At 36.4% G+C, this 115,343-nt stretch carries 117 protein-coding genes, 2 tRNA genes, 2 pseudogenes and 5 other annotated features (2 of these 126 running past the window's edge); of the genes and pseudogenes, 27 read left to right on the plus strand and 94 right to left on the minus strand.

Translation table 11 applies throughout. The annotated features are described in order from the left end of the window. Nucleotides 1-534, plus strand: partial view of a PH domain-containing protein gene (locus MKX31_RS20330; RefSeq protein ID WP_000473874.1) — the 3' portion only. The gene continues 81 nt to the left of window position 1, outside the view; 534 of the gene's 615 nt are visible here — the last part of the coding sequence; its start codon lies off the left edge, out of view; it ends in the stop codon at nt 532-534. Between the two features lie 94 nt (nt 535-628). Here MKX31_RS20330 and MKX31_RS20335 read toward each other — a convergent pair whose 3' ends face one another. From MKX31_RS20335 to MKX31_RS20375, 9 genes are all read right to left on the minus strand, one after another. Continuing rightward, a complete protein-coding gene (locus MKX31_RS20335) occupies nt 629-829 on the minus strand; it encodes a hypothetical protein (protein ID WP_000124457.1) in 201 nt (66 codons plus the stop codon). Between the two features lie 410 nt (nt 830-1,239). Then, nucleotides 1,240-1,313: transfer RNA gene (locus tag MKX31_RS20340), tRNA-Arg, on the minus strand. Between the two features lies 1 nt (nt 1,314). Beyond that, a tRNA-Gly gene (locus tag MKX31_RS20345) sits at nt 1,315-1,388 on the minus strand. Nucleotides 1,389-1,497: 109 nt separating this feature from the next. Next, complete coding sequence (locus MKX31_RS20350; RefSeq protein ID WP_064474675.1) at nt 1,498-2,001, minus strand: metallophosphoesterase; 504 nt, start codon at nt 1,999-2,001, stop codon at nt 1,498-1,500. Between the two features lie 13 nt (nt 2,002-2,014). Then, nucleotides 2,015-2,623, minus strand: a complete 609-nt coding sequence (locus MKX31_RS20355) for an XTP/dITP diphosphatase (protein ID WP_046956272.1) — start codon at nt 2,621-2,623, stop codon at nt 2,015-2,017. An 11-nt stretch (nt 2,624-2,634) separates the two neighbouring features. Next, the gene (gene rph / locus MKX31_RS20360; protein ID WP_001261774.1) at nt 2,635-3,372 is read right to left on the minus strand and encodes a ribonuclease PH; all 738 of its coding nucleotides are present in this window, start codon (nt 3,370-3,372) and stop codon (nt 2,635-2,637) included. Between the two features lie 128 nt (nt 3,373-3,500). Beyond that, complete coding sequence (gene gerM / locus MKX31_RS20365) at nt 3,501-4,550, minus strand: spore germination protein GerM (RefSeq protein ID WP_064474674.1); 1,050 nt, start codon at nt 4,548-4,550, stop codon at nt 3,501-3,503. A 181-nt stretch (nt 4,551-4,731) separates the two neighbouring features. Beyond that, a complete protein-coding gene (gene racE, locus MKX31_RS20370; protein WP_340981460.1) occupies nt 4,732-5,541 on the minus strand; it encodes a glutamate racemase in 810 nt (269 codons plus the stop codon). A gap of 209 nt (nt 5,542-5,750) precedes the next feature. Then, entirely contained in the window at nt 5,751-7,076 is a 1,326-nt protein-coding gene (locus MKX31_RS20375; RefSeq protein ID WP_064474672.1) for an MFS transporter, read from the minus strand. A 370-nt stretch (nt 7,077-7,446) separates the two neighbouring features. Here MKX31_RS20375 and MKX31_RS20380 point away from each other — a divergent pair, with 370 nt between their 5' ends. After that, a complete protein-coding gene (locus MKX31_RS20380; protein WP_098111518.1) occupies nt 7,447-8,136 on the plus strand; it encodes a type 1 glutamine amidotransferase domain-containing protein in 690 nt (229 codons plus the stop codon). A gap of 43 nt (nt 8,137-8,179) precedes the next feature. Here MKX31_RS20380 and MKX31_RS20385 read toward each other — a convergent pair whose 3' ends face one another. The 5 genes from MKX31_RS20385 to MKX31_RS20405 all read right to left on the minus strand — a co-directional run bounded on the left by MKX31_RS20385 (nt 8,180) and on the right by MKX31_RS20405 (nt 12,771). Further along, nucleotides 8,180-8,818 carry a TetR/AcrR family transcriptional regulator gene (locus MKX31_RS20385; protein WP_001233026.1) on the minus strand — a complete coding sequence of 213 codons (639 nt, stop codon included), beginning with the start codon at nt 8,816-8,818 and terminating at the stop codon, nt 8,180-8,182. A gap of 157 nt (nt 8,819-8,975) precedes the next feature. After that, nucleotides 8,976-9,638, minus strand: coding sequence for a type 1 glutamine amidotransferase domain-containing protein (locus MKX31_RS20390; RefSeq protein ID WP_103655591.1), 663 nt, complete (start codon nt 9,636-9,638; stop codon nt 8,976-8,978). A gap of 107 nt (nt 9,639-9,745) precedes the next feature. Further along, nucleotides 9,746-9,970, minus strand: coding sequence for a spore germination transcription factor GerE (gerE, locus tag MKX31_RS20395; protein WP_000659484.1), 225 nt, complete (start codon nt 9,968-9,970; stop codon nt 9,746-9,748). Nucleotides 9,971-10,135: 165 nt separating this feature from the next. Beyond that, nucleotides 10,136-11,431, minus strand: coding sequence for a purine/pyrimidine permease (locus MKX31_RS20400; protein WP_098111484.1), 1,296 nt, complete (start codon nt 11,429-11,431; stop codon nt 10,136-10,138). Nucleotides 11,432-11,529: 98 nt separating this feature from the next. Further along, on the minus strand, nt 11,530-12,771 hold the full coding sequence (locus tag MKX31_RS20405; protein ID WP_098101645.1) for an amidohydrolase family protein: 1,242 nt from the start codon (nt 12,769-12,771) through the stop codon (nt 11,530-11,532). Nucleotides 12,772-13,051: 280 nt separating this feature from the next. Between MKX31_RS20405 and MKX31_RS20410 the strand changes: the two genes are divergently transcribed. Then, a complete protein-coding gene (locus MKX31_RS20410) occupies nt 13,052-13,237 on the plus strand; it encodes a PspC domain-containing protein (RefSeq protein ID WP_000044335.1) in 186 nt (61 codons plus the stop codon). A 71-nt stretch (nt 13,238-13,308) separates the two neighbouring features. Here the strand turns inward: MKX31_RS20410 and MKX31_RS20415 are convergent, their stop codons facing one another. Then, nucleotides 13,309-13,881, minus strand: a complete 573-nt coding sequence (locus MKX31_RS20415) for a helix-turn-helix domain-containing protein (RefSeq protein WP_064474666.1) — start codon at nt 13,879-13,881, stop codon at nt 13,309-13,311. A 100-nt stretch (nt 13,882-13,981) separates the two neighbouring features. Here MKX31_RS20415 and MKX31_RS20420 point away from each other — a divergent pair, with 100 nt between their 5' ends. Both MKX31_RS20420 and MKX31_RS20425 read left to right on the plus strand, forming a co-directional pair. After that, nucleotides 13,982-14,947 carry a DMT family transporter gene (locus tag MKX31_RS20420; RefSeq protein ID WP_064474665.1) on the plus strand — a complete coding sequence of 322 codons (966 nt, stop codon included), beginning with the start codon at nt 13,982-13,984 and terminating at the stop codon, nt 14,945-14,947. Between the two features lie 143 nt (nt 14,948-15,090). Further along, nucleotides 15,091-15,756, plus strand: coding sequence for an MIP/aquaporin family protein (locus MKX31_RS20425; RefSeq protein ID WP_000913204.1), 666 nt, complete (start codon nt 15,091-15,093; stop codon nt 15,754-15,756). A 59-nt stretch (nt 15,757-15,815) separates the two neighbouring features. Here the strand turns inward: MKX31_RS20425 and MKX31_RS20430 are convergent, their stop codons facing one another. From MKX31_RS20430 to MKX31_RS20440, 3 genes are all read right to left on the minus strand, one after another. Beyond that, complete coding sequence (locus MKX31_RS20430) at nt 15,816-16,247, minus strand: Rrf2 family transcriptional regulator (protein ID WP_000512998.1); 432 nt, start codon at nt 16,245-16,247, stop codon at nt 15,816-15,818. 118 nt (nt 16,248-16,365) lie between these two features. Then, nucleotides 16,366-17,586 (minus strand): ABC transporter permease, encoded by a 1,221-nt coding sequence (locus tag MKX31_RS20435; RefSeq protein WP_064474664.1) that lies wholly within the window; start codon nt 17,584-17,586, stop codon nt 16,366-16,368. A gap of 2 nt (nt 17,587-17,588) precedes the next feature. Continuing rightward, nucleotides 17,589-18,473 (minus strand): ABC transporter ATP-binding protein, encoded by an 885-nt coding sequence (locus MKX31_RS20440; RefSeq protein WP_142289405.1) that lies wholly within the window; start codon nt 18,471-18,473, stop codon nt 17,589-17,591. A 342-nt stretch (nt 18,474-18,815) separates the two neighbouring features. On the opposite strand from MKX31_RS20440, the gene MKX31_RS20445 reads away from it, so the two are divergent. Beyond that, nucleotides 18,816-19,643, plus strand: a complete 828-nt coding sequence (locus tag MKX31_RS20445) for a 5'-nucleotidase, lipoprotein e(P4) family (protein ID WP_088048047.1) — start codon at nt 18,816-18,818, stop codon at nt 19,641-19,643. A 26-nt stretch (nt 19,644-19,669) separates the two neighbouring features. Here MKX31_RS20445 and motB read toward each other — a convergent pair whose 3' ends face one another. Next, a complete protein-coding gene (gene motB, locus MKX31_RS20450; protein WP_064474661.1) occupies nt 19,670-20,458 on the minus strand; it encodes a flagellar motor protein MotB in 789 nt (262 codons plus the stop codon). Further along, nucleotides 20,448-21,242: a flagellar motor stator protein MotA gene (gene motA, locus MKX31_RS20455; RefSeq protein WP_064474660.1), complete on the minus strand. Its 795-nt coding sequence runs from the start codon at nt 21,240-21,242 to the stop codon at nt 20,448-20,450. The genes motB and motA overlap by 11 nt, the downstream gene beginning before the upstream one ends. Before the next feature lie 264 nt (nt 21,243-21,506). On the opposite strand from motA, the gene MKX31_RS20460 reads away from it, so the two are divergent. Next, nucleotides 21,507-22,286 carry a M15 family metallopeptidase gene (locus MKX31_RS20460; RefSeq protein ID WP_340981461.1) on the plus strand — a complete coding sequence of 260 codons (780 nt, stop codon included), beginning with the start codon at nt 21,507-21,509 and terminating at the stop codon, nt 22,284-22,286. Between the two features lie 36 nt (nt 22,287-22,322). Here the strand turns inward: MKX31_RS20460 and MKX31_RS20465 are convergent, their stop codons facing one another. The 4 genes from MKX31_RS20465 to sdhC all read right to left on the minus strand — a co-directional run bounded on the left by MKX31_RS20465 (nt 22,323) and on the right by sdhC (nt 26,050). Further along, a complete protein-coding gene (locus MKX31_RS20465) occupies nt 22,323-22,769 on the minus strand; it encodes an acyl-CoA thioesterase (RefSeq protein WP_064474658.1) in 447 nt (148 codons plus the stop codon). A gap of 93 nt (nt 22,770-22,862) precedes the next feature. Continuing rightward, nucleotides 22,863-23,624 (minus strand): succinate dehydrogenase iron-sulfur subunit, encoded by a 762-nt coding sequence (gene sdhB / locus MKX31_RS20470; RefSeq protein WP_001291830.1) that lies wholly within the window; start codon nt 23,622-23,624, stop codon nt 22,863-22,865. Next, nucleotides 23,617-25,410 (minus strand): succinate dehydrogenase flavoprotein subunit, encoded by a 1,794-nt coding sequence (sdhA, locus tag MKX31_RS20475; protein ID WP_061677094.1) that lies wholly within the window; start codon nt 25,408-25,410, stop codon nt 23,617-23,619. Before sdhA ends, sdhB begins: the two co-directional genes overlap by 8 nt. A gap of 13 nt (nt 25,411-25,423) precedes the next feature. Then, nucleotides 25,424-26,050: a succinate dehydrogenase cytochrome B558 gene (gene sdhC, locus MKX31_RS20480; protein ID WP_000678353.1), complete on the minus strand. Its 627-nt coding sequence runs from the start codon at nt 26,048-26,050 to the stop codon at nt 25,424-25,426. Between the two features lie 299 nt (nt 26,051-26,349). Here sdhC and MKX31_RS20485 point away from each other — a divergent pair, with 299 nt between their 5' ends. Next, nucleotides 26,350-26,799 (plus strand): YslB family protein, encoded by a 450-nt coding sequence (locus MKX31_RS20485; RefSeq protein ID WP_064474657.1) that lies wholly within the window; start codon nt 26,350-26,352, stop codon nt 26,797-26,799. 114 nt (nt 26,800-26,913) lie between these two features. Here the strand turns inward: MKX31_RS20485 and uvrC are convergent, their stop codons facing one another. The 8 genes from uvrC to MKX31_RS20525 form a co-directional block, all read right to left on the minus strand. Then, nucleotides 26,914-28,698, minus strand: coding sequence for an excinuclease ABC subunit C (gene uvrC, locus MKX31_RS20490; RefSeq protein ID WP_064474656.1), 1,785 nt, complete (start codon nt 28,696-28,698; stop codon nt 26,914-26,916). 147 nt (nt 28,699-28,845) lie between these two features. Further along, a complete protein-coding gene (gene trxA, locus MKX31_RS20495; RefSeq protein WP_064474655.1) occupies nt 28,846-29,160 on the minus strand; it encodes a thioredoxin in 315 nt (104 codons plus the stop codon). A 210-nt stretch (nt 29,161-29,370) separates the two neighbouring features. After that, complete coding sequence (gene etfA, locus MKX31_RS20500) at nt 29,371-30,348, minus strand: electron transfer flavoprotein subunit alpha (protein ID WP_000101967.1); 978 nt, start codon at nt 30,346-30,348, stop codon at nt 29,371-29,373. A 36-nt stretch (nt 30,349-30,384) separates the two neighbouring features. Then, nucleotides 30,385-31,158 carry an electron transfer flavoprotein subunit beta gene (etfB, locus tag MKX31_RS20505; RefSeq protein WP_064474654.1) on the minus strand — a complete coding sequence of 258 codons (774 nt, stop codon included), beginning with the start codon at nt 31,156-31,158 and terminating at the stop codon, nt 30,385-30,387. 77 nt (nt 31,159-31,235) lie between these two features. Beyond that, complete coding sequence (locus tag MKX31_RS20510) at nt 31,236-32,012, minus strand: enoyl-CoA hydratase (protein WP_088048045.1); 777 nt, start codon at nt 32,010-32,012, stop codon at nt 31,236-31,238. 11 nt (nt 32,013-32,023) lie between these two features. After that, complete coding sequence (locus MKX31_RS20515) at nt 32,024-32,611, minus strand: TetR/AcrR family transcriptional regulator (protein WP_000742213.1); 588 nt, start codon at nt 32,609-32,611, stop codon at nt 32,024-32,026. A gap of 106 nt (nt 32,612-32,717) precedes the next feature. Further along, nucleotides 32,718-34,403, minus strand: a complete 1,686-nt coding sequence (locus MKX31_RS20520) for a long-chain-fatty-acid--CoA ligase (RefSeq protein ID WP_142315393.1) — start codon at nt 34,401-34,403, stop codon at nt 32,718-32,720. A gap of 188 nt (nt 34,404-34,591) precedes the next feature. Continuing rightward, nucleotides 34,592-35,584: a BclA C-terminal domain-containing protein gene (locus MKX31_RS20525; protein ID WP_340981462.1), complete on the minus strand. Its 993-nt coding sequence runs from the start codon at nt 35,582-35,584 to the stop codon at nt 34,592-34,594. A 448-nt stretch (nt 35,585-36,032) separates the two neighbouring features. Here MKX31_RS20525 and MKX31_RS20530 point away from each other — a divergent pair, with 448 nt between their 5' ends. The 4 genes from MKX31_RS20530 (at nt 36,033) to MKX31_RS20545 (ending at nt 40,135) form a co-directional block, all read left to right on the plus strand. Then, the gene (locus tag MKX31_RS20530) at nt 36,033-37,007 is read left to right on the plus strand and encodes an ABC transporter substrate-binding protein (RefSeq protein ID WP_088048043.1); all 975 of its coding nucleotides are present in this window, start codon (nt 36,033-36,035) and stop codon (nt 37,005-37,007) included. A 7-nt stretch (nt 37,008-37,014) separates the two neighbouring features. Then, nucleotides 37,015-39,051 carry a Fe(3+)-hydroxamate ABC transporter permease FhuB gene (fhuB, locus tag MKX31_RS20535; RefSeq protein ID WP_064474649.1) on the plus strand — a complete coding sequence of 679 codons (2,037 nt, stop codon included), beginning with the start codon at nt 37,015-37,017 and terminating at the stop codon, nt 39,049-39,051. Nucleotides 39,052-39,164: 113 nt separating this feature from the next. Then, complete coding sequence (locus MKX31_RS20540) at nt 39,165-39,668, plus strand: DinB family protein (RefSeq protein ID WP_064474648.1); 504 nt, start codon at nt 39,165-39,167, stop codon at nt 39,666-39,668. A 134-nt stretch (nt 39,669-39,802) separates the two neighbouring features. After that, entirely contained in the window at nt 39,803-40,135 is a 333-nt protein-coding gene (locus tag MKX31_RS20545; protein WP_088048042.1) for a YfjL-like protein, read from the plus strand. A gap of 62 nt (nt 40,136-40,197) precedes the next feature. Here the strand turns inward: MKX31_RS20545 and MKX31_RS20550 are convergent, their stop codons facing one another. The 7 genes from MKX31_RS20550 to MKX31_RS20580 all read right to left on the minus strand — a co-directional run bounded on the left by MKX31_RS20550 (nt 40,198) and on the right by MKX31_RS20580 (nt 45,396). Then, nucleotides 40,198-40,893, minus strand: coding sequence for an ABC transporter permease (locus MKX31_RS20550; protein ID WP_064474646.1), 696 nt, complete (start codon nt 40,891-40,893; stop codon nt 40,198-40,200). A gap of 24 nt (nt 40,894-40,917) precedes the next feature. Next, on the minus strand, nt 40,918-41,790 hold the full coding sequence (locus MKX31_RS20555; protein ID WP_142315392.1) for a DUF4097 family beta strand repeat-containing protein: 873 nt from the start codon (nt 41,788-41,790) through the stop codon (nt 40,918-40,920). Nucleotides 41,791-41,824: 34 nt separating this feature from the next. Continuing rightward, nucleotides 41,825-42,529 carry an ABC transporter permease gene (locus MKX31_RS20560; protein ID WP_000475540.1) on the minus strand — a complete coding sequence of 235 codons (705 nt, stop codon included), beginning with the start codon at nt 42,527-42,529 and terminating at the stop codon, nt 41,825-41,827. 34 nt (nt 42,530-42,563) lie between these two features. Then, on the minus strand, nt 42,564-42,725 hold the full coding sequence (locus MKX31_RS20565; RefSeq protein WP_176713060.1) for a hypothetical protein: 162 nt from the start codon (nt 42,723-42,725) through the stop codon (nt 42,564-42,566). Then, nucleotides 42,718-43,641, minus strand: a complete 924-nt coding sequence (locus MKX31_RS20570; RefSeq protein ID WP_064474644.1) for an ABC transporter ATP-binding protein — start codon at nt 43,639-43,641, stop codon at nt 42,718-42,720. The genes MKX31_RS20565 and MKX31_RS20570 overlap by 8 nt, the downstream gene beginning before the upstream one ends. Before the next feature lie 125 nt (nt 43,642-43,766). Further along, nucleotides 43,767-44,702, minus strand: coding sequence for a HAMP domain-containing histidine kinase (locus tag MKX31_RS20575; protein WP_064474643.1), 936 nt, complete (start codon nt 44,700-44,702; stop codon nt 43,767-43,769). A 1-nt stretch (nt 44,703) separates the two neighbouring features. Next, nucleotides 44,704-45,396, minus strand: a complete 693-nt coding sequence (locus tag MKX31_RS20580) for a response regulator transcription factor (protein ID WP_064474642.1) — start codon at nt 45,394-45,396, stop codon at nt 44,704-44,706. 170 nt (nt 45,397-45,566) lie between these two features. Between MKX31_RS20580 and MKX31_RS20585 the strand changes: the two genes are divergently transcribed. Both MKX31_RS20585 and MKX31_RS20590 read left to right on the plus strand, forming a co-directional pair. Continuing rightward, entirely contained in the window at nt 45,567-45,740 is a 174-nt protein-coding gene (locus MKX31_RS20585) for a hypothetical protein (protein WP_001293584.1), read from the plus strand. Beyond that, nucleotides 45,741-45,935 (plus strand): YwbE family protein, encoded by a 195-nt coding sequence (locus MKX31_RS20590; RefSeq protein ID WP_001014310.1) that lies wholly within the window; start codon nt 45,741-45,743, stop codon nt 45,933-45,935. It abuts the gene before it with no gap. A gap of 39 nt (nt 45,936-45,974) precedes the next feature. Here MKX31_RS20590 and MKX31_RS20595 read toward each other — a convergent pair whose 3' ends face one another. Then, on the minus strand, nt 45,975-47,174 hold the full coding sequence (locus tag MKX31_RS20595; RefSeq protein WP_340981463.1) for a class I SAM-dependent rRNA methyltransferase: 1,200 nt from the start codon (nt 47,172-47,174) through the stop codon (nt 45,975-45,977). A gap of 295 nt (nt 47,175-47,469) precedes the next feature. Here MKX31_RS20595 and isdG point away from each other — a divergent pair, with 295 nt between their 5' ends. Then, nucleotides 47,470-47,793 carry a heme oxygenase gene (gene isdG, locus MKX31_RS20600; RefSeq protein ID WP_000587825.1) on the plus strand — a complete coding sequence of 108 codons (324 nt, stop codon included), beginning with the start codon at nt 47,470-47,472 and terminating at the stop codon, nt 47,791-47,793. A gap of 66 nt (nt 47,794-47,859) precedes the next feature. Here isdG and srtB read toward each other — a convergent pair whose 3' ends face one another. From srtB to zapA, 13 genes are all read right to left on the minus strand, one after another. Next, nucleotides 47,860-48,624, minus strand: coding sequence for a class B sortase (gene srtB / locus MKX31_RS20605; protein WP_087982261.1), 765 nt, complete (start codon nt 48,622-48,624; stop codon nt 47,860-47,862). 31 nt (nt 48,625-48,655) lie between these two features. Continuing rightward, nucleotides 48,656-49,426, minus strand: coding sequence for an ABC transporter ATP-binding protein (locus MKX31_RS20610; protein ID WP_098111480.1), 771 nt, complete (start codon nt 49,424-49,426; stop codon nt 48,656-48,658). After that, entirely contained in the window at nt 49,416-50,399 is a 984-nt protein-coding gene (locus MKX31_RS20615; RefSeq protein WP_064474638.1) for a FecCD family ABC transporter permease, read from the minus strand. Before MKX31_RS20615 ends, MKX31_RS20610 begins: the two co-directional genes overlap by 11 nt. A 27-nt stretch (nt 50,400-50,426) precedes the next feature. Continuing rightward, nucleotides 50,427-51,308, minus strand: coding sequence for a heme ABC transporter substrate-binding protein IsdE (gene isdE, locus MKX31_RS20620; protein WP_064474637.1), 882 nt, complete (start codon nt 51,306-51,308; stop codon nt 50,427-50,429). A gap of 68 nt (nt 51,309-51,376) precedes the next feature. Beyond that, on the minus strand, nt 51,377-54,697 hold the full coding sequence (locus tag MKX31_RS20625; RefSeq protein ID WP_340981467.1) for an NEAT domain-containing protein: 3,321 nt from the start codon (nt 54,695-54,697) through the stop codon (nt 51,377-51,379). A 32-nt stretch (nt 54,698-54,729) separates the two neighbouring features. Then, on the minus strand, nt 54,730-55,188 hold the full coding sequence (locus MKX31_RS20630) for an NEAT domain-containing protein (RefSeq protein WP_064474635.1): 459 nt from the start codon (nt 55,186-55,188) through the stop codon (nt 54,730-54,732). 23 nt (nt 55,189-55,211) lie between these two features. Further along, entirely contained in the window at nt 55,212-55,922 is a 711-nt protein-coding gene (isdC, locus tag MKX31_RS20635; RefSeq protein ID WP_064474634.1) for a heme uptake protein IsdC, read from the minus strand. Between the two features lie 501 nt (nt 55,923-56,423). Then, on the minus strand, nt 56,424-57,749 hold the full coding sequence (brnQ6, locus tag MKX31_RS20640) for a branched-chain amino acid transport system II carrier protein BrnQ6 (RefSeq protein ID WP_098111477.1): 1,326 nt from the start codon (nt 57,747-57,749) through the stop codon (nt 56,424-56,426). Nucleotides 57,750-57,863: 114 nt separating this feature from the next. Continuing rightward, nucleotides 57,864-58,114, minus strand: a binding site (T-box leader). Between the two features lie 108 nt (nt 58,115-58,222). Then, nucleotides 58,223-58,912 (minus strand): 23S rRNA pseudouridine(2604) synthase RluF, encoded by a 690-nt coding sequence (locus MKX31_RS20645; protein ID WP_064474632.1) that lies wholly within the window; start codon nt 58,910-58,912, stop codon nt 58,223-58,225. Nucleotides 58,913-59,106: 194 nt separating this feature from the next. After that, entirely contained in the window at nt 59,107-61,467 is a 2,361-nt protein-coding gene (locus tag MKX31_RS20650; protein ID WP_098111476.1) for an endonuclease MutS2, read from the minus strand. Between the two features lie 19 nt (nt 61,468-61,486). Continuing rightward, nucleotides 61,487-63,205, minus strand: a complete 1,719-nt coding sequence (gene polX / locus MKX31_RS20655) for a DNA polymerase/3'-5' exonuclease PolX (protein WP_098111475.1) — start codon at nt 63,203-63,205, stop codon at nt 61,487-61,489. 55 nt (nt 63,206-63,260) lie between these two features. Further along, nucleotides 63,261-63,800: a CvpA family protein gene (locus MKX31_RS20660; RefSeq protein WP_000565411.1), complete on the minus strand. Its 540-nt coding sequence runs from the start codon at nt 63,798-63,800 to the stop codon at nt 63,261-63,263. A gap of 1 nt (nt 63,801) precedes the next feature. Further along, entirely contained in the window at nt 63,802-64,071 is a 270-nt protein-coding gene (gene zapA / locus MKX31_RS20665; protein ID WP_000082701.1) for a cell division protein ZapA, read from the minus strand. Nucleotides 64,072-64,194: 123 nt separating this feature from the next. Between zapA and rnhC the strand changes: the two genes are divergently transcribed. The 3 genes from rnhC (at nt 64,195) to MKX31_RS20680 (ending at nt 65,781) form a co-directional block, all read left to right on the plus strand. Then, complete coding sequence (rnhC, locus tag MKX31_RS20670) at nt 64,195-65,130, plus strand: ribonuclease HIII (protein ID WP_064474629.1); 936 nt, start codon at nt 64,195-64,197, stop codon at nt 65,128-65,130. Between the two features lie 116 nt (nt 65,131-65,246). Beyond that, complete coding sequence (locus MKX31_RS20675) at nt 65,247-65,516, plus strand: hypothetical protein (protein WP_000925541.1); 270 nt, start codon at nt 65,247-65,249, stop codon at nt 65,514-65,516. 13 nt (nt 65,517-65,529) lie between these two features. Then, on the plus strand, nt 65,530-65,781 hold the full coding sequence (locus MKX31_RS20680; protein WP_088048034.1) for a hypothetical protein: 252 nt from the start codon (nt 65,530-65,532) through the stop codon (nt 65,779-65,781). Nucleotides 65,782-65,825: 44 nt separating this feature from the next. On the opposite strand, the gene MKX31_RS20685 is transcribed toward MKX31_RS20680, so the two are convergent. The 5 genes from MKX31_RS20685 to MKX31_RS20705 form a co-directional block, all read right to left on the minus strand. Beyond that, nucleotides 65,826-65,960, minus strand: a complete 135-nt coding sequence (locus MKX31_RS20685; RefSeq protein WP_000039594.1) for a YuzL family protein — start codon at nt 65,958-65,960, stop codon at nt 65,826-65,828. Between the two features lie 91 nt (nt 65,961-66,051). Then, on the minus strand, nt 66,052-67,443 hold the full coding sequence (gene asnS, locus MKX31_RS20690) for an asparagine--tRNA ligase (RefSeq protein ID WP_064474627.1): 1,392 nt from the start codon (nt 67,441-67,443) through the stop codon (nt 66,052-66,054). A gap of 52 nt (nt 67,444-67,495) precedes the next feature. Then, nucleotides 67,496-67,747: a binding site (T-box leader), on the minus strand. 142 nt (nt 67,748-67,889) lie between these two features. After that, entirely contained in the window at nt 67,890-70,310 is a 2,421-nt protein-coding gene (gene pheT, locus MKX31_RS20695; RefSeq protein WP_088048033.1) for a phenylalanine--tRNA ligase subunit beta, read from the minus strand. 18 nt (nt 70,311-70,328) lie between these two features. Beyond that, nucleotides 70,329-71,363 (minus strand): phenylalanine--tRNA ligase subunit alpha, encoded by a 1,035-nt coding sequence (gene pheS / locus MKX31_RS20700; protein WP_340981478.1) that lies wholly within the window; start codon nt 71,361-71,363, stop codon nt 70,329-70,331. 43 nt (nt 71,364-71,406) lie between these two features. Beyond that, nucleotides 71,407-71,635 (minus strand) — a binding site (T-box leader). Nucleotides 71,636-71,683: 48 nt separating this feature from the next. Beyond that, nucleotides 71,684-72,481 carry a TrmH family RNA methyltransferase gene (locus tag MKX31_RS20705; RefSeq protein WP_002096285.1) on the minus strand — a complete coding sequence of 266 codons (798 nt, stop codon included), beginning with the start codon at nt 72,479-72,481 and terminating at the stop codon, nt 71,684-71,686. 82 nt (nt 72,482-72,563) lie between these two features. On the opposite strand from MKX31_RS20705, the gene sspI reads away from it, so the two are divergent. From sspI to MKX31_RS20725, 4 genes are all read left to right on the plus strand, one after another. Further along, on the plus strand, nt 72,564-72,773 hold the full coding sequence (sspI, locus tag MKX31_RS20710) for a small acid-soluble spore protein SspI (protein ID WP_000009511.1): 210 nt from the start codon (nt 72,564-72,566) through the stop codon (nt 72,771-72,773). Nucleotides 72,774-72,952: 179 nt separating this feature from the next. Then, nucleotides 72,953-73,510 (plus strand): HD domain-containing protein, encoded by a 558-nt coding sequence (locus MKX31_RS20715; RefSeq protein ID WP_064474624.1) that lies wholly within the window; start codon nt 72,953-72,955, stop codon nt 73,508-73,510. Nucleotides 73,511-73,649: 139 nt separating this feature from the next. Next, on the plus strand, nt 73,650-74,363 hold the full coding sequence (locus MKX31_RS20720; RefSeq protein WP_064474623.1) for a CPBP family intramembrane glutamic endopeptidase: 714 nt from the start codon (nt 73,650-73,652) through the stop codon (nt 74,361-74,363). Between the two features lie 247 nt (nt 74,364-74,610). Continuing rightward, nucleotides 74,611-75,285: a CPBP family intramembrane glutamic endopeptidase gene (locus MKX31_RS20725; RefSeq protein WP_064474622.1), complete on the plus strand. Its 675-nt coding sequence runs from the start codon at nt 74,611-74,613 to the stop codon at nt 75,283-75,285. Nucleotides 75,286-75,312: 27 nt separating this feature from the next. Here the strand turns inward: MKX31_RS20725 and MKX31_RS20730 are convergent. Next, nucleotides 75,313-75,435, minus strand: a pseudogene (locus tag MKX31_RS20730) (DUF4179 domain-containing protein); the annotation flags it as partial. Continuing rightward, nucleotides 75,415-75,832, minus strand: a pseudogene (locus tag MKX31_RS20735) (sigma-70 family RNA polymerase sigma factor); the annotation flags it as partial. The pseudogenes MKX31_RS20730 and MKX31_RS20735, both read right to left, overlap by 21 nt. Before the next feature lie 132 nt (nt 75,833-75,964). Here MKX31_RS20735 and MKX31_RS20740 point away from each other — a divergent pair. Further along, complete coding sequence (locus tag MKX31_RS20740; RefSeq protein ID WP_098111473.1) at nt 75,965-76,336, plus strand: DNA-binding protein; 372 nt, start codon at nt 75,965-75,967, stop codon at nt 76,334-76,336. 38 nt (nt 76,337-76,374) lie between these two features. Continuing rightward, entirely contained in the window at nt 76,375-76,731 is a 357-nt protein-coding gene (locus MKX31_RS20745; RefSeq protein ID WP_064474619.1) for a hypothetical protein, read from the plus strand. Between the two features lie 20 nt (nt 76,732-76,751). Here MKX31_RS20745 and MKX31_RS20750 read toward each other — a convergent pair whose 3' ends face one another. Both MKX31_RS20750 and MKX31_RS20755 read right to left on the minus strand, forming a co-directional pair. Continuing rightward, nucleotides 76,752-78,551, minus strand: a complete 1,800-nt coding sequence (locus tag MKX31_RS20750) for a DHA2 family efflux MFS transporter permease subunit (RefSeq protein ID WP_000094767.1) — start codon at nt 78,549-78,551, stop codon at nt 76,752-76,754. A gap of 12 nt (nt 78,552-78,563) precedes the next feature. Then, the gene (locus MKX31_RS20755; RefSeq protein WP_001071413.1) at nt 78,564-79,217 is read right to left on the minus strand and encodes an HlyD family secretion protein; all 654 of its coding nucleotides are present in this window, start codon (nt 79,215-79,217) and stop codon (nt 78,564-78,566) included. Between the two features lie 297 nt (nt 79,218-79,514). Here MKX31_RS20755 and MKX31_RS20760 point away from each other — a divergent pair, with 297 nt between their 5' ends. Then, on the plus strand, nt 79,515-80,132 hold the full coding sequence (locus MKX31_RS20760) for a TetR/AcrR family transcriptional regulator (protein ID WP_000023655.1): 618 nt from the start codon (nt 79,515-79,517) through the stop codon (nt 80,130-80,132). Nucleotides 80,133-80,172: 40 nt separating this feature from the next. On the opposite strand, the gene MKX31_RS20765 is transcribed toward MKX31_RS20760, so the two are convergent. The 19 genes from MKX31_RS20765 to MKX31_RS20855 form a co-directional block, all read right to left on the minus strand. Next, nucleotides 80,173-81,258 carry a M42 family metallopeptidase gene (locus tag MKX31_RS20765; protein ID WP_064474618.1) on the minus strand — a complete coding sequence of 362 codons (1,086 nt, stop codon included), beginning with the start codon at nt 81,256-81,258 and terminating at the stop codon, nt 80,173-80,175. A gap of 69 nt (nt 81,259-81,327) precedes the next feature. Continuing rightward, nucleotides 81,328-81,819 carry a dUTP diphosphatase gene (locus MKX31_RS20770; RefSeq protein WP_000365057.1) on the minus strand — a complete coding sequence of 164 codons (492 nt, stop codon included), beginning with the start codon at nt 81,817-81,819 and terminating at the stop codon, nt 81,328-81,330. A 470-nt stretch (nt 81,820-82,289) separates the two neighbouring features. Continuing rightward, on the minus strand, nt 82,290-82,646 hold the full coding sequence (gene rplT / locus MKX31_RS20775; protein WP_001138364.1) for a 50S ribosomal protein L20: 357 nt from the start codon (nt 82,644-82,646) through the stop codon (nt 82,290-82,292). Nucleotides 82,647-82,683: 37 nt separating this feature from the next. Then, the gene (gene rpmI, locus MKX31_RS20780) at nt 82,684-82,884 is read right to left on the minus strand and encodes a 50S ribosomal protein L35 (protein WP_001125946.1); all 201 of its coding nucleotides are present in this window, start codon (nt 82,882-82,884) and stop codon (nt 82,684-82,686) included. A gap of 21 nt (nt 82,885-82,905) precedes the next feature. After that, complete coding sequence (gene infC / locus MKX31_RS20785; protein ID WP_000973214.1) at nt 82,906-83,409, minus strand: translation initiation factor IF-3; 504 nt, start codon at nt 83,407-83,409, stop codon at nt 82,906-82,908. A gap of 62 nt (nt 83,410-83,471) precedes the next feature. Next, nucleotides 83,472-83,592 (minus strand) — a sequence feature (ribosomal protein L20 leader region). A 210-nt stretch (nt 83,593-83,802) separates the two neighbouring features. Continuing rightward, the gene (gene thrS, locus MKX31_RS20790) at nt 83,803-85,740 is read right to left on the minus strand and encodes a threonine--tRNA ligase (protein ID WP_000786074.1); all 1,938 of its coding nucleotides are present in this window, start codon (nt 85,738-85,740) and stop codon (nt 83,803-83,805) included. Between the two features lie 47 nt (nt 85,741-85,787). Further along, nucleotides 85,788-86,017: a binding site (T-box leader), on the minus strand. A gap of 31 nt (nt 86,018-86,048) precedes the next feature. Further along, nucleotides 86,049-86,930, minus strand: coding sequence for a putative sporulation protein YtxC (gene ytxC / locus MKX31_RS20795; protein WP_064474616.1), 882 nt, complete (start codon nt 86,928-86,930; stop codon nt 86,049-86,051). A gap of 276 nt (nt 86,931-87,206) precedes the next feature. Beyond that, on the minus strand, nt 87,207-88,145 hold the full coding sequence (gene dnaI / locus MKX31_RS20800; protein WP_000400114.1) for a primosomal protein DnaI: 939 nt from the start codon (nt 88,143-88,145) through the stop codon (nt 87,207-87,209). A gap of 33 nt (nt 88,146-88,178) precedes the next feature. Next, nucleotides 88,179-89,585: a replication initiation and membrane attachment family protein gene (locus tag MKX31_RS20805; RefSeq protein ID WP_064474615.1), complete on the minus strand. Its 1,407-nt coding sequence runs from the start codon at nt 89,583-89,585 to the stop codon at nt 88,179-88,181. A gap of 152 nt (nt 89,586-89,737) precedes the next feature. After that, nucleotides 89,738-90,199, minus strand: a complete 462-nt coding sequence (gene nrdR / locus MKX31_RS20810) for a transcriptional regulator NrdR (protein ID WP_001203687.1) — start codon at nt 90,197-90,199, stop codon at nt 89,738-89,740. Nucleotides 90,200-90,484: 285 nt separating this feature from the next. Beyond that, the gene (gene speD, locus MKX31_RS20815; protein WP_002003660.1) at nt 90,485-90,868 is read right to left on the minus strand and encodes an adenosylmethionine decarboxylase; all 384 of its coding nucleotides are present in this window, start codon (nt 90,866-90,868) and stop codon (nt 90,485-90,487) included. 387 nt (nt 90,869-91,255) lie between these two features. Beyond that, nucleotides 91,256-92,284, minus strand: coding sequence for a glyceraldehyde-3-phosphate dehydrogenase (locus tag MKX31_RS20820; protein WP_000198978.1), 1,029 nt, complete (start codon nt 92,282-92,284; stop codon nt 91,256-91,258). Nucleotides 92,285-92,393: 109 nt separating this feature from the next. Further along, nucleotides 92,394-92,996, minus strand: a complete 603-nt coding sequence (gene coaE, locus MKX31_RS20825; protein ID WP_064474613.1) for a dephospho-CoA kinase — start codon at nt 92,994-92,996, stop codon at nt 92,394-92,396. A 53-nt stretch (nt 92,997-93,049) separates the two neighbouring features. Beyond that, a complete protein-coding gene (gene ytaF / locus MKX31_RS20830; protein WP_000281739.1) occupies nt 93,050-93,682 on the minus strand; it encodes a sporulation membrane protein YtaF in 633 nt (210 codons plus the stop codon). Between the two features lie 72 nt (nt 93,683-93,754). Continuing rightward, a complete protein-coding gene (gene mutM, locus MKX31_RS20835; protein ID WP_001114486.1) occupies nt 93,755-94,585 on the minus strand; it encodes a DNA-formamidopyrimidine glycosylase in 831 nt (276 codons plus the stop codon). A 12-nt stretch (nt 94,586-94,597) separates the two neighbouring features. Next, nucleotides 94,598-97,231 (minus strand): DNA polymerase I, encoded by a 2,634-nt coding sequence (gene polA, locus MKX31_RS20840; protein WP_142289400.1) that lies wholly within the window; start codon nt 97,229-97,231, stop codon nt 94,598-94,600. A gap of 283 nt (nt 97,232-97,514) precedes the next feature. Further along, nucleotides 97,515-99,278 carry a sensory box histidine kinase PhoR gene (gene phoR / locus MKX31_RS20845; RefSeq protein WP_001032126.1) on the minus strand — a complete coding sequence of 588 codons (1,764 nt, stop codon included), beginning with the start codon at nt 99,276-99,278 and terminating at the stop codon, nt 97,515-97,517. Then, nucleotides 99,271-99,990, minus strand: coding sequence for a two-component system response regulator PhoP (phoP, locus tag MKX31_RS20850; protein ID WP_001065222.1), 720 nt, complete (start codon nt 99,988-99,990; stop codon nt 99,271-99,273). Before phoP ends, phoR begins: the two co-directional genes overlap by 8 nt. A gap of 159 nt (nt 99,991-100,149) precedes the next feature. Then, entirely contained in the window at nt 100,150-100,386 is a 237-nt protein-coding gene (locus MKX31_RS20855; protein ID WP_064474610.1) for a hypothetical protein, read from the minus strand. Between the two features lie 89 nt (nt 100,387-100,475). On the opposite strand from MKX31_RS20855, the gene MKX31_RS20860 reads away from it, so the two are divergent. Beyond that, nucleotides 100,476-100,607, plus strand: coding sequence for a hypothetical protein (locus tag MKX31_RS20860; protein WP_001265022.1), 132 nt, complete (start codon nt 100,476-100,478; stop codon nt 100,605-100,607). Nucleotides 100,608-100,663: 56 nt separating this feature from the next. Here the strand turns inward: MKX31_RS20860 and MKX31_RS20865 are convergent, their stop codons facing one another. The 5 genes from MKX31_RS20865 to MKX31_RS20885 all read right to left on the minus strand — a co-directional run bounded on the left by MKX31_RS20865 (nt 100,664) and on the right by MKX31_RS20885 (nt 105,761). Then, nucleotides 100,664-101,137, minus strand: coding sequence for a MaoC family dehydratase (locus tag MKX31_RS20865; protein ID WP_000914190.1), 474 nt, complete (start codon nt 101,135-101,137; stop codon nt 100,664-100,666). Nucleotides 101,138-101,353: 216 nt separating this feature from the next. Further along, on the minus strand, nt 101,354-102,292 hold the full coding sequence (gene mdh / locus MKX31_RS20870; RefSeq protein WP_064474609.1) for a malate dehydrogenase: 939 nt from the start codon (nt 102,290-102,292) through the stop codon (nt 101,354-101,356). Nucleotides 102,293-102,311: 19 nt separating this feature from the next. Further along, on the minus strand, nt 102,312-103,604 hold the full coding sequence (icd, locus tag MKX31_RS20875; RefSeq protein WP_064474608.1) for an NADP-dependent isocitrate dehydrogenase: 1,293 nt from the start codon (nt 103,602-103,604) through the stop codon (nt 102,312-102,314). A 160-nt stretch (nt 103,605-103,764) separates the two neighbouring features. Next, nucleotides 103,765-104,913: a citrate synthase gene (gene citZ / locus MKX31_RS20880; RefSeq protein ID WP_002073260.1), complete on the minus strand. Its 1,149-nt coding sequence runs from the start codon at nt 104,911-104,913 to the stop codon at nt 103,765-103,767. A 386-nt stretch (nt 104,914-105,299) separates the two neighbouring features. Beyond that, nucleotides 105,300-105,761 (minus strand): DUF441 domain-containing protein, encoded by a 462-nt coding sequence (locus MKX31_RS20885; protein ID WP_000625511.1) that lies wholly within the window; start codon nt 105,759-105,761, stop codon nt 105,300-105,302. Nucleotides 105,762-106,181: 420 nt separating this feature from the next. On the opposite strand from MKX31_RS20885, the gene ytvI reads away from it, so the two are divergent. Next, a complete protein-coding gene (gene ytvI / locus MKX31_RS20890; protein WP_088048028.1) occupies nt 106,182-107,300 on the plus strand; it encodes a sporulation integral membrane protein YtvI in 1,119 nt (372 codons plus the stop codon). Between the two features lie 524 nt (nt 107,301-107,824). Here the strand turns inward: ytvI and MKX31_RS20895 are convergent. The 8 genes from MKX31_RS20895 to dnaE form a co-directional block, all read right to left on the minus strand. After that, entirely contained in the window at nt 107,825-108,214 is a 390-nt protein-coding gene (locus MKX31_RS20895; protein ID WP_064474606.1) for an FxsA family protein, read from the minus strand. A 195-nt stretch (nt 108,215-108,409) separates the two neighbouring features. Continuing rightward, the gene (gene pyk, locus MKX31_RS20900; protein WP_001232679.1) at nt 108,410-110,167 is read right to left on the minus strand and encodes a pyruvate kinase; all 1,758 of its coding nucleotides are present in this window, start codon (nt 110,165-110,167) and stop codon (nt 108,410-108,412) included. A 53-nt stretch (nt 110,168-110,220) separates the two neighbouring features. Further along, nucleotides 110,221-111,180: a 6-phosphofructokinase gene (pfkA, locus tag MKX31_RS20905; RefSeq protein WP_000821162.1), complete on the minus strand. Its 960-nt coding sequence runs from the start codon at nt 111,178-111,180 to the stop codon at nt 110,221-110,223. A gap of 128 nt (nt 111,181-111,308) precedes the next feature. Then, nucleotides 111,309-112,283 carry an acetyl-CoA carboxylase carboxyl transferase subunit alpha gene (accA, locus tag MKX31_RS20910; RefSeq protein ID WP_064474605.1) on the minus strand — a complete coding sequence of 325 codons (975 nt, stop codon included), beginning with the start codon at nt 112,281-112,283 and terminating at the stop codon, nt 111,309-111,311. Beyond that, nucleotides 112,271-113,140: an acetyl-CoA carboxylase, carboxyltransferase subunit beta gene (gene accD / locus MKX31_RS20915; protein ID WP_000942866.1), complete on the minus strand. Its 870-nt coding sequence runs from the start codon at nt 113,138-113,140 to the stop codon at nt 112,271-112,273. The genes accA and accD overlap by 13 nt, the downstream gene beginning before the upstream one ends. A gap of 185 nt (nt 113,141-113,325) precedes the next feature. Beyond that, nucleotides 113,326-113,970 (minus strand): FadR/GntR family transcriptional regulator, encoded by a 645-nt coding sequence (locus tag MKX31_RS20920; protein ID WP_000204434.1) that lies wholly within the window; start codon nt 113,968-113,970, stop codon nt 113,326-113,328. A 14-nt stretch (nt 113,971-113,984) separates the two neighbouring features. After that, a complete protein-coding gene (locus tag MKX31_RS20925; protein ID WP_161796084.1) occupies nt 113,985-115,193 on the minus strand; it encodes an NAD(P)-dependent malic enzyme in 1,209 nt (402 codons plus the stop codon). Nucleotides 115,194-115,326: 133 nt separating this feature from the next. Further along, nucleotides 115,327-115,343: the final stretch of a DNA polymerase III subunit alpha gene (gene dnaE / locus MKX31_RS20930; protein WP_064474604.1), read on the minus strand. 3,310 nt of this gene lie beyond the right edge of the window; 17 of the gene's 3,327 nt are visible here — the last part of the coding sequence; the start codon falls outside the window, past its right edge — the gene reads right to left on this strand; it ends in the stop codon at nt 115,327-115,329.

Consider the following 115,343-nt stretch of genomic DNA (forward strand, 5'->3'; position numbering starts at 1 on the left):
GATGCTGATGATTACGTGATGCATGAAGATGGAGAGAAAATTTATTTTCTAATTAAATCAAAATCAGATGAATATTGTTTCACAAACAAAGGATTACTTCACCTAGATGGTACAAGCGCAACAAGTAAAAAACGTACACTACGCCGCTTTAGCTATAGTAAATATCAAATTAAAAATGTAGCACTTGAAACTGCGGGAACAATTGATTTAGATGTAGAAATTAAGTTTCAAATGGGAGATGAGCATTATTCAATTGATGTTCATAAAAAACATATCGAAGAATTAAAAGATTTATATAAGGCTTTACTTAAAATAGAAGAAATTTCATACGACAACGACATTACATTGCAGTATGCACATAAAAGTCTAGATATGGCATCTAACGCTTTCAGCCGTATTTCAAACGCACAAGTAAATTTAGCAGAACAATTTAAAGAAATGAACGAGATCGCCTTTAACTGGCTCGTTGATACGAAGAAACAATATAACGTGAAAGATTATGGTTTTGTCTTTGACAAATTTATTAATAACTAATTTAAAACAAACAAAAAACCTTGTTATCAAAAGATAACAAGGTTTTTTTAGCGTCCCAGGAGAGAGTTGAACTCCCACTCCGCTCATTTCTGTACTATTTTATATATTTTGATCGCAGTCTTAATATATCTTCTCCTTCACGAATGCCTGCCGATCCCTTCCTCACATTTTTTATGACAGTCCAATCTGGGTTAGTTTCATCACCGATGTTCTGTACTGTAAAGTTGCCATCACCATATTTCCGGTGACCTTCTGCCAATTTCTCCGTTAAATCATTCTCATTTGATCTCGCCATCTTTGCGCCATCTCCCTTTTTTATACAACCTTCTTAAACTGTCCAACCAATCACACGTCCAGTCAATTGGAGATTCTCGTTTTCCGCTTCTATTAATTGTAACACACTGTCGTGGATAAGTTCCGATAACAGCTGCTCAATCGTACTAGAATGGTAAAAAGTTTTATAACATTCTAAGTGAACAATTAGGAGAATATAGATATGGATTTAAGTTCCATCATAAGCCTATCGATTCTTTAAATTAAATATGAGGAACAGGGCGCATAAACGGCGCTCTTTTCTTAATGTACTTCAATCTGTAATATATAATAATTATCATATATTACGTTATATTTTACACCTCTTGCACATACATCAATTTTTAAACAAACAAAAAACCTTGTTATCAAAAGATAACAAGGTTTTTTTAGCGTCCCAGGAGAGATTCGAACTCCCGACCGTACGCTTAGAAGGCGTATGCTCTATCCGGCTGAGCTACTGGGACATGGAGCGGGTGAAGAGAATCGAACTCTCGACCAGAGCTTGGAAGGCTCTTGTTTTACCACTAAACTACACCCGCATATGTTATTTTATTTTTCTTCGTTAGCGCTGTTGCCCTATCGACAATATTTATTATATGTATAACCATACATAAAGTCAACACCTTTTTTAAAAGAGGATAATTTTTCTTATCCTCTTTTAAAAACTGCTTGTTCAACTAGTTGTCCGTCTAATGTTTCAAAACGAACTTCCATTTGATTTTCATCCATTTCTAATAAAGCAAATGTCTTTTCTACACGCTGACGTGGCAATAAAATACTGCCTGGATTAATAAATAATACGCCGTCGATTAATTCTGCACCTAATACGTGAGAGTGTCCGAAGCATGCAACTTGCGCCCCTACCTCTTCTGCATGGTACGCTAATGTTTGTAATGTCATTTTCACGTTATGACGATGTCCGTGCACAACTACGAAACGAATGCCATCTACATCAGTTACAATTTCGTCTTGAAAGTTAGCATAATCACAGTTCCCTTTTACAACATGGAAACCTTGCAGCTCTTCATGAGCAGGCGTTAGCTCTGAATCACCGCAATGAATCATGATATCTACTTTTCCTTCATATTTCTCTTTCAACTGCTGTAATTCCTTCACGGAGCTATGACTATCGCTTACGATTAAAGCTTTCATCAATCTCTCTCCCTTATTCTCCTAAAAACCATTCAGGGATTTTTTCTTCTAACTTACGAAGAGCACGTCCACGGTGGCTAATGGCATTTTTCTCATCTGAACTTAGTTCCGCCATCGCTTTTTTATATTCTTCCACATAAAAAATCGGATCATATCCAAAGCCGTTTTCCCCGCGGCGCTGCTCTAAAATATACCCTTCGCACGTCCCATTTACAATGACAGGCTTTTTATCACCTTCAGGGAAAGCCACTGCTAATGCACAGTAGAAACGAGCTTTACGCTTTTCAAACGCTATGTCATTTAATTCTTGTAATACTTTATCAATATTCGCTTGATCATCTTTCGGCTCTCCAGCAAAACGAGCTGAATACACGCCCGGTTTTCCATTTAAAGCATCTACAATAAGACCTGAATCATCCGCGATTACGATCGCATTCAGCTGTCTACTCAGACTATCCGCTTTTAAGATCGCATTTTCTTCAAATGTTTCACCAGTTTCTTCGACTTCTTCAATATGAGGAAAATCGTGTAATGATTTTACTTCTAAATCAAATCGCTCAAATAACTCAGCAAATTCACGTACTTTCCCCATATTTTTTGTCGCTACAACAACTTGTTTCATACTTTCCACCTCTACTCTATATGAGATACGATGTCACCTAACGCTTCTTTTTGCATGTCAATCAGTTGGAAGATGCCTTGTTCCGCAGCATCAAGCAATTCATTTAACTGCGCTCTGCTAAACGTCGCTTCTTCTCCAGTTCCTTGCACTTCAACAAACTGGCCTTTTCCAGTCATAATCACGTTCATATCAACGTCTGCTTTAGAATCTTCTACGTAGTTTAAATCTAAAACAACACCTTGCTCTTCAACAATCCCTACTGACGTTGCTGCTAAATAATCTTTTACTGGAATTTTAGATACTTTTTCTGCTTGTAATAACTTCTCAAACGCTAATACCATTGCTACATATGCACCTGTAATAGAAGCAGTTCTCGTTCCACCATCCGCTTGAATAACATCACAATCAATCCAAACCGTTCTCTCACCAAGTGCTTCTAAGTCAACTACCGCACGTAATGCTCGTCCAATTAAGCGCTGGATTTCCATTGTACGTCCTGTTACTTTCCCTTTACTTGATTCCCTAATTGTACGTTGTTCTGTTGCACGTGGAATCATCGCATATTCAGCTGTTACCCAGCCCTTTCCTTCTCCACGCATAAACGGTGGGACACGCTCTTCAATTGTCGCTGAGCAAATTACCTTTGTATCCCCAACCTCAATTAATACTGATCCCTCTGGATTTTTTAAATAATTCGTATGAATATGTATATGGCGTAATTCTGTTTTCTCTCTACCATCTACTCGCATAAAAATAACCTCCTCATAACTACTTGTTAGTATAGCCAAATTTAAATGTATGATATGTATACAATAAAAGAAGAGGAACCCAAAAAGCAATTCCCCTTTCTTACTTAAGTATATCAAATTATTGAAGATTAAAAACTACCTGTATTCACGTTTTCTGGACGATCGACAGGTTTTATTAACTTTCCGCCCTTTTCATCTATAAGATTCGCTTTACCATTTACTTCAATAGAAACACTTTTCACGCCTTTCTTTTCTGTTAAAGATAAAACTAACGACTTCAACACGTAATTTGAAACCATATTTTTATCTGGGTTTATAAATATATTTTCATTAAAGTTTAATGTAAGATTTCCATCTTGTAACTTCGGATTCGTAATCAACTTAACTCCTGGATTAAAATCATTCAGAAGCGCTTGATGAATCGGTCCTTTTACAAGTTCATCTATAATTGCTGCATAATCACTTTCTTTCCCTTCTACAACGCGGCGTGTTACTGGCACGTAGTATTGCTGTTTATTATTATTTTGTGCCATAAAATAAAGTGTAACTGGTTTTGTATTTGTTACATCCGCTACTTGTTCATCATCGAAGTTGATACCATTAGCACGGCTCACCCCTTCACCAAGCGGTGTACCACCAACAGGCATCTTCGCCAATTTCTCACCATTTATTTGGAACTGCACTTGTTTTATTTCTTTAAATTGCGTCAACGTCCACGCTATTGACTCAACCATTTGACGCTCTTCTTCTTTTGCATAGTTTTTCATTTCTTTAGAAAAATCAATGACTGCCGTCCCATCTTTTTTCAAATTTAAGGTCATCGATGTATTCGCTGGAATGACTGCACGGAACCCATTCGGTAATAAATTCGTTACCGGTCCATCTTTCACAAGGTACTCTAACGTTTGCTGAATGACCTCATTCGCTTTCGGAGTAGGTATAGCTAACGTTTGCGGTACAACATAACCATTTTTATCAACAAGGTATAGTTCTCTATTCACCGTTTGTCCTTGCTTATCTTTCTTAGCTACTTCTTTCTTTCCACCCTCTGTATACGTAACTTGTTTTGGCGGATCAATTTGTTCCGTTGCTTTCTCCTGATTTATAAAGCCACACCCTGTTAGTAAAACAGCGCTCACAGTAGCACCAACAACCCATTTAAAAGTGGATTTAGGCATGCCATTCCCCCCTAAAATCTAAGTTTGTACTATTATGTATACGAGCTGTTTCATGATTTAGAACTAGCTATACTTCTTATAAAGTGAAACTTTAATCAATGGTGGTCTTACTACCCGGCAAATAGCGGGATAAACAAAAAACTCCCGATTTCTCAGGAGCTCACTTATATGGATTCTACTATTATTCTTTTTCTAAATGAATATGTTTCACATTTTCAATCGGTTGACCGAACCATTTTGATGCAATTTCTGTAAATAGGCCTATTTTTCCTGTCGTTAAGAAGAGATGATCACTTTGTTCCTCTCCCTCATTCAACATTTTACTATGGTATAAAATTGTACTTACTTCGCGCGCTGTTTCATCACCTGAACTAATTAGTTGTACTTTATCTCCCATTACTTTTTTAATAACAGGACCTAAAATTGGATAATGTGTACAACCTAAAATAAGTGTATCAATATCAGTATTTTTCAGCGGTTGCAACGTTTCTCGTACAACTTCATACGCCATTTCACTTTCAAAATTTCCACTCTCTACAAGCTCAACGAAAGGCGGACACGCTAAACTTTCTACCATAACACGGTTATTAATAGACTTTAGCGCTTCTTCGTATGCACCACTTTTCACCGTTCCAATCGTTCCAATAATCCCAACATGATACGTGTTTGTCACTTTTAAAGCTGTACGTGATCCTGGGTGAATAACTCCTACCACTGGAATTGGTAATTGTTTCTGCATCTCTTCTAATACAACCGCAGTTGCTGTATTACACGCAATAACTAACATTTTGATATTTAAATCTAGTAAATGCTCCGTCATTTCCCACGTAAATTGACGCACTTCTTCTCGAGAACGTGGACCATAAGGGCAACGTGCTGTATCCCCTAAATATATAATGCGCTCTTTCGGCAACTGACGAATTAATTCCTTCGCTACTGTTAAACCGCCAACTCCTGAATCGATAACACCGATTGCTCTATTCAACTTCATCACCCGTTTTCTCATTCATCATCTTATTTTATCATTATATTTTACACACTTTAAGTTCGCTCACTTAAACTGCTTCTGTATGAAAATTTTCATTTGTACCTGTATAGACTAGGACTTTTTTATTTTGCTCCTTTTTTTCATAATTTGCAAGACAGAAAAATAACCGACCTTCTATATGAAAGTCGGTTTCTTCTATATAAAGTACATATTTATCGCTCCATCTTTTTTTGGAAAGAAGACATTCCTATTAATAAGAAGAAATGAGCAGAGATTAAAATGACGATTAAAATAAAATTCAAACGATAACTATTTGTAGATTCCATAATTTTGCTTGCTACAGCTGGTCCAAATGCCATACCGAAAAAGTTAATTAAATTATATAAACCAAGACCGACTCCAACTTTAGCTGGATGTAATGTTTTCGGTATAAATGTGTTTACTGATACTTGAATGGCTGAATAACTCATAAACGTTAAAATAATCGCCAACACAATAACGACTATGTTCCCGTTTGGAATAATCCCTAAAATTAAAAAGCCAACGATCATAATGACAGACGCTACATAAATCATATTCACATTTCCAAACGAAGGGACAATCTTTCCAGTAATAAAACTAGATACAATACCAAAAAGTGATGCAACAAACAAAACAATTCCGATAACAAATGGAGACAATCCGTGCTCTCTACCTAACAGCAATGGTAATAATAATAAACTAGCACATAGCGCCACATTCATTATAAATCCGACCGCTATTAAACGAAGAAATGGTTTATTTGTAAACAACTCAATATCAATAAATGGATGCTCCGCGTTCTTCATACGAACCGTGAATAAAAATAAGAAAGCTACCGATAACATAAATAGCCAACTATTAATATTTACACCTAATAAAACAGTCGTAATGAACGCAAATAATAACACCGCTCCAATGTAATCAAAATGAAACGCTCCATCCGTATGCTGCGCCTCTTCTGGCATAAATTTCATAAGCAAGAAAATCCCAACTACTGAAATAACCATAAATAAAAATAAATATGGCCACCCCAATGTATTTGTAATAGCCCCGCCAACTAAAGGACCAACACCTATTGCTAATGCAATAGAAGAACTAATCATCGCTAACGCACCAGGCTTCTTATCAGGAACAACTAATTTTGCCACTGCAATCATACTAAGCGCAATAAACGCCGCGCCCCCACTTGCCTGCACTAATCTTGCAAGAATGGTAATCGCATAAGATTGATTCATAAATCCAATAATAGAACCCGCTACAAATATGATAATTGAAATAATTAATAGTTTTTTTACACTATAACGATCAGCCAACTTCCCGTAGATCATCGAACCAATACCGACAACTAACGAATACCCTACTACAACCCAACTTACTTTCGATTGGCTAATGGATAAATCATTCGCAATATCCTCTAAAGCTACATTAAATAACACCGCATTCATCGGTCCTAATAAAACGATAAAACATAATGTGAAAACAAACCATTTTGAATGGTTACTTATATCTCTCCCCATGTGTAACACCTCTCCTGATTGTAATAATTCTAAATGAAAAATAAAGTTGTTTAGCTCTGCTATCACTATTAAACAACTTCATCAAATGTATACATGTATCGCGCGACAAACTGAATTCGAAACGAAACATGTACGTTGTTCGATATTCATGGAACTATCATAGTTTCAGCATTACACTTTGTCAACGAAAAACATACAAAGTGAACTAATTTAGTGTTTTTAGTTTACTTTGTTCAAAAATTATTATACACTAATTTCGAATCCGATATAAGGAGGACTGACATGGTTATTCAAATTTGCAATTTCTAACTTAATAAAATCAAGTAAATAAAGAATTTTTATATAGAAGAAACATTACAGGAGGATTATGATGAAGAAAAAAATGTTAGTTGTATTAACGAGCGTAGAAAAATATCCAAATTTAAATAGAGCGACTGGGCTTTGGCTCGGTGAAGCTGTCCATTTCGTTAAAAAAGTAGAAGACGCTGGTTACGAAGTAGATTATGTCAGCCCACAAGGCGGCTATACACCGATTGATCCGCATAGTTTAGCAATGGCGGAGAGCGTCGATTGGGAATGGTATCAAAAGAAAGAATTTATGAATCGTCTCGGTTCTACAATGAAACCGAGTGAAGTGAATCCAGCAGACTACGCTGCGATTTATTACGCAGGCGGTCACGGTGTAATTTGGGACTTCCCAGAAAATAAAGAACTTCAAATGATTAGCCGCAACATTTATGAAAATGGCGGAATCGTCTCCTCTGTTTGTCACGGAGCTGCTGGTTTATTTCATATCACATTAAATAATGGGGAACGCTTAATTAGTGGCAAAAAAGTAACAGGATTCTCAAATGAAGAAGAAAAACTAGTTGAATTGGATCAATTCGTTCCATTTTTAACAGAAGATGAACTCATTAAAAATGGAGGGCTTTACGAAAAAGCCGCGCAACCTTGGGAAGCTTACGCTGTAGAAGATAATCGTGTTATAACTGGTCAAAACCCAGCTTCAGGTGGTCCAGTAGCTGAATTAGTATTACAACACATAAAAAATAACATGTAATAAAAAAAGCAGGTTTTCCATTACTATAGGAAAACCTGCTTTTTTACGAAATCATTTGCAAAATAGCAATAACTTCTTTTTCAATTTCTGAATCATCAATTGCTTCTATATACTCTGGTTTAAAAAGTTGGTACTTCTTTAGTTGATAAAAATCAAGTATCGCTTTCTTTAACGTAATATCGTACTGAATACAAAAAGAATGATCTATAATACGTCTTAACATCACATCATCTTGCACCATAAATAATTGTGCGTTCATTTTATTAAAGTAGCCTTGTTCCATACCCGCTTCAAAAAACATTTGCAAATTATGATTACGATTTTGTTGTGCAGCAACTAACCGATCAGATAAGTGCGGATATGCCTCTTTCAAATCTTGTAAAAAGACATCAGAAATATATGTCACACACTTTAAAGAATGGATAAACGTCTTTTGGAAACGTTCTGCAAAAGACATACTTTCATCTTGATTATCCGCATCTCCTTCAAGAAGGTAGTTCATAAAATCTTCTACCACAGCTTCAATAATCTCATCTTTTGAAGAAAAACGTTTATATAAAGTAGCTTTACTAATATCCATATATTTCGCAATTTCATCTATTTTCAATTGGCTAAAACTCGTTTTTCTAATAACGGGCTTTATTTTATTAATATAAGTATTTGCACACGCAACTTTTCTCATTAAAAGAGCCTCCCCTTTTGTCCATACAAAATAGTATAGCAAATTCACGATTAATTATAAATGAAGTCATTATACTTAATGGAGCTTTTTAGTTTAAGGGGTCATTTACACTACAGAAAAAAATGCCCCCTACCTTTATGAGTAGCGAGTACCTTTTCTATAATTTATTGACAGCTCTTCTTATAGCTTTCCCTATTCCCATACTAGACTGCGGGTTTTGCCCTGTAATTAAATGTCCATCCACTACTACATGCGGTGTGAAATTTGGAGCAACATAAAACAAAGCCCCTTCTTCTTTCAATTTACTTTCTAATAAAAACGGCACTCGCTTTTCTAAATGCACAGCTTTTTCCTCATCATTCGTATAACCTGTTATATGCTTACCCGCACTAAAAAACGATCCGTCCTTATTTTTCACACCGACTAAAGAACTTACTCCATGACAAACAGCCGCTACAATCCGATTATTGTTGTACATATTCACAATTAAATTTGCAACATATGGATTACCTGGAAAATCTACAATTGCCCCGTGCCCACCACCAAATAAAACCGCATCATAATCCGAAAAATGAACCGTTGAGATCGGATTCGTATTTTGCAATAAAGAAGCAACATGCTTAAATTCACGAGGTATCCCGTTCGGAATAGACACTCTATCAATAGGTACTTTACCGCCCTTTATCGACACAATATCAACATCGAACTTAGCTTTTTTAAATACATTATAAGGAGCTGCAAGCTCTTCCAACCACAAACCAGTCGGGTGTCCATTCATATCATGAGCGCTTGTTGAAACTAACAATATCCTTTTCAACATATCCCATCCTTACTACCTATTTATGTATGAATCATTCTTATCATTCATATAGAACATGAAACAGGCAGAAAAATAGCCGACTCTTCATATAAAAGCCGGCTTTCTTTTTATAGTTCGAGCTCTCCCATGCGAAGAAGCTCAACAACTGCTTGTGAACGTCCTTTAACTCCTAGCTTTTGCATTGCGTTTGAGATGTGGTTGCGCACTGTTTTTTCACTGATAAAAAGTTCACCTGCAATTTCTTTCGTTGTTTTATCTTGAACCAGTAATTCAAATACTTCTCTCTCTCTCTTTGTGAGTAACGGTTTAGATTGATACGCTTTTTCCTTCAACTGGTATAACCCTCCTTGCTTAAGCCAGAGCCGTGTATGTGTAAGTTGGGTGTTTATTTAGTCAAGATATTGTATGAACGAAATGTGCGGGTGGTGAATGAAAATGGGCTTTATTTCACATGTTATTTTAGACTTTTATACAGTTCGCACACTCTTTGTATCCACTCACTTTTCAGTACGCCATATTTGTTCTAGTAATATACTGAAAACTGTACCTACGAACAAACCATTCCCGAATATATATTGCATAACAGACGGTAAGGATTGGAGTGCTCCAGACGGTAAAAACATAACACCGCTTCCAAATAATACAGCAACTCCTAAAACCGTTACATTCCTTTCGTTCATTGGCACTTGTTTTATATTATGAAATCCAATTCCAATTAACTGTACGAACGAAGCCATTAAAACCGCAGATGCGACAGCGGATGGCAACGATGCTAAGTAACGAATAATACTTGGAAACAGTGACATTACGACTAGTAACATACATGCTAGTAAGAATGATCGTATATACTTTTGTTTCGTTAAACGTATAAATCCCGCCGTCGCTGGTAATGGCACGACACCTACAGTTGAAAATACAGAAGAAATGATATGTGAAATCCCTCCAACCCACGTACCATCCTTCAACTGTTTCTGTTCAATAGTCCCTTTTTGGATAGTAGCTTGATTAATTGCTATAATCGCTGCCACTGTATTTGAAACTAAAATACATACCATAACGAAACTCGATACAGCCATACCTGTATTCCACTTTGGAAGTCCCCAAGCAAGTATTTGCGGAAGTTGCACAAAATGAGTTACTTGAGCTGGAATCGTCACTTTTCCTGCAATGAGAAAAAGAATCCACCCACTAATTAATCCTATTAAAACCGCATAACTTTTGACAAAACCTTTTCCGAAGTTAGATAGTATAATAACGAAAAGAAATATGCTAAACGCAATTATCGCTGTAAATCCATCGATTTGAGAAACAGTAGCAGTAATTCCTAGCATCCCTTTTAGAAATACACCGCTTAATTGTAAACATAATAAAAGTAAAAATGTTCCTGTCACAAGTGGCGTAAATAAAAATAAAATACGTCCGATAAAACCAGTTACTCCTAATCCTATTAAAATAACACCGGAAATTATCATTCCTAATTCTAAAATTTGCAACGTACTATGTAATTGATCTTGTCCGACAGTTGCGTAAGCAAGTACGGTAAATACGCCAACCCAAGATCCAGCTGGGCCATCCGCAATTGGTAGTCTATGTCCAAACCACCCTTGTAAAAAAGAAGATATACCAACTACAAAAAACGTACGCTGCATTAAATAAAATATTTCTTCCGTCGTAAGATGAAATAATCCGCCAACGACAATTGGTAGTGCGATCGAATTCGCTAATAAAAATATAAACCATTGCAAAGTTCCCATAATATGATTTTGGTTATGTTGATTGTCCAAATTTTTCATCCTTTCTAGCTTCCCTATAAGAAATATATTGCAAGCATAACAAAGAAGGGTTCTACACTCACAATTAGAACCCTCCTCTAAACATTCAAACGATTCTTTTACACAAGATTATTTAATTCCACCTCATTTAAACTTCCAACAACAATATTCCCTTTATGCACGACTAAACGTTTCTCTGTTTGACGCGCTACCGCTTCAGCAGTACATGTTGCATTCGTCAAAACAAAACTCGCTTCATCTCCTACATTCGGCCATGCTCGCTTCCCTTCATTGTTTAACGTTTCTTTTCCTCCCGTAATAAAGCGAAGGGCTTTTCCTAAAGACCTTTCGTCACTCCAGCCAAAACGTTCCGCTAATCGATTTGCCTTTTGCAGCATATCACCTGTGCCAAACGGTGACCAATGATCAGTAATACTATCATTTCCTAATGAAACTTTCACACCTTTTTTATCTAATAACGGAATTGGGATTACTTGTTTCCCAATTGGCACCGTTGAAGTAATATCAATGTTTAAAGCAGCTAGTCTTTCCGCCACTTCTTCAACTTCTTTATCCGTAACACCACCAAGTCCAAGCGCATGACTAATTGTTACGCGACCTTGCCATCCCGCTTCTTCTGTTAAACTTGCCAATCGCTTCATCGTAAACGTCCCAAGATTATTCGCATCATGCAGATGAATATCAACATCCGCATTAAATTCTACTGCGATATCCATAATGGTATGTAATGATTTTTCAATATCATTATCCACTGTAGCTGGATCCACTCCACCGACTAGGTGCGCACCCATACGCATCGCATCTTTCACAAGTTGCACAGAATTGCTGCGCAATAATCCATGTTGCGGAAAAGCAACAATTCTACCAGAAACCTGATTTTTATATGTTTCCAACGCCGCTAACGTCGCCTCCAAATTACCAAGTCCAATAATCGGATCAACATTACAATGCGTTCTTATATTCGTTGCACCATTTCGAAGCAATAACGCTAACATATTTTCTGCCCTATCTTGAGCAGTTGCTAATTGCTTCGGCAAAATTTTTTCTTCTTCATGAAAACGTGTGAAAATATTCTCTGCTGGCATACATGCTTTCCAAGGGCCACTATAATACGTCTTATCAATATGAATATGCATCTCTTCGAAAGCAGGCAAAATCAATAAACGATTAGCATCAAGAATTAGTACCTCTTCCTCTTGAACAGCCCCCGCTATCATTTTTTTAATTCGTCCGTCTTCAATGAGTAAACTACATAACTCTGTTTCTGTTCGGGAAATTCTTCCCTCTTCATATGTATACCCCGATTCAAGCATTACATTAGTCAACCAATATACTGTCATCTCTATTTCCCCCACCCTTTATTAAAAGTTACCTTATATCCCTTACTATAATTGTAATATCAACTGAAAATTAAGACAATTAATACGACTGTTCCCTAAAAAAAATGTCATACAACCTCATAGTGTTCTCATAAATTTCCATATAGAATAGAAGTATATAGTTTGCTATAAAGTAAAACTTTGATTAGTGGGGGTTTTGTTCATCCCCCACTGATCATTAGTTGAACCAATCGGGCTTTAACGGGCAGTTAAAGCGGGATAAAAAGGAGTGGATTGGAAGATGTCAAAAAGATTATGTAAATCCGAAACTGATAAAATGCTATTTGGTATATGCGGTGGTTTAGGGGAATATTTTGATATTAGCTCTACTCTCATTCGCATACTTTGGGTCATTGCTATTTTATGTTTTGGGACGGGGTTTTTAGTTTATTTTATTTGTTTATTACTTATGCCACGCTCTTACTAATAACATTTTTTCATATATTTGAGCATAGCGTACAAAAAATCCCCCTATAGATTTTTCTATAGGGAATTTTTTCATGAAGAATATTTCATCGTTAAATGTAATACTGCTACTTCATCTTCTTCATTTCTATAACTATGTTTCTTATTCGCTTCAAATTGAATAGAGTCAAACTCATTTAATTCGTATACATCGCTTTCTACTTGAATCCATACTTTCCCTTTCATTACCGTTACAAGCTCAATAGCACCTTCATGATGAGCTTCTGGTTCATATATACTATTCGACCTTAAACAAGCACGGTGCATTTCCATCCCCGTTTCTTTCGTATAACGGAACATCGTTTCTAAGTGCCATGCTTGTCCTACATCTACTGCAAATCCTTCTCCACAGCGCGCCACAGCTACAGGTTCTCCAACAACCATCAATCTCGATAAAGGAATCGATAACCCTTTCGTTATTTTCCAAATGACAGCTAACGTTGGATTCGTTTCGCCTCTTTCAATCTTTCCTAATGTTAATTTACTAACTCCTGTTTTTTGAGCTAATTCTTCTAAACTTAATTTTTGTTCATTTCGAATTTGTCTTAACAGCTGACCTACTTGCTGAATGACTTCTTTCGTTTGCATATCTTCATATTCTTTCATCTATAAAACCACCTTAAAGTATAAAATAGTTTACTTTTATTATTTTTAAGTATATTATACTATACATAATCATCAAATCCCGAAAGGAGTGCTATACTTCATGCGCGCAATTTTATTAGGCCTTTTATCATCAGCCTTTTTTTCCGCAACCTTTATTATTAATCGAGCGATGAATGTATCTGGAACGAGCTGGGCCTGGACAGCTTCCTTCCGTTTTTTATTTGCTCTCCCTATTTTATTCCTTATCGTTTTATTTCGCAAAAACTTAAGAGGTTTATGGGAAGAATTAAAGAAACATCCATTAGCGTGGATTGGATGGGGGTCTGTTGCTGGTATTGGTTTCTATTCTTTATTAAGTTTCGCAGCTGTCTTTTCTCCAGCTTGGCTCGTTGCTGGAACTTGGCAAGTTACTATATTAGCAGGGCTACTTTTATCACCGTTATTCTTCGTTAAAATAGAAACGAAATCAGGCACAAAACTTGTACGCGGAAAAATTCCACTTCGTAGTTTATATGTCGCATTATTTATTTTACTTGGTGTAATTTGTATGCAAGCAACTGCAGCAGGTCATATTACAATGACTCAGTTCATTTCAGGTTTTTTACCTGTCGTAGTAGCAGCCTTCTTATATCCATTCGGCAACCGAAAAATGATGGAACTTGTTGGTGGACGTCTTGATACGTTCCAACGTGTATTAGGAATGGCAATAGGAAGTCTACCTATAACAATTTTACTTGGTATATACGGATTTTCTACTACTGGTATTCCAACATCCAGCCAAATGTTGCAAGGATTTTTATTAGCATTATGTTCTGGTGTAATTGCAACGATGACATTTTTCTTTGCTACTGACTTAGCCAAAGATAACTTCGCTCTACTTGGAGCTGTTGAAGCAACGCAAGCTGGAACGATGGTCTTTACCGTGCTTGGCGAAATTGTTTTCTTGAATGGTTCATTTCCTGGTGGTCTTTCCCTACTTGGAATGATTATTATTATGTTAGGAATGGTTGCAAATAGCGTTTTAAACCGTTCTGCTCCAGTCGTTAAGCAGAAAAAAACTGCATAAAAAAGAGTATAGTTCTCTAACAAAGAACTATACTCTTTTTTTATTGTCCTCCTATTTCGCCTTATCAGAATAGTATTTCATTAGCTGTTTATACTAAAACCTATGTTATAATACGTTTCATGCGCAATATTAGGAGGTAAATTATGTTAAAAAAAGCAATCGCTGAATTTATTGGTACATTTGTACTTGTATTATTCGGAACTGGAGTAGCTGTCATTGGCGGCGGAATTGAAGGAATTGGAACATTAGGAATCGCTATGGCTTTCGGTCTATCTATTGTGGCTATGGCATATAGCATCGGGACAATTTCTGGATGTCACATTAACCCAGCAGTATCAGTAGCAATGTTCATCAACAAAAGAATGAACGCTATGGAACTTTGTTATTATGTATTAGCTCAAATTTTAGGTGGTTTATTAGGAACTGCAACGTTAGTAACGATTTTACGCTCTGCTAAAACACCTTTAGATAATTTAGGACAAAATGGTTTTGGAACTCTTGGTTTATCTGGAGCATTTCTAGTTGAATTTATTTTAACTTTCGTATTCATTTTAGTTATCGTTGCTGTAACAGGTAAAAAAGGAAGTTCTTCTCTAGCAGGATTAGTAATTGGTTTCACATTAGTTTTAGTTCACTTATTAGGTATTCCGTTAACTGGAACTTCTGTTAACCCAGCTCGTAGTATCGCACCAGCTTTATTCGCTGGCGGAGAAGCACTTTCTCAACTATGGGTATTCATCGTTGCACCAATTCTTGGTGGTATCGTAGCAGCTATTGTTGGTAAATTTATTTTAAATACTGAAAAATAGAATTTTCAATATTTCTGACTAAAAAAAGGCGAGCCCTCATTATGAGGTTGCTCGCTTTTTTACTCTTTCATTTTAGACTTTAAGTTTGTAACTAATTGATCTACTGTTACATTTGCAAGTACGTTTTCCATCGCTTCTTGCGCTTGCATTAAAATAATTTCTAATACTGATTGAATATTAGCTCCTACTGGACATTCAATGTTGGGATTTTCATGGAAGGAAAATAGTTGCCCTTCTTCTACAACTTCCACTGCTTTATATACATCAAGTAATGTAATTTCTTCTAAATCACGAGCAAGTGTCGTACCACCTTTACCAGCTTGTACATCAACAAGTCCTGCTCTCTTCAACATTCCTGTAATGCGACGAATCACAACTGGATTTGTATTCACACTACCAGCAATCCATTCAGAGGTACAGCGAGAGTTTCGATCTATCGCAAGTAATGTCAGCATATGAACACCTACTGTAAACCGACTACTAATCCCCATCTGCACACCCTCCTTTGTATTCATTCTATTAAAAGACGACTCTTATTATTATATACTATTTTTAATTTATACATAAAGAAAAAGCATGATTTCAATAGGAAATCATACTTTTCTCTCATTATTGACGCTTTATAAATTTCGCTAAATCTTTAAATTTCACTTTATCTGAGTAATTCATTACGCCGTTTACGTAAATGCGGCTTGCAAGCATATTGATGATAACGATAGTCACCAATAAAATTACTAACGTCACACCAATTTCTACAGCCCCAGCTTCACCAGCTACAAGTCTTGAAAATGTAACCATAGGTGTAAAGAATGGAATATATGAACTAACTACAGCTAATGTACTATTAGGATCAAATAATGATTTAATACTAATGAAAAATGCTGCTATCCCTAACATTGTAATTGGGAACGAAAGAGACTGTACATCCTCAATTTTTGATACAACAGCACCAACCGCTGCATATAACATCGCATATAGTAAGTAACCCGTTACAAAATATACAACGAACATACTAATTACTACCGCATCCAATTTAGAAAAGTCTAGTGTAAGTCCTATTAAAGATGCGTTTTCTAAATCTACCCAACCTAATAAATATGGTACAAGAAAACCGAAGGAAGCAATAACTAGTAATAGTAAAGCACTAGAAACAATTGCTAAAATTTTGGCATGTAGCATTGTTAATGGTTTTACTTTCGGAAGCATTAACTCCATAACACGAGATGATTTTTCAGATGCTATCGTCGTTCCAATTGCAGTTCCAAACACAATAATAAACATATATAAGGCAAACGAGAAAACATAACCAATTCCAAAGGAAGATGCATGATCCTTTACTGCCTCTTGCTTTAACGGAATTTCCATCTGTAACTGTTTGGCTACTTCTGCAGATACATTATTTTTTTCAATCATTACCGCTGTATACTGTTCCTTTAAATAACTTGCCATAAGTGTAGCTGTTGATTGGCTCGGAAAACCACTATACATATACGTCACTTCTGGAATACCATTCTTTTCTGTAATACGGAATAAGCCATCTAAATCCCCATCTTCCACTTGCTTACGTAGCTCATTAAATTTATCCTTATTTTCTACAGTTACTTTAGCAGACGGAAGTAACTTTGTTATATCACTTTCTTGTACTTTATAAGTATCGCTTTCAGTTACTACCGCAAATTTATCTTTTCCTTTATCGTTATCAGCAGTGAAATGATTAAATGCGAAAAGTCCAAACACAACTAAAAATAAAATCGCACTCGTAATTAATGATTTTTTAGATAAAAACGCTTCCCTAAAATAAAATGAAAATACGTGAGAAAATTTACGCATCGTTATTTCGCCCTCTCTACAAAGATTTCGTTTAACGTCGGCTCTAACATTTTAAATTGTCGTAAGGTAACACCTTGTTCTTGCAATTGTTGTAAAATCTTTAGAGCTTCTGCATCATCTTGTACTTGCACATAAAGAAGGCCTTGTTGTTTTTCATACGATACATGAATAGCTTCTAATCCCTTCGCATTCTCTTCTGTATCTTCAATCGTTAAATTGCGGAAACCGTATTCTTTTTTAATATCACTTAACTGGCCTTTTACGACTGCTTCGCCTTTTTTCAAAATACATACATGTTGGCAAAAAGCCTCTACTTGTTCCATACGATGACTGGATAAAATAATTGTCTTTCCGCTCTGTACTTGTTCTTCAATAATGCTAGCTAACATTCCAGCATTAACTGGATCCAGTCCACTAAATGGTTCATCTAAAATGAGAAGTTCAGGATTATGAAGAAGAGCAGCAATTAATTGGATTTTTTGCTGATTTCCTTTTGAAAGCTCTCCTGCCGTTTTAAATTTATATTCTGGTATCGCTAATCGCTCTAACCAGTGATCAATAGCAAGATCTACTTCTTTTTTCGTCATTCCTTCTAATCTACCAAAATATCGCAACTGGTCTATTACTCTACTTTTTGTATATAAACCTCTTTCTTCTGGTAAATAACCAATTGTTACCCCACTAGTCCCAAATGATTTTCCATCCCATGTAATAGAGCCTTCATTAGGCGTTAATAATCCGAGAAGCATTTTGATTGTCGTTGTTTTCCCTGCACCATTTCGTCCAAGTAATCCTAGTACTTCACCTTTTGGTAACGAAATTTGCAAACCGTTCACTGCTTTTGATTCCCCAAATAGTTTCGTTAAGTTTTGAATTTGTAAACTCAAAGTATAAAGCCTCCCCTTTAATATCATTCATACTCTCTTTCAAAGACTATGTTTATTCAGGATAAAATATAGCACTACACTTCATCCTCTTAGTATGTAACATCTCCTTAATCCATCATTTGTTCTATTTAGTTAAAATTGTAAATAATATCATTTCGTTTGTCAATTATAATTGTCATTAAGACAATAAAAGTTGTCAAAATGATTTCCATCATTTTTCTCATCTTTCTAATATAGGACATACTACTATATATACAAAAGACAATATGCAAATGTTCATAAAAAATTTTTATATTTTAATATATAATATAAGATGATTTTCTAACATCAAGGAGGATACATATGAAGATGAAGAGGGGTATTACCACTTTATTATCTGTAGCAGTTCTATCTACATCGCTTGTAGCATGTTCAGGAACACCAGAGAAAACAGTGGCAAAAGAAGAAAAAGTAAAATTAACAGAACAGCAATTAATGGCTGATTTATGGTATCAAACAGCCGGTGAAACGAAAGCACTTTACTACCAAGGGTACAATATCGGTCAATTGAAGCTTGATGCAGCTCTTGCAAAAGGGACAGAGAAAAAGCCTGCTATCGTACTTGATTTAGACGAAACTGTTTTAGACAACAGCCCTCATCAAGCAATGAGCGTAAAAACAGGAAAAGGCTATCCTTACAAATGGGATGATTGGATTAATAAGGCTGAAGCTGAAGCCCTTCCAGGCGCAATTGATTTCTTAAAATATACGGAATCTAAAGGTGTAGATATTTACTACATCTCAAATCGTAAAACGAACCAACTAGATGCAACAATTAAAAATCTTGAGCGTGTAGGTGCTCCTCAAGCAACGAAAGAACATATATTACTACAAGATCCGAAAGAAAAAGGAAAAGAAAAACGCCGTGAACTCGTTTCTCAAACACATGATATCGTCTTATTCTTCGGTGATAACTTATCTGATTTCACAGGTTTTGATGGGAAATCTGTAAAAGATCGCAATCAAACAGTTGCAGATTCAAAAGCACAATTTGGTGAGAAATTTATTATTTTCCCTAATCCAATGTACGGTGATTGGGAAGGCGCTTTATATGATTATGATTTCAAAAAGTCAGATGCAGAAAAAGATAAAGTCCGTCGCGACAACTTAAAATCATTTGAAGAAAAATAAAAGAGGATGGCATTCGCCATCCTCTTTTATTTTTCTTTCTCTGTTAAAGGCAAGATAAATACTTCCACACGTCTATTCTTAGCCTTTCCTTCTTGTGTATCGTTTGGAGCAATCGAACGGTATTCTCCGTAACCAATCGCACTAAATTTTTCTGGTTGTAATTCTTTATTTTGCAGTAATACTTGCATAAAATTAACTGCCCGCTGCGTACTTAATTCCCAGTTCGACGCAAACTGCGCATTGGCAATAGGGACATTATCCGTATGACCCGATACTGTAATTTCACGAGGTGACGCTGAAACAAGTAAGCTAGACATCTCTTTTGCAATCCCTAAAGATTCTAATTTCACATCTGCTTTCCCCGAATCAAACAGTATATTCTCTAATATTGTCACCATTAATCCCTTTTCAGTTAATTTAGTTTGAAAAGAAGAGGATAATTGTTTTTCATTAATATATTGATCAATCTTTTTTTGTAATGCTTTCAATTCATCCATCTCTTTTTTTTCTTTCGCTCTAGCTTCTTCTTGTTTTTTTGCTTGTTCTGCCTCAAGGCTACTTGCTGATAATTCTTTTTCATCATTTGGCTTTTGATCACTTAAAAATTCTTTGTTACCTGTTCCACCGGCTAATTCACTTCGAAAAGCAACTGCCATCTGTTTAAACTTCGCAGCATCTATACTACTCATTGCGAATAAAACGATGAACAATGCAAATAACAACGTTAACATATCTGAATATGGAATTAACCAAGTTTCGTCGATATGCTCATCATGTTTTTTCTTTTTGCCTCTTCTATTTTTCTTACTCCGCATTTTTTTCTGCTCCTTGTTCTAGCTTTTTACGCTCAGTTGCAGAAAGTGAACCTAAAATGCGGTTCTTCATAATAAACGGATATGTACCTTCTTGTAACATTAATAAACAATCAATGATTAAACGTTTTTTCTCGATTTCAGCTGCAGATTTTTGTTTTAACTTATTTGCAAATGGATGCCATAATACATAACCTGAAAAAATACCAAAAATCGTTGCAATAAACGCACCTGAAATAGCATGTCCTAACTTTTCAATATCAGTTAAATTACCAAGCGCAGCTACAAGACCAATAACAGCACCTAAAACTCCTAATGTCGGTGCATATGTACCAGCTTGAGAAAAAATTGCTGCTCCTTTTGCATGCCTTTCTTCAATTGCTTCTAATTCAGCTTCTAAAATTTGTTCTAAATCTTCTGCGGATACGCCATCAATCACAAATTTCATACCACGTAAAAGAAATTCATCTTGAATTTTGTCTAATTGTTGCTCTAAAGACAAAATACCGTATTTTCTACTTTCTGATGTCCAATGAACAAATAATTCTAGCAACTGTTCATAACTTAAATCCTTTTTATTTGAACCAAAAAGAACTTTAAATAATTTTGGAACCCTTTTTAGTTGATTCATCGGAAATGCTATACATACTGCAGCAAATGTACCGATAAAAATAATTAATGCTGCGGCAGGATTCAATAAGGATGTTACGTCAGCGCCCTTGACGACCATCCCTACTACTACCGCTACAAATCCTAAAATAAGCCCAATAATTGTTGCAAAATCCATTCCCATTCACTCCTAGTCTATACAAGAAGTTCTTCATTCTCGATAATCGCTACATCTTCTTATGTATATATATTACATAAAAAATTCATTTCATGAAAGATAAGAAATGAATTAAATAAAAAAATACTACATTTTTACACATTTTCTGACATTTTCTTTGCATTTCTATTACGTTATGACTCTTATATTTCTTTTTCAACAAACTAGACTTATAATAAAAACGATACATATTTTATTAAGAAAGGACTGTGATTACAAGGTATCATGAAAAAAATAATCATTATTTCTGCCGCTACTATTGTAATCGGTATCACATCTTTCGCTTATTTCGGTTCTAAATCGCCACTACAAAATGAGGCGAAAGCTGTCGAAAATCAAAAACATAGTAACCATCAAAAAGAAGAGATTCCTGCTTTTCCTAAAGCTGATCATAATGCAAAGAAACTAGACAATAATTTTTTCGTTGTAACAAATCCAGAATCTAATCTTATATTAGTTAATAAACATCGTAAATTACCAGACGGATACACGCCTGAAGACTTAACAAGACCAAATGTACCATTTACTAGTCCAAAAGATAAAGAAAAAACGCTACTGCGTAAAGATGCTGCAGATGCGCTTGAAAATATGTTTGAAGCGGCAAAGAAAGAAGGACTTGAACTTACAGCTGTATCTGGTTATCGTTCATACAAACGCCAAAAATCATTACATGATACGTACGTTAGACGTCAAGGAAAAGCTGAAGCTGATTCAGTAAGTGCCATTCCTGGTACGAGTGAACATCAAACTGGTTTAGCAATGGATATTAGTTCAAAATCTGCTAAATTCCAATTAGAGCCTATTTTTGGAGAGACAGCCGAAGGAAAATGGGTTGCAAAACATGCCCATGAATTTGGCTTTGTCATTCGTTATTTAGAAGATAAAACAGAAACAACAGAATATTCATATGAACCGTGGCATTTGCGCTACGTTGGTAATCCATACGCTACATACATATATAAACATCATTTAACATTAGAAGAAGCAATGAAAGACAAAAAATAAGAGAGCAAATTGCTCTCTTATTTTTCTTTTACTCTATTATTGTAGTAATTTTTTCTTCCACTCTTCAGGCCACGGTTCACCTCTTCCCGTTTTTTTCGATGCTTGAACCATCATTCCACGACCGACTAAACAAGCTTCTCCTTCTGCATTCTTCACCATATAATGCAAATCTAAAGAAGAATTCCCAACCGATCCCGCTTTTACATATACCTTCAACTGTTCATCAAAATATATTTGCTTAATAAAATTACATTGTAAATCTGCAACAACGATCATCGTTTCTGAAGATTCATGCGTCCATTCTTGCATAAATCCAAGTTCTTTAAACAATGCGATACGTGCTTCTTCAAAATAAGTAAAGGCAACGACATTATTTACATGCCCAAACATATCTACTTCACCAAAACGAACTTTTACAGGATTGTAAAATGAAAAACCACTTTCCCATTGCTCAAAGTCTTCAATATAAGAAATCCTCTTCATTATTCCCTCTCCTTTTCGCCCTTAAAATAAACAGAATAAACAGAAAAATAAAGTTATAAATATTGCCTCTTCAACATGAAGAGGCAATATTTATTAATAGTTATTGTCGCTACCAAAGAAATCTTTAAACGATTGAATTGTTGTATCACGGTTTAATGCCGCAATTGAAGTTGTTAATGGAATACCCTTTGGACATGATTGCACACAGTTTTGAGAGTTACCACAGTTTGCAAGTCCTCCATCTCCCATAATTGCACGTAAGCGATCTGCTTTATGCATTTCACCCGTCGGATGTGAGTTGAATAAACGAGCTTGTGATAACGGTGCTGGTCCAATAAAGTCAGATTTACTATTTACGTTTGGACATGATTCTAAGCAAACACCACATGTCATACATTTTGAAAGCTCATAAGCCCATTGACGTTTCTTCTCAGGCATTCTTGGTCCTGGTCCTAAGTCATACGTTCCATCAATTGGAATCCAAGCTTTAACGCGTTTTAGAGCGTTAAACATGCGACTACGGTCAACTTGTAAGTCACGTACAACTGGGAATGTCTTCATCGGCTTTAAGCGAATTGGTTGTTCTAACTGATCAATAAGAGCTGTACATGATTGACGTGGTTTTCCGTTAATCACCATCGAACATGCGCCACATACTTCCTCTAAACAGTTCATATCCCATGCAATCGGAGTCGTCTGGTTTCCTTTTGAATCAACAGGATTACGACGAATTTCCATCAGTGCCGAAATAATGTTCATATTTGGACGATATGGGATTTCAAACTCTTGGTCAAACTCTTGTGCATCTGGTCCATCTTGTCTCGTAATGATGAGGCGGATTGTTTTCTCAGACATGTTGCTTATCCCCCTTCTCTTCACCCTTAGCAGCTACATCATGTTTTGAGGAATAGTCACGTTTACGTGGTTTAATTAATGAAACATCCACTTCTTCGTAATGGAATGCTGGTGCTTTTCCTTCTCCCTCAAATTTCGCCATCGTAGTTTTTAAGAAGTTTGCATCATCACGATTTGGGAATTCAGGTTTGTAATGCGCCCCGCGGCTCTCATTACGGTTATACGCTCCAATTGTAATAACACGCGCTAACTCAAACATATTTGCAAGTTGGCGTGTAAATGAAGCACCTTGGTTACTCCATCTCGCTGTATCGTTAATGTTAATGCGTTTGTAACGCGCCATTAACTCTTCAATTTTCGCATCAGTTTCTAGTAGCTTTTTATTTTCACGAACTACTGTAACGTTATCTGTCATCCATTCTCCAAGCTCTTTATGAAGAACATATGCATTTTCGTTACCATCAAGCGTTAAAATATTGTTAAATTTCTCTGTTTCGATTAATTCATTTTGCTCATATACAGTAGATGAAACAGCATCAGACGATTTAGAAAGACCTTTCATATACTCAATCGCGTTCGGTCCTGCTACCATACCACCGTAAATTGCTGATAATAGTGAATTCGCACCTAGACGGTTACCACCGTGCATAGAATAATCACACTCACCTGCTGCAAATAAACCTGGAATACTTGTCATCTGCTTATAATCAACCCATAGTCCGCCCATTGAATAGTGAACTGCTGGGAAGATTTTCATTGGTAGTTTACGAGGATCATCACCTGTAAACTTCTCATAGATTTCAATAATTCCACCAAGTTTAATATCTAGTTCTTTCGGATCTTTATGAGAAAGATCTAAGTACACCATGTTTTCACCGTTAATACCTAGTTTTTGCTCTACGCAAACGTCAAAAATTTCACGCGTTGCAATATCACGAGGTACAAGGTTTCCGTAAGCCGGATATTTTTCTTCTAGGAAGTACCATGGTTTACCATCTTTATATGTCCAAACACGGCCACCTTCACCACGTGCAGATTCACTCATAAGACGTAGTTTATCGTCTCCAGGAATTGCCGTTGGATGAATTTGAATGAACTCGCCGTTTGCATAATATGCGCCTTGTTGATATACAGCAGAAGCTGCTGTACCTGTATTAATAATAGAGTTAGTTGATTTTCCAAAGATGATACCAGGGCCCCCTGTTGCCATAATCACGGCATCAGCTTGGAAACTTTTAATCTCCATTGTTTGTAAGTCTTGTGCAACGATTCCTCGGCACACACCTTCGTCATCAACAACAGCTCGTAAGAAATCCCAACCTTCATATTTCGTTACAAGTCCTGCTACTTCGTGACGACGTACTTGCTCATCTAATGCGTATAGTAATTGCTGTCCAGTTGTTGCACCAGCAAATGCTGTACGGTGATGTTGTGTTCCACCAAAACGACGGAAATCAAGAAGTCCTTCTTCCGTACGGTTGAACATAACACCCATACGGTCCATTAAATGAATGATACCAGGTGCTGCTTCACACATTGCTTTAACTGGCGGTTGGTTCGCTAAGAAGTCCCCACCATAAATTGTATCGTCAAAGTGGATCCATGGAGAATCCCCTTCACCTTTCGTATTTACGGCACCGTTAATTCCACCTTGGGCACATACAGAATGTGAACGTTTTACTGGTACTAAAGAAAATAGTTCAACATTTACTCCTGCTTCTGCCGCTTTAATCGTTGCCATTAAGCCGGCCAAGCCACCGCCGACTACTATAAGTTTCCCTTTCATGCTCTCCCACTCCTTACTGGTTTGCTAGCTGTGGATCGATGAACGCTAATAATGCACTCACACCTACATAAGATAGACCTAAGAAAATAGCTAATGTTACATAAGTAGAGATTCTTTGTGAACGTGGAGATACTGTAATTCCCCAGCTTATGCAGAATGTCCATAGTCCATTTGCAAAGTGGAAAATCGTTGAAACAACACCAACTAAGTAGAATGCAAACATAGCTGGATTGTTTAAAATATCTGCCATCATATCATAGTTTACCTCTTTACCTAACAATGCTTGAATACGAGTTTCCCAGACGTGCCAAGAAATGAAGATCAGCGTAACGATACCTGAAATTCGTTGGAAGACGAACATCCAGTTACGGAAATAACCGTAAGATACCGCATTGTTCTTAGCTGTAAATGCAATATATAAGCCATATATAGCATGGTACAGTATAGGTAAAAAGATGATGAAAATTTCTAGCGCATACCGGAATGGAAGGAGCTCCATAAAGCCTGCAGCTTTGTTAAAAGCCTCTGCTCCTCTTGTTGCAAAGTTGTTTACAATTAGATGTTGCGTCAAAAAGACACCAACCGGGATGACCCCCATTAATGAGTGCCACTTACGAAACGTATACTCGCGGCCTTTCATGTCCCCATTACCCCCTTGAATGTTTGACTGCTGTTTTCAGATTAATTTACAACAATAATGTTTTTTCACTATTGGCATAAGAAAAACTGAAAAAATTATTCGAAATATTTCAGCATAATTTGATAACAAGTTCATTTTACCCCTATTTTTGTCGAAGCGTCAAGAAAACGTATACATAATTTGCATATAATTTGCCAATTCTTTTTCCCTTCTTATATATTCAGATTTCCCCAAAGAAAAATCTGTTTTTATAAATGAAAAATGTTATATAATAATCCCTATAGAAAGAGGGGAATATTGTGAGTAAAAATACAATCGATACAACATCTTTAGAAGATGTTTCATTGAACGCCTTCGCTTATGAATTGCTACGTGAAGAATTACTACCTGATTTAATCGGTAACGATTTAGATGGTATTTTATACTGGTCTGGTAGAAACCTTGCAAGAAAATATCCACTAGAAACAATTGAAGAAGTCATTCAGTTCTTTGAAAAAGCTGGCTGGGGCACTTTAAGCATTATTGAACATAAGCGTCGTGAAATGCAGTTCCAACTTAAAAGCACACTCATCGCTGAACGTCAAAAACAAAACAGACATTCTTCTTATCAATTAGAAGCTGGATTCATCGCTGAACAAATTCAAAAGCAACGAAACGTCGTTGCAGAGTCCTATGAAGAAAAGAAAAAGCGTTCAGACTCTATTACATTTCTTGTGAAATGGGATATAAAAGATCTCATTGAAGTGTAGCATTACCTACAGTCAACTAGACATATAAGTTTAGTTGACTTTTTTGTATTTTCATTCAGTTAGATTTATTTTAAATCTTCAGAAATTATACCAAAAAACAGAAGACGTTGTAAACTACAACGTCTTCTTATCTGTTAAATACGTATAAATTGTTTCCGCGACATTTTTCGGCATACCTGCTTCGACAAATTCAGCTAAAGAAGCTTCTTTCATCTTCTTTAATGAACCAAAATGTTTTAACAATACCTTTTTCCGTTTATCACCGATTCCTGGAATATCATCCAGTGCTGATTGAATAACAGATTTCCCGTGTAATTGGCGATGAAATGTAATCGCAAATCGATGCACTTCATCTTGAATGCGCTGCAATAAATAAAATTCTTGGCTATTTCGCTCAAGCATCACAGGTTCAGGTGGATCTCCAATAATTAAATGGGAGGTTTTATGTTTGTCATCTTTTACAAGCCCTGCCATCGGAATATATAAACCGAGTTCATTTTCTAGAATATCACTTGCAGCCGCCAGATGACCTTTTCCGCCATCAATAATGATTAAATCTGGTAAAGGCAAGCTCTCTTTCAGTGCCCTTGTATAACGGCGTCTCACAACTTCTCTCATAGACTCATAATCATCTGGTCCTTGAACCGTTTTAATTTTATATTTCCTATATTCTTTCTTAGCTGGTTTCCCATCGATAAAAGCAATCATTGCAGAAACAGGATTTGTCCCTTGAATATTCGAGTTATCAAACGCCTCAATACGATAAGGTGTTTCAATCCCGAGCTGCTTCCCTAAATGATCTACCGCTTTAATCGTTCGCTCTTCATCACGTTCAATTAAGTAGAATTTCTCTTCAAGAGCAATCTTCGCATTTTTATTTGCTAATTCTACAAGATCTTTTTTCTTACCACGTTTCGGCTGTGTCGCTTCAACTTCTAAAAAGCGCTCTACTAATTCTGAGTCTATACTTCCTGGAACGACAATTTCCTTCGGCTTAAAATGACTGCTGTTCTCATAAAATTGACCGATAAATGTTAAAAATCCCTCTTCTGGTTCATCGTAGATTGGAAACATAGAAACATCACGTTCAATTAGCTTTCCTTTTCGAACGAAGAAAACTTGAACACACATCCATCCTTTATCAACTGCATACCCGAATACATCACGATCCACTAAGTCACTCATAATCATCTTTTGTTTTTCCATAATCGCATCAATATGCGCAATTTGATCCCGCAACTCTTTTGCGCGTTCAAATTCTAGTTTCTCTGAAGCTTCATACATCTTTGTTTCTAATTCTGAACGAACTTCTTTATGCCCACCATTTAAAAACTTAATAATTTCATCTACAATTTCTTTGTTTTGTTCTTCCGTCACTTCTTTCACACAAGGTGCTAAACATTGACCCATATGATAATATAAACAAACTTTATCGGGCATATTTGAGCACTTACGAAGCGGATACATACGATCTAGCAGTTTTTTCGTTTCATGAGCTGATTGTGCATTCGGATAGGGGCCAAAATACTTTCCCTTATCCTTTTTTACATTTCGCGTAATAAGTAATCGCGGCTGTTTCTCAGCTGTAATTTTAATAAAAGGATATGTTTTATCATCTTTTAATTGAATATTATATTTTGGATCATGTTTTTTTATTAAGTTTAACTCTAAAATGAGAGCCTCTAGATTTGAGGAGGTTACAATATATTCAAAATCTACAATTTCTCCTACAAGCCGCAGTGTTTTTCCATCATGCGAACCAGTAAAGTACGAGCGCACACGATTTTTAAGCACTTTTGCCTTTCCGACATATATAACCGTTCCTTGCTTATCTTTCATTAAATAACAACCAGGTTGATCTGGTAAAATAGCCAATTTTTCTTTTAAATGTTCGTGCACTCGTTACCCTCCATTTCTACATGCTTAGCATCTTTATTTTCACCTGAAAACATACTATGCCAAAACACCCAACATACGTTCCTTTATTGTAACGGAAAGGTGTAAAAAAGGAAAATAAAAAAGGCTACCAAATGGTAGCCCTTTATTTTAGAAGTGTTTAGAAACTAATTCTACTAACGCTTCTTTCGGTTTGTAACCTAACGCTTGATCAACTACTTTACCGTCTTTTAATACGAAAAGAGCTGGAATGCTCATTACTTCGAATTGACGAGCAGTTTCTTGGTTTTCATCCACGTCTACTTTTACTACTCTTACTTTTTCGCCTAGTTCTGCATCAATTTCCTCTAATACAGGAGCGATCATTTTACAAGGTCCACACCAAGGTGCCCAGAAATCTAATAATACAACACCTTCGCTAGTTTCAGCTGCGAAGCTTTGGTCATTTGCATTTACAATTGCCATTTTATTTCCTCCTTCAAGTATATTCTACCAAGAGTATATCATTAACTTATATACGTGGCGAATAATATGTATCGTTATGTATTGTAACAAAAAAGTGTTCCTTTATACTATATAAAAATACGGATTAAATACTAAAAAGATGAGAGACAGGGGATCTCTCACCTTTTCTATATATAGGGGTACTTCACTTGGAACTCAAGGGTACTCAAATCATGAATGTACTTTTAACTTTTTAAACTCTTCTGTTAAAAGAGGTAAGACTTCAAATAGATCGCCAACAATACCATAGTCAGCTACTTTGAAGATACTTGCTTCTGGGTCTTTATTAATCGCAACGATTATTTTTGAGTTAGACATACCAGCTAAATGCTGAATCGCACCAGAAATACCGCATGCAATGTATAAGTCTGGCGTAACAACTTTACCAGTTTGACCAATTTGTAATGAGTAATCGCAATACTCAGCGTCACAAGCACCACGAGATGCTCCAACAGCACCGCCCAATACGTCAGCTAACTCTTTTAATGGCTTGAATCCTTCTTCACTCTTCACACCGCGTCCACCAGCGATAATAACTTTCGCTTCAGAAAGGTCAACACCTTCTGCCGTCTTACGGACGACATCTTGAATAATTGTACGTAAATCTTTCACATCTACTGTAATAGAAGACACGTCACCACTGCGAGACTCATCTTTTTCAAGCGTCGCAATGTTATTTGGACGCACTGTCGCAAATAAGATACCGTCTGTTACAATCTTCTTCTCAAACGCTTTACCAGAGTAAATTGGACGAGTAAAGATAACATTTCCACCTTCAACATCTAAAGCAGTTACGTCAGAAACTAGACCAGCTTCAAGCTTCGCTGCTAATTTTGGTGATAAATCCTTACCAAGTGCTGTATGTCCAAATACAATACCTTCTGGCTTTTCTTCAGCATATACAGCTGAAAATGCTTGTGCATACCCATCAGATGTATATGATTTTAATTTATCATTTTCAACTGTCACAACGCGATCTGCACCGTAATGAATCAATTCATTTGCAAAAGAGGCAACGCTGTCTCCAACTAGAAGACCTACTACTTCACCGCCTTCTGCAATTGTTTTTGCTGCTGCTACCGCTTCAAACGAAACGTTACGTAGCGATCCATCACGAACTTCACCCATTACTAATACTTTACGAGCCATAGATTTTCCCTCCTGCATATATAATTTCGTATTTTATTAGATTACTTTCGCTTCTGTATGGAGCAACGATACAAGTTCTTTTACTTGATCTTGCAGCTCGCCTTGTAACACTTTTCCTGCATCTTTCTTAGGAGGCAAATAGATTTCAATTGTTTTTGTCTTTGCTTCCACATCATCTTCTTCTAAATCTAAATCATCTAATTCTACTTCTTCTAGTGGCTTTTTCTTCGCTTTCATAATACCTGGAAGCGATGGATAACGAGGTTCATTTAAACCTTGTTGTGCTGTTACTAAAACTGGTAATGAAGTTTCAATCACTTCCGTATCACCTTCAACATCACGCTCAATCTTCACGTTTGTACCGTCAATTTCAAGTTTTGTAATTGTCGTTACGTACGGAATATTTAACGCTTCTGCTACGCGTGGACCAACTTGTCCAGATGCACCATCAATTGCAACGTTCCCGCCTAAAATTAAATCTGCATTTTTATCTTTTAAATATTCAGCAAGTACTTTTGCTGTCGTGAACTGGTCACCATTTTCCACATCATCTTCAATATTAATTAATACAGCTTTATCGCAGCCCATCGCTAATGCCGTACGAAGTTCTTTCTCACTATCTTCGCCACCGACTGTTACAACAGTAACTTCGCCACCTTGTGCGTCTCTTACTTGAATTGCTTCTTCAATCGCATATTCGTCGTAAGGGTTGATGATGAATTCCGCTTCGCCATCGTAAATTGCACCGTTTTTAATTACGATTTTTTCTTCTGTATCAAATGTTCGTTTCATGAGTACGTAGATGTTCATTCCATTTACCCCCTTGTTTTTCAGAAAGATTCTATCAATTTTAATTTTCTGTTAATTTATATTAAAAAATAATTGAACTACCTGCCACTAAATGAAGGCTTACGTTTTTCTAAAAACGCTGCTACACCTTCTCTTCCATCTTCACCCGTAAATACTTCACCAAAGATTTGAGCTTCGCGTTGTACACCTTCATAATAATGAGACGATTTCGTCGTTTGCAATAACTCTAGTACAGCACGAGTCGTCGCTGGGCTTTTTCCAGCAATCTGTTTTGCAACTTTAAGCGTATCATCTAAAAATGTTTCTTCAGCAAAAACTCCGTTAACAAGTCCCCATTTTAATGCTTCTGCACCTGTAATCGGTGTACTTGTTAACATCATTTCACAAGCTTTCGCTTTCCCAACATAACGTGGTAATCGCTGTGTACCTGCAAATCCAGGAATTAATCCAAGTGTTAATTCAGGTAAACCAAGTTTTGCACTTTCAGTTGTAAAGCGCATGTGGCAAGACATAGCAAACTCAAGGCCGCCGCCAAGTGCCGCTCCATGAATTGCCGCGATAACTGGTTTTGAACATTTTTCAACACGTTCAAACGTAACTTGTCCAAGCTGCGCTAATTCTGTCGCTTGCTTCGCTTCAGTAACAGATGTAAATTCTTTAATATCTGCTCCCGCCGAGAAGAAGCGCCCTTCACCATGAATAACAACAACACGAATGTTATCATCCTTCTCCACTTGATCAATTAATTCAGTAACGTCATGCATAACTTGTGAAGACATCGCGTTTGCCGGCGCATGATTTAACGTCGCCACCGCGATATGATCTTCAACTCTTACAGATAGGAATTTCAACATGATCCCTCCCATTATTGACGATAACCACAAGCTGCAATAAGTAGCCCATGTACCGTTTTTGAAAGTGCGACCAGATCATACTTATGATCGCTCATTACCCAATTGGTCACAACTTCATCTACTGTTCCAAAGATCATTTGTCTTGCCACGCGAACATTTAAATCCGCTTGGAATTCACCTTGCTTTATACCTGTCTCTAAAATCTCATCCATAACTTGTAAGTAGCCTTTTAATACTTCATTTATTTTAAGGCGTAAGTCTTGATTGGACTGTCTTAGCTCTAATTGCGTAACGATAGCAAGAGGATCATTTTGTGATAACAGCAAGAAGTGCGTTTCTACCAACATGAATAACTTCGATACAGCGCTTTCAATTCCTGCTGTTTTTTGACGAATTGTTTCGACAAAATCTCCCATCTTCTCTTGAAATAAGGATATTAATATATCTTCTTTATTTTTAAAATATAAATAAATCGTGCCATCAGCTACCCCAGCTTGCTTTGCTATTTTAGAAACTTGCGCTTGGTGGTACCCATTCTCCGCAATCACAATGACTGCCGCATCAATAATTTGATTGTATTTCGGTCTATTTTTCTTCACTTTACTGTCCCCTTCAAGAAGATGACTGAATGAATAGTCATTCATATTCTTATAATACTGACTATTTAGAAAAGTGTCAATCCTATTTTTTCAAAAAGAAAGGGCCTTAGCCCGTTTGCTCATCCTCATTTTTTCTTTTCTCTTCATCTATTAGGACACGGCGTAAAATTTTTCCAACTGTCGTTTTCGGCAGTTCATCTCTAAACTCATATACTTTCGGCACTTTATAAGCCGCTAAATATTTACGCGCAAACTGGTTTAATTCTTCCTCAGAACACTCCGCACCTTCTTTTAACACAACAAATGCTTTAACTGTCTCTCCCCGGTACGGATCGGGAACTCCAATCGTCACCACTTCTTGCACTTTTTCATGCTCATATAATACTTCTTCTACTTCACGAGGATACACATTAAATCCACTCGCAACAATCATATCTTTCTTACGATCTTTCACATAGAAAAATCCATCTTCATCCATGTAACCAACATCCCCTGTATGAAGCCATCCGTCTTGTAATACAGCTGCTGTTTCTTCTGGCTTATTCCAATACCCTTTCATAATTTGAGGACCCTTTACAACAATTTCACCAATTTCACCCGGAGGTAAAGCCTCTCCAGTTTCAAGTGACATAATGTTTGCCTCTGTATCTGGCCACGGCACACCAATACTTCCTGGCACACGTTTTTCCCACAAAAAATTCCCATGTGTAACTGGCGACGACTCCGTTAATCCATAACCTTCTACCAATTTTCCACCTGTAACTCTCTCAAACTCTTCCTGTACTTCTACAGGAAGCGGGGCAGATCCACTAATACAAGCTTGAATAGAAGAAATATCATATTCTTTTAAGAGGGGACTATTTAATAGAGCAATATAAATGGTCGGTGCCCCTGGAAATAGTGTGACTTTATGTTTTTTTATCGCTTCAAAAACCATTTTCATATCAAACTTCGGAATCAGCACCATTTTATATCCTTGCATAATACTTAAATTCATTACAGCTGTCATCCCATATACATGAAAGAACGGAAGGACACCAAGAATTACTTCTTCTCCTTCTTTACAATTATATAGCCAATGAGCTCCCATTAAAGTGTTCGAAACAAGGTTTTTATGCGTCAACATAACGCCTTTCGGAAATCCAGTTGTTCCTCCTGTGTACTGTAAAAGGGCTAGATCATTTTCAGGATCACAAGGAACTTCAACATTAACATTACTTTCTCGTTCTACTGATTTCCATAGATGAATCGTTTCGCTTTCCGACACATTCACAACAAGATTTGCCTGCTTTTTTTGTACAAATGGATAAACTAAATTTTTAGGGAAGGGTAAAAAGTCCGCAATCCGAGTTACGATAATATGTTCAATTTTTGTAGCAGATTGAACATTCGTTACTCTTGGAAACACTAAATCGAGACAAAGAATTACTTTTGCTCCCGAGTCATGAAGCTGGTATTCTAATTCTCTTTCTGTATATAGTGGATTTGTTTGTACTACGATACCTCCCGCAAGTAATGTACCATAATAACCAATTACAGATTGCGGACAGTTCGGCAACATAATAGCAACTCGATCACCCTTTTCCACACCGAGCTTTTGAAGATAATTTGCAAACCTCTTCACCTTATCGTGGAAGTCTGAAAATGTAATATCCTTCCCCAAAAAGTGAAGCGCTTTCTTTTCTGGATAACGGGAAGCCACCTGTTCCACATATCCATGAAGCGGCTGAATATCATAAGAAATCGTACTTGGAATTTCTTCTGGATAACTTTTCAACCATGGTTTTTCCACCTTCATTCCCCCTTCAAATACATAAAAATAAATGAATGTTCATTCATGATGGTTGTTTTCATTATATTATAGTCGCCATAACGTTACAATCATAATATTCTGACTTTTATATAACTATGCTTCACTCCATTAACTTCTTATTATATGTATAAACTCTCCTAATCTTAAAAGAATAAGAGAGTTATTATTTAGCTTAATCTTATTATCGTTAACACAGCTCCTGGTGTAGTTGTTGATAACGTTGCAACAGCTAACAAACCAAATAGTTGCAAACTAATGGCACTTCCAGCCGCAAGAGTCGTAATAATTGTTGCACTAAATGATGTAGTTGCTAACGCAGGAGAATTGATCGTTCCAGCAAGAGGTGCTCCATTAATTGTAATCCGCGAACTGACTAATAATGAAGCCGTTATATTAATCGTATATGAAATATAATAATTCCCAGCATTTGCAGCCGTAAATACTGTATTCCCCCCAGAAACAGTAATACCTGGACCAATATTTTGATTATTCGGAAGCGGGACATTCGTTCCACCAAGAAGTACCGATATCGCTGTTCCCGATGTATTATTTGCAAAAGCGTATGTTGCCGTTATACTGGTGCCAGTTGCCCCCGTTTCTCCTGTTGCTCCTGTTGGACCCGTTATTCCCGTCGGACCCGTTGAACCTGTTATTCCCGTCGCTCCTGTTGGACCTGTTGCCCCTGTTATTCCTGTTGCTCCCGTCGGACCCGTTGAACCTGTTGCCCCTGTTATTCCTGTTGCTCCTGTCGGACCTGTTACTCCTGTTATTCCCGTTGGACCTGTTGCCCCTGTTATTCCCGTCGCTCCCGTCAGACCCGTTGAACCTGTTATTCCTGTCGCTCCTGTTGGACCTGTTGCTCCCGTTATTCCTGTCGCTCCTGTTGGACCTGTTACTCCTGTTATTCCCGTCGCTCCCGTTGGACCTGTGTCACCTGTTGGGCCCGTTGCTCCTGTGTCACCTGTTGGACCCGTTGCTCCCGTTGGGCCTGTGTCACCTGTTGGGCCCGTTGCTCCTGTTATTCCTGTTGCTCCCGTCGGACCTGTTGGGCCAAGCTTAGGAACTGTTCCATCACAACTAAAACAGCATGAATCAACATGTACACCATTTTGATTATTACATCCACAATATCCATTTATATTATTGCCCCATGAAGACATGTTGATCACTTCCTTTACATTCGATCTTTTAAGTACAATCACCGAATTAGAAAACACCTATCTAAATAACAAAGAAATACTTTACCTAGTAGATACACACAGATTTATTCCATACATTCTAGTAATTATTACATGCGATTCGCTCTCCTTTTGCTTGTACTTTCGCCCCATCTCCACAGATTATTAACCATACACATTACACTTTCGTACACAGCCAAGTCCCCATTTAAACTCCCCCATATTCACCATTTTTTTTAGTAAAGAGGCTTATTCTTCATAAATAGCGACTATAGTATATAAAAATCCGTATAATTTGTTGTTTTTCGTCAAAATTTTAAAAAAATATTGACACTTAAAATATCCTCATAGTATGATTTGGGTGTTGTAATTGATAACCATTTTCACTTATGGCGCTAATTACAAAAAACACTTAATTTGGGGGCAGAAGATGAAGAAAATTCTCAGTATTTTCATAGTAGTTCTTCTATTCGCTGTTGGATGCGGACAGCAAAAAGAGGAGAAAAAAGAAACAAAGACAGACGATAAAAAGCAAGCTATAACAATTAAGCACGCTGAAGGGGAAACAAAGTTAGATAAACCAGCGAAAAAAGTTGTTGTACTTGAGTGGGTATATTCAGAAGACTTATTAGCACTTGGTGTTCAGCCAGTAGGGATGGCAGACATTAAGAATTATAATAAATGGGTAAATACAGCAACAAAACCAGGTAAAGATGTTGTAGACGTAGGGACACGTCAACAACCAAACTTAGAAGAAATTAGCCGTCTAAAACCAGATTTAATTATCACAGCTTCATTCCGTAGTAAAGCTATTAAAAACGAATTAGAGCAAATTGCACCAACAGTTATGTTTGATCCATCAACAAGTAATAACGATCACTTTGCTGAAATGACAGAAACATTTAAACAAATCGCAAAAGCAGTTGGAAAAGAAGAAGAAGGTAAAAAAGTATTAGCTGATATGGATAAAGTATTCGCTGATGCAAAAGCAAAAATTGAAAAAGCAGACTTAAAAGATAAAAACATCGCAATGGTACAAGCATTTACAGCTAAAAACGTACCAACATTCCGTATATTGACTGACAATTCTACAGCTTTACAAGTTACAAAAAAATTAGGTTTAACAAACACTTTTGAAGCTGGGAAATCAGAGGCAGATGGTTTCAAACAAACAACTGTAGAATCATTACAAAGTGTACAAGATTCAAACTTCATTTACATTGTGGCGGATGATGATAACATTTTTGACACGCAACTAAAAGGGAATCCTGCTTGGGAAGGGTTAAATTTCAAAAAAGAAGACAAAATGTATAAATTAAAAGGCGACACTTGGATTTTCGGTGGTCCTGAATCTGCAAAATCTTTAGCAACACAAGTAGCAGATGTAATGACAGCGAAGAAGTGATTCAGCGATGAATAGCTTCCAACATACACTTCGAGCAAGTCTTGTATTCGGAGGAGGAGCAGCTCTCTTGCTCCTCCTTTTCTTTATTCATATCGGACAAGGTCAAGCAAACATTTCCTATAGTATGATTATTGATGCTCTTATCTCACCGAACCAATCACTAGAGCATCAAACTTTAATTATGCTTCGATTACCTAGGGCCGTAATTGCCATTTTAGCTGGAGGTGCTCTTGCTGCATCTGGGGTCATTTTACAAACATTAACGAAAAATCCACTTGCTGAATCCAGTACAATGGGTATTCACTCTGGCGCATATTTCTTTCTAGTAGCGGCTACAATTTTCTTACCAAAAGGTCTGCAAATTAATTCACTTCTTTTCACATTTATCGGCGGTGCTATTACTGCTTTATTTGTATACCGTATTTCTGGTGGAAAAAAGGGAACCCCACTTAGAATGGCACTAGCTGGTATGGTCGTTACATTAATGCTTTCTGCCTTTACCGGAACGATGCAGCTTTTCTATGAAAATGAAACAGCTGGTTTATTTTTATGGGGAGCTGGATCTCTTATTCAAAATAACTGGGATGGCGTTCAATTTGCTTTTCCATTTATCATTATTTCTTTCCTAGTTTTACTATTTATGTCTCGTAAACTCAACATTCTCTTACTTGGTGATGATGTCGCTGTTTCTCTTGGTGAAAAAACAGCAGTAACACGTCTTATCGCCTTCATTGCTGCGATCTTTTTAACAGCAGTAATTGTAACTGTTGTTGGACCAATTGGATTTGTCGGCTTAGTTGCACCACATTTAATGCGTCTTATTGGCTACCGTCAACACTTTACTCTCCTTCTCTCTTCTTTCTTATGGGGAGCTGTACTATTACTTGGAGCTGATGTCGTTGGTAGACTAATAGATCCAACTGGGGCTGAACTTCCTGTCGGAGCAGTCACGGCAATGATTGGATCACCTTGGCTTATTTATTTAGTGTATCGAATGATGAAATCGAAACAATATATGAATGATAACGGAGCGAATGCAGCTGGAGCTAGTTCTCGCTATTACTCTTATAAAAAGGTAATCATTATCTCTATCACACTTTGCATTGTGACAATTGCTCTTGGTGTTACAATCGGTAGTAACGCTTATATCGAAAGTATTACAAATGTTATATCAGGACAATTAACACAATTTGATAAAAATATGATGATGAACCTTCGTTTACCAAGAATGCTCGTTGCTGCTATTGCTGGCGCATGCCTTGCAATAAGTGGGCTTGTTTTCCAAGGTATATTACGAAACCCACTCGCCGATCCTTCTATTATTGGTATTTCATCGGGAGCTGGTGTTGGTGCTTTAACTATTATGTATGTCTTTCCCGCACTTCCTGGTTTCTTCCTACCAATTGGTGCATTTATCGGCGGACTACTTGCAGTTGGAATTGTCCTCTTCTTCTCGTGGAAATCAGGATTTAGCCCAACAGCCCTTGCTTTAATAGGAATTGGTATTTCAGCTCTCGGTTCAGCGATTATTCAAATCTTTATCGTTAGAGCAAATTTGAACGTTGCTGCTGCTTTAACATGGCTATCAGGTAGCACGTATGCAAGAGGATGGAATCACTTAGAAAATATCATTCTATATCCATCGCTAATTCTTGTATTCATTATCTTTTTCTTAATAAAACAACTTGATGTTCTCGTACTTGGAGACGATTTAGCAACGGGACTCGGGCAACCAGTAAATAAAACGCGCCTTGCCCTCATTGTGTTAGCAACACTACTTGCATCTGTAAATATCGCAGCTGTCGGTACGATTGCCTTTCTAGGTCTTGTTGCGCCACACTTAGCACGAATCGTCGTTGGTATGAATCATCAAAGATTATTCGTTTGCTCCGCACTATTTGGAGCAATCCTTCTTTCCATTGCTGATTTACTCGGACGAACAATTGCATACCCGAAAGAAATCCCTTCTGGTCTTGTCGTTGCTGTACTTGGAGCACCTTATTTCTTATGGTTGATGAGGAAAAATGGGAAGAAGGTTGGTTAAAAAAAGAGGCTTCTTAATATGAGAAGCCTCTTTTTTATTTGTTCTGATAGGTTAAAAGGAAACTATCTTTTTTTCACGAATGTAACCTATGAACATAACTAGGAGGGATAAATATGTACCAAACTATTGAAGGCTTTCTACAATCATGGACATACGAGGCTGAGTCTACTCAAAAGATGCTCGATGCATTAACAGATGAATCTTTGTCACAAGAAATTGCACCTGAGCACTGGACATTAGGCAGAGTTGCTTGGCATATCGTGACGGCAATTCCTGTTATACTATCTGGCACAGGGCTTAAGTTTGAAGGAGAAACGAAAGATTATCCTGTTCCACCTTCTGCAACAACAATTGCTGATCAATATCGTAAAGTGAATGCAGCTTTTGTTGAAACGCTTCAAAGTGAATGGACTGATAAAGACTTAGCTACTATTAATGACTTCTTTGGTCGCCCTATGCCGAATTCTATATTTTTAATGACACTCATTAATCATCAAAATCACCACCGCGGGCAGCTGACTGTTTTAATGCGTCAAGCTGGCTTAAAAGTCCCTGGCGTATATGGTCCTGCAAAAGAAGAATGGGCTGCTACTGGAATGGAAGCTCCCCAAATGTAACGACAGAAAAAGACAAGGTGTTTATGCACCTTGTCTTTTTCTGTAACTTGTTTCATGTGAAACTATTTTCTACTAAATGGTATTTTATGAGAAAATACGTTAAGATAAATTCATATTAATTGGAGGGAACTAAATTGAATACAAAAAACAAAAAAATAACAATAAGAACTCTCTTACTAACTTCGATCATTGGAGTTATCGGTGTATCTCTTTATTTCACAAGTTATGGTACCCCTTGGGGAAAACAAACAGCTATTACGGAATCAAAAGAATATATTACAAAATACTTTGATCTAGATGCGGAAGTCAAAAATACTTCTTACGATGCTAAAATGAATAGCTATGCAATCTCCTTTGAGACAAGTAGAGACGGAGAGTTTACTATCGAATATAAAAGCCCTAATAACTTTAACATTTCTTCAGGAGTTCAAGAATATTTGAGCAAACACTCCAAATTTACAGAGTAGTAACGAAGCATACATATACAAAAAAAAGTTGGTGTAACGCCAACTCTTTTTTCTTATTCTTGTCATACAGTTACATCTTCCCTCTCTATATTTTTAATTCCGTAATATGCAATCGCAACTCCAATTGCTGCCAACGCTAGCTGAAGGGGAAGAAAAGTTGCTGTAGAAAACATTGGGGTGTTATTAATTGCAATTGATACAACGATAAGAGATGAAACAATTGTAGTTGGCACTGAACGTTTACGCATTCCGAAATATAGAGGGATTAAACTTATTCCAGCAGTGGAAATGGCTAAAGGAACAAGGTTTATCCCTTCTTGCGTCAATTGATCTACTGTGAATGAATTAGGAAGAATTGAAAAATAGTTATCTATCCCAAAGAAAACTCCTACTACTAAAATGTTAGATAAAATAACTGTTATAAATGTTACTATCGCTGTAATAGCCAACTTACTAGCCATCATTTTCTTTCGGTTAATTGGATAAGAAAACATGAGTAGTATTGTTTTAGTTTTATATTCACTAATTATTAACCTTGCGATTAACACACTACCAAAAATAATAAATGTTGCCCTTACTACTGTACTGGCCATCAACAAAATTGTCTGTGGATCCCTCATTTCCGGATCACCTTCTACTTGAGCAACGATGCTCGTAAAGATCATTAATGCCAGTATAGCGATATTTGCAATAATCGCTCCCCTCACATACCATCCAAGCTTAAACTTTTTCAATTCTAGCTTCATAAGACGTAGCATAATAGTCCTCCTTTCATTTACATTTTAATCGATATAAATCGCTCCTGTTTTACTTAAAATCTTCACTTCGTTTTTTGCATCACCAATGGTTCCCGCTTTTATTTTTTCTGTATTTTTATCTTTCTTAAGTCCATTTACATTCACCATTACGTCAGACGAATTACTTTTAGCCGTAAGTTTCAAAGAAGTCGGAACACCTTTATACCGTACGCCGATATCTCCTGATTTTGTTTCTACAAATAATGATTTTCCTTCTTTCATATCTTTCAGTAATACTTCCCCATATGTTGAAGTGATGTTTATATTTGAGTTACTTACACTTGTTATATAGTTATCACCAGTCGTAGACTTTATATTTAATTCTTGTACTGAACTATCTTTTACAGCTAACTCTCCACTTTGCGATATGAATTCACCTTTCTCGGCTGATAGTCCTACAACCATTTCATCTCCAGACTCACTTTCTGTCACGATATTTTTCACTTCTATATCGCTTATTTTCACATCACCCGATTTATTATTTAATACAATTTTATCTATTTCTTTCTTCGGAATAGCTATACATATACTATTTTTCTTCCGAAACGTAAAACCATTAAAGAATCTGGTCACCTTTTGTTTTTGCTTAACTATAACTTTATTCCCTGCTTGTTCTATTTCGATGGGGTCTATCTCTTTATCTACTCGTTTACCTTGGGCGGAAATTACTATTTTGTTAGCGTCTGTACTTTTAAATTCAATATCCCAGTTTTCATTGTCCACTTCTATTTCTTTTATATGATTTATCTCAAAAGACTTTTCTTTCTTAAAATCTTTCCTCTGAAATGTCTTAAAACCAAAAATCACACTAGCAATTGTCAGAAATAAAATTGCAATTACTATTATTTTTTTCAACATTCATACCCCAGTTCGTTGTTGTTTTAACCTTGCTTCACGCCACATCGATCTTGTCGATTTTACGATATGATAGATAACTGATGAAAATTCCTAATAAACAGAACACTATTGGGATAGCTATAAAATCAAACATACTTACTTGACCGTTTCCAGAACCAACGTTACTGTTCATCATCATCCCAATTATTACTGCAGAAGTAATTGTTGTCGGTGTTGATTTCTTTCTCATCCCAAAAAATAAAGGAATTAAACTTATACCAGATATCATAAATGCATTTATAAAGGTAGCTGGAACGGTAGCTATTATTTCCCCCATTGTAACAGGCGTTTCAAGTAGTCCCATTATTGGATTCATACAGAATATGAGCAAACTAATAATGAATGTTGCGATTATCGTGCTCACAAAGCAAAAACTAAAAACAATTGCTAATTTCGCTCTCATTAGCATTTTCCTTTGCAGTGGGTACATAAATAGTAGCTGTATTGTTTTGTTCTTGTATTCATCAATCACTAAACGTGATAAAATAACCGATGCAAAAATAATAAATGTAATTCTAATAAAAATATTTGCTAAAGACATGTATTCCATATAGCTAGAGAACATCAAACCATCCTCTACTTTAGTTCCCCATACCATAAGACTTACCGCAGCAAAAATTGCTATAATACAAATCGCTACTCCTTTAAAATAACTAGATAATTTATGTTTTTTCCATTCGAGCTTCATTAATTTAAACATATAAACCACGCCTCCATTCTTTATATAACTGTCTCTACACTGCTAACATTCTAATTCCAGCAGTAATTACGCTTAACATTCCTATCACTAGTAAAATTAACAACCATTTCCGCTCTGGTTTCCTATAATAGAAAATCCCACTTATGAACATTACGATCAATCCACTTACTAGATTCATTAACAATCCATTAAGCATGAATGCCTTCTCCATCCATTACATTTAAGAAATATTCTTCTAAGGAACTATGTTTCTTATTAATACTTTCAATTTCTACATCGTTCATAATAAGCGCTTTTGAAATAGCTTGCTGTGTCGCTGCCAATTCATACACACGAATCATATTTCCACTCATTATTTTGTAATTTTTTATACCGAGTTTATCTTCTAAAATATAAGCTGCACGCTTCACATCAGGAACAGTAATTTCGATGTACTCTGTTTGTTTTCCGTTAATACTCTTCATTGAAACTTCTTTTATTAGTTTTCCATTTTGAATTACACCAATTGTATCCGCCATTTGTTCCATCTCGCCTAAAATATGACTAGAAACTAATAACGTAATACCATATTCTTTGCAGAGCATTTTAAATAAGTCTCGTAATTCTTTAATACCAATTGGATCTAAACCGTTAATCGGTTCATCTAAAATGAGTAATTCTGGCTTTGTCATGATCGCCCTTGCAATACCCAGTCGTTGCTTCATACCTAATGAAAAATCTTTTACTTTTTTATCATCTATACCGTGCAGTTTCACTAAATGTAAAGCATGATCAATTGCGCTCTTGTCGTAATACCCCATATATTCACAATGTAATTCTAGGTTTTCCTTCGCCGTTAATTTATCATAAAAGATTGGATATTCGATAATTGTCCCCATGCGCTTTAACAATTCATAAGATGTATCCGTTAACTTCTCACCAAAAATTTCAATATCACCGCTCGTCGGTTTTATTAAATTTGTGATCATTTTCATAATCGTTGTTTTACCTGCGCCATTCGGTCCTAAGAAACCGTATATCTCTCCTTTTTTCACATGCATGTTAACGCTAGAAATAACTTCTTTCCCTTTAAACACTTTCGTTAGCTGATTCGTTTTTAATATATATGTCATGTCATTTTCTCCTTTCGCACTACTTTATATTTCTATAATAGACAACGGAAATCTCTTTTTTCTTACCCGTTCCTTACAAATTCCTTACGCTGAAAAAAAGCTTGTAGAATTTACTTCTCTACAAGCTAAAACAGCATCTTTTTTAATACAACTGTAAAAATTGTTTTTTCATACGGCTTACTAGAAAGATGTATTTCTCCGTCCATCGCTTCCACAAGCCTTTTCGTAATCGTTAATCCTAGACCGCTTCCTTGATACAATCTATTTCTTGAATCTTCAAGTGTGTACATACGCTCAAACACTTTATCAATATGAGATTCATCAATTCCTTTTCCTGTATCCCATACATCTATATAAACACTCGTTTCATCATCTCTTAGTGTCATCCCAAGTGTCTTTCCATCGTCTCCATATGTAATTGCATTTGATATTAAATTATTTAATACTCTACCTAATACTTCTACATTTCCAAGTGCATATATATTTCTTTCTGGTATATCAATATGAACTTGAAATCCTTTCGTCGTCACCAAATCATAAAAAGATAAAATCTTCTCGCGACAAACTTCATTCATATTTATTTTTGTCATCTCAATTGCCTTGTCACCAGATTCTAATTTTGCTAAATCAAAAAACTTATGAATCAGTTCCATTACTTCTAGTGTTTTTACATGCACCTTTTCAAGTAATATTTGCTGCTCTTCTTTATTTATCGTTTTATCCTTATTTAACATTTCTGTATATCCAAGAATAACTGTTAATGGCGTCTTTAAATCATGTGAAATATTGGAAAGCATTTTTCTCATCGAAATTTCTACTTTCGCATGATCTGCATTCGTTTTCTGTTTTGCAGCTAATAATTGATTAATTGCCACTAATAATTTTTGCAATTCTAGATCATCTGTCATAACGAGTAACTTCTCGCCTGTTTGTTCATTTACAATACTTTCTAACTTTTTGTATGTGTATCGTAAATTTTTGCTACTGTTTTCCCTCATTTTATACTGTATGTAAATGACACATAACAATATAAAAATAATACCTATTAACAAATTGACCATATTACATCACTTCCAACTTATAGCCGATGCCCCATAACGTTTTAATATACTCTGGATTAGATGGATCACTTTCAATTTTCTCGCGCAATCTTCTCATATGAACATTTATAACATTATCATCACCGTAATACTCTTCGTTCCAAACTAACGTATATATTTGCGCTTTTGTAAATACACGATTTTGATTCTTTACGAATAGCTTTAAAATCTCAAATTCTTTTAAAGTCAGTTTGAGGGGCTTTCCGTTTTTTTCAACCGTAAAATTAATTGGATCAATTGCTAAATCACCAATTTGAATCATCTTTTCTGTTGTTTCTGTAGCCGAATATTTCGTAGACCTCCGAATACCCGCTTTTACACGTGCAGCCAATTCAATCATAGAAAATGGCTTACAAATGTAATCATCTGCTCCCAGTCCTAATCCAACAGCTTTATCAACATCTGTATCTTTTGCCGACATCATTAAAATCGGAACGGCACTCTTCTCACGAATAATACGTACAACCTCTAAGCCATCTAACTTTGGCATCATTATATCAAGGATAACTAAATCAAAGGATGATTTAAAAAATGCTTGCACCCCTTCTTCTCCGTCAGACGCGATTGTAACTTGAAAATCTTCTTTTATTAAATACTTTTCCACCATCTCTTGAATTGAAATATCATCTTCAACTAATAAAATATGATGTGACATATGTCTATCCCCTTTTTTTACAAACATTAGCATTTCAATTGTATCGTAACGAATGAATACTGGAAAGAATTATATGAATTTTCAAACCAACTTCCCTTCCTTCCTTAACAATGATATGATAAAATTCACTACTATTGTTCATAATTAACTTTATATAAAGGAGACTTATCATGTCAGAAAACAAAAAAGTAAGCTTAGCTGATTTAATGCGTGAACAACTTGCAAAGAAAAAGCAAGGAAATGGAAATGGTTCAAATAATACAAATCAAAGCCAAGCAACGAAAAAATTACAAAACCAACAAACGAAGAAAACAAACAACCAACGTAGACGTACAGGTGTATAAATGAACGGACAAAAACGTTCTAATATCGCACCCGGTCTTGAAGTTGATATTGTATTAAAACAAGATCAACGCACCGGTAAATTAACACGTGGAATTGTAAAAGATATTTTAACAAACTCCCCTTCTCATCCGCATGGCATTAAAGTACGATTGCAGGACGGGCAAGTCGGTAGAGTACAAAATATCGTTCAATAAGAAAAGGAGCTCAAGTAAACTCGAGCTCCTTTTTCTTTATTATCCTTTAATTTTCTCAATGAAAACTACTTTTAAATAGTCTCCCTCTTTAAATTGATCAATGGTACGAAAATCTTCTGGTAAAGAATGTTCTTCTAATATTTTGTATTTACCATTCATTTCTTTAAAGGCTGTATCAATAAATCCTTTAAATTTTTTCATATCGAATGCGCTACAATTTGTAGAGGCAACGATAATCCCGTTATTTTCTGTAATCGCAATTGTTTCTTTTAATAAGTTTTTATAATCTTTCGCTGCACTAAATGTATATTTTTTTGAGCGTGCAAAGCTTGGAGGATCAAGTACAACCATATTAAATTTCATCTTTTTCTTCGCTGCATATTTGAAGTAAAGAAAGACATCTTCTACAATAATATCTTGCGCTTCATAATCAACTTCATTTACACTAAACTGCTCAATCGTTTTACTTAAACTACGATTTGCAAGGTCGACACTCGTCGTTTTGCTCGCTCCGCCAAGCGCTGCAAATACAGAGAAAGCACCTGTATAAGAGAACATATTCAACACTGTTCTCCCTGTCGCATATTTATCACGAATTTGTTTTCGAACGTTACGCTGATCTAAAAATACACCAACCATCGCTCCGTCATTTAAATAAACAGCAAAGTTCACACCATTTTCTTTTACGATAAGCGGGAACTCGCCGCGCTCTCCTGCTACGAAATCATCGCCTTCAATGTATTTCCCTTTCGTATCAAAACGCTTTTTCTCATAAATACCTTTAAAGTTTGCTACTTTTTGAAGAGCTGCTATAATCTCATCTCTGAAAGTATAAATCCCTTCACTATACCAACTGACTACATAATAGCCGTCATAATAATCGATAATTAAGCCTCCAAGACCATCACCTTCACCATTTAGGGCACGGAATGCTGTCGTATCACTTGATTTGTAAAATTGCTTTCGTTTATGTAAGGCAGATTTTATTTTACTTTCAAAGAAAGATTGATTAATTTGTTCACTCTCTTTTCTCGTTAAAATCCAGCCGTATCCTTTATTTTGTTTTCCATAATAACCTTTTCCGACAAAATTGTTCTTCTCATCTACTACTTTAATGATTGTTCCTTCTTCCTGAACATCATTTAAATTTTGAATCGCATCTTTTAAAATAAGCGGATATCCGCTTTTAATTTCTTTTATAAATTTCGGTTTTATTTTTACAGTTACTTCTGATCGCATATAATAACTTCCTTTCCATTTGCATGCTTTCTCTATAGGAAGCATTTAAAAAACGAGCCTGAAAAAACAGCCTCGTTTCACTATACCATATTATTGCTTTGCTAGTACAACTCACTCATTCTCTCACTTAACCGCCACATATTTACTACATTTTGAAATGGAAATCTTACTGTCTAAAATAATAAAAAAACTTATTTATTTCACATTTACCATTGACAATGATAATGATTTTCATTATCATTTAATGTATATGAGTTCTCGAAAATAAAGGCTACATTTATAGGAGGAATAAAACATGATTATTGTTACAAATACAGCTAAAATTACAAAGGGAAATGGGCATAAATTAATTGAGCGTTTTAATAAAGTAGGTCAAGTCGAAACGATGCCAGGCTTTTTAGGATTAGAAGTTCTTTTAACGCAAAATACAGTTGATTATGATGAAGTAACAATTAGCACACGCTGGAATGCAAAAGAAGATTTCCAAGGTTGGACGAAGAGCTCAGCATTTAAAGATGCTCACTCACATCAAGGCGGGATGCCAGAATATATTCTTGATAATAAAATCACTTACTACAATGTTGAAGTTGTACGTATGCCAATGGCTGCAGCACAGTAAACATATTTCTTTTTTAAAGTATAGAATATGAGAAGCGTTACCACTTCTCATATTCTATACTTTTTTTTACTGTCTCTTTACTAGTTTCGCATGCACGACTAACCTTCCTGCTTCCGGATCCAGTGCATAGTCACACGTCGAAAGTGTTACGATTTGATCACTTGCTGTCAATTTTGTATCCGTTTTGTACAGCGATTTTTCTTGAATTTTCTCCAAAAATGATGTGTATTCCGTATCATTGCTAAAATCCGTTTCAATGTAATAAAAATCAGTTGTTGTTGTATACACCGAGAACACTTCAAGATCATATCCTTCAAATAATGTATCGTAATATAATTTACGATGCGACATGAAGAACTCTTCATCTAACATTTTCTTTAAACTTCCAAACATAGAACCATCTTTCATACGGTGACCATATAAAATAGTATTTCGATTTTGAGATTTCACATCATTACGATAGTCCATAAAAATGCTGCCTGCTCTCATATCTTCACCTTTATAATTACGAAATAAATAGTAATCATTGTCTTTCGCCTGAACGATTGGATAATTAATTTGTGTATCGTCCATCGTAATCCATCCAACTATTTCTTGGTTAATTTGCTGCAGAGCTTTGAACTGTTTACGTACTTCTCCGTCTTGTGATTGCTCTTCCATCGGACTCTTTTCATAAATGTTTTGTGCTTCGGCCATTACTTTACGATTTTCATAGTAATCCATGAAAATATCACCTAATTCATATACTGAATAGAAAAAGGTACCTAAAAAAACAACTGTAAGTATTCGTTGAAAAAAAGAATTCTTCTTCCGTTCTTTTTTACTACTCAAATCATCACCTCAAAACGGATTGTTCGCATATTTAAATACCCATTGGGACCATATACAACCCTGTATCTTCATCTTGCTTTACAACGACATCTACACCGTATATCGTCTTTATCATACTTTCTGTCACAACATCATTTGGCTTACCTTTCCTAACAATCTCGCCGTCTTTCATAACGATGATATGATCACTATAGCGAATCGCCTGATTGATATCATGTAATACCATAACGATTGTCAATCCATGTACTTCATTTAACTTTTTTACGAGCTCTAATATTTCAAGTTGATAATAAATATCTAAATATGTTGTCGGTTCATCTAAAAAGAGCATTGGTGTTTTCTGAGCTAGCGTCATGGCAATCCAAACCCGTTGTCTTTCTCCACCAGATAAAGCGTGAATCTCTTTATCACGTTTACTTAGCAAATTCGTACATGCTAAAGCCCTTTCGATTGCGTCTCTATCTTCATCAGTTTGCGAGGAAAAAATATTTTTATGAGGCATACGACCATAACTTGTTAATTTCTCTACCGTCATGTCTGCCGGTGCTTCATTTTGTTGATGGACAACGGCTAACTTTCTAGCAAACTCTTTCGGTTTATATTGACTAATCGCCTTCCCATCGAGTATTATCTCACCGCTACGAGGGTCGTGATTTCTTGACATCACACCAAGTAATGTCGATTTCCCGCAACCGTTTGGACCAATAATTGTTGTAATTTTACCAATTTCTATTTCACTACTAACCGACTTTAATCGATCCGTTACATTATCATACGAAAAGGTTACATTTTTAATTTCCATGAACTTTATCACTCTTTCTAAGCAAGAATATTAAGAATGGGCCACCAATCACTGCCATAATCGTCGCTGCTGGAATTTCGTTAGGTGGCACAATTAACCTTCCAATCGTATCCGCCGTCAAAATTAACAACGCTCCTGCAAGAGCAGAAAATGGAATTAATACTTTATGGTCCGAACCGACTAGTTGTCTTGAAATGTGCGGAACGAGTAATCCTACGAAAGCAATAACACCTGCAATCGCTGTTGATACTGCTGCTAAAAGTACTGCAATAGCAGAAATAATAAGACGAACTCTCGTCACGTGCAAACCTAAGTTTTTCGCAGTCTTATCTTGTAGCGATAATAAGTTACACCAAGCTCCTACAAACAGAGCAAGAATAAGACCTATTGTTCCATATGTAACCATTATTTCTACATCGCCCCACGTCTTCATCGTTATGTTAGAAGTCGTCGTTTGCTTAATACTCTTAATGAAGTATCCGCAAATTGTAATGAACGATTCATTTAATCCAGTGAACATTGCATTAATAGCTATACCAACTAAAATAATGCGAAGCGGACTTAACCCTGACTTCCATGAAAATGCATAAACGAGATAACATGCAAACGCACCACCTAAAAAGGCGAATACGGGTGTCCAGAAAAAGAATTGCGGGAATAACGTAATAATAACAAGTGTCATAAAACTTGCTCCAGAAGATATCCCGATTACCCCAGCATCAGCAAGTGGATTTTTCATAACAGCTTGAAAAAGCACACCTGAAACGGCCAGAGCTGCTCCAGTAAATAGTGCAATAATAATACGTGGGAAACGTAAATCTTTAATTACTTCCACATCTTCATTGGCCCCTGTAAATATCCCTTGTACAAGGTCCACTATCCCTATTTCTAAACTTCCTTTCGTCGCTGACAATGACGTCATAACAATAAGCAATGCAGTAACAATGAGGAAACTCCAAGTTTTTTTATTCATTCCACTCTTCCTTTATATTAAAATGCATCACGGATACATCATTTTTTTCAATTCATCTAACGCTTCAATTGCTGCTAAATTACCTGTCGTCCCAAATAAGCGCTCTTCTAAATCGTAAACACGGTTATTTTTAACTGCAGCGAAATGTTTCCAAATATCATTTGTTTTAAATTCTTTATCAAACATTTTCACAACTTCATCAGGCATACCATGAGCTGCTCGTAAAATAATATCTGGATCAGCTTTTTTTAAATACTCTGTATTAGAAGCTAAATACTCTACTTTCTCACCTTGTACAATGTTTTTACCACCTAATTGTTTCACTAAATCTCCAATATAAGAATGCTCTGTTGCTACTAAATAACTCCCCGGCACACCTAATAAAATAAGCACTGTCGGTTCTTTCTTTCCCTTTACTGCTTTTTGAATCTCTGTAACTTTGTTATCTAACTTCGTTACAACTGCTTCCGCCTGCTTTTCACGTCCATATTGCTTACCTAAATTACTAATGGTATTTTGCATGTTTTTTAAACTAGTTAAGTCTACAAAGTTTGCTTTCATGCCCACACCATCAAAAACTGGCTTTAATTCATATTCAAGTGTTGTCACGGATAATACTTCTGACGGCTTTAATGATTTTACCTTTTCCATATCAGGACTCATCGGATTCCCAACTTCAGGTAAACCTTTATATCTCTTTGGTAAATCTTTCGTACTTGTTGGAACACCAACTAAATCTACTTCTAACGCATCCATAATTTCAGTAACAGCGACTGTCGTGGAAACTACTCTCTCTTTACTCTCACTCTTTACCTGTTTTGCTGCTTCTTTTTTGGGCGTCGAGCATCCAGCTATACTCACTAATAGAATGATAGCCATTAGTACACTAGCAATTTTCTTCACTTTCAATCACCACTCCTTTCCAAACAATATGAAACAAGTCTTGATGCATGCGAACATGCATCAAGACTCCAAAATTACAATCTTCCTGCTCTATATTTACGAACTAATAAAGCAAGTGACCCAAGCAATAGCACCATGTATAAGCCTAGTTGTGCTGTATCTGCCGTTTTTGAGTTTTTCTCTTTTTTCGGATCATTTTTTTGGCCTTCTTTTTTCTTCTTATCATCTGCATTTCGGTTAAAATCAGGATTATCTACTTTTTTTATATTATCTACTTTCGGTGTAATCACTGGATTGTTCGGATCATTTTTCGGATCTTTTTTTGGATCCTCTTTAATCGTTCCTAACGCACCAATATTATTTGTATCAAATTGAATTTGGACATCGTAGAAATGATGGTAGTTCATTTCGTTGATATCAACTTTTACTTTTGCATTTAATTTTGCAAATAAATCACTTACTTCAAATTGCACTACTCTCGTATTTGCATTTTTATCTTCGCTTACTACTTTCGCATCAGCAAAAAGACTGTTATTTTCCGTTTGGAATTTTGTAATCCATGCACTATTTTTCAACGTCATCTCAATGTACTTTTTACCATCTTTAACGATTAATTTTGCCGGATGTACAGTATAGTCATGCATCTTTGAAAGCTCATTTGTTTTATCTTTTAACACTTTAAATGGAATATCATATTGACCATCTACTAAATTTTTCGGATCAACTATTACTTTTGGTTGATTATTTCCATCTTGGTTGTCACTTCCGCCTTGGTTGTCGTTTCCACCTTGGTTGTCGTTTCCACCTTGGTTGTCGTTTCCACCTTGGTTGTCGTTTCCACCTTGGTTACCTAAAGCTTTAATACTATCTTGATCAAATACAAATTGAACATCGTAGAAATGGTGATAATTCATCGCATCAATATCTACTTTTACTTTTGCATTTAATTTTTTAAATAAATCATCTACTTCTAACTCTACTACTTTTGTATTTTGCTCTTTATTCTCACTTAACACTTTTGCGTTAACAAAAGAACCATTCTTTTCAAACTCAAATTTTGTAATCCATGTACTGTTCGTTAATGTAAACGATACATACTTCTTACCGTCTTTCACTTTTAGTACAGCTGGACTCTTTGTATATGTGTTCATCATTGAAATTTCTTCTGTTTTATCTTTTAGAACTTTAAAGCCAATGCTGTATTCACCATCTTTTAGTGCTTTTGGATCAATGGTTGTGTTATTACCTTGGTTATTGTTTCCGCCTTGGTTATCGTTTCCGCCTTGGTTATTGTTCCCGCCTTGGTTATTGTTTCCGCCTTGGTTATCGTTTCCGCCTTGGTTATCGTTTCCGCCTTGGTGATCGTTTCCACCTTGGTTATCGTTTCCGCCTTGGTTATCGTTTCCGCCTTGGTTATCGTTTCCGCCTTGGTTATCGTTTCCGCCTTGGTTATCGTTTCCGCCTTGGTTATCGTTTCCGCCTTGGTTATCGTTTCCGCCTTGGTTATCGTTTCCGCCTTGGTTATCGTTTCCGCCTTGGTTATCGTTTCCGCCTTGGTTATCGTTTCCGCCTTGGTTATCTAACGGTTTAATGCTACCTTTATCAAATGCAAATTGAATGTCGTAGAAATGATGATAATTCATTGAATCGATATCTACTTTTACTTTTGCATTTAACTTTTTAGATAAATCGTCTACTTCTACTTCCACTACGCGTGTATCGGCTTTTTTATCTTCACTTAATACACTCGCATTAACAAACGAACCCTTTTTCTCAAATTCAAACTTTGTAATCCATGCACTATTCGTTAATGTGAATGATACATATTTTTTACCATCTTTCACTTTTAACACGCCTGGACTCTTTGTATACGTGTTCATCATTGAAATTTCTTCTGTTTGATCTTTTAAAGCTTTGAAATTGATGCTGTATTCACCGTCTTTCATTGTTTCAGCATCTGGTTTTTCTACTTCCGGCTTTTTATCACCGTCTGGTTGCTTTTCTTCGTTCTTAATCGGCTCAAGTTTATCTTGATTAAATTGAAGTTGTAATTCATGCGTTTGTTTATAATTTTGTGATGCCACTTCAATAAATACTTTTGTATTCAACTTGTTAGATAAACTGTCTACTTCAAATTCTACTACTCTTGTATTTTTCTCTTTATCTTCACTTACTACTTTCGCATCAACAAATGAACCCTCTTTTTCTGTTTGGAAATTTTTAATTGATGCGTTATCTGTTAATGTTACAGTCGCTTTTTTCTTACCGTTTTCTACTTTTAATACTCCTGGACTTATTAGCTTGTCTTTCATTCTAGATTCTTCATCTGTCTTATCTTTTAATACTTTAAATGGAATACTGTACTCTCCATCTTTAATTGTTTCAACTTCTGGTTTTTCTACTTCCGGCTTTTTATCTCCATCCGGTTGTTTCTCTTCATTTTTAATTTGTTCAAGTTTATCTTGTTCAAATAAAAGTTGTACATTATGTGTTTGCTTGTAACCTTGTGATGCCACTTCAATAAATACTTTTGTATTTATTTTTTTAGATAAATCGTCTACTTCAAATTCTACTACTCGTGTATCTTTTTCTTTATCTTCACTCACTGCTTTTGCATCAGCAAATGCGCCATCTTTTTCCGTTTGGAAATTTTTAATTAATGAACTACTTTTTAATGTTACAAACGCTTTTTTCTTACCGTTTTCTACTTTTAATACTCCTGGATTTACCATGTAAGTATTCATCTTAGATTCTTCGTCTGTTTGATCTTTTAACACTTTAAATGGAATACTGTACTCTCCATCTTTAATTGTGTTAGAATTTGGTTGTTGATCTGGGTCAGGCTTTTGGTCGGGCTTCTGACTTGGATCCGGATTTTCATTTGGATCTGGCTTATTAGCTGGGTCCTCTTTTTCATTTGGTTGTTCTACATGAATCGGTGTAATACTATTTTGATCAAATACAATGCGTACATCATAATCATGATGATAATTTAAAAAGTCTATGTCTACTTTTACTTTCGCATTTAATACTTTCTCTACATCGTCCACTTCAAATTCTACTACTCTTGTATCTTTTTCTTTATCTTCACTAATTACATTTGTCGCAACAAACTGGCCATTTTTTTCTGTTTCAAACTTTGTAATCCATGAACTATGTTCTAACGTAAAGGATACCTTCTTCTTCCCATCCTTCACTTTTAAAGTTCCTGGACTTACAGAGTATTGATTCATCATAGATTCTTCATCTGATGTGTCCTTAAGAACTTTGAAACCGATTGAATATTCACCGTCAGCCAACTGGGTAGCTGCTTGAACTGCAAGTGGTTGTAATGTTGATACGAATGTAAATACCATTAAAAACATAGCAACAATAATTTTTACATACCTGTTCAATGGAACGACTCTCCCTTTTGAAAATTTTTTAATTATTTAATACTGTTCCCATCAAATACAAAACGAATATCATATGAAGCGTTATAATTAATAATTGGGATATTAATTTTCACCTTGCCATTTAGTTTTTTTGACAAGTCAGCAACTTCAAATTCTACAACTCTAGTATTCTCTTTTGTATTTTCACTTAACACAGTAGCTTCTACGAATTGACCATTTTTTTCTACTTGTAAACTTTTAATAGAAGTACTATCTTTCACTTTGAATGAAACATATTGTTTTCCATCTTTAACTGTTAATGTTGCCGGACTTTCAAAATAACTATTCATTCTAGACGATTCATCTTTATCGCCTTTCCATACAGTAAAAGCAATATTATATTTTCCATCAGCTACTTTTGTAGCAGCCTTTGTATCTTGTGAACCTAGTGTTGCTATAAACGTAAATAAAACAGCAAATACGGCAATAATCATTTTAAATTGTTTAAACATATATTCATCACCCTTCAAAAGATTTATTTACTTAACTTCACTTTACGAATTAAGAAAACACCTGAAATAAGAATTAACGCTGCAAATAATCCGATGCGTGCTTCATCGCCTGTTTTTGGGTTATCTGTTTTTTCAGCTTTACCGCTTTCATTTGTTCCTTTGTTCGCCTCTTTATTTGCTTCTTTACTCTCTTCTTTCTTCACTTCTTCTTTTACTTTTGTATCTGTTTTTGTTTGATCATTATTCTTTGTTGCAGTAATTGCTTTATTTTCTCCGCCTACCGCTTTTACATCTGCATCAAATGCAAAGCGAATTGTGTAGTTATGGTCATAATTTACGTTAGGTACAACAACATGAATTTTTGCAGCTGCTGGCTTAGATAAATCGTCTATTTTAAACTCTACAGTTCTTTTATCTGCTGATTCATCTTTACTAACAACTTTTGCATCAACAAAATTCCCGTTCTCAGGTGCTTTAAATTCTGTAATCCAAGCACTATGATTCATCGGAATTTGCACTCTCATCTCACCATTTTTTACAACTAACTTAGCTGGTTTTTCAAAATAATCATTTGCCATTGAAGCTGAATCATTTTCCGCTTTTTGAATGACATAGTTAATATCATAAGTACCGTCAGCTAGTTGTGCTGAAGCTTTCCCATATGGCATGACAAGAAAAGCTAGCATACATACGAACGTTATAATAAAAGCGGGTAATACAGAAATCTTTCTCATTTGGCTTACTTCCTCCTTGTTTATCTTTCATCCACACTTTTTTTGAAAATGATAATTATTCTCAATTTATAAGAAAAAAATAATAATCCTCTACCATTATTTAATTGTACTTTCTTTATGTACTGTAGACATTATTGATTATCATTCTCACTTGATGTTAAAAATAATATCCCCCTCTATTCCGTATAAAGAGCGATTCATATTTTAACATAAGTCCCTATCCCATTTGTTGATTATCATTCTCAATGAAACTCAAAAAAAATAAAACTATCCATTTTCCTACTCTATCACCTCTATCTACAAAAATGATATCGTTATAGAAAACCTTATACCTTTCACTCCTCACTTTCCTTCCAATATTTCCACAACTAAGTCAATCTTAGCCTACTCGTAAATTTTTTGTCAACTATATTACGTATAAAATTTTTAATATCTAAATTTCTCTATATACGGCTTTTTCTACAAAAAAAGAGGCTTTCTTTCATAGAAAGCCTCTTTCCTCTATTTTTCTACAGCAATTTCCTGCTTTTGAAACTTAGAAACTATATAACCAAATCCTATACCGATTATGCCTGGAACTAACCAGCCAATGCCTACACTATATAATGGAATCTTATCTAAAATAGGGGCTAGCGCTGCAATTTGAAGGTTTGCATTGTGTAATCCATCAAAGAAACTTATTGCAAATGCTCCTACAATACCACCTACATACATCGCTAATGGAAGACGAACGTAGTTTTCAACAAGTGATAATACAATCAGCACGATACCAATTGGGTAAATTGCAATTAAAATCGGTAATGCTAATGCATTTAACTGAGTTAATCCAAGATTCGCTACCATAAATGCTAATACACAGAAAATGAAAACGACCTTTTGATAAGAAAGCTTTGGTAATAAGGAAGAAAAATATTCCCCACAAGCTGCAACAATACCTACAGAAGTTGTTAAACATGCCGCTGTAATTGCGATCCCTAATAATAAAGTTCCGTAACTACCAAATAAATGATTTACAACGTTTGTTAAAATAATTCCTCCGTTTGCCCCCATTCCAAGAGACACACTAGAAGCTCCCAGATAAGCAAGTGCTAAATAAACAAGTAGTAAACCGAGCGCTGCAATAAATCCTGCAAAGATTGTTACTTTTGCAATGCTGTTCTTATTTGTAACGCCTTTTGCTTTTAAAGCATTAATCACAACATTTCCGAAAACAAGTGCTGCAAGTCCATCTAAAGTTAAATATCCATCAATAAAACCTTTAAAGAGCGGAGCATTATATGCTTCTGTCGGTGCACCAAATTCTCCAATTGGTGTAATAATTGCTTTACCTACGATAATTGCTATAACAGCTAACAAAATTGGAGTTAATACTTTACCGATGCGGCCCACTAATTTCGATGGGTTTAAAGCTAAATAGAAAGTTACTGCAAAGAAAATGAATGTAAAGATAACAAGTGGATACGATTGACCAGCTATCTCACTTGATAAAAACGGTGCAACACTCATTTCATAAGCAACTGTTCCTGTACGCGGAACACTTACGAATACGCCTAAACATAAATAAATTGCAGTGATAAAAACAAGTGCGAATACAGGGTGTACACGTCCCGCTAGCTCATTAATATCTCCCTTTAGAGCTATAACAATTACCCCTAATAAAGGTAATCCAACACCTGTTACGATAAAGCCAAATAACGCGATCCATACGTCTGTTCCAGCACCTTGCCCTAAAGCCGGCGGGAAAATCATATTACCTGCACCGAAAAATAGTGCAAACAACATTAAACTTATTGCAAACATCTCAGAAAACTTTAAAGATGATTTCATTTCTACTAACCTCCTAAATAATTTATTGACAAAATATTCTGAATTAAAACCCGTCATATGTCCTCTTTCAAGCATACTTCCCCGTAAAAGAACGCAAAAAACACCCGTCCCTAACAAAGGGACGAGTGTTGAAATCGTGGTTCCACCCTTATTCTAATAAAATGAATTTATAACAAAATAAGCTCATTTTATAGCTCGTGTAAATTGATAACGGTTTTATCCGCCAAGAATTACAATGCATCATGCAGTTCACTCTTGAAGTTTAGAGGTGGTAAGTTTGTCTTTCCGTATTAGGAAGCTCACAGCCTAGGCTTCCCTCTCTGAGAATCGTCAAAAACAACTCATGTCCTCATCATTACTTTTATAAAATATCTTGTCGAAACTTGTTGTTTTTTATTATATGGGCTATTTTTTAAAAAATCAATAGTTTTATTTTTTCTGACAAAAAAATATAGGGAGAAAATTTTCCCTCCCTATAACTGCCCTATTAATATTTCTAATTCCTCAGCTGTAACGCTCCGCCATTTTCCGACTTCTAGATCATCTAGCTCTATATTCATAATACGAATTCGTTTTAGCTTAGTTACAGTAAACCCGAAAGCACGGCTCATTCTACGAATTTGTCTGTTCATTCCTTGCGTTAAAACGATGCGAAATGTAAATTGATCCACTCTCGTCACTTTACATGGCTTCGTCATTCCATCCTTAATCTTTACACCGCTAGACATCTCATCAATAAACCAATCTGTAAATTGCTTATCAACCGTAACAATATATTCTTTCTCGTGTTCATGATCTCCGTGTAAAATTTGATTGGCAATCCCACCGTTATTCGTTAATAAAATTAATCCTTCCGACGCTTTATCTAATCGCCCAACAGGAAAGATACGCTCTGGGTAATTGATATAATCAATAATATTATCTTCAATATGCTCGGCTGCTGTACAAGTAATGCCAACTGGTTTATGAAAGGCAATATACACCTTTTCCTTCTCTTCTTTTGCAATAACCTGTCCATCAATCGTTACCACATCACCATCGCTCACGAGTGCACCGTGCGTACATATTTCGCCGTTAATCGCCACGCGTCCTGCTTTAATGAGACGGTCTGTTTCGCGTCTTGAGCAAGATTTTGCTTCGCTTATGTATTGGTTGATTTTCATAGCTTATTCCTTTTCATATATATTAAAAGCGTCAATCTATGGCAATATCATTATGCCACGATTGACGCTCGTTTACTTCGCAAAAACAACTAAATAAATAACCCCAATCACCAAAAATATTCCGCAACAAGCTAACAATACTTTTGCAAGTTTGTCCATAAACATATAGTGGTTCCCCTTTGTTTCGTTGTTTGCTATTTTAATTCGACAACTGTTACGCCTAGGCCTCCCTCGCCCATGTCACCGTAGCGGTAGTTTTTCACACCGCGATGTTTCTTCAAGTAATCTTGTACACCTTGGCGAAGCGCTCCTGTTCCTTTACCGTGAATAATTGATACACGAGGATAGCTTGCAAGCTGTGCATCGTCTAAATATTTTTCAACGCGCATCATTGCATCTTCATAACGTTCACCGCGAAGATCAAGCTCTAACGAAACGTGATAATCTCTACCCTTCACACTTGCAACTGCTTTTTTCTCAGTTTGCTTCGGTGTATTAATGTATTCCATATTGGATTCTTTCACTTTCATCTTCAGAATACCAATTTGTACGCTCCACTCTGTATCACTTACTTTTTCAAGCAATTGACCTTTTTGACCGAACGTTAACACTTTTACTTCATCACCTGCGCGTAATTGTTGTTTTGGCGCTGTGTTTTTCACGTTTACTTTTTGTTTCTTCACAAGCTCTGGCGCCGTACCTTCTAGACGGCTCTTCGCTTCAATAAGCTCATGGTCTTTCACGTTTATAAGCTGTGCTTTACGCAATTGACGAAGTTCTTGAATAATGCCTTCTGCTTCTTTCTTTGCAGCTTCGACTTTTTCTTCCCCTTCTTTTTGCGCTTTTAATAATTTTTCATCGCGCTCATCATTAAATTCAATAATTTGACGCTGTAGTTCGCGATGCAGTTTTTCAGATTGCTTGCGAAGAGCTTCTGCTTCGTTCCAGTCACGCTCTGCATTCTTTTGACTTTCTTCTAACTTCGCAATCATATTTTCAATTTTGTTTGTATCTGTACTAATGTGGTTACGAGCTTGATCAATCACGCGATCAGATAATCCAAGGCGCTTCGAAATTTCAAAGGCATTACTACGTCCTGGTACACCGATTAATAATTTATACGTTGGGCTTAATGTATTCACGTCGAACTCAACGCTCGCATTAATAACTTTCTCACGGTTATATCCGTATGCTTTTAATTCTGGGTAATGCGTCGTAGCAACAACGCGAGCACCACGATTACATACTTCATCTAAAATTGAAATTGCTAATGCAGCCCCTTCTTGCGGGTCTGTTCCAGCACCTAATTCATCGAATAGAACTAAGCTTTCAAAATCAGCTTTTTCTAAAATATCAACAATGTTCACCATATGTGAGGAGAACGTACTTAAACTTTGTTCAATCGATTGCTCATCACCGATATCGGCAAAGATATTTTTAAATACACAAATCTCTGACTCATCCATTACTGGAATGTGAAGGCCAGATTGCGCCATTAATACACAAATACCAACTGTTTTCAGCGTAACTGTTTTACCACCTGTATTCGGTCCTGTAATAACAATTGTCGTGAAATCTTTACCTAACATAATGTTATTTGGCACGATAATTTCTGGATCAATAAGCGGATGACGTGCTTGTCTTAAATCCATATAGCGCTCGTTATTTACAATTGGCTTCGTTGCTTTAATTCGCTTCGCATAAAAAGCTTTCGCAAAGATGAAGTCAAGATTCGCAACTACTTCTACATTAGATAAAACGATATCCGCTTCTACTGCCACTTCTTCTGTTAACATGAATAAGATGCGTTCGATTTCTTGTTTTTCTTTCACTCGTGCTTCTTGAAGCGCGTTATTTAACTCTACAATGACTTGTGGTTCAATAAATAACGTTTGCCCAGAAGCTGATTGATCGTGGACAATACCACCATATACACCGCGGTATTCTTGTTTTACTGGGATTACGTAACGTTCGTTACGAATCGTTACAATCGCGTCAGACAGCATCTTTTGCGCGTTGGAAGAACGCGTCATGTTTTCTAACTTTTCACGAATACGGCTTTCCGCAGTACGAATTTGAGTACGAATACCACGCAGTTTATCACTTGCGCTATCGACTACTTCTCCGCCGTCACCGATACAATTTGTAATTTTCTTTTCTAAATCATATAAAGATATAATTTGAGCGACATGAGTTTCTAAAATTGGAAGCTCGACACCATTATCAACCATATCTTCAATGAAACGTTTCATATTGCGACTACCATACATCGTATTGGCAATATCAAGTAGTTCATTCGGGCTTAACATACTTCCAATCTTTGCACGCTTCACATTTGAGCGAATATCCGTAATACCACCTAATGGTGCACTACCTTTTAAACGAATGACTTTCGCTGCTTCATCCGTTGTATCTTGCATTTCTACAATTTCTTCAAAATCAGTGCTCGGCACTAAATGCTTCACTTTGTCACGGCCAAGTGAAGAGGCTGTATGTTCAAGTAATTGTTCTTTTACTTTATTGTATTCTAATACACGCAACGTTCTTTCTAACATGTTGCAGGTCCCCCTTGTGTTACTTATTACGTTTAATATAGTCTAATAAACGTTCAATATCCCACGTGTTAATTACGTTATCTTTTTGAATCCAACCTTTACGTGCTGCTGCTACACCTGTTTCCATATCTTCTAACATTTCAAGCGTATGAGCATCCGTATTAATCGCTACTTTTACACCAGCATCTTGTGCTTGTTTTAATAATTTCGCGCTTAAATCTAGACGGTTTGGATTCGCATTTAATTCTAAAACTGTATTTGTTTCTTTTGCGAGCTCGATTAATAAATCTGTATCCACATCATAGCCCTCGCGGCGTCCAAGAAGACGTCCTGTCGGATGAGCAATCATTGTGACATGCTTATTATCCAGCGCAGCACGAAGACGTTTCATAATCGTTTCACGGTCTTGTGAGAAGCTAGAGTGAATCGCTCCAATTATATAATCTAATTCTGCTAATACTTCATCATCAAAATCAAGTGTTGCATCCGGTAAAATATCCATTTCAATTCCGCGTAAAATTGTAATGTCTGGATACTTTTCGTTCATACGTTCAATTTCTTTTGCCTGTTCACGAAGGCGTTCTTTCGTTAAACCATTCGCTACTTTTAAGTATTGTGAATGGTCGGTAATTGCCATAAATTTATAACCACGAGCACGACATGCCTGTACCATTTCCTCAATCGAAAAGGCACCGTCACTCCACGTTGTATGCATATGTAAATCACCTTGTATATCAGAGAACTGAATTAAGTTCGGATACTCTTTAATTAATTCAATTTCTTTTCCATCTTCACGCACTTCTGGTGGGATGAATGGAAGACCGAAATGAGCGAAGAACTCCTCTTCTGTTTCAAATGTTCTCACTTCACCTGTTTCTAAGTTTTCTACACCGTACTCACTAATTTTCTCGCCTCTATCTTTCGCGATTTGGCGCATTTTTACGTTATGGTCTTTTGATCCTGTGAAATGGTGAAGGGTTGTAATAAATTCTTCTGGTTTTACTAGACGGAAATCGATTGAAATATCATATTCATATTGAAGACGAACAGAAACTTTCGTATCTCCACTTGCGATTACTTCAATCATATTATCAAATTGCAGTAAATGCTCACGTACTGCAGCTGGTTCTGTCGTTGCAATGATAAAGTCTAAATCTTTCACTGTTTCACGAACACGGCGCAAACTACCAGCACGAGAGAAACGAATTACTTCAGCAATATTCGACAATTTCTCCTCTATTTCCCCGGCAATAGGCAATACCATTGCGATTGGTAAACGCTCTGGACGAGATCCTACTTGATCGATTGCTTCTAATATTTTCTCTTCTGTCTTCTTACCGAAGCCTGCTAAAGCTTGTACTTTATTTTCCTCACAAACCGCTTTTAGCGATTCCATATCAACAACACCAAGTTCTTTATATAACTTAGCCAGCTTTTTACCACCAAGTCCTGGCAATTTTAATAACGGTAATAAGCTACTTGGAACTTCTTTCTCAAGCTCTTGTAATACTTCAGATGTTCCCGATTCTATATATTCTTGAATAACTGCTGCTGTTCCTTTTCCAATGCCCGGAATCTTCGTAAAATCTTCAATCTCAGAAAGACTACGATCATCACTTTCTAGTGCTGCTGCCGCTTTACGAAATGCAGATATTTTAAATGGATTCGCGCCCTTTAGTTCCATAAACAGGCCGATTGTCTCTAGTAATTTAATAACTTGTTTTTTATTTACTTTCATCATTACCCCGCCTTTCCTTCATAGAAAAAAACTCCTCTTTCCGAAAAAAGAGAAGTTATACTCTGCTACCTGTCTGCCATAGTTCCTTCACCTTTTCAGAAAGAATCGGTGTATCGTCTACAATTATTTTGCTAATTGATGATTTTTGTAATGGTGTTTGTATTTGTTCAATTGGAAGAATGTTTCCAACGATAATTAAAACAAACAAAATAATATATACTTCTAAAAATCCGAGGATTGCCCCCGCAAACGCATTGACTTGCTTTAAAACCGGTATTTCTGCAAACATATTTAACAAATTACCAAGTAATGAAAGTGCAATTTTTGTAATAATAAACAATATGATAAACGCAAGTGCTTGATAAAATACTGTTTCAATATTATTTGCATCAATCCATTCTGGAACAGATACGTTTTTATCAAATGGATACGGAATAAATTTCGCAAGTGCTGGCGCTAAATCTTTACAGTACCAGTATGCAACAAGGTATGCGATAATAAAGCTTGTTAACTTTACAAGTTGCAGAATAAACCCTCTGCGTAAGCCGAGGAAAAATCCCATAACAAGCAGTAAAATGATAATAATATCAATCATGTTATTCCATTCCTTTTTTTGTCATACTTTCTTTCAATTTCTCATGTTCTTCTTTTAATTTTATGTAATCGTGTATGACGTTTACCGCCGTCAATACCGCTAGTCTACTCGTGTCAAGCGAAGGATTCTTGGCATTGAGTTCGCGCATTTTATCATCCACAATCGCTGCTACCATGCGGATATGACTTGTACTTTCATCGCCAACAACTGAATATTGTTGACCATAGATTTCTACATTAATTCGACTTTTCTTTCCCTTTTGTTGTGACAACTCACCGGCCTCCAATCACGTACAGAATCCTAAAGTTTATCATACCATGAACCATCATATTATGGAAACAGAAAGAACAATCCGATATGATAAAAATAACAATATAAAAAAGGAGCGACCATCTTGTCAAATTCTATCGTAATACAAACAAGTTCCACAGTAATTGAAGACATGAAACAACAATACAAACAAGCGCTTAGTCCAAAAACCCCACAAGGCGGGATCTTCATGGCAAAGGTGCCATCTTGCACGATTACAGCTTATAAATCTGGAAAAGTAATGTTCCAAGGTGGCCGTGCTGAAGCAGAAGCTTCTCGTTGGCAAACTGTCTCTCAAACACCGAAAACAGCTGTAAAAAAAGCTGTCGATTCACACCGTTATGCACCGCCTGCTTCCATCAGTACAATGTCTATCGTAGGGTCAGATGAAGTTGGTACTGGTGATTTCTTCGGACCGATGACAGTAGTTGCTGTATATGTGGATGCGAAGCAAATCCCATTGTTAAAAGAACTTGGTGTAAAAGACTCTAAAAACTTAAATGACGATCAAATTACTGCCATTGCAAAACAACTTCTACACGTTGTTCCTTACAGCTCTCTTGTCCTTCATAATGAAAAATATAACGAGCTATTTGATAAAGGAAACAACCAAGGTAAGTTAAAAGCTTTACTACATAATAAAGCTATTACAAACTTATTAGCTAAAATTGCACCTACAAAGCCTGAAGGCGTCTTAATCGATCAATTCACACAACCTGATACATACTATAAATATTTAGCTAAACAAAAACAGGTACAGCGTGAAAATGTTTACTTCGCGACGAAAGGCGAAAGCGTCCATTTAGCAGTAGCCGCTGCTTCTATTTTAGCTCGTTACTCATTCGTAAAACAGTTTGACGAATTAAGCAAAAAAGCTGGTATGCCACTTCCAAAAGGTGCCGGTAAACAAGTTGATATCGCCGCTGCTAAATTAATTCAAAAGCTTGGTAAAGAACGATTACCTGAGTTTGTGAAAATGCATTTCGCTAATAAGGAGAAGGCGTTTCGCTTATTAAAATAGTATCGACAAAAACAGGAGGCTACAAACTCCTGTTTTTTGTTTCACTATACTATTGTCCGTTTATTTTTGTTACAATTAAAATATACAGATTATTCTAACACAGGAGGAGATTCCCATTGCTACTTCTACAAATGATTCTAAATATTTTACTAGGCGATCCACACGAAAGACAGTTTGAAATTAGAGAAAACATTCAGCTACTAAGTGAACAACGAGAATTCAACGATTTAATAGAGCGCTATGGCCGATCTTTCTTATTAAACTTTCGGATTCGAAGATTTATCGGGAAACACGATGCCCGCTTGTTAATACATAATCCAGCAAAACTACAACACTTCTGTGAGGAACTTGAATGTATGATTAGAAGAAAAAGATTGTTTACATAAGGAGGGAATTCATATGAACGCTTTAAAAGTTAAAAAGTTATTATATGTTTTCGTACACCTCGTAGGCCCACTTTCTTACCTCACTATTTCTACCATTTGGGGAGCTTTTTTCACTTCTAAATCCACATTCGAAAATATATCTGATAATCTTGGTGTGATGGCCATCTATTACGTGCTCATGAGCTTACTGTGGTTTTTCTATTTAGATCAATTAGACAAAGATGTAGATAAAATTACAAAAGAGATTAATGATAATAAGGTGTAATACATATAAAAAAAGGAGAGCCGCCAAGACTCTCCTTTTTTATGTTAGCTTCTTTTCTGCTTCTTATTTGATGAAGATACTTTATGAGAACCTGTTTCATGTGTCGTCGTTCCTTGTCCTTCTACTTCTGGAGAACCTAGGCTTGATCTTGAATGATCTTTTTTTACTTTTTTACTCATTTATATTCACCCCTTCGCGTTACTTTTTGCTACGAGGTAATAAACTATGCAAACAAAAAAGCGAGAGGAAATCCTCTCGCTTTTTTATATTTTAGAATTCAGAAGAGCCTGGAGTTCTTGGGAATGGAATTACGTCACGGATGTTAGCCATGCCAGTGATGTACATTAGGAAGCGCTCGAAACCTAGACCGAATCCAGCGTGTTTTGTACCGCCGTATTTTCTAAGCTCTAAGTACCACCAGTAATCCTCTTCGTTCATACCTAGTTCTTTAATTCTGTCTACTAAAACGTCTATTCTTTCTTCACGTTGGCTTCCGCCGATTAATTCGCCGATGCCAGGAACTAGAAGGTCAGTAGCAGCTACTGTTTTTCCATCTTCATTCATACGCATGTAGAACGCTTTAATGTCTTTCGGATAGTCAGTTACGAATACAGGGCGTTTGAAAATTTCTTCTGATAAGTATCTTTCGTGCTCTGTTTGTAAGTCAATACCCCATTCTACTGGATATTTGAAGTCAGCACCTGACTCTTGAAGCACTTTAATTGCTTCTGTATATGTGATACGACCGAAGTCAGAGTTGATTACGTTGTTCATGCGCTCAAGAACTGTTTTATCAACGAAGCTGTTGAAGAATTCCATTTCTTCTGGTGCATGCTCTAGTACGTATTTCATTGCATATTTCAGCATATCTTCTGTAAGATCCATTACGTCGCCTAATTCAGCGAATGCAATCTCCGGCTCAACCATCCAGAACTCAGCTGCGTGGCGAGTTGTGTTTGAGTTTTCTGCACGGAATGTAGGGCCGAATGTGTATACGTCACGGAATGCTAATGCATAAGCTTCAGCGTTCAGCTGTCCACTTACTGTTAAGTTTGTTTCTTTGCCGAAGAAGTCTTTTGATTCATCAACTTGTCCGTCTTCACCTTTTGGTACGTTGTTTAAATCTTGCGTTGTTACGCGGAACATTTCGCCTGCACCTTCTGTATCACTACCAGTGATGATTGGTGTGTGAACATGTACGAATCCACGCTCTTGGAAGAACTGGTGAATCGCAAATGCTGCGACAGAACGTACACGGAACGTTGCAGAGAATGCATTTGTTCTTGGACGTAAGTGAGCGATTGTACGTAAGTATTCAAACGTGTGACGTTTCTTTTGAAGTGGGTAATCAGAATCTGATAAGCCCTCGATATCAATTTTTTCTGCTTTAATTTCAAATGGTTGCTTCGCTCCAGGCGTTGCAATTACTGTACCTTCTACTTTAACTGAAGAGCTAAGTGGAAGTTTTGCAATTTCTTTGAAGTTTTCTAACTCTGTATCGAAAACGATTTGAACGCTTTTGAAAAAGCTACCGTCGTTTAATTCGATGAAACCAAATGCTTTTGAATCACGTAAGTTACGAATCCACCCTGATACTTGTACTGTTTGACCTGCGTATTTATCTGTATCTCTATACAGACTTTTTACTAATGTGTTTTCCATAGTGAAATTCTCCTTTGCACATATATTTAAATACAAAAAAACCTTTCATCCATAAAGGGACGAAAGGTTAAACTTCGCGGTACCACCCAATTTGTCATAAAGACCAACTTTAACTCGTATGTAATACATACTTCCCGGTTTGTAACAGGCCGGATTCCCGTCTAAGCCTACTCTTAAATACAAGTTTCAATTTCGGTTAGCAACTCCAAGGTGTTCTTCACATATACCGCCTCATCAGGCTCTCACCGTCCCTGACTCGCTTTGGATTATAGTATATACTACTTTTCCTTATCATCGTCTTTCATTTTGTTAAACTAAAATTAATGTACTACATTCGAGAGAAAGATGCAAGATACCAAAAAATATATCAGCGATTTTTGTAATATATCGACTTACCGACAATCGTGCCATAAAAAAATTGCCGGACTGAATCCGGCAATCTTTTATTACTTACGTAACTCCGCACCAAATTTCTCTTCTACCGTCGTTAATACACGGTTATGTGCTTCTGTTACTTCTTCGTCTGTTAACGTACGTTCTGCATCGAAGTAGGTCATAGAGAATGCAAGTGATTTCTTGCCTTCTTCCATTTTTTCACCTTCGTATAAGTCGAATAGCGCTACGTCTTTCAGAAGTTCTCCGCCAGCTTCAGCAATGACTTGCTTCATTTCGCCAGCTTTTGTTTCTTTTGTTACGACAACAGCCATATCACGTGTCATAGATGGGAAACGTGGAATTGCTGCGTAGTAAGTTTCTTCTGCGTCTGCACCGAACACTTTTACAAGAGATAGTTCGAATACGAATGTATTTTTCACATCTAATTGTTTTTCTGCTTCTGGGTGCAATTGACCGATGAAACCAATTACTTCGCCATCTAATACGATGTCAGCTGTACGACCTGGGTGCATACCTTCACGTTTTGCTGGTGCATATGTGATTTGGTTTGCAACGCCAAGTACGTCGAATAATCCTTCTAGTACACCCTTCACAACGAAGAAGTCTACTACTTTCTTCTCACCTTGCCATGCATGGTGAAGTGCAAGACCTATCATAACACCTGCAAGATGTTGTTCTTCTTTCGGAAGTTCTCCTGCTTCTGTCGGTAAGAAGACAGAACCTACTTCGTATAAAGCAACACTATCGTTTTTACGTGCCACATTGTATGAAACTGCTTCTAACAATTGTGGCACTAGGCTTAAACGAAGTTGGCTACGCTCTTCACTCATTGGAAGTGCAAGGTTTACAGGCGCCTTTTCGTTTGGCTCAACCATATATTGCTTCGCTTTATCAGCGCTCGTTAATGAATACGTGATTGCTTCATATAAACCAGCACCTTCTAAGAAGCGACGTACTTTACGACGTTTCGTTTGTGCTGATGTTAATTTACCACGAGTCATTGTTCCAGAAGGTAATGTAACTGGAATGTGGTCATAACCGTATAGACGACCCACTTCTTCTACTAAGTCTTCTGAAATTGTAATATCAGGACGACGTGCTGGTACATTCACATGGAATGTTCCTTCTACTTCTGTGAATGGGAATTTTAAGTTTGTGAACATTGTACCCATTTCACTTGCAGAAATATTTGTACCTAATACACGGTTTACTTTTTCAGCAGTAACAGATACTGTACGTTCTTGTACTTGTAAGTTGTCAGCTTCTACTACACCTTCAAATGCTTCTCCACCAGCGTATTTCGCCATTAAAGCAGCTGCGTGTTGAATTGCTTCAAATGTACGTGTTGGGTCAATTCCTTTTTCAAAACGTGCACTTGATTCACTGCGAAGACCTAAGTCTTTTGATGTACGGCGTACTGTTTGACCTGCAAAGTATGCAGATTCAATTAAAACGTTTACTGTCTCATTTGTAACTTCAGAATCCGCTCCGCCCATTACACCAGCAACAGCTAAAGCTTTTGTTCCGTTTGTAATTACAAGGTGGTGGCTTTGTAACGTACGCTCTTGATCATCTAACGTTTCAATTTTTTCACCTTCTTTTGCAAGACGAACAACGATTTCTTTTGAACCTAATTTATCGTAATCGAATGCATGTAACGGTTGACCGTATTCCATTAAAATGTAGTTTGTAATATCAACTACATTGCTAATTGGACGAATGCCAGCTGCCATAAGGCGCGTTTGCATCCACATTGGTGATGGACCAATCTTTACGTTCTTTACCATTTTTGCAATATATAATGGGTTTTCTTCTTTCGCTTCTACACTTACAGAAATGTAATCAGAAGTTTTTTCTGCTGTTTCTTGTAAGCTGATAGCTGGAAGTTTTACTTCACGGCCGTAAATAGCAGCGACTTCATATGCAACACCTAGCATGTTTAAGCAATCTGCACGGTTTGGTGTTAAACCAAGCTCAAGTACTTCATCATGTAAGTTTAAAATTTCAAGTGCGTCTGCACCAACTTCAGCGTCACTTGGGAAGATGAAGATACCGTCTGCATATTCTTTTGAAACTAACTTTCCATCAATGCCAAGCTCTTGAAGCGCACAAACCATACCATGAGAAGCTTCACCACGTAGTTTTGCCTTTTTAATTTTGAAGTTGCCAGGAAGTACAGCACCAACTTTTGCAACTGGTACTTTTAAACCTTTTGCAATGTTAGCAGCTCCACAAATAATTTGAACTGGCTCTTCTTCACCGATATCGATTAAGCATTTGCTTAATTTATCAGCTTCTGGGTGTTTTTCACATTCTAATACGTGACCAACTACAACACCTTTTACACCTTTATTTAATACTTCAACACCTTCTACTTCAATACCACTTTTCGTGATTTTGTCTGCTAGCTCTTGTGCTGTTACATCTTTAATATCTACATACTCTTGTAACCAACGATATGATACGAACATACTTATCCTCTCCTTCCCTTACGCTCGTTTGAATTGTTGTAAGAAACGTACATCATTTGTATAGAAATGACGAATGTCATCTACGCCGTATTTCAACATTGCGATACGCTCTGCGCCCATACCGAATGCGAAACCTTGATATTCTTTTGAATCATAACCAGCCATTTCAAGTACGTTCGGATGAACCATACCTGCGCCTAAAATTTCGATCCAGCCAGTTCCTTTACAAGTGCCGCAACCTTTGCCGTGACACATCATACAAGAAATATCCATCTCTACAGATGGCTCTGTGAATGGGAAGAAACTTGGACGAAGACGGATTTCACGATCTTCACCGAACATCTTTTTCACGAATACTTGCAGTGTACCTTTTAAGTCACTCATGCGAATGTTTTTATCAATTACAAGACCTTCAATTTGCATGAACTGGTGTGAATGCGTCGCATCATCGTCATCACGGCGATAAACTTTACCAGGACAAATAATTTTAATTGGGCCTTTTTCTTTATGATTTTCCATCGTACGTGCTTGCACAGAAGATGTATGTGTACGTAGTAACGTTTCTTCTGTAATGTAGAATGTATCTTGCATATCACGCGCTGGGTGATCTTTCGGTAAGTTTAATGCTTCGAAGTTGTAGTAGTCTTTTTCTACTTCTGTTCCTTCAGCTACTTCATAACCCATACCGATGAATACATCTTCAATTTGTTCAACAACAGCTGTTAACGGATGGTGACAACCTGTTTCAACAGGACGACCTGGTAGTGTAACATCAATTGTTTCCGTAGCTAATTTCGCTTCAATTACTGCTTTTTCTAAGTTACCAATTTTGTCTTCTAAACGCGTTTGGATCGCTTCACGTACTTCATTTACTAATGCTCCCATACGTGGACGCTCTTCTGCTGATAATTTTCCCATGCCGCGTAATACTTCTGTAATTGGACCTTTTTTACCTAAATACGCTACGCGTACGTCGTTTAAGCCCTTTAGCTCTTTCGCTTCTTCAATAAGCTCTAACGCTTTTTGCTTTAGCTCTTTTAAACGTGCTTCCATTTGGAACCCTCCTAATTTTAAAAATAAAAAAACCTCGCTCCCAAAAAGGGACGAGGTAAATTCGCGGTACCACCCTAAATTGACAGACCAGGTCTGCCCACTCATTAGTTATAACGATCAATTCTGACCGGAACGCCTTTACATATATATGGTCCTGGCGTCAACTCCAGAGGTGAATTCACTTCCGTCTACCATAAGAATACTTTCAGTCTAAGGCATTCTCTCCCTTTATGGCGATTTTGTAAGTTACTCTTCTCTATCAACGTTTTTCGTTATTTAACTTTTAATATAATATACTTCAACTTATTATAAGAAGTTTTTTATTTGTTCGCAACTGGGCTTTGCAAATAATACGTTAAAATCCCTGCTGCAACCGCAACATTTAATGATTCTGCCCCGCCGTAAATCGGAATATACAAGTTTTGATCACTTTTTGCAAGAATTTCTTCGCTTACGCCACTTCCTTCATTTCCTACAATTAATGCAAAACTACCAGCTGGTGTTACTTCACCATATGGAACTCCATTTTCAAGAGCGGTTCCATATACAGGAACGTTATTTTCTTTTAACTTGTCTACCCACTCTTCTAAGTTCCCTTTTACAACTGGTAAATGGAAAATAGAACCTTGTGTAGAACGAAGCACTTTACTATTATATGCATCAACGCATCCTTCTCCAAGCACAACAGCATGAATACCAGCTGCATCAGCTGTACGAATAATTGTCCCTAAGTTGCCCGGGTCTTGAAGACCATCTAATAAAAGAAACTTTCCATCTGCAAGAGCTACTTCACTCTCGTGTTTCTCACAAACAGCAAATACCCCTTGCGTCGTTTCTGTTTCACGGAGTACTTTTACGATTGCTTCAGGTACGATATACATTTCCACATCATTAACTGTCCAATCTTTCGGAAGATCTGTCTGATCAGAAACGATAAGTTCTGTTACAACTCCTGCTTTTAAAGCTTCTTCCACTAAGTGGAATCCTTCTACAAAAAATAAACCCTTTTTATCGCGCTCTTTTTTCGTCTGCAGCTTTTTCCACTGCTTCACACGCGGATTTTGCACTGAATCAATGTTTTTCATAATATGTATTTCCCTCTCTTCTTGTCTTATCATTATAGCCTATTTTTCATACATATTTACATAAAAAAGAACAAAAACTAACGTCAGTTTCAATTCTGAAGAAGAGGTGAAGATAATGAGTTTTAATTTACGCGGCGCTGTATTAGCGAATGTATCTGGAAATTCACAAGATCAATTACAAGAAACGATTGTCGATGCAATTCAAAGCGGTGAAGAAAAAATGCTTCCAGGTCTTGGCGTTTTATTCGAAGTCATTTGGAAAAATGCTGATGAAAATGAAAAACACGAAATGTTAGGAACACTGGAGCAAGGATTAAAAAAATAAACAATAAAAGGTCACCTTAGAAAAAAAACTAAGGTGACCTTTTATGTCTATAAAATTTTTCTTCTCCTAAACATTTCTACTTTACTAACGCTACCCAGATGGAGTACAATGTTCAAAATACATTTAAACCGATCGATTTTTCTTCATATACATCATTAGATAAAAGGAGTGAATGTTTTATGCAACGTATTACGCTTGAACAAGTTTTTAAACATCACATTACACAAAAATATGTAAACCGTTCTGGAATGGTCCACGCGATCGCTGTCGCTTACCATGCGTTTCACTTAGCGAAAAAGCATCATGCCTCAGTCGATGCTGCAACAAAAGCTGGTTTCCTTCATGATATCGGACATCACACATGGTACAGTGAGGGAGCATGGGATTATGACTTGTATAAAAAGAATGATATACATGCGATTAAAGGTGCAGAAAGAGCTCATAAATTGCTTATTAGATTAGGAGAACATCCGAAACTAGCAAAAGAAATTTCTATCGCGATTCTTCTTCATACAGATTCTTTCTTAGTACAGCAAGAAATTGAAAGAACATCTCTTCAAAACATTATTAAATGGGCAGACGAAGCAGATGAAGAACCGGGCGGAGCGCACCATTATAGAACAATTTCTTATGAAAAAGCACTTAAAGCAATTCAGCAGTTAGATCGATTGGTAGAGCGTGAATTACAAATAGAGCAATCGAAATCGAACAATAAAGCAGAACATAGTTATCAATGAGAAAGAGGAATCACTATAGGGTGATACCTCTTTTATTATTTTACGAAAAATACACCTTTATATGTAATATTTGGATATTACACTCAAAAACAAAATACTTTATAATTAAATATACAAATATAAAGAGGTGATTTTATAAATGCAACCCGCTACACAACTTTCTAATGAACAGAAATATTCTATGTCATGGGGACAATTTATTAGCTCCGTTTTATTCGCTTTTTTCGGAACCGGACTTATTACTGTGTTCCTAGCAATGCCCTTAACAATTTATACAGCAGGTCTTACAGATAAAAAACAAATTGCCCTGTATGAATCTATCGTAAACACTGCAAGTATCGTATTACAACTAGCCGTGTTGTTATTCTTCATTTTCAAATTCGAACCCGCAAAAAAATTACTACTACAATCTTTTAACTTTAAAGTACTTAAAGAATGGCGTACATACGTATACTTACTTCTTTTCTTCGCTATAAACATTTTAATCAATTACATCTTGTTAAATTATATGTTCCAAGACGCAACAAAGCAGCAATCTTCCGCACTTAACTTAGACGTTTTTAAGCAGTATCAAATATTATTACTTCTCGGCTTCGCAATACTCACACCAATTTTTGAAGAACTTATTTTCCGTGGCTTTATGCTTCGCTTCTTCTCTGAGCGATTTCCATTTTGGATTGCAGCCATCATAACAAGTTTCTTCTTCGGTATCGCTCATACATACTCACTTGGAGTCATGGTAATTACTTTCTTCATGGGATTATTAATGGCTATTTTATGTAAAAAAACAAAATCCATTATTCCAGCTATGTTATTTCATATTATGAATAATATGTTGGCATTTTTGAGCTAAAAAGAGGTATCATCACGATACCTCTTTTTACTCTTTTATCACAACTTCAAACTCTTCCGTGTGCACAGAACATCAATGTAAAATCATTACTGTCTGTAAATATTAGCTTCAAAATATCATTTTTACTACACTGATGACTTTTTTGTATAAATATTCTATAACCTTTATATATAACTATAAAATAAGCAAGGATAGGTGATTCACTATTATACAAGCCACGCAACTAACTTACCCACAAAAACACCCTATGTCACTCTCACAATTTCTATTTTCACTCGTTTTTGCGATTTGGGGAACAGGATTTCTAGCCGATCTCTTTATAGGCCTTCCTACCGTTATTTATACAGAAGGTTTAACCGATCCAAAACAAATTGCTTTAACAAAATCACTTACTACTTTTGGGAGGCATTTATTTGTATTGTGCATTTTATTAATTTTAATTTATGCATATAAGCCATTAAGAAATTTAATTGTCCCGACACTAAACTTTACAGCATTAAAAAAAGTAAGCACATACATCTATATCATTCTTTTTTATGGACTACATATCGTTAATGATATATTTATAATTAATAATATTTTTCCTAATGCGGTAAAAGAGCAGTCATCCGCTTTAGACCTAGAAATGTTAAAACAATACAAACTATTATTGCTAATAGGTGGCGCTATACTTGTACCTATTTTTGAAGAACTTATAGTCCGCGGTATTATTCTTCACTTCCTACAACAGCGCTTCCCATTTTGGATTGCAGCGTTTGGGTCTAGCTTCCTCTTCGCAATAGGTCATATATACTCAGCTGGTGTGATGTTTAGTATGTTCATCATGGGTCTATTTATGGCCATTTTATGTAAAAAAACAAAATCCATTATTCCAGCTATATTACTTCATATTATGAATAATATGTTAGCCTTTTTAGGATAAAAAGAGGTATCATCGCGATACCTCTTTTCACTCTTTTATCACAACTTCAAACTCTTCTTCCGTTAACACTTTTCGATAATTCGTTTTCTTTTCTCCCTCTTCACCAGAAGTTAGGACAGGCGTCAGAACAATTTTCTTTACACTATCTTCTTCCACGTAATGCTTCATAAAGATTTCTTTATCATTCTTCTTTAAATGATCTAATATATGTTGCATATCATTACTAATTTCATTTTTAGTCGTATCGGTATGCATCGCTATTTCAACTATTTTGATCTAACCCTTTTTCATTTACTGTTTTCGCATATTTCCTCGCATAATCGATAGATTTATATTTTGTAATAGCTGCAATCCAGTTTTTTAAAGTATTTTTCTCCTCATCATACTTTTCAATATGATTCCAAATTGCCAATAACACATCATCCATACATTCCTCTTGTACATCTTGAAACGAAGCTAAATGCTTCTGAATAATACTTTTTATAAGTCCACCGTACTGGTCGATAATAAAGTATAATGCTTTTTCATTCCTTTTCCTTAGCTGCATTGCAACGTTCTCTATATCTATTAATTCGTATCATCACTTCTCATTTCTATCAATTTATACATATTCATTAATAATATCCAAAATAAACCTCATGTAGTAAAATATAACTGATTACATAGAAGGAGACTATATATGTTGAGCTTACTTTGGGTTGTTTATATGCCACTTCTTGTTTTATGCGGATTTTTTGGTGGTATTTTTTTAATTGTTACTAGCATGAAACATCGTAAATTATTTGTTGGTTTAATGGGGCTACTTAGCTTCTCCTTTGTCACACTACCTTTTGTTTTTTTTGGCATGGGAGTGGATAGCAATGCAATCCTCCCTATTTCAACTACTTTATATTGGATACTATTTTCTTTAACTGGATTATTAGCAGGGGGAAGTGGAGTCCAAGCCAAAATTAAAAGTATACGTAATATGGGATTCATTATTTTTACCGCTGGAATATTAGGGGTTATTTTCTGGGTACTCGTGTCTGTAGGTGATTCATTCTATATATAATATTTTTTAGAAACCCATAAATCGGAGGTAATACAGGAGTGTTCGGAATATTAACTTGGATGATTTTAGCTCTTACTTTGATGTTATGCGAGCTCATCGTCGGCATTTTTTTAATTATTGCTGGCATGAAACACCGTAAATTACTTACTCTTATCGCAGGTTTAATTAGCATATTACTTATCGTTGTTCCTATCATTTGTATAGGTTCTGGAATAGATTTAGAGGGGATGGTTCCAATTTCGGGAACTTTATATTGGTGTTTCTTCTCTTTAGCTGGACTATTAGCTATTATAAGTGGAAGACAAATATCAAGTATTCGTGCTATGGGGACAATTTTGTTTATAACAGGGCTGTGCTCCGTAACTGGTTATCATTTTTTATATCTCACTCTTTAACAAGACAAAAAGCAGGGAAATTAATTCCCTGCTTTTCTATTTGGTTTATTGCCTGACGGTAAGAAGAACGATAACACCCAAGCAATACCAGCTAATATTGTCGCAATTAAGAAGGCATCGTTAATACCGTTAATTGCAGATAGCTTTGAAATTTGTCCAAATAATAGTTGCGTGCTCATCGCATCTCCTGCTTGCGCTGATCCGGCAATCGCTGCTAAACTTTGGCCCATACCGTGTACTTTATCAACTAAAATTGGGTTTGACGTTGTTAACATGTTGCCGTAATCTGCTACGTGAGCAGTCGTTTGCTGCGTCATAAGTGTAATTAATATCGCTGTTCCAATTGAACCAGCTACTTGTCTTGACGTATTTTGCGTTGCTGTACCGTGAGAAATTAATTTCATCGGCAGTGCGTTCATACCTGCTGTCATAATTGGCATCATAATGAATGACATACCAATTGAACGTATAATATAATCCGTCATAATAACGCTATACGGTGTATCCATCGATAACGTTGTGAATTCATATGTCGCAAACGTTGTAATGGCTAAACCGACAATTGCTAACGGACGAATACCATACTTATCAAATAGTTTACCTGCAATAGGTCCCATGATCCCCATAATTAATGATCCTGGAAGTAGTAATAAACCTGATTCTATCGGTGTGAAACCGCGAATGTTTTGCAGATATACTGGAAGCAATAACATACCTCCGAATAATGCCATCGTAACAATTGCATTAATTACTAAAGTAAAAGTAAATACTGGGTATTTAAACACTTGTAAATCAAGCATTTTATTGTCCGTTGTTAGCTCTCTCCAAATAAATACCGCAATACCTACTACACCAATGATAAGTGAAATAACAACCTCTGCACTAGTCCAGCTATTATTTCCTGCTTCACTAAATCCATACAATAAGCTACCTAGTCCAATACTTGAACTAACAACACCGAATACATCTAACTTCGTTTTAGATACCGGCTGAGCTAGTGTAAAGAATTTTAAAGATAGGAACGTAATAATTAAACCAATTACAAACATTCCGTAGAACATTAAGTTCCAGCTATAGTTTTCAATCACCCAACCTGTTACAGTTGGTCCAATAGCTGGTGCTAAAATCATCGCTACACCTAGTAATCCCATCGCTGCTCCGCGCTTATGAGGCGGGAATAATGTCATGAAAATATTCATACCAACCGGCATTAAAATACCTGCACCCACCGCCTGAATAACGCGGCCCGTCATCATCATTGTAAAGTTTCCTGAAATAGCACAAATGATAGATCCTACCGTGAAGAATAACATTGCCGCTACGAATAATTTACGATACGTAAATCGTGAAACTAAAAAGGCACTAATCGGTACTAAAATACCATTTACAAGCATGAAACCTGTAATTAACCATTGTGCTGTTGAAGTTGATACGTTAAATTCATTCATTAATGGAGGCAATGCAACATTAATAATTGTTTGGTTTAAAATAGAAACGAACATGCCGAGAATTAATACAGCTACAACTGCTTTTACGTTCACATTTTCTACAGGCGTAGACATTTGTTTTTTTGGCACTTCTTTTTCTTGTTTTACTTCTTCTTGCTTTCCTGTTTCTAACTCAACTACATTAGAAATTTCTGCTTCTTGCTTTCGTTCAATTTCTTTCTCTTCTGTTTCTACCTTACTTACTTCTATTTTATTTACGGCTGGGACTTGTTCTTCTCCCACATTCGTTTTTTTCTTTCGTAAAAGACGATTTACAAGGAAGAAGACGATTATACAAAATAGTGCATATCCTGCAATTGCAATTGAGGACATCTCATCTCCCCCTTACTTATGAATACGAACTGACACATTCATTCCAGGAACAATATTTACTGATTTACTATGATCTAAAGAAATTTTAACTGGTACTACCTGTGTTACTTTCGTATAGTTCGCTGTTGCGTTGCTTGATGGTAACATAGAGAATGTATTCGCTGTTGTTAATCCAACTTGCTCTACTTTTCCTGATAACGTTGTATCTGGGTATGCATCTACATACACATCTACATCTTGACCTTTTTGTACATCGTCAACATCTGTTTCTTCAATGTTTGCTGTTACCCATAAATTGTTCATATCAAATGCGTAAGCAATTGGGCTACCTGCTCCAACGAAAGCATTTGTCGTCGCGTTTGATTGTACAACTGTTGCATTTTGCGGAATTGTTACGTCTACTGTTTGTTCTCCATTTGCTGCCGCTACAGTAACAGCACCTAATTTGTCATTCTCGTTGTAGTTCTTTCCTACTTCAGCTTTCCAGTCAGTTAATTTACCTGCTACTGGTGATGCAATTGGAATTACTTTTCCATCAATTTTTGCATTTTCTGTTTTTAAATAATTTTCCGCTTGATTGTAATAGTAATAACCGCCAATACCGCCGCCAACTAGTACAATTAATGTGATAATGTTAATAATCACCATTCTTCGAAACTGATTCATTGCATTCCTCTCCTTATATCGCATATAATTTTTTTCTAAACTATTTACGTCCTTATTGTTTAGACTGTTTAATTGTTAATTATATTAACTTTTAAACAAAAAAATCACACCATCTGCGGTGTAAATCGAAATTTATCTACCTGCGAGCGGTGCTGATTTCTGAAGGACTATCGTTTATAATTATAAATAATTATTTTGAATCTACAACCGACAATTTACGTATGAAATGTCGCTTAAACAACAATATAATACCTATATGTTGTTTAAGTATAAAAAATTAAACGAGGGGAAGTAAAAATGTCTATTAAAAATACAAATGATCCACGTGTAAAGCGGACGAGACAACTCATACAGGATGCTTTTGTCGCTTTAGTAGGCGAAAAAGGATTTGATGATGTAACTGTTCAACATATTGCAGAACGTGCTCCCGTAAATCGTGCTACGTTTTATAGCCATTACCATGATAAATATGACCTATTAGACAAAAGCATCGAAGAAATGTTAGAGAAATTAACAGAAGTTATTAAGCCGAAAAATAGAAATAAAGAAGAGTTTCAACTTACATTTGATTCACCACATCCGACATTTTTGGCTTTGTTCGAACATATCGCAGAAAATGTGAACTTCTATAACGTTATGCTTGGTGATAAAGCCGCTGGAAACTACTCTTATAAAATGATGAAAACAATACAAACACATTTAACATTAAGCTTGTCTATTTCACAGCCAGATGATAAAGATCTTATGGTTCCTCGTGATATTTTAATTAGTTATGTGACAGGAGCTCATATCGGGATGATTATGTCATGGTTAAAAAGAGGGATGATTTATACCCCGCATTTTATGGCCATGCAATTAACTCGTTTAATTATTTTAGGAGCTCATACTGCTGCAGGATTAGAACGACCTTTTTAAAACATAAAAAAGCGAAGGAGAACCTCCTTCGCTTTTTCTATTAATTAAATGTAATGTTATGTACAGCCTCTTTATCAAGACGTTTAATAACTTCTACAATTAACTTCACTGCATTTTCATAGTCATCACGGTGTAACATTGCCGCATGAGAATGAATGTAGCGCGTTGCAATCGTAATTGCCATAGACGGAATACCATTTACAGCAATATGAATGGCACCTGCATCCGTTCCACCGCCCGCTACTGAATCATATTGATACGGGATTTGTAATTCGTCAGCAACATCAACTACAAAGTCACGTAAACCTGTATGTCCAATAACAGAAGCATCATATAAAATGATCTGTGGTCCATCACCCATTTTACTTTGCGCTTCTTTTGCCGTTACACCTGGTGTGTCACCAGCGATACCAACATCTACTGCGAATGCGATATCTGGTTTAATATAGTTCGCAGATGTTTTCGCACCACGAAGACCAACTTCTTCTTGTACAGTCCCTACGCCGTATACAACGTTTGGATGCTTTTCATCTTTTAATTGTTTTAATACGTCAATTGCAATTGCACAACCAATTCGGTTATCCCATGCTTTTGCAAGTAACATTTTTTCATTTTTCATCACTTGGAATTCAAAGTAAGGTACAACTTGATCTCCTGGTCGTACGCCCCACTCCATTGCCTCCTCTTGGCTAGAAGCACCAATATCGATGAACATGTCTTTAATTTCAACTGGTTTTTTACGCGCTTCTGGAGATAAGATGTGCGGTGGTTTTGAACCAATTACACCTGTTACATCTCCTTTACGTGTTACAATTGTCACGCGCTGCGCAAGCATAACTTGTGACCACCAGCCACCAACTGTTTGGAAACGAAGGAAACCTTTGTCATCAATTTGCGTAATCATAAAGCCGACTTCATCTAAATGACCTGCAACCATAATTTTCGGGCCGTTTTCTTCCCCTACTTTTTTCGCAACTAAGCTTCCTAAATTATCAGTAGAAAGTTCGTCCGCAAACGGCTCAATATATTTCTTCATTACTTCGCGTGGTTCACGCTCGTTACCCGCAATACCACGAGCATCTGTTAATTCTTTTAGCATTGTCAATGTCGCGTCTAATTTTGTCATTGCCAACACCCTCCTTTTTCTTCAGTCACTTCATTATACAAAAGGAAATTGAAATATTCAAAAATTAAATCAGTATCCTTGTGTTTGACGCTGATGATTTACTTCATTTTTATCTAAATATGCCTTTTCAATCTCTTCTTGCTCAAACTCTAGCGCTTGTCCAAGTCGAAGATAGCTTGTAAATAATTCAATATAGTTCGTAATAGATGGTTGATCTGTAAAACGAATTACTTTCGCATATGTGTCTAAGAAAATTTCTACTTGTGTTTTATTCGTTTGTGCACATTTATAGAATAGGAAGTTTTTATCAATACCTAAATCAATTCCGATTGATAAGATAAAATGCAATCCATCTACGTATTCTTCTAATATTACTTCACGTTCTGATGCTGGTTTGTTGCTCCAATATTTAAAACAACGTGTTTCATTTGCAAGTTCTCCAATTTCTACAAGAAGAGCTAACATTTTTTCTTTTAACAACTTTTTCGGTTGTAAATCATGCTCTTTCACAATACGGTCATCTAATTCTTTTTGTAATTTAAATAGTTGTAGTAAGTCCATTCTATTGTCCTCCTCCAACATCGCATTTTACGCAACAATGTTGTTTCATCTCAAAGTTCATTATTATTTTTCGTTTCTTATTAATAAGTCAGCCATTTACCTCTTTACAAAATAGCTTGTCCTTAATTTACAAATACGTTTCAATCATCACTATTAGATTGTTCACTCCGATTGGTGATAGTTAATCATTATCCGGGGATTGTCCACTGATAAAAAATTTATTTTATCTGATGAAAGTTCCATATCATCTTTCCATTATAGCAGTGTCGTTTCAGGTAGGAAAGATACTCTTCTTTCCAAAGGGGGATAATTGAAAAAAGCCAGGAGAATTCTCCTAGCTTCATATATATATTCTTCTATATCGCTATAGCTTTTATATTGATTTTGTCATATCGATAACGACATACTTCTCTTTGCATACAAATAAAAAAACCTTAGAAGAAAAATCTTCTAAGGTTTCAACTAATTAATTAGTTAATGTTGTTTTTTGCAACTGTTGCTAATTCAGCGAAAGCTTTTTCGTCATGAACAGCTAAGTCAGCAAGCATCTTGCGGTTAACTTCGATGCCAGCATTTTTAAGACCGTGCATTAAGCGGCTGTAAGAAAGACCATTCATACGAGCTGCTGCGTTGATACGTGTAATCCATAATTTACGGAAGTCACGTTTCTTTTGACGACGGTCACGGAATGCATACATTAGAGATTTCATAACCTGTTGGTTAGCAACCTTGAATAATGTACTCTTAGAACCGTAGTAACCTTTTGCTAATTTTATAACTTTTTTACGACGTTGACGAGTAACTGTACCACCTTTTACTCTTGGCATAATATTACCTCCTAATTGTTCTATATATCAGCCGAACTTATTTTAAGTTGTCAAGCATTTGACGAATGCGTTTGAAGTCACCAGCGCTTACTACACCAGCTTTACGTAGTTTACGTTTAGCTTTTGTAGATTTGTTAGCGAATAAATGGCTTGTGTAAGCGTGAGAACGTTTCAGTTTACCTGATCCAGTCTTTTTGAAACGCTTTGCAGAGCCGCGATGAGTTTTTTGTTTAGGCATAGGTATTTCCTCCTCTATCTATTACTTATCGTTTTTCGGTGCTAAAACTAAGAACATACTACGTCCTTCCATTTTAGGCTTAGATTCAATTGTACTAACTTCAGCACAAGCTTCTGAGAAGCGATCTAAAACACGTTGACCGATTTCTTTATGAGTAATGGCACGTCCTTTAAAGCGAATTGACGCTTTAACCTTGTCGCCTTTCTCTAAAAACTTGATAGCATTACGAAGTTTTGTGTTAAAGTCATGTTCATCAATTGTTGGACTTAAACGAACTTCTTTCATGCTAATTACTTTTTGATTTTTGCGCTGTTCTTTTTCTTTCTTCTGTTGCTCAAAGCGGAATTTACCGTAGTCCATAATGCGGCATACTGGCGGTTTCGCATTTGGAGCAACTAATACTAAATCAAGATTAAGATTTGCAGCTAAGTCTAAAGCGTCATTACGAGACTTGATTCCAAGTTGATCGCCATTTGCACCAACTAAACGTACTTCACGTGCACGAATTTGCTCGTTAATCATCATATCCTTGCTAATAGTAAGCCACCTCCAAGGTTTTTTCAGAACATCTTTTGTAGTCATAGAACCCGACAAAAAAAGTGCGGGCATACGACACCCACACTTGTAAATTCTTAAGTAAGAAATACATTTACCTGTAAACTGCGAATGCGTCCATCAGGTGAGAAGCGGGTGCTTCTACTTGTTCCACAAAACAATATTCTATTATCCTTGATGAGTTTATCATAGGACATGACGTCTGTCAAGAAGACGCAATGTTTTTTACTAACAACAAGAAATATTGTAACAAACAACTAACATACTTGCAATACTTTTTTATGATAAGTATAGTTTGGTTATTTTTTCTAGTTTTTCTTTTTTATAATACATACGAAAGCCGCGGTATACCGCGGCTCTGTCTTATCGTTTTCCTTCTACTTTAATCATATCAACAAAAGCATCTAATGCAATTGTTTCTGATTTTTGTTCACCGTATTTACGTACGTTTACGCCGTTTTCAGTTACTTCATTGTCACCTACTACAAGCATGTACGGGATTTTTTGCATTTGTGCTTCACGGATTTTGTAACCAATTTTCTCTTCACGAGTATCTAATTCAACACGGATACCAGCACGACGTAATTCATCTTGTACTTTCTTCGCATAGTCTAAATGTACTTGCGGAGAAACTGGAATTACTTGCGCTTGAACTGGAGCTAACCAAGTTGGGAATGCACCTTTGTATTCTTCAATTAAGAAGGCTACGAAACGTTCCATAGTTGATACAACACCACGGTGAATTACAACTGGACGATGTTGTTTACCGTCTTCACCAACGTAAGATAATTCAAAGCGTTCTGGAAGTAAGAAGTCTAATTGTACAGTTGAAAGTGTTTCGTCTTTTCCAAGAGCAGTACGAACTTGAACGTCAAGTTTTGGACCGTAGAATGCCGCTTCACCTTCAGCTTCATAGTAATCAAGACCCATTTCATCCATAGCTTCTTTTAACATACCTTGTGCTTTTTCCCACATCTCATCATCAGCATAGTACTTTTTAGTATCAGCTGGGTCACGATAAGATAGACGGAATGAATAGTTCTCTAAACCGAAATCTTTGTACACTTCTAGAGTTAAGTTTACAACACGTTTTAACTCTTCTTTAATTTGATCTGGGCGAACGAAAATGTGCGCATCATTTAAAGTCATTCCACGTACACGTTGTAATCCAGATAATGCTCCAGACATTTCATAGCGGTGCATTGTTCCAAGTTCCGCAATACGGATTGGTAATTCACGGTAGCTGTGAATATCATTTTTATAAACCATCATGTGGTGAGGGCAGTTCATCGGACGAAGTACTAACTCTTCATTATCCATTTCCATTGATGGGAACATACCATCACGGTAGTGATTCCAGTGACCAGAAGTTTCATAAAGCTCTCTGCTTCCTAGTACTGGAGTGTATACGTGATCATAGCCTAAGCTTGCTTCTTTATCAACGATGTAACGCTCGATAATGCGGCGGATAGTTGCACCTTTTGGTAACCAAAGTGGTAAACCTTGTCCTACTTTTTGGCTATTAGTAAATAGTTTTAATTCTTTACCTAATTTACGGTGATCGCGCTCTTTCGCTTCTTCAAGCATACGTAAGTGCTCATCTAATTCTGCTTTCTTAACGAATGCAGTACCGTAAATACGTTGTAGCATTTTATTATTGCTATCGCCGCGCCAGTAAGCACCCGCAACGCTTAATAATTTAAATACTTTAATTTTCCCTGTAGATGGAAGGTGAACACCACGGCAAAGGTCGAAGAATTCGCCTTGTTCATAGATTGAAATAACTGCATCTTCTGGAAGATCGTTAATTAAATCTAATTTTAACTCATCGCCGATTTCTTCAAAGCGACGAAGTGCTTCTGCACGTGGTACTTCATGACGAACGATTTCTAAGTTTTCGTTCACGATTTTTTGCATTTCTTTTTCGATTTTCTTGAAGTCTTCAACTGTAATTGCTTCTTCCATATCAATATCGTAGTAGAAGCCATTTTCAATTACTGGACCAATACCAAGCTCAAGCTTAGCATCTTTATATAAACGTTTTAACGCTTGTGCTAATAGGTGGGCTGTTGAATGGCGTAAAATATATAAGCCATCTTCAGAATCTAATGTAATAATAGAAACTGCACCATCTTCTTCGATTGGTGTAACAAGATCGATCATCTCATCGTTTAATTTTCCAGCCACAGCTTTTTTCTTTAAGCCTGGGCTAATAGAAGCTGCGATTTCTTCAGTTGTTACGCCTTTTGGAAACTCCTTCACAGCTCCATCAGGGAAAGTAATTTTAACTACATCTGCCATCACTGGTCACTCCTCTTTTTTTCAAAATAAAAAACACTCATCCCGTAAAAAGGGACGAGTGTTGAATTCGTGGTTCCACCCTTGTTCCAATTAACATTATTGTTAATTGCTCAAGTTCAACATAACGGTGTTGTCCGTTAGCAATTACTAGAAAAAAACGTTCACTGCTAAAGTTTAGAGGTGGTAAGTAATAATCCCGTACTAGGAAGCTCACACCCTAAGGCTTCCCTCTCTGAAAATCGTAGAAAACTACTCATGTCCTCATCATGACATTTCAATATATTTCATTTATGTAGGTAATTATATGCTCAAAAACTTAGAAAATCAAGGGCGTTACCTTTATTTTTTAAATTTTTCACATTGCGCTCAAACTCATGTAATCCATGTAATTGGACCCGTTCTTGAAATACATTTCGCAAAGTAATAATCATATTATGGTCTTGTTCTTTCGTATATAAATAAATTTTTTTCGGCGAAATAGAAAGAAGTGGTGCAATTACTTTCGTATCAATATATACATCCTTTTGCTTTAATAATTCCTCATCTATATATTGGACCAATTTCTCCTGTTTTAAACGTCTACCTTTATCGTCATAGAAAATAAAGCTTTCATCAAAAATAAGATGCACACAGGACAAACGTGATTTTCGGCTACGTACTTGTTGCCTTAGCGTCTCAATAAACATTTGATATTCTTGTTCCAACTTATACTCATCAATCGACACTCCAGCAAGCTTAGCTACCATTTCCCTATATGTACGAAGGCGAAAACGAACATATGATGAAAACGAGAACGAAAGCGGATCACAAAGCCAGTTATTTAAAGAAGATTTAATATATGATTCAAATGTGTGACGTGTTAATTCTCGAGCAATCTCTTTTCTTCTTCCCTTTAAAATCTCTTGTGCCATATGCAATATTTGATGACACTCTTCCTCTTCTTCATAAAAAAACTTCTCTTTTAAGATTGTATAAATCCACTCATTTTGCTTTACATTCACAATGAAATATACCATTACTGGCAATAAAATCTTTTCAATATAATTCGATTCACATACTGGTATGTGAATCACCACTTTTTGTTCCTGTAAATACACACTCGTTTCCTTATATAACAGTTCCGCTCTTTTCAATAGTTGTCTATATACATGCATAGCATCATTTTTTTCTTCGAAGCAAATTTCAATCACTTTTGTCCCCCCTTTTATCCCTGCTCTAAAGGATTGTATCTATACGTTACAAATCCTATAAGAGTCCGTCCCGTGGAAGTTCACTCTTAGTAGAATTACATTTCCTATCGTTAGAAAATCCACTCAATACGGCTTGCTAATTTTATATATATTAAGGGAGGGAGAAAAAAATGATACAAGCTACAATGAATTTTCTATAAGAAGTTTTTCGTTTTGCAATTCACCTAGTCTGAAAAGTGTTCAAAACAAAAAAGAGCAAGCTTTTCAGCTTACTCTTTACTTATGACGTCGGTTTTTTCCGCCAATCGGAATTGGCTTCGCTAAATATTTAATTCGTTCCATAATACGTGCTGCTTTCATTTGTTCTGCTTCACCACGCTGTGTATACGTTAAATGATGTTCCAATTCCTTGAAATCAAAGTTAGACGTAAAGAACGTCGGTAAGTTTTCTAACATACGGAATTGCAAAATTGCACCAAGCACATCGTCACGCACAAAGCTTGACATCGCTTCTGCTCCGATATCATCTAGCATTAAAACTTGTACGCGTTTCACCGCATCAATCTTTTCCCCAATCGAATTATCTTGAATCGAACTTTTAATTTCACGTAAAAATTCAGGGAAGTATACGAGCATCGAACTTATTTTCTTTTGAGCAAGCTCATTCGCCATTGCTCCTAACAAATACGTTTTCCCTACACCAAATTTACCGTACAAATATAAACCTTGTACTTTTTTACCAGGTTCATATGTACTTAAAAATTCATTGGCTGCACCAATTGCATCAATACGCGCATCTAAATCTGAAGGATCTAAGTTTTCCATCGTTGCCTGTAAAATGTCAGTTGGCATATATACACTTTGAACGAGTTTTTCATATTTCTTTCTCTCGTCATATGCTACTTTTCTAACGCAACGATCGTATTGAATATCAATCATCTTCCCTTGGATAACGAGCTTTGGCTCATATCCTTGCAGCATGTTTTTACACGAACCTAGATCCGGACAATCTGCGCAACCTACACTTTGTCCAATATATTCGTATAACTTCACAAGGCTGCGCTCAATCATAGAAGTTGTTACTTCACCTTGATGTTCGTCTATAAATTCTTTCACACGCGGATGTGCCATTACTTCCGCCTTTAATACTTCATATCTATTTTTAAAATTTTTATTTTCCATTAACTTTGCAAATGAATTTTGAATATGCTCCATTTTCTCACCTCAAAGAGCGTTCATTCTCTTCTATTAATCACGCTTATATTTTTTTAACACTTCTTCTAGTCGTTTTCGTTCATCATCTAACGTACTTGCATCTTTTTTCTTACTTACATCTTTCTTCACTGTTTCTTTCTCTTGTTCTTTCGGCTCTTCTTTCAGCCAATCTGGTACCATTTCTTTTCTTATCGTTTTCTTCGACGTACGGCCTTTTTTCTTCGTCTCAGCCCATTCTTGATATTGACGATTCTCTTCTTTCGCTAACGCCATTGCTTCAGCTACTGTACCGACCTTTTTACGTGCCCAATGCCCAGCAATTTTCTCCACATACGTTTTCGCAAGCTTCATATCTGAGCGTAGCATAACGTAATAAATAAGTACATTCACAACACCTGGCGTTAATTTTTGATTGATCATTACATCTTCAACGATCTGCAAGTCAGCCTTTGTCGCCTCTGCACCACCAGAGATTTCTTTTAATAGTTGTTTTGGTGAGATTTCCTCTAGCTGTTTGATTAACATCTCTTCTTGCGTAGAAGGCTCTTTTCCTTCCATCATACGTGCAGCGTGAGGTTGTACTCTTTCACTTAATACAGGTAACGCTTGACCGTTTTCGAACTGATACCAATCACGTGCTCCTTTTCTAAGCCTTTCGATATCAATTGTCTGCATCTCTGTCACCGTACCAAGAACGATATTTTGCATCGATAACACATCTACATCGTACACGTAAGCAAGTGTAATGACACATTCTCGCACTTGATCTGTAATCGCCTTTTTAGGGACAAGAGCGGACAAGCCATCTACAAATAAGGAGAAATCAAAGAAATCATTCCAAACTTTTGGAGAGTCTCCCTTCTCGTTACTTGGCATAGCTGTCGTTTTTGGAATACGAAGATCTTCTTGCGCATGCTCAAGCTGTCCTGGATTAAACGAACCAAACACATCATTGAAAGAACGCGTAACATTTTCATAAGAAGCAAAATCAAATTCTTCTTCTAAGAAATATTGCTTTACTTGATTATATTTTGTCCGACTCAATCGATTGTATAAAAAGATGCTTAACACAATATCATCAAAAAACTGCTTCGGAGATAAAGGTGGTTGCAATTCGTATATAAACATTCGAATATCTTTTTCTTTCTTAATATATACCTTCAAAAGCCCAATTGCTTCTAACTTTACTCGTTCCTCATATATTTCGGGAAGCTGCATTTGCATGGTCACCATAAGGGAATGGTGTGTATTCTCTTTTCCAAACACACGATCTTGCTCTAACTCTCCCCATAGTGTCATGTACAAGCTAAAAGCTCTACTACCTATTAACGGCTGATACAACATCGTTAACACTTTTCGGTCGTAATTATGCAGTAACCCTTTCGCACTTACTTTATAACGATCAATTGGCAATAGCTCCATCCATGACTGTTTTTCCATTCTTGCTTTTCCTTTCTCTCATCCAATCTATCCTCTACTTCATTCGTTCTATCTTCATTATATAATTTCTTAGCGAAAAAGAGCTATTAGCTTTCGCTTCTAGCTCTCTTATCTCATTACTTACGGTATGTAAAGAGAATAAAATACAACTTCTACTCTCTTTCTTTTTGCAGTATATCTTTTAATTCTTCAATAAATACATTTAAATCTTTAAATTGGCGATATACAGAAGCAAAACGCACGTAAGCAACATCATCAATATCACGCAGTTCTTCCATAACAATTTCACCAATCATATCACTTTTCACTTCTGATATACCTAAATTACGAAGTTCACGTTCCACACTTTGAGTTACTTCTTCTAATTGTCTTAAAGATACTGGTCTTTTTTCGCACGCTTTAATTAAGCCGCGCAAAATCTTTTCTTTATTAAACTCTTCTCGTGTGCCTTCTTTTTTTACAACGATAAGAGGTGACTCTTCTACTCTTTCAAATGTCGTAAAGCGACTTAAACAACTTTCACACTCTCTCCTTCTTCGAATAGAGCGCCCCTCGTCTACCGGACGCGAATCTAACACTCTTGTACCATTATGCGAACAGGATGGACAACGCAATATATTCACTCCTTTACACTATACTCTTTATTTTTTCTCTACTTACTTCATCTGACAATATATATACAATATTATATAACTCATTCTAACTCTCTTACCACTTTAAGTTTAAGCACATTATTTTATCATCTCGTTTTCAAAAATAAGATGGTAGATGGGGTGCTAACTTATTCGTAAGAGCTCAATTTATCTCACTAACGAGTACGTTATATTTTTCCTTTTTTATAAACTAAAAAAGAGGTGCATTATACACCTCTTTACATTTTAAATCAATTATGTTCTTTTTTAAAGAGCTTTTGTTTCTCTCTGCTTAATTTCGAAGCTACCAGTGCCTCGAGGAAGCTCGATGCTCTCACGCGTTTTCGCGTTTAAACCTTCTGCAATATATTCTGCAGCAACATTTGGATCAATACGATCCCCACAAGTATAAACATCAATACTTGCGTAACCGTGCTCCGGAAAGCTATGAATTGTTAAATGTGATTCCGAGATAATTACTACTCCACTTACACCTTGTGGTGCAAATTTATGGAAAGCAACCTCACGCACTTCAGCACCAGCTCTCAGTGCTGCATCCACAAATAATTGTTCAATATACGGCATGTCATTAAGCTTGTCGAAATCGCAATCCCAAAGTTCAGCGATTACGTGACGACCCATCGTATCCATAGTATCCATTCTACAGTTCCCCCTTGTAAATTTATTCTAACTGTTCGAATTGAAAACTAATTTGCAATTTGGCTTGCTCCACTACCACGGGGGAAAGTTAGTCCAGAGAGGTCCTAACCCTTTAAGTAGTGACTACGTACCTCAGCTCTTAAGTTTACGAGTGTTAGTATACTTTGTTTATTTTCATTTTGCAACAACAGTTTTTTCGATTTTCTGTCATATTTTCCTCTTTACTTTTCCCTAAAAAAAATAAACGATTCACAAATACAGTAATCACAACGTTTCGTGGTATGTCCACTTTCAAAAATATACTTATATAATTTTTTTCCTTTTCAGAAAAAAATAAAAAAAGAAGGCAAATATCCACTTGCCCTCTCCCTTATTCACTTAAATATGTTGCACATTTTTTTGTTTCGCTAATTCGTCAACAACTAACGTTACAAGATCTACAACACGACGAGAGTAGCCCCACTCGTTATCATACCAAGCAAGTACTTTCACTTTACGATCACCCATTACCATTGTAGATAAACCATCAATAATTGCTGAGTGTGTATTTGTATTAAAGTCAATAGATACTAAAGGCTCTTCGCTGAATTCTACAATGCCTTTTAACGCACCGTTTGCAACAGTTTTGAATGCTTCATTAATAGCTTCAACTGTCACATCACGCTTTACATCTACTACTAAGTCAACAAGAGACACGTTTGGCGTTGGTACACGAAGTGCCATACCATGAAGTTTTCCGTTTAAGTGCGGAAGAACTTTTGCAAGCGCTTTCGCAGCACCTGTCGTTGTCGGAATGATCGATTGTCCGCAAGCACGTGCTCTTCTTAAATCTTTATGTGGGTTATCAATATTTTTTTGGTCATTTGTATAAGCATGAACAGTTGTCATTAAACCGTTTTCAATTCCAAACTGCTCATCTAACACCTTAACAACAGGCGCTAAACAGTTTGTTGTGCAAGATGCATTTGAAATAACAGTATGTTTTGTAATATCTAGTTGGTCTTCGTTCACACCAACTACAATTGTTACATCTTCATTCTTACCAGGCGCTGTTAAAATAACTTTTTTCGCTCCAGCTTCAACATGAAGAATTGCTTTTTCTTTTGAATTAAATTTACCAGTTGCTTCAATTACAACTTCAACACCTAAATCTGTCCAAGGCAATTCCTTTGGATCGCGGTTGTTTAAAAGGCGAATCATTTTTCCATCAACTAATAAGTGATCTTCAAATGCTTCTACTGTTCCGTCAAACTTGCCGTGAACTGTATCATATTTAATTAAATGTGCTAACGTTTCAGATGGATAGCTTGCATTGATTGCTACAATTTCGAATGCGCTTTCTTTTATTGCCTGACGAAATACCATTCTCCCAATACGTCCAAATCCATTAATTGCCACACGAGTCATAATATGTTATCCCCCTTGAATGCGTTATACTATTTATCTCCAATCCCAATAATAGTATAACACAAAAAGGGGATATGTCACTAAGCATTTTCATTAATTTCACAATTTTTTAGTCAATAATGTTCCAATTCTTTAAAATCACCTGTAATTGTGTTTTCGTTCCCATAATTGTGCCATCATTATTTATCACTTCATCTGCATTTTTCACTTTTTCTTCTAACGGCATTTGAGATTGAATACGAGCTGTTGCTTCTTCTTCTGAAAAATTATTTCGTTTCATTAAACGTTTTAATTGTGTATGTGGCTTAACCGCTACAACTAAAACACGGTCCACGAGACTTGTTAATTTACTTTCAAATAAGAGAGGTATATCTAACACAACCGCTTGCATACCTTCCTTTATGTACTTTTCCTTTTGTGTATTCATTTCCTCACGCACTGCAGGATGAACAATTTTATTTAACTGCAATCGTTTTTCTTCATTATAGAAAACGACACTTCCTAATTTCGCCCGATCCAATTCTCCATCTTCTTGTAATACTTCCGTTCCAAACACTTCTACTATTTTGTTATATGCTGGTTTTCCTCGCTCTACAACTTCTCTTGCAATAATATCCGCATCAATAACTGGTATACTCAGTTCACGAAACATTTGAGACACTGTACTTTTTCCACTTGCAATGCCTCCCGTTAATCCAATTACTACTGTCATCATAATCCTCCTCACAATATAAAAGGCGCGAAACTAATGTTCCACGCCCATACTTACATTTTCCAAATTCCAATAATAATGAGTAATACCCCAGGCAGGAATGTAAATTTTTGTAACCATTTCATATTCGATAAAACCGTTCCAAGTTTCATTCCAATAAATAAAAACAAAGAACTCATAACCGCAACCAATATTGCCATCATAGCGGGCGCATACCCTAATAAAGATGCACCAATTCCAGCACCGAACGAATCTATAGAAAGAGCGATACCAAGAAGTAACGCTTCTCCTGCAGAAATGGTGCCTGATTTATCAAAATCTGCAACAGTCGGTTTCCGTAAAATTTGAATCACTAGCCCGAGCGAAGCAATTTCTAATTTCCAAACCTTCTCCTCTTGCTTTGGTTCTTCTTTTTTCTCACTTCGAAAAAATTGGTATAATACCCAAATTCCTATTCCAATAAGAACAAGCCCACCGATACGCGTTGCGATAACAGGTGAAAATATTTTCGCGATCATATGTCCAATTCCCATTGAAACAAGCATAACAGCCGCTGAACACATTCCGATAATTATAATTGATCTTAGTGGAATTCTTACGCTTCTTAAACCATATGTTAGCCCTACACTACAGCTATCTAAGCTTAATGTAAAAGCTAATAAAATAAGAGATAAATAAAGGTACATCGGTAAGCTCCTCCCTTATACATAGCCCTGCTGTATGTATATGACAAATGCCTATCCGATGTTATCTCTTTTCTATATTCTCGGCTGACAAATCGGGCAGTAATGCGTTCCTCTTCCGCCAACAACTGTTTTTTCTAATATCGTACCGCAAGTCACACATGGTTCTCCTTTTTTTCCGTATACATTTAGAAGTTCTTGGAATGAGCCAATTTGCCCTTGCGAATTCATATACGTTCGAATTGTACTTCCGCCTCGCTTCACTGCTTCACCTAACGTTGTAACAGTCGCCTCGTAAATTCGTTCAATTTCTTCTGCTGTTAAAGACGAAGCTTCTCGTTCCGGATGAATTTGAGAACGGAATAAAACTTCATCTACATATATATTTCCAAGCCCTACTAAAAGACGCTGGTCTAATAATACGACTTTTATTTTACGATTGGTCTTTTGCAATCTTTCTTGTAAATACTGCGGTGTCAATTCAGCATCAAACGGCTCCGGACCTAAATCAGCAAGAGGCATTTGATTCAATTCTTCACCTTTCTTAAAGAGATGCATCGTACCAAACTTCCTCACATCTTTATAATGTAGTTCAGTTCCATCTGTAAATAAGAAACGGACGTGTGTATGCTTATCAATTGGCTCGTCCTCTTGATGCAGTAAAAACTTACCTTCCATACGCAAATGTGAAACAATAACATAATTCGTTACATATAAAAGCAAAAACTTTCCTCTTCGCTTTATATTTTCAATCTTTTCGCCTCTTAGCATTTCTTTAAAGATTTCTGCATCATCCGGACGTTTTACTATTTTTGGATAGGTAACAATAACATCTTCAATTGTTTTTCCTGTCACAAGATTTTCAAGTGTCCGTCTGACGTTTTCAACCTCTGGTAATTCAGGCATTTCATCACTTCCTTATTTTGCGTCGTACCAAGTTGGACCGTAAGAATAATCAACTTTCAGCGGAACTGCGAGTTCAATTGCATGCTCCATTACTTCTGGTACAAGCTTCTCTAATTTTTCAATTTCTTCTTTTGGCGCTTCAAATATCAATTCATCGTGTACTTGCAGAAGTAGACGCGCCTGTAATCCTTCTTCTTCTAGACGGTCTGCCATAATAATCATCGCTTTTTTAATAATATCTGCTGCAGTCCCTTGAATTGGTGTATTCATAGCCGTACGCTCAGCAAAGCTACGTAAATTGAAATTACGACTCGTAATTTCCGGAATATAACGGCGGCGATTTAATAATGTAGCCACATATCCTTTTTGTTTCGCATCTTTTACGATGTCACTCATGTATTCTTGTACACCAGGGAAACTTTCTAAATACTTTTCAATAAATTCCGCTGCTGCTTTTCTTGTAATTCCTAAGTTTTGTGAAAGACCATAATCACTAATACCATACACAATTCCGAAATTAACAGCTTTCGCTTGTCGTCTCATATTCGAAGTTACTTCATCTTTTTCAACGCCAAATACATCCATCGCTGTTTTCGTATGAATATCCATATCATGTTGGAACGCTTCAACTAGCCCTTTATCATTTGCAATATGAGCTAATACGCGAAGTTCAATTTGTGAATAATCTGCCGCGTACATAATCCATCCTTCTTCTGATGGAACAAATGCCTGACGAATCTTTCTTCCTTCTTCTAATCGAATCGGGATATTTTGCAAGTTCGGATCCGTTGAACTTAATCGACCTGTTTGCGTTAATACTTGATTGAAACGAGTATGGATTTTAGATGAATCTTCATGTACAACTTTTAATAAACCTTCAATATAAGTTGAATTTAGTTTCCCTAATTGACGATAATGTAAAATGTTTGGAATGATTTCATGGCGATCCATAAGCTTTTCTAGTACATCAGCTGATGTAGAATAGCCTGTTTTCGTCTTTTTAATAACTGGTAAGTTTAAGTTCTCAAACAGAATAACACCAAGCTGCTTCGGTGAATTAATATTAAATTCTGTTCCCGCAAGCTTATAAATTTCCTGTTCCATTTCCTTTAATCTACCTGCAAGTTCTTCTCCCATATTACGAAGACGCTCCGTATCAACTTTTACACCTTTTACTTCCATATCAGCTAATACACGCGCAAGTGGTAATTCTAACTCTGTAAACAGTTCATATTGCTCATTCTTTTGTAACTCTTCTACGAATGTTTGCTTTACATCATATAATACGTGCACTTTACGAGCTACATGCTCCGCTACTACTTCTAGCTCTGGAACAGCACGCTTCGCACCTTTTCCGTAAACTTCTTCATCAGATTTCACAGCATGTGTTTCTTTCATTTTTGCTACAGTACGGAAATCTTTATCCGTATCAGCCGGGTCAAGTAAATAAGCAGCGATTAATAGATCAAAGTCAATCCCTTGCATATCTATCCCGTTCCATTTAAGTGCAACGATTGCGCGCTTCGCATCAAAGGTATACTTTCTCATTTCTCCATCTGCAAGCCACTCTTTAAAAGCGTCTGACTTAAGAGCAATGTCTGTTTGAATAAAGTAACAGCCATTTTCATTTTGAATACCAAAACCTTGAATGTCCGCTCTATGATAGTTATCTTCTTGTACTTCAACGATAAGCGCACTATCTTGCTGAAGCATTTCTTCTGTAACTTCTTCCACAATATCAAATGTAATATCATCTAATTCAGCTGGAGTCGTTTCTTCTGGCGTAACACCTAATTTATTTAAAAGGGATGTAAATCCTAAATTCTCGAACATTGGAATGACATCACTTGCTTCATACCCTTTATACTCCATATCATCCACATGCACTGTAATCGGTGCATCTGTAATAATAGTTGCAAGATCTTTACTCATAAGAGCTTGATCTTTATTTGCTTCTAGCTTTTCTTTTAATTTCTTCCCGCTTACTTGATCTATATTTTCATACACTGCCTCGACCGTTTCAAACTGTGTTAACAATTTAATCGCAGTTTTTTCGCCAACTCCTGGTACACCTGGAATATTATCTGACTGGTCTCCCATTAAACCTTTCATATCGATAATTTGCTTTGGTGATAAGCTGTATTTCTCAAATAAAGCTTCTTTCGTATATTCATCCACTTCTGTAATCCCTTTGCGAGGAATACATACGAGTGTATTATCTGAAACAAGTTGCAGTAAGTCTTTATCTCCTGAAATAACTTTTACATGAAACCCTTGTTCACTCGCTTCTTTCGCTAACGTTCCCATAATGTCATCCGCTTCATAATTTTCTAATTCATAACGCGGTACGTTGAATGCATCAAGCATCTCACGAATAAACGGGAATTGCTCTGATAATTCAGGTGGAGTCTTTTGACGTCCTCCTTTATACTCACTATACGTTTTATGACGGAATGTCGTTTTACCCGCATCAAACGCTACTAACATATGCGTTGGTTTTTCTTCCTCTAATATTCTCATTAACATCATTGTAAAACCGTAAATTGCGTTCGTATGTATACCTTTGTCGTTATTTAAAAGCGGTAGTGCAAAGAAAGCACGATACGCGATATTATTACCATCTACTAATACGACCTTTTTTTCCAAACCAGAAACCTCCCCATACAAATTTGAAATGATTTTTTTCACAGAAAAAAACCGTTCCTTTCCTCTCTCTATATTAACATGACTAATAGAGAGAAGAAAAATAACGGCTATTTTCTATTATATATACAAACGTTTACTAACATAAAAGGGAAGTGACGAGAACAGCATAACTATTCTCGTCCAAAATTACTCCTTGGATGAAGGGGTTTTCATGTATTATATTAACAGACCTTTATTAATATTTAATTAAGCCATTGTTAATATATTGTAAATATCCTTCATCCTATTTTTCAGTTGCTGATTTTGGTAAAACAACTGTAAATGTTGTCCCTTCCCCAACTTCACTATCCACTGTAATCGTACCGTGATGTGCCTCAACTAAATGCTTTACAATCGATAATCCAAGGCCTGTACCACCAGTATTTCTACTTCTCGCTTTATCCACTCGGTAAAAGCGTTCAAAAATACGCGGAATTTCATCTTTACTAATACCAATTCCGGTATCCGATACTTTTATATAAGCATTATATTTATCTTCTGCTAATTCTACAGAAACAACGCCTCCAGCCGGCGTATATACGATTGCGTTATTCATTAAATTAATAAAGATTTGCTTCAAACGACTTGGATCTCCAATGACCGAGACTCCTTTTAGCGCATTTACTTGTAAAGAAATTTCCTTTTCTCCTGCTTTGTTATCAAGCACCATATGAATGTCTTCAAGAAGTCCCTTCATATCAACGGTCCCCATACTCAATTTAAATCCTTGTTGCTCAATCTTTGATAAATCTAATAAATCTTCAATTAACCCTTGCATGCGTTCACTTTCTTTTAAAATAATGTGCAAGAAATGTTCGCAGAATTTTTTATTATCCATAGCACCGTCCAAGAGCGTTTCTGAAAAACCTTTAATAGAAGTAATCGGTGTCTTTAGTTCATGAGAAACATTCGCTAAAAAGTCTTTTCTCATTTGTTCTAATTTCTTTAGCTCAGTAATGTCATGGAATACAAGGACAATCCCTTTCCATTCATGGTTCGTCCCGATAATCGGTGCTCCATATACTTCGAAATGCTTTCGCTCAATTCCAAGCGGCAATAACATTTGTTTACGCACTTTCACTTCTGTCATAAAGATTTCTTCCACGAGCTCTATAATTTCTGTATGATGAAACGACTCATAATATAAACGATCTAAATATTCTTCATCTGTTACGTGGAAAGTCTCCTTATACGAACGGTTTACAAGGTTTATATAACCGCGACTATCAATTAAAATCATTCCGCTTCCCATATTTTCAATTAACGTATGCAGACGATCTTGTTGCATTTCTTGCTCAAGTGTCATCTCTTGTAAATTACGGGCTAAAATATTAATCGCTTTACTCAGCATTCCCGTTTCATCCGAATGACTCTCATAAGCGCGTGCTTTATAATTTCCCTTCGCTAATTCGATAGCAACTTTCGTAACGGATTCAATCGGCCTAATATATTGCCCTGTAATTTTCATACCTAAAAATACGACTACGAGACAAGCGATAACAAATCCGATAATTAATAATCCCCATGTTTTTTGATGAACAGATTTCAAAGGCTCAATTGTACTTTTTACCAAAATGTACCCTTGTTTTCCTGCTACATCTTGAACGAACACCGCATGGTAAAATTCATTATTCTGCTCTGTTTCTTTCGTAATGACTTTATTTCTTTGTTTCGTTGTTTCAGAAGTAAGTTCTTTAATTATCCCTTGGCTAAAAGCAGACTGTTCTCCTCCGCTATATTGAACTTTCTTTTTTTCATCTACAAATGCAATAGAAGCCTGTATTTTTTCTTCTAACTTTTCAAATACATATGGATTTTTTAAAACATCATCAAAACCCTGTTCTTCTGCTAATACCGCAACATACTCTGTCTCTTTTACCATTCTCTCTTTGGCATGATCTATATAGTAGTTTTCAAACACGGTTTCCAGTAATAAACCTAGTCCAACTAAAATAAAAACAATAAGAGAAACAAATGTAAAAAGAAGCCTGGAACGAAATTTATTCATCCCCTTTTGGCTCCTCTAATTTATATCCTAAACCACGTATCGTTTTAATGTACGTCGGTTTTTTCGTATTTTGTTCAATTTTATCGCGCAAATGGCTAATATGAACGTCAACAATTCGTGTATCACCAGCAAAATCATAGTTCCATACAGCACTTAATAATTGATCACGTGTCAACACGCGACTTTTATTTTTCGCAAGATAAACAAGTAGTTCAAATTCTTTTGGTGTTAATTCAAGCTTTCTTCCTTGGAAATAAGCCTCATAAAATTCCGGCAAAATTTTAAGTTCAGCAATTGTGATGCTCTCTTCATCTGACGCTTCTTTCACTTGTTCTTCTTGTTGTAATTTCGTGCGGCGCAAAATTGCCTTCACACGCGCAACAACTTCCCTTGGGCTAAATGGCTTCGTCATATAATCATCTGCCCCAAGTTCAAGACCTAGCACCTTATCAAATTCATCATCTTTTGCTGTTAACATTAAAATCGGCGTCATAACGCGCTGCAATCGTAATTCTTTACACACTTCCATACCATCCATTTTTGGAAGCATTAAATCTAATATAATTAAATCTGGGCGTTCTGTTGTCGCTTTTTGAAGCGCCATTTCTCCATCCATCGCTGTTATCACTTCAAACCCAGCTTGTTGTAGATTAAATTCAATTAAAGTTAAGATAAACTCCTCATCATCAACTACTAAAATACGATTGTTCATTCTTTTCCTCCAAGTTATAGACTTGAAACCTTCTTCATCCTAGCATTTTCCCCGTTATTCTCATCATACTAGAAAATAAGGTCCCTCTCAATATAATTGTCTATTCATGGAGCTCGTTTGTACTATCATTATTCCTAAAAACAACTCCACTCGGCTTAATTAACTTGTTGTTATCCATACTTTATACACTTCTATATCGTTATTAAACTCCACATTCGTATAAATATTAAATTCTCGATTTTGCGCTAACAAAAACGCAAGAGCATACGCTATTTTATAGTCTAGCGTTTCATATCCATCAAATACTCTTCCATACATTTCATTCGCGACCCCGTCTGCCCACACTTCAGCTTCTCTTATCGTTTCAAAGATAACATCTTCTCTTTTCCACTTCATCTTAAAAATCACCCCTTTCATTGACTTCAATTACCAATAAATATATTATTAATTTAAATATATAAATAAACACAATTCAGGGGGCTATTATGCGAGTATTACTACCTATTTTAACTTTAGTAGTAACATGTTTCCTTACTTTTAACGTACCAAGCTGGGATACGATTAAAACAGGTTGTTCAGAATTTGCCGAAGGGTTTAAAGAAGGGTTTTTCAACTAAAAATAGCGCTAGTCCCTTATAGTAAGGTATGCTAGCGCTATTCATATTTTCATGTTTTAAAAATTATCTAATGCTTTTTCCATAATAGAAACTGATTTAAAAGGCGGTGTTACTGTTAAGGAACCTTTTACAACCGTTTCTCCTTTTTCATCATGAGCAGATACAAGCATATCAATTGTATGTTCCTCCTCAGAAACAGCCACAACTTCAAAGTGGATTTGTAACGTTTCATAATGGTGAACATGCTTCACGAACGTAAGGTCCTTCCTAGTAATATGACTACCTGGACCTGGTAAATATTTCGTAACTGCCGTTGTAATCATTCCAGTTAGCATAATGCTTGGTACAATCGGCTTTTCATACGGAGTTTGGGATGCGTAATCATGCTGAATATATAATGGATTGGCATCATTCGTTAACCCTAAGTACAATAACAAATCTTTATCCTCAATTTTTTCAGTGATAGATAATTTCTCTCCTACTGTAATTTCATCCATTCTACGACCAATTTGAACTTTTTTCTTTAACATGTTACAACCCCCTCCGATTTTTTCACCTTATTATCCTACTAAAATCGATACCTTATCCGAATTTTACTATGATGAGGGCAATGTATAGTATAAATCTATAGTTTCATTATAGGATACACCAAATGATAGCGTTTTCATATTATTTCAAAAAAACATTTGAATAAATAGTAGAAAAAGATTCGGGGCCCCGAATCTTTTTCCGCTTATATTTAATTATTAAACAAGAACCTTCATTACATTACGTACAGATTCTACAGAGCGATCTAACGCTTCTTTTTCATCTGCAAGAAGTTCTAACTCAATAATTTTTTCAATTCCGTTACCACCTAGAATTACTGGTACCCCTAAGTAAAGGTCGCTATAACCATATTCACCTTCAAGGTACGCAATAGCTGGTAATACACGGCGTTGATCTTTTAAGATTGCTTCTGTCATTTCAACTAAAGAAGCAGCTGGTGCGTAATATGCACTACCGTTTCCTAATAAGCCTACAATCTCGCCGCCACCTTTACGGGTACGTTCTACGATTGCTTCTAAACGCTCTTTCGGAATTAACGTTTCTAACGGAATGCCACCTGCATAAGAATAACGTACAAGAGGTACCATATCGTCACCGTGTCCACCAAGAACAAATCCTGTAATATCTTTCACAGAAAGATTTAATTCTTGTGCAATAAATGTACGGAAACGAGCTGTATCTAATACGCCCGATTGACCGATAACACGCTCTTTCGGGAATCCTGCTTCTTTAAATACAGAATATGTCATTGCATCAACTGGATTTGTTAATACAACAATAATCGCATTTGGTGAATGTTTTGCAATGTCGCGCGTAATACTTTTCATAATTTTAGAGTTTGTTGCTACTAAGTCATCACGGCTCATACCAGGCTTACGCGCAATACCTGCTGTAATAACGACAACGTCAGAATCAGCAGTATCTTCGTAATTAGATGTTCCAATAATGTTAGCATCAAAACCTTGTACTGGGCTCGCTTCTAACATATCTAACGCTTTCCCTTTTGTTGGATTTTCCAGTTGTGGAATGTCCACTAATACAACATCTGCAAGTTCTTTTTGTGCTAATAAGAATGCTGTTGTTGCTCCTGTAAATCCTGCACCGATGACTGAAACTTTCTTGCGTTTGATTGTCATAATTTACCCCCCGCTTTAATTATGCGTTTTTGATTATCGCTACATCCATATTTTTAATAAGTTCATTAGCGAACTCAGAACATTTCACTTCTGTTGCACCTTCCATTAAGCGTGCGAAATCATAAGTTACTACTTTTGAAGCAATTGTTTTCTCAACTGAATCAGTTACTAAATTCGCAGCTTCGTTCCATCCTAAGTGCTCTAATAATAATACACCAGAAAGAAGAACTGAAGATGGGTTTACTTTATCTAAACCTGCATATTTTGGAGCTGTACCATGTGTAGCTTCAAAGATAGCATGTCCAGTCACATAGTTAATGTTTGCACCAGGTGCAATACCAATTCCACCTACTTGTGCAGCAAGTGCATCAGAGATGTAGTCTCCGTTTAAGTTCATTGTTGCAACAACATCGAACTCACGTGGACGAGTTAAAATTTGTTGTAAGAAGATGTCTGCAATAGAATCTTTTACGATGATTTTTCCAGCCACTTCAGCGTCTGCCATCGCTTTATTCGCTGCATCTTTACCATCTTTCTCAACGATACGATCATATTCAGCCCAAGTAAATACTTTATCGCCGAATTCTTGTTCCGCTACTTCGTAACCCCAGTTTTTGAAAGCACCTTCTGTAAATTTCATAATGTTTCCTTTATGAACTAATGTAACAGAAGAACGCTTTTCGTTAATTGCATATTGAATTGCAGCACGAACAAGACGCTTTGTCCCTTCTTCTGAGATTGGTTTAATACCAATACCAGATGTTTCTGGGAAGCGGATTTTATTAACACCCATTGCTTCTTTTAAGAAAGCAAGGACTTTTTCTGCTTCCGGAGATCCTTGTGCATATTCAATTCCAGCATAAATGTCTTCTGTATTCTCACGGAAAATAACCATATCAGTATCTTCCGGACGTTTTACAGGTGAAGGAACACCATCAAAATAACGAACTGGACGTAGACATACATATAAATCTAATTCTTGACGAAGTGCTACGTTTAGAGAACGAATACCACCGCCAACTGGAGTTGTAAGTGGACCTTTAATCGCGATTAAATATTCACGGATTAAATTTAAAGTTTCTTCTGGTAACCACTCGCCTGTTTGGTTGAATGCTTTTTCCCCTGCAAGCACTTCTTTCCAAACGATTTTCTTCTCACCATCATAAGCTTTTTCAACTGCTGCTTCTAGTACACGAGATGCAGCTGCCCAAATATCAGGACCAATTCCATCTCCTTCGATAAATGGAATAATCGGATTGTTTGGTACATTCATAACACCATTAGTTACAGTAATTTTTTCACCTGTCGTCAATGTGATAACCCCCATGTTTGAAATTTCATATGTATGAAACTGAGGGAATAACCCCTCAGTTCAAACCGTTATTTAAATTAAAATATTCTAATCATTACGTCTTTCCGAAAAAATCAGACTTTTGAAAGCGTATTTTCACTATCAAAATAGTGTTTTTTGCTTATCGTTGTGCAATTGGAACGTACACTTGATGTGTTGGTCCATTATAATCAGCACGTGGACGGATTAAACGGTTGTTTTCATATTGTTCTAGAATATGAGCTAACCAGCCTGACATACGGCTAATTGCAAAAATAGGTGTAAATAAGTCATGGTCAATTCCTAAACAATGGTATACAGAAGCTGAATAGAAATCAACATTTGGCGGAAGACCTTTTTCTTTTGTTACAATGTCTTCAATTTTGATAGACATATTATACCATTTGTTTTCTCCTAAAAGCACGCATAATCTCTTAGACATTTCGCGTAAATGTTTTGCACGCGGATCACCCTGCTCATATACACGGTGGCCAAAGCCCATGATTTTCACTTTATTTTGAAGAGCATTATGAATATATGATTCTACATTTTCTTCTTCGCCAATTTCAGTTAGCATCTTCATTACATTTTCATTTGCCCCGCCGTGAAGAGGACCTTTTAACGCACCGATTGCTGCTGTAATACCAGAATATACATCTGAAAGTGTAGCTACACAAACGCGTGCAGTAAATGTAGAAGCGTTTAACTCATGATCTGCGTGAAGTACAAGCGCCTTATCAAAAGCTTCAATTTCAACTTCATTTGGCTCGCGATCATTTAACATGTACAAGAAGTTTGCAGCTAATGATAAATCGTTTCTAGGCTCAACAACATCTAAACCTTTACGAATTCTTGCATAAGCAGCAACTAAAGTTCCCACTTGAGCCTGCAATTTAACCGCTTTCAAATAATTGGAGTTTTCATCCATAATTTCAGCGCTCTCATCGTATAATGATAGCATGGAAATTGCAGTTCGTAAAACAGACATCGGATGTGCGATTTTTAAATCTACTTGTTTCAAATATGTTAAAATCTCACCTGGAACTTTATAGTATTCCGATACAGTCTCTTTAAATTTCGCTAGTTCTTGTTCATTAGGAAGCTTGCGATGCCATAATAAGTACACTACTTCTTCAAATGTAGCATTCTCAGCTAAATCATCAATATTATACCCAACATAAGTTAATGTATCATCAATAATAGAGCTCACAGATGATGTTGTTGCTACTACCCCTTCTAAACCTCGAATAACAGTCATGACATTCTCTCCTTTTCCTGAAAATTCTCCCAACCTTGCTCCTTATATCTATTTGCTCCCCTTTTGAATTATGAACGCCCGTTCACTCTTTAGGCAAGCAAAATGCACGATCATGCAAATTTATTGCGATGTTCCCCTCTTATGTCCATTGTCTACATGGAAAGCATGAGCGTGAATGTCTCCCCGAATCCTCACGCTCAAAACAACAAGTTAGTGAGGAAAATTAATTCCGAAGAGTTTTATGATAAAAACAACATAAAACAATATCATTATAAAATTGTTTTATGTTGTTTTTATTTTATCTGGTGTAAAGTCTCTGCTGTTATGTAACTTTTCAAAGTTTCTAATCCTATTATAAACAATTATCTGACTTTTGTGAACAGAAAGAATTCAAAATTTTTATATTACTATAAAATTCCTCATTTAAACATCTGTATAATACTCATAACTGCATAGGCAATTCCAGCCCCAATTAATGGACCTACAGCAACTCCATTAAATAAAGCAACCGCTATAATTGTCCCGAAAACGAGCGCAGTTGTAATATGAGGATCCGTCGTCAATAATTGTACGCCGCCTTTCGCTAACAAAGCAACCGCTACCCCTGAAGCTAAAGCAATCCATGCATAATACGATTTCGCCGCTTCTCCAAGTTGTTTAAAACCTATTTCCCCCGTTGCAATCGGTACGAGTACTGCTATTGTAATAACCGTTACACCGAGGTTAATCCCTTTCGTTTGTAGATAAGGAAAGACTTTATCTCCTAGAAACGTAAATTTCAATAAAAATAACACACCAATAGCTACAGTAAGCGATTGGTTTTTAGCAACAAGTCCTATAATAAGTAGTATGAATAAAAATAACGTTGACTGACTAATCATGTTTGCACTTCCTTTCTGAAAATAATGAACTCATTTCCAAACAAAAATACCTTTAAACCTATCGTTATACATGCTATATCGATGTATATTCAACAATAACCACTTCATTTTTTATGTATTTTAAACTGACAAACTGAGACTTTCATCATCAAAAATTTAAGCATGTATACATTTTTGAAAACGATTGTCTCTCCTTTCTTTTCTAATAAGAAACAGGTAAAATAAAAAGAAGAGAAAATGAAGTTTTTACCATATAGTAGAAGCATCAACACCAAGCTTTTACAGTCACTCATGTACTGAAAAAGCAGGAAAAATCCATCATTCCACTATAACATAAAGTGAAACTTTAATCAGTGCAGCACACTCGTTATAAGTTGAACGAATTAGGATAATCCAAATTGGAATGGGAGGTATACATCTTTGAACCGAAACTTACTATATATGATATTGCGACTCATATTTGTCATTGTAGCAACGGTAGCCGGGTTCTATGCATTACTATATATGTCAGGACTTATCTACCCTTTTATTATCGCTTTCGCATTTGCTTATTTGATTAATCCTGTCGTCAATTTCCTTAATCAAAAACTACAATTTCCTCGCGCACTAGCAGTACTCGTTAGCTTAATTCTCGTATTTGGAGCTATCGTTGGACTCGTTACATATCTTGTAACAGAAGCAATATCTGCCACAACATACTTACTACAACTTGTTACAGTAAAGTTTCCGGATATCGTTAAATTCGCAGAGCAATTTGCACTTAATCATATTATGCCTCTCTATGATGATTTAATTTCTAAATTTAATCATCTTGGGGAACCACAGCGCTATACGATTACACAAAACATTCAAAACTTAGGAACCGAAGCAACGACGCAAATGAAAGAACTTTTAACTGCTATTATAAGCGGGTTAACAAATTTCATTAGTGCATTACCAACAACTTTAACTGTCCTTGTATTCGTTTTATTAGCCACTTTCTTCATTAGTTACGATTGGCACCGTCTTGCTCAGAAAGTAAGAAAATTTTTGCCGAATCGTGTTCATGGCTATGGAAAAACTATTTTTGTCGATTTAAGAAAAGCTTTATTTGGTTTTGTTAAAGCGCAACTTACACTCGTATCTATGACAACTGTTATTGTACTAATCGGACTTTTAATATTACGCGTACCATACGCCATTACTATCGCGATTATTACAGGGGTTGTAGATTTACTCCCATATTTAGGAACCGGCGCCGTCTTCGTTCCTTGGGTTATATACGTATTTTTCACTGGCGACACTGCTTTCGCCATCGGTCTTCTCATCTTATACATCGTCGTGATTGTCCAAAGACAAATTATGGAGCCTAAAGTACTCTCATCTAATATCGGCCTCGATCCATTAGCAACACTGATCGCTCTATTTGTCGGCTTTAAGCTTTTTGGCTTTTTAGGATTAATCATCGGTCCAGTCACCTTAGTACTACTTAATACATTGCACAAAGCTCGTGTATTCCATGATTTGTGGAAATATATTAAAGGCACACCTTCAAAATAATAGTTTCTAATTCATATACAACAAAAAACTTACATGTAATCAGTGGGAAATTCCCACTGATTATTCCTTGTACTTATTTTTTACACTCATTACATACAACGAGAGAATTGCCCCAGAAAAAGGATAATACTCTTGTTTTTTTGCATGAAAAACGCATATTTCGAGGTATTTTTACATATTTATTCTATTATTCCTATAATTATTACTTACATTTATTACTTTTTATGTAAATGAATAAATATACAAAAACCAGCTTGAGTTCATATGAATTTCCCTACAGTATACTCAGTAAGAACTACCTACATATCCAACCGAAAAATACACAGCAAATATAATAAAGCAAAACTACGATTATTAACTTTCACCAACCGGATTAGTATGAGCAGTCCGATTTCCACTTAACTCCTTCGCATTCACCAAATTTTAAGGCATGATACAGCAAAACTTTAATTAACAGAACTTCATCCATCCGCCATCCTTTTGCGGGCAAAAAAAATAGTGCTTAGATCGCTATAATCTAAGCACTATTTCTGCACAATAATAGTAGAACTCTTTCTAAACTTCCATTCCATCCACTTCATAACAAATGGCTTCAACAAAGCCCTCGTCATAGGGATAACGAAGATCAAACCCATTATATCCGTTACGTATCCAGGAAGTACCAAAAGAATACCTCCTACAAAGATAAAAATACCATCCAGTACCGCTCCTCCTGGCATTTCTCCTCTATTCAACTTAGATTGAATCTCTCCAAGTACTTTAAATCCTTGTCTTTTCGCCAAATAGACACCTACAACACCCGTAAATACAATCATAGCGAACGTAGACCATAAACCTATTACATGACTCGATCCAATTAAGACTGTAATCTCAATCGCCGGTATTAAAATAAACAAGAATAGTAACCACTTCATAGTTCTACACTCCTCTCACGCATCACTTTAAACGAACCCATAACGCCCGTATACGCTACACAAAAACTAAACACCTTTCCCTATTGAACCTCGTAACAAACGGCTTCTAAACCCAATTCCAGGCGTTTCAAGCTGATTCCACCTCGTTTTTGTGTAAAAAAAAGAGAAGGACTCCGATCCTTCTCTTCATATTACTTATAGCACTTCCGCATGTCCATTATAAACAATTCCGCGTGCTGCATCAACTGTTACTTCTTGGCCATTTTTTAAAGTTGCTGTTACGCCGTTTACACCAACGATAACAGGAATACCGATTGATACACCTACAACAGCCGCATGGCTTGTTAGACCGCCTTCTTCTACAACTAGAGCAGCAGCTTTTTCGATTGCAGGAATCATATCTTTATCAGTGCTTGTTGTAACAAGGATATCACCTTTGTTTACGTTCGCTACAGCTTCAGCAGCTGTTTTCGCTACAACTACTTTACCTTTTGCAGCTTTACGACCGATTCCTTGTCCTTTCGCAACTTCTTCACCAACAACATGGATTTTCATTAAGTTTGTTGTACCAGTTTCAGCAACTGGAACACCAGCAGTGATTACTACAGTGTCTCCAAGTCCAATTAGACCTGCATCCATACCTGTTTGAATTGCAGTATCTAACATTTCGTCAGTAGACGCTGCACGTTTTCCAGCCATAAATGCTTGTACACCCCAAACAAGTGCAAGACGACGTCCTACTTGCTCGTCAGATGTTACAGCTACGATTGGAGATTTCGGACGGTATTTAGAGATCATTTTCGCAGTATGTCCACTTTCTGTTGGAGCTACGATTGCAGCTACATCAAGAGCAAGTGCTGTATGCGCAACAGATTGGCTAATTGCATCTGTGATTGTTGGAGTGAACTCTTTAATACGTTTTTTGAACATATCTTCATATTGTAATGATTTTTCAACACGTACTGCAATGTTAGCCATCATTGTTACTGCTTCTACTGGGTATTGACCAGCAGCTGTTTCACCTGAAAGCATGATTGCATCTGTACCATCGAAGATCGCGTTAGCTACGTCACTTGCTTCTGCACGAGTTGGACGTGGGTTACGTTGCATAGAATCTAACATTTGTGTCGCAGTAATAACCGGTTTACCTAACACGTTACATTTTTTGATTAGACGTTTTTGTACTAATGGTACTTCTTCTGGCGGAATTTCTACACCCATATCACCACGAGCTACCATTAAACCGTCAGAAACTTCTAAGATTGAATCGATGTTATCGATACCCTCTTGGTTTTCGATTTTCGGTACGATTTGGATGTATTGAGCGTTATGCCCTTCTAATAATTCACGGATTTCTAATACGTCAGATGCTTTACGTACGAATGAAGCTGCGATGAAATCAACTTTTTGCTCGATACCGAAAACGATATCTTTTACGTCTTTTTCAGTGATACCAGGAAGCTTAATGCTTACGTTTGGTACGTTAACACCTTTTTTATTTTTTACAGTTCCGCTGTTTAAAACTTTTGTACGGATGTTTCCGTCAGCTTTTTCGATTACTTCTAGTTCGATAAGACCGTCATCGATTAGAATACGAGAACCTGGGTCTACATCGTCATAAAGACCAGCATAAGATACAGAGAACTTCTCTGCAGTACCTAATACTTGCTCAGTAGAAAGAACTACTTCCGCACCTGTTACAAGCTCAGCTTGTCCGTCTACGAAGTCGTGAGTACGGATTTCTGGACCTTTTGTATCAAGTAAAATACCAACTGTTTTACCAGTTTTCTTTGAAGCTTCACGAATGTTTTTAATACGAGCGCCGTGCTCTTCATGGCTACCATGAGAGAAGTTTAAACGAGCAACGTTCATACCTGCTTCGATTAATTGTTCTAATTTCTCAATACTTTCACTAGCAGGACCTATAGTACATACAATTTTAGTTTTACGCATATTGCACCTCCGAAAATTATGAAACCGTTCCCAAATATCCGACATTAAGCCGATTAGATGGATAATTCTTTAGATAATTGATACATATCTTTATCGATTGTATGCTTTTGAGCTAACGCTTCGATAATATCATGATCAACAAGTTTATTATCTTGAATACCTACACAACGTCCACCTCTACCAGCAATTAATAATTCAACTGCTCTTGCGCCAAGACGACTTGCTAATACACGGTCTTGTGCACTTGGTGATCCACCACGTTGTACGTGACCTAATACAGTTACACGAGTATCAAAGTTTGTTGCTTCTTCAATGTGCTTACCGATGTCAATTGCACTTCCAACACCTTCAGCCACAATGATAATACTGTGTTTTTTGCCACGTTCACTACCGCGCTTCAGACGAGCAATAACATCTTCCATGTCATACTCTTCTTCTGGAATTAAGATTGTTTCGGCACCATCAGCTAAACCAGCCCATAATGCGATATCTCCAGCATGACGTCCCATTACTTCGATAACATATGTACGTTCATGAGATGTAGCTGTGTCACGAATTTTATCAATTGCATCAATAACAGTATTTAAAGCTGTATCGAAACCAATTGTGAAGTCTGTTCCAGGAATATCATTGTCAATTGTACCTGGTACACCAACACATGGGAATCCTTGTTCAGTTAATTTTTTAGCACCTTGGTAAGAGCCATCTCCACCAATAACAACAAGTCCTTCGATACCGTGTTTCTTTAATTGCTCGATACCTTTTAGTCGTACTTCTGGATCTTTAAACTCAGGACATCTTGCTGTATATAATTTCGTACCACCACGGTGGATAATATCGCCAACAGAACCAAGTTCTAATTTTTCAATATGACCAGAAATTAAACCAGCGTATCCATGGTAAATACCATATACTTCAATATCATGGAAAATCGCTTTACGAACAACTGCACGAATGGCAGCATTCATACCAGGTGAATCTCCACCACTTGTTAATACACCAATACGTTTCATTTGTACTCACCTCATAAAGATTATTTGCCTTATAATAAAATAACACGAAAAAATATAAAAACACAATGGAGAAGATGTGTCTTTTCATAATAAAAACGTGCATTCGCGAAGAGGAACGCACGCTTTTATTATTTTATCCCAATGGAAGCGTTTGAAAACGAAACTTGCCCAATTTTCATATATTTTTCATAACGTTTTTCGATTAATTCATCTTTCGAAATTCCGCTTAATTGTTCAAAAGTTTTCTTAAGCATTAAATCTATATTTTCTGATTGTTTTAAAATATTACGATGCGCTCCGCCTTTTGCCTCTGGAATAATTTCGTCAATTACACCTAATTCTTTCAAATCTAATGCTGTAATTTTCATCGCTTCTGCAGCTTCTTTTGCTTTACTAGCGTCTTTCCAAAGAATTGCCGCCGCACCCTCTGGTGTAATAACAGAATACGTGGAATTTTCCAGCATATGAATGTAATCGCCTACTCCAAGACCTAACGCACCACCACTACCACCTTCACCGATAACAATACAAATAACAGGGACAGTTAAACCCGCCATTTCAAATAAATTACGGGCAATCGCCTCACTTTGTCCACGTTCTTCAGCTGCTTTACCAGGGTAAGCTCCCTTCGTATCGATGAAACAAATAATAGGACGATTAAACTTTTCCGCTTGTTTCATTAGACGCAGTGCTTTTCGATATCCTTCTGGATGAGGCATCCCAAAATTACGACGAATATTTTCTTTCGTATCTTTTCCGCGTTGGTGCCCAATTACAGTTACAGGCATCCCCTTATATTTCGCAATGCCGCCGACAATCGCTGCATCGTCGCCAAATAGGCGATCTCCATGACATTCAAAAAAATTAGTAAATAAGTGCTCAATATAATCGAGCGTTGTCGGTCGTTCTGCATGACGAGCAATTTGAACACGGTCCCATACTTTCATATTGCCGTATATATCTTCCTCTAATTTTTCTAGCTTGTCTTCCAAAATACGAATCTCCTCACTGAAGTCCATCTGGCTGTTTTTCGTATAGTCTTTCAGTTCACGAATCTTATTTCTTAGCTCAACAACTGGTTTCTCAAATTCTAGCTCTGCCATACAGCCATTTCCCCTCCTTGATGAACTTCTAAAATCTTACGGAGCGATTCTCTCATATCATCACGATGCACAACCGCATCTAATTGACCGTGCTCTAATAAAAATTCTGCCGTTTGGAAATCTTCCGGTAGTTTTTCACGCACTGTTTGTTCAATTACACGTCTACCAGCAAATCCGATAAGTGCACCTGGCTCTGCAAGATTGTAATCACCAAGTGAAGCGAAACTCGCTGAAACCCCGCCCGTCGTTGGGTGAGTCATAACAGAAATAAATAACCCTCCTGCATTACTATGCTTTTTCAAAGCTACGCTTGTTTTTGCCATTTGCATTAAACTTAATATCCCTTCTTGCATACGGGCACCACCCGACGCAGTAAAGATAATAAATGGAACTTGTAAGTCGTATGCTTTTTCAACTGCACGGGCAATTTTCTCTCCTACAACAGAGCCCATGCTGCCCATTCGAAAACGAGAATCCATTACTGCAACAACAACAAGCATGTCATCAATTGTTCCTTCACCAGTTACAACCGCTTCGTTCAATTTAGTCTTCTTACGATCGCTCTCTAGTTTCTCTTCGTATCCTGGAAACTCGAGTGGATTTAATGAAACCATTTCTTTGTCATACTCACGGAATGACCCTTCATCCAATATACTATCAAGACGTTCCCATGCATTCATAGGATGATGATATCCACAATTCACACATACTTTTAAATTTTTTAGAAGCTCTTTCGTATACATGATTTTTTTACATTTCGGACATTTTGTCATAACGCCATCTGGTACATCTTTTCGTACTTGTTCTGAAGGTATTGCAGCGTACTTTTTCTTTTTCACGAATAAATCTCTTAGCACAATTTGACCCCCTTCGTTGAGAGCTAAGGTTAGCGCAAGAAGAAAATTGGGCTAACACCAAAGTTTGATGTTAGCCTTATCTTCTCAATCTGTCTAATAACCTCACTCTTTACGTTTAACTTTAACCGCTACGCGATAGAATGTTTGTCATAACGTGTCATGGTCATTTCGACAAATTTTATACATTACGAGTGAAACTGTATATTCTCTACTAATTCATCGTAAATTTTTAGTGCATCATTTTCTTGTTTTTCTTCCAAAGTAGCATAAAGCTTTCTATACATATCGATAGAATCTCCTGAAACTTCACAAGAAAGAGTTGATACGTAATCATTTACGATCATCCAAATGCGATATAGTAAATAATTATCGACTTGTTCAATGAGTGTTTTAAAGAACGTTTGATGAAGCATCGGAATTGAATTTTCATTTTCTTCAAGCACTTGATTTAATTTTCTTAGCACTTTAGAAAACGTTTCTTTCGGCAAATTACATACAATTCGAATCATATCTTTCTCAAGCAATCGTTTTGTTTGTAATAAATCACGAATTGTTTTCTCATCTTGCAGTAAGAACGGCGCAATCAATTGTACAAGACCGTTATCGTAAAAGTTTCGAATAAACGTCCCTTCACCACGTCTCGTTTCAATCAATCCTACCAGTTCTAAAGCACGCAATGCTTCTCTTACAGAGGAACGCCCTACGTTTAAACGTGAACTTAACTCACGCTCAGACGGCAAACGATCCCCTGCCACCAATCCATCTTCTTCCATAATGGAACGGATTTTTTTTACAATTTCGAGATATACTTTTGTATTTGATGATGTCAATGGAAATTCCTCGCTTATTCTTTACCAATCAGCGCTAATTGTTTTGTTTTCTCAGCAATCTCATTTGGATCTACTTGACGGCGAGCTACTCCTGTCTCCATTGCAGCTTTCGCAACGTAAGCTGCCACTTGAGGCGCTACACGCGCGTCAAACGGTGCCGGAATGATATAGTCTGCATTCAACTCATCTTCTGCTACAAGCTCAGCAATAGCCTGTACAGCTGCCATCTTCATTTCTTCGTTAATTTGTGTCGCATGTACGTCAAGTGCACCACGGAAAATACCAGGGAACGCTAGTACATTATTTACTTGGTTCGCGAAGTCAGAACGACCCGTTCCAACAACAGCTGCGCCCGCTGCTTTTGCCAATTCTGGCATAATTTCTGGAACTGGATTCGCCATTGCAAAAATAATTGCATCGTCATTCATTGTACGAACCATCTCTTCTGTTAATGCACCTTCTGCAGATACACCAATGAATACGTCCGCACCTTGTACAACGTCAGCTAAAGAACCTTCGATACGATTCTTATTTGTATATTTTGCAACTTCATCCTTCACCGGATTCATACCTGTAGGACGACCATCATAGATTGCGCCTTTACGGTCACACATAATAATGTCGCGTACACCATAGCGATATAAAAGTTTAATAATTGCAATACCTGCTGCACCTGCGCCATTTGCGACAACTTTAATGTCAGACATTTTCTTTCCAACTAATTTTAGCGCGTTCACAAGACCTGCTACTGTTACGATAGCTGTTCCGTGTTGATCATCATGGAAGATAGGAATATTTGTTTCTTTTTTCAAACGTTCTTCAATAATGAAGCAGTTTGGTGCTGCGATATCCTCTAAGTTAACGCCGCCAAAAGTTGGCTCCATTAATTTTACAGTTTCAACAATTTTATCTACATCGTTTGTATTTAAGGCAATTGGGAATGCATCTACACCAGCAAAGCTCTTGAATAATACAGCTTTACCTTCCATTACTGGAAGAGATGCTTCAGGTCCAATGTTACCAAGACCAAGTACAGCCGTGCCATCTGTCACAACTGCTACCATATTTCCCTTCATCGTATATTCATATACCTTACTTTTATCGTCATAAATTTCTTTACAAGGTTCTGCAACCCCTGGAGAATATGCAAGACTTAAATCTTTTGCATTTTCTACTTTTACTTTTGATACAGTTTCTAATTTTCCTTGATGCACTTTATGCATGTGAAGTGCTTCTTCACGAAGTGTTGACAAACTATCCACTCTCCTCAAATTATTCTAGCTGATATCAATTTCTCCAAGTGGTCTGACCACGAACACTACTACTATAATAATCGAAGTGTAGGGAAATTGTCCATTATATTTTCACAACCA

This window comes from Bacillus sp. FSL M8-0063 (assembly GCF_038005545.1).
Classification (GTDB): domain Bacteria; phylum Bacillota; class Bacilli; order Bacillales; family Bacillaceae_G; genus Bacillus_A; species Bacillus_A wiedmannii.

Coding starts and splice junctions, on each gene's coding strand:
- MKX31_RS20335 (WP_000124457.1), bottom strand. CDS start 829: ATGGCGAGATCAAATGAGAATGATTTAACGGAGAAATTGGCAGAAGGT.
- MKX31_RS20350 (WP_064474675.1), bottom strand. CDS start 2,001: ATGAAAGCTTTAATCGTAAGCGATAGTCATAGCTCCGTGAAGGAATTA.
- MKX31_RS20355 (WP_046956272.1), bottom strand. CDS start 2,623: ATGAAACAAGTTGTTGTAGCGACAAAAAATATGGGGAAAGTACGTGAA.
- rph (WP_001261774.1), bottom strand. CDS start 3,372: ATGCGAGTAGATGGTAGAGAGAAAACAGAATTACGCCATATACATATT.
- gerM (WP_064474674.1), bottom strand. CDS start 4,550: ATGCCTAAATCCACTTTTAAATGGGTTGTTGGTGCTACTGTGAGCGCT.
- racE (WP_340981460.1), bottom strand. CDS start 5,541: ATGAAGTTGAATAGAGCAATCGGTGTTATCGATTCAGGAGTTGGCGGT.
- MKX31_RS20375 (WP_064474672.1), bottom strand. CDS start 7,076: ATGGGGAGAGATATAAGTAACCATTCAAAATGGTTTGTTTTCACATTA.
- MKX31_RS20380 (WP_098111518.1), top strand. CDS start 7,447: ATGAAGAAAAAAATGTTAGTTGTATTAACGAGCGTAGAAAAATATCCA.
- MKX31_RS20385 (WP_001233026.1), bottom strand. CDS start 8,818: ATGAGAAAAGTTGCGTGTGCAAATACTTATATTAATAAAATAAAGCCC.
- MKX31_RS20390 (WP_103655591.1), bottom strand. CDS start 9,638: ATGTTGAAAAGGATATTGTTAGTTTCAACAAGCGCTCATGATATGAAT.
- MKX31_RS20400 (WP_098111484.1), bottom strand. CDS start 11,431: ATGAAAAATTTGGACAATCAACATAACCAAAATCATATTATGGGAACT.
- MKX31_RS20405 (WP_098101645.1), bottom strand. CDS start 12,771: ATGACAGTATATTGGTTGACTAATGTAATGCTTGAATCGGGGTATACA.
- MKX31_RS20410 (WP_000044335.1), top strand. CDS start 13,052: ATGTCAAAAAGATTATGTAAATCCGAAACTGATAAAATGCTATTTGGT.
- MKX31_RS20415 (WP_064474666.1), bottom strand. CDS start 13,881: ATGAAAGAATATGAAGATATGCAAACGAAAGAAGTCATTCAGCAAGTA.
- MKX31_RS20420 (WP_064474665.1), top strand. CDS start 13,982: ATGCGCGCAATTTTATTAGGCCTTTTATCATCAGCCTTTTTTTCCGCA.
- MKX31_RS20425 (WP_000913204.1), top strand. CDS start 15,091: ATGTTAAAAAAAGCAATCGCTGAATTTATTGGTACATTTGTACTTGTA.
- MKX31_RS20430 (WP_000512998.1), bottom strand. CDS start 16,247: ATGGGGATTAGTAGTCGGTTTACAGTAGGTGTTCATATGCTGACATTA.
- MKX31_RS20435 (WP_064474664.1), bottom strand. CDS start 17,586: ATGCGTAAATTTTCTCACGTATTTTCATTTTATTTTAGGGAAGCGTTT.
- MKX31_RS20445 (WP_088048047.1), top strand. CDS start 18,816: ATGAAGATGAAGAGGGGTATTACCACTTTATTATCTGTAGCAGTTCTA.
- motB (WP_064474661.1), bottom strand. CDS start 20,458: ATGCGGAGTAAGAAAAATAGAAGAGGCAAAAAGAAAAAACATGATGAG.
- motA (WP_064474660.1), bottom strand. CDS start 21,242: ATGGATTTTGCAACAATTATTGGGCTTATTTTAGGATTTGTAGCGGTA.
- MKX31_RS20460 (WP_340981461.1), top strand. CDS start 21,507: ATGAAAAAAATAATCATTATTTCTGCCGCTACTATTGTAATCGGTATC.
- MKX31_RS20465 (WP_064474658.1), bottom strand. CDS start 22,769: ATGAAGAGGATTTCTTATATTGAAGACTTTGAGCAATGGGAAAGTGGT.
- sdhB (WP_001291830.1), bottom strand. CDS start 23,624: ATGTCTGAGAAAACAATCCGCCTCATCATTACGAGACAAGATGGACCA.
- sdhA (WP_061677094.1), bottom strand. CDS start 25,410: ATGAAAGGGAAACTTATAGTAGTCGGCGGTGGCTTGGCCGGCTTAATG.
- sdhC (WP_000678353.1), bottom strand. CDS start 26,050: ATGAAAGGCCGCGAGTATACGTTTCGTAAGTGGCACTCATTAATGGGG.
- trxA (WP_064474655.1), bottom strand. CDS start 29,160: ATGGCAATTGTAAATGCAAATGACCAAAGCTTCGCAGCTGAAACTAGC.
- etfA (WP_000101967.1), bottom strand. CDS start 30,348: ATGGCTCGTAAAGTATTAGTAATGGGTGAAGTTCGTGATGGATCGCTA.
- etfB (WP_064474654.1), bottom strand. CDS start 31,158: ATGAACATCTACGTACTCATGAAACGAACATTTGATACAGAAGAAAAA.
- MKX31_RS20510 (WP_088048045.1), bottom strand. CDS start 32,012: ATGTTGAAATTCCTATCTGTAAGAGTTGAAGATCATATCGCGGTGGCG.
- MKX31_RS20525 (WP_340981462.1), bottom strand. CDS start 35,584: ATGTCTTCATGGGGCAATAATATAAATGGATATTGTGGATGTAATAAT.
- MKX31_RS20530 (WP_088048043.1), top strand. CDS start 36,033: ATGAAGAAAATTCTCAGTATTTTCATAGTAGTTCTTCTATTCGCTGTT.
- fhuB (WP_064474649.1), top strand. CDS start 37,015: ATGAATAGCTTCCAACATACACTTCGAGCAAGTCTTGTATTCGGAGGA.
- MKX31_RS20540 (WP_064474648.1), top strand. CDS start 39,165: ATGTACCAAACTATTGAAGGCTTTCTACAATCATGGACATACGAGGCT.
- MKX31_RS20550 (WP_064474646.1), bottom strand. CDS start 40,893: ATGCTACGTCTTATGAAGCTAGAATTGAAAAAGTTTAAGCTTGGATGG.
- MKX31_RS20555 (WP_142315392.1), bottom strand. CDS start 41,790: ATGTTGAAAAAAATAATAGTAATTGCAATTTTATTTCTGACAATTGCT.
- MKX31_RS20560 (WP_000475540.1), bottom strand. CDS start 42,529: ATGTTTAAATTAATGAAGCTCGAATGGAAAAAACATAAATTATCTAGT.
- MKX31_RS20565 (WP_176713060.1), bottom strand. CDS start 42,725: ATGCTTAATGGATTGTTAATGAATCTAGTAAGTGGATTGATCGTAATG.
- MKX31_RS20570 (WP_064474644.1), bottom strand. CDS start 43,641: ATGACATATATATTAAAAACGAATCAGCTAACGAAAGTGTTTAAAGGG.
- MKX31_RS20575 (WP_064474643.1), bottom strand. CDS start 44,702: ATGGTCAATTTGTTAATAGGTATTATTTTTATATTGTTATGTGTCATT.
- MKX31_RS20580 (WP_064474642.1), bottom strand. CDS start 45,396: ATGTCACATCATATTTTATTAGTTGAAGATGATATTTCAATTCAAGAG.
- MKX31_RS20585 (WP_001293584.1), top strand. CDS start 45,567: ATGTCAGAAAACAAAAAAGTAAGCTTAGCTGATTTAATGCGTGAACAA.
- MKX31_RS20590 (WP_001014310.1), top strand. CDS start 45,741: ATGAACGGACAAAAACGTTCTAATATCGCACCCGGTCTTGAAGTTGAT.
- MKX31_RS20595 (WP_340981463.1), bottom strand. CDS start 47,174: ATGCGATCAGAAGTAACTGTAAAAATAAAACCGAAATTTATAAAAGAA.
- isdG (WP_000587825.1), top strand. CDS start 47,470: ATGATTATTGTTACAAATACAGCTAAAATTACAAAGGGAAATGGGCAT.
- MKX31_RS20610 (WP_098111480.1), bottom strand. CDS start 49,426: ATGGAAATTAAAAATGTAACCTTTTCGTATGATAATGTAACGGATCGA.
- MKX31_RS20615 (WP_064474638.1), bottom strand. CDS start 50,399: ATGAATAAAAAAACTTGGAGTTTCCTCATTGTTACTGCATTGCTTATT.
- MKX31_RS20630 (WP_064474635.1), bottom strand. CDS start 55,188: ATGTTTAAACAATTTAAAATGATTATTGCCGTATTTGCTGTTTTATTT.
- isdC (WP_064474634.1), bottom strand. CDS start 55,922: ATGAGAAAGATTTCTGTATTACCCGCTTTTATTATAACGTTCGTATGT.
- brnQ6 (WP_098111477.1), bottom strand. CDS start 57,749: ATGAAATCATCTTTAAAGTTTTCTGAGATGTTTGCAATAAGTTTAATG.
- MKX31_RS20645 (WP_064474632.1), bottom strand. CDS start 58,912: ATGAAAATCAACCAATACATAAGCGAAGCAAAATCTTGCTCAAGACGC.
- MKX31_RS20650 (WP_098111476.1), bottom strand. CDS start 61,467: ATGTTAGAAAGAACGTTGCGTGTATTAGAATACAATAAAGTAAAAGAA.
- polX (WP_098111475.1), bottom strand. CDS start 63,205: ATGAAAGTAAATAAAAAACAAGTTATTAAATTACTAGAGACAATCGGC.
- MKX31_RS20660 (WP_000565411.1), bottom strand. CDS start 63,800: ATGATTGATATTATTATCATTTTACTGCTTGTTATGGGATTTTTCCTC.
- MKX31_RS20680 (WP_088048034.1), top strand. CDS start 65,530: ATGAACGCTTTAAAAGTTAAAAAGTTATTATATGTTTTCGTACACCTC.
- MKX31_RS20685 (WP_000039594.1), bottom strand. CDS start 65,960: ATGAGTAAAAAAGTAAAAAAAGATCATTCAAGATCAAGCCTAGGTTCT.
- asnS (WP_064474627.1), bottom strand. CDS start 67,443: ATGGAAAACACATTAGTAAAAAGTCTGTATAGAGATACAGATAAATAC.
- pheT (WP_088048033.1), bottom strand. CDS start 70,310: ATGTTCGTATCATATCGTTGGTTACAAGAGTATGTAGATATTAAAGAT.
- pheS (WP_340981478.1), bottom strand. CDS start 71,363: ATGGAAGCACGTTTAAAAGAGCTAAAGCAAAAAGCGTTAGAGCTTATT.
- MKX31_RS20705 (WP_002096285.1), bottom strand. CDS start 72,481: ATGATAAGACAAGAAGAGAGGGAAATACATATTATGAAAAACATTGAT.
- sspI (WP_000009511.1), top strand. CDS start 72,564: ATGAGTTTTAATTTACGCGGCGCTGTATTAGCGAATGTATCTGGAAAT.
- MKX31_RS20715 (WP_064474624.1), top strand. CDS start 72,953: ATGCAACGTATTACGCTTGAACAAGTTTTTAAACATCACATTACACAA.
- MKX31_RS20720 (WP_064474623.1), top strand. CDS start 73,650: ATGCAACCCGCTACACAACTTTCTAATGAACAGAAATATTCTATGTCA.
- MKX31_RS20725 (WP_064474622.1), top strand. CDS start 74,611: ATGTCACTCTCACAATTTCTATTTTCACTCGTTTTTGCGATTTGGGGA.
- MKX31_RS20740 (WP_098111473.1), top strand. CDS start 75,965: ATGTTGAGCTTACTTTGGGTTGTTTATATGCCACTTCTTGTTTTATGC.
- MKX31_RS20750 (WP_000094767.1), bottom strand. CDS start 78,551: ATGTCCTCAATTGCAATTGCAGGATATGCACTATTTTGTATAATCGTC.
- MKX31_RS20755 (WP_001071413.1), bottom strand. CDS start 79,217: ATGAATCAGTTTCGAAGAATGGTGATTATTAACATTATCACATTAATT.
- MKX31_RS20760 (WP_000023655.1), top strand. CDS start 79,515: ATGTCTATTAAAAATACAAATGATCCACGTGTAAAGCGGACGAGACAA.
- MKX31_RS20765 (WP_064474618.1), bottom strand. CDS start 81,258: ATGACAAAATTAGACGCGACATTGACAATGCTAAAAGAATTAACAGAT.
- MKX31_RS20770 (WP_000365057.1), bottom strand. CDS start 81,819: ATGGACTTACTACAACTATTTAAATTACAAAAAGAATTAGATGACCGT.
- rplT (WP_001138364.1), bottom strand. CDS start 82,646: ATGCCAAGAGTAAAAGGTGGTACAGTTACTCGTCAACGTCGTAAAAAA.
- rpmI (WP_001125946.1), bottom strand. CDS start 82,884: ATGCCTAAACAAAAAACTCATCGCGGCTCTGCAAAGCGTTTCAAAAAG.
- infC (WP_000973214.1), bottom strand. CDS start 83,409: ATGATGATTAACGAGCAAATTCGTGCACGTGAAGTACGTTTAGTTGGT.
- thrS (WP_000786074.1), bottom strand. CDS start 85,740: ATGGCAGATGTAGTTAAAATTACTTTCCCTGATGGAGCTGTGAAGGAG.
- dnaI (WP_000400114.1), bottom strand. CDS start 88,145: ATGGAGCATATTCAAAATTCATTTGCAAAGTTAATGGAAAATAAAAAT.
- MKX31_RS20805 (WP_064474615.1), bottom strand. CDS start 89,585: ATGGAAAAACAGTCATGGATGGAGCTATTGCCAATTGATCGTTATAAA.
- speD (WP_002003660.1), bottom strand. CDS start 90,868: ATGGATACGATGGGTCGTCACGTAATCGCTGAACTTTGGGATTGCGAT.
- MKX31_RS20820 (WP_000198978.1), bottom strand. CDS start 92,284: ATGACTCGTGTGGCAATTAATGGATTTGGACGTATTGGGAGAATGGTA.
- coaE (WP_064474613.1), bottom strand. CDS start 92,996: ATGACAGTAGTAATTGGATTAACGGGAGGCATTGCAAGTGGAAAAAGT.
- ytaF (WP_000281739.1), bottom strand. CDS start 93,682: ATGTACCTTTATTTATCTCTTATTTTATTAGCTTTTACATTAAGCTTA.
- mutM (WP_001114486.1), bottom strand. CDS start 94,585: ATGCCTGAATTACCAGAGGTTGAAAACGTCAGACGGACACTTGAAAAT.
- phoR (WP_001032126.1), bottom strand. CDS start 99,278: ATGAATAAATTTCGTTCCAGGCTTCTTTTTACATTTGTTTCTCTTATT.
- phoP (WP_001065222.1), bottom strand. CDS start 99,990: ATGAACAATCGTATTTTAGTAGTTGATGATGAGGAGTTTATCTTAACT.
- MKX31_RS20855 (WP_064474610.1), bottom strand. CDS start 100,386: ATGAAGTGGAAAAGAGAAGATGTTATCTTTGAAACGATAAGAGAAGCT.
- MKX31_RS20860 (WP_001265022.1), top strand. CDS start 100,476: ATGCGAGTATTACTACCTATTTTAACTTTAGTAGTAACATGTTTCCTT.
- MKX31_RS20865 (WP_000914190.1), bottom strand. CDS start 101,137: ATGTTAAAGAAAAAAGTTCAAATTGGTCGTAGAATGGATGAAATTACA.
- mdh (WP_064474609.1), bottom strand. CDS start 102,292: ATGACAATCAAACGCAAGAAAGTTTCAGTCATCGGTGCAGGATTTACA.
- MKX31_RS20885 (WP_000625511.1), bottom strand. CDS start 105,761: ATGATTAGTCAGTCAACGTTATTTTTATTCATACTACTTATTATAGGA.
- MKX31_RS20895 (WP_064474606.1), bottom strand. CDS start 108,214: ATGAAGTGGTTACTATTCTTGTTTATTTTAATACCGGCGATTGAGATT.
- pyk (WP_001232679.1), bottom strand. CDS start 110,167: ATGCGTAAAACTAAAATTGTATGTACTATAGGTCCTGCTAGTGAAAGT.
- pfkA (WP_000821162.1), bottom strand. CDS start 111,180: ATGAAACGTATTGGTGTATTAACAAGTGGTGGAGATTCACCTGGTATG.
- accA (WP_064474605.1), bottom strand. CDS start 112,283: ATGGCAGAGCTAGAATTTGAGAAACCAGTTGTTGAGCTAAGAAATAAG.
- MKX31_RS20925 (WP_161796084.1), bottom strand. CDS start 115,193: ATGCATAAAGTGCATCAAGGAAAATTAGAAACTGTATCAAAAGTAAAA.